Genomic DNA, 102,525 nt, shown 5'->3' with positions numbered 1-102,525 from the left:
GAGCGGGGGGAGAGTGGTTTTGTGGCCGTGCCGAACTCCGCACGCGGAGAACGGGCCTTGGGGGTCGAGGAGCATGCCCATGTGGTGGTCGGCGTGGTCTTTCCACCACACGCTCGCTCCGGTGTTCGGGTCTTTGCGGAGGTGTTCCCACGCTCGCCAGAGGGCATCGAGTCGTCGGTAGGCCTCACCGTGTGCCCACCACTGTGGGCACCACTTCTTCTGATTGCCTTCCGAGACCTCCCGGCGGTAGTGCGGGCGGATCACCTCGTCGACGAAGTCCAACAGTGAGGTGTAGACCGGTGCGGCTTCGGCGTCGTCGGCGGCCGCCTGCGCTTTCTGCACCTCTGTGTCGAGGGTCGCGGCGAGGGCGCGTGCGGTCGCGGCTTGCAGCTGCCCGAACAGTTCCGGGGTGAGGATCTCACCGAACTGCGCATCGGCGATCGCTGCCACTTCCTTGCGGATCCGGGCGGACACCGCGGCGTCGACCTGCTGTTGGAATGGTGCGGACAACTCGTCGTCACCGACTGCTCCGCCGTCGTCCGATATCGGTCGTTCGCCGTCCGCGTCGACGTCGTCGTGATCGATGCCGCCAGGTTCCGAATCGTCCCCAGGGGGTGCGAGTTCGGTAGCTGGGTCGAATTCGTCGTCGCTCACAGTGACTCGCTCTCGGTCCCGGTGAAGCTCGGTGTCTTACCCAACGTCACACCGCCGTTGCGGATGGGATCGTGCAGATCCCCTGAGCCGCGGTCGTTCTGGGCTGCGGAGTCCTCTGCGCGTGCGGTCGCGTCCTGCACGGCGTCGGCGTGGGGTCCGTTGATCCATTGCACGGTTTCGACCAGGACCGGCCGGTTGCCGGAGGAGCGGATAATCGCGCGACCGCGGGGGAGCGCTTCGAGGTCGGATTCGGTGAGGGTGCGGACCTGTGTGCGTTGGCGTGAGCGGGAGTTCCCGCCGCGTCCGGAGGAGATCGAACCGGTGATCTCGTAGTGATCGCCGAGGGCGGTGGACATGTTCCGTAGGAACGGTCCGTCGTCGACTTTGACGCCGCCTCCGTAGACGGCGACGTTGGCGGCCGACCAGAGGGCTTTCATACCGTCCTCGCCCCAGCAGCGCGCGCCCTGCGACCAGGACTGCAGGATGGACATGATGATGATTCCGCGGGAACCGAAGTGACTGTAGAGGCCGGGGAGTTCCTGCCAGCGAACGACATTGGCCACTTCGTCGAGTGCGAACAGGAACGGGGTTTTCAGGCGGCCTCCGGGGATTTCGCTGGCGCGTTCGAGGATCTCGTCGCACACTGCCACGGTCAGTGCGGTCACGATCGGACCGACGGAACCGATCCCTTCCTTGGACAGGCTGTAGAGGGTGTCGGTGTCCGAGCGGGCGAATTGTGCGGGGTCGAACTCCGGTCGGGTGTCGCCCGGGCCGGAGCGTTCGATCCACGCGTGCACCGATCGGAGCTTGAAGCAGTTGATCATTTTCTTTGCGGTGGTGAACACGCCGGAGCGCTGCTTGTCGGTGGCGGTGTAGTGCGCGGACAGACCGTCTGCCATCAATGCGTAGTCGGCCTGGCGGAGCAGGGTGATCGGTTCGAGGTTCTGTACATCGGTGACCCACCGGTAGACCTGTGTGATCGGACGCCTCGCGACCGCGGCCGCGAGGATCAGCGAGGCGAGCAGATCCTCACCTTCGGGATCGAAGAACGCATCCTTTTTCGCTGCTTGCCCGTCTTCGCCGACGGCGAACTGTTTCGCCAACGCTGCTGCTTTGCGTTCTTGCACCGAGACATCGGCACCGAGGGTGTCGAGGTCGCCGAGGTCTGCGGTGGTCGCGGTCTCCGAGCGCACCCACGACAGTGGATCCCACAGGAACGTCGCCGGTTCCTGCGCAACGCGTTGTGGGTCGAAGACCCAGACGGTGCCGATGTCGTCGCGGTAGGCGCGGGTGACGTCGACGACGTCGCGTTTGTTGCTGGTGGTCAGTACCGAGCCCATCGCGGCGAGGATCGCTGGAATGACCCGCGAGGTGGTTTTACCGGTACGTGGACCCCAGATGTCGACGTGGGTGGATTCGATGTCGGCGTACAGGCGTGCTCGGGTGCCGACCATGATTCCCAGCGGCACACCGGGTTCGCAGCCCCGGTCGACGGGCGTTCCGAGGCGTTCGGCGACCGAGCGGCAGGCTTTGTAGGTCAACGACTTCACGTCCTTGATGCGGCCGAGATGTTCGGCGGCGTCGTCGACGCGGCTGCGACGAGCACGCCGGCGGCCGAGAGCAACGCCGAGGGCGCCGAGTAGGGCCAGCATCAGAAGTGTGAAGAACACCGCCACGACGGTGGCACCGGATGTCCACACCAGATCCCCGGTGTAGAGCTGAGAGACGACGTCGGCCGGATTGGCCGGAACATCCTGCTCGCTCCCCAGGCGCAGGGACATCGATGCCCCGCCTCCGATCAGCACAGCAGCACCGGCGAGACCGCCGAGAAGCCACATCGTGGCGGAGTCGTTGCTCGGATCTTTGACGTCGGTGTTCATGGTGAAGTCCTCTCGTGGATACGGGTCATGGCTGTTGGGTGTGTGTCGAGTTCGCTGGCCGGTTCCGTCTGGTCCGTGTCGAGCTCGTCGGAGTGGGGGAGGACGCCCAGGGCCGCGGCTTTGGCGATCAGCACCGACCACTGCGCGATCGCCGTCTCGGGTGATGTCATGTGCGGTACCGGAAATCGGACAGTCGCCACCCGCCGGGAGTGGAGATGATCGTGGTCCGCCAGGTTTCGACCGGACGCAGCGTCGACGCGCCGCCGGCGTGCAGGACGCGCTGGCGGCAGTCGAGGTCGACGATGACGGTCCGCATACCCTCCGGACTGGCCGGGGCGTCGGCGGCAGGGGTGCACGTCGCGGTCAGAGTGTCGCCCGAGCGCGCCCAGGCGTCCCATTCCCGATCCGGACGCAACGCCGCCGAAGTCTGCGGCGCGTCAAGAGAGTCCGTGAGCGGCACCGTCAGCCAGGGCCGCGCCCGGGCGAGGGCGTCGGTCTTGTCGGCATCGAATGCCGGTTGCCAGGACAGGATCGCGTTCATCGCAGCCGCGGCGGCCTCCTGCGGTCCGAGAGCAGCTGGGTCGAGGGGGTCGATCTGCACGTGAGCGTCGGTGCCTTCGGGGACCGGATCGGGGTCCGGCGAGCTGCCGCAACCGGCAGCGAACACGGCGATCGCGACCGCGGCGGCTATCGATGCCAGCGCACGAACACCGGATGTGGTGCGAGAGTACCTGGTGTGAGAAGCGTTGTACGTCATGAGTTCTGGCTCCTGAACGTAGGTTCGGCGGCGATGATCTTGTCGGCATACGGGCGGGTTTGAACGATGTAATCGTTAGAGCCGGTCGGAAATCCCCCGGAGGAGAGCACTGCGCCTTCGCCGGCGTTGTATCCGGCGAGGTACAGCTCGGTAGGTCCGTTCGGTGCGCTCACCCGGCCGTCTGCGATCCCGGCATCGATGACCCCGGCGATGTCGCACATGTACTGGCCCTGCGCCATGACCGCGTCGCCGATGGAGTTGATGTCGATCGACCCGTCGCCGTCGTAGTCCTTGCCGTAGGTCGCCCAGGTGCCGGGCATGAACTGCGCGGGGCCGCCGGCGCCGGTGCTCGAGACGGGGGCGTTTGGGCCGTAGGAGAAGCCGTTCTCGGCGTCGAGCTGCGCTGCCAGGAGGGAGGACTTGATCTGTGGGCAGATGCCCCCGGCTTTGCGGAGCCAGGGTTCGAACTCCGCCGGTACCGATCCGGCGGCGAGATCCTCGCCGAGCCCGGTCCCGGGGGTGGTGCAGCCGGGGGCGGCTGCGGACGCACCCGGCCCTGCGGCCGTCCCGCCGGGCAGTGTGCCCCAGACGGCGCTTGCGTCGTCGAATCCGGAGGCGTCGACGGTGATGTGGACGTGGTTCATATGGTTTTCGTTGTCCGAGCCGCGGTCTTCCATCAGGGAGGGTTCCTGGCCGGGGAAGTGGATGGTTTGCCGCCAGATGGCGTACTCGAGGTGGAAGAAGTCGGCGTTGGCCATGACGTAGTCGAGGATCTCGTTGCCGAGCGCGACTCCGTCTCCGGAGGAGTAGTTCGGGATCATCGCGTCGACCGCGCGGCCTTGTGGATGATCGTCGGCTGCTCCGCCGCTGCTCCGCCAACCACCGAGGGAGTCGAGGCGGTTGCCGAATTTGATTGCCAGAGCGCGCATCACGCGTTTGGTGCCGACCTGCAGGCCCGTCTCGGTTCCCATCGATGCCGGGGTGGGGGTCGACAGATCCCCGCCAGCTCCGGGGACTGTTCCGGCGAGCTGGTCCACCGGCGCCGAGACAGGAGCGGACGGTGCGGCAGGCGGTGCTGCGCCGGGGGCGGGTGCGGCGTCGTATTGGGCGAGCGGATCGATCGCTGTTCCGCCGGCACGGCCGCCGTCCCAGATCTCGAAATGCAGGTGTGGGCCGGTGGATTGGCCGCGGTTGCCGACGGTCGCGATGGCCTGTCCGGCGCGGACCGTTTGGCCGGCGGCGACACTGTAAGTGTCGATGTGTCCGTAGACGGTCGAGACGGTCTTGCCGTCCAGCACGTGATCGAGCACGACCCACTGCCCGAACCCGGAGGCTTCCCCGGCATCGGCGACGGTGCCGTCGGCGGCGGCGTAGATCGGGGTCCCGATCGGACCAGCCAGGTCGATGCCCTGATGTTGGGTACCCCACCGGGTACCGAAACCGCTGGTGAAGGTCACGACAGCGGGGTCCACCGGTTTGATGAACGAACCCGGCGCAGCAAGCAGGTTCCCCGGCGTCGCGCCGAGCTGCGAGGTTCCGGGCAGGCAGTCGGCCGAGGCAGCGGCGCGATCTTGTTCGTCCTGCGCGAGGAACGCAGCGAGCACTGCGGCCCCCAACAGGACCCCGACTGCCGCGATCGCGACTGCCGTCAGCGCCGAGGAGCCACCCCGATCACTCACCGCAGCTCCGTCGTCGGCGTATCTCTCCCGGCAGCGAGACGGTGGTTGAGTTCGGCGGCCGCAGCCAACGCCCGGCGCAGCTCCAGCACTTCGTCGTAGTCGGTACGAGGGCGGCGGCCGGAGTCGTTGACCCACCCGCGGACGGTGGTCGCGGCGACACCAATATGTGCGGCGACGACTGCGCATGCGGCGGTGAACGAGGTTCCTTGCTCGATCGCTGTGCAGACGGTGCCGATCGCAGCATCGCGGGTCTCGTCGTCGACGAGCCGGTATTTGCGACGCTCACCCGCAGCGGACTCTGCCTGGGCAGTGGCCATCGCAGTGGGTTCGGTCGGCGAGAAGCTGGTATGCCGCGCGAGGTGGGCGCTCATCGGGTCACCGCCGCACGGCGCTGCTCTTCGCTGGCGGCGTCCAGACGCTCGTCCGTGTCGTGGATCCCCGACTTCTTCTCCGCCGGTGTCACCCACACCCGGAACGGGACACCCGGGCGGCCACCTTCACCGAGCTTGAGCAGAAAATGCCCCATCCCGGAGGGAGGTTGTTTGACCGACTCCAATGGTTCAGCGATACGGCTGGGGTCGAGGTCCTCGACGCTCTCGTGCGGGTCGACGGCGTCGCAGTGCCGCGCTTCGCTGTCCTGGTGCACCCACATGGGGGTCTGCGTACCGGCGAGGAAGAGCAGCGACCTCGAGCAGTGCTTGCAGCGGATCCGGGCGGCGGTCATAGCGGTGGCCGCCGAGCCGAGGTCGGCCGAGTCGGACCAGTTGGTGAGCATCGTCTTCTCGCGTTCGGAGAACTGCATCACCTCCGACAGTCGGGCGACCTCACTGCGGGGAATGGGTCCGATGATGCGGGCGCGGGAGCGTTCGAAGAACCCGGATGCACCGACTTTTTCGAGGTCGGCGACCGAGTGGGTGACGGCGATGACGCCGACACCTTTGGTGCGCTGCAGGCGCTGCACACCGTCGAGGCGGTCGACCATCGTCGGACCGCACGAGAGGACCTGCCACAACTCGTCCATGAGGATCGAGAACGCCAGGTGCGGGCCGTTGCCGCTGGTGGCGCGCAGGTGCGCGGCATCGACCGCGGCGAAGCATTCCGACCAGCCCGAGACCAGCACAGCGGCCCGCATCAGGGAGTCGCCTTCGGGGACGGCGGACATGTCCAGGCAGGTCGAGGGGTTGTCGATGTCGATCCGGACGGTGGTGGCGGAGTCGAACGTTTCCCCGAACCGGCCCTTGGTGAGCGCGCGCAGAGTGCGCAGCAGCGGCTTGACCTGTCCGCGGTACTCCTCGGGGCTGTCGGCGACGACATCGTTCTGCAGCTCGTCCGGGCAGCTGTCGACGAGCTCGAGCAGGTCCGACAGCCGGGCGGGCCGCTCGACGTCGTGTCCGCGGCCACCATCTGCGGCGGGGGTGTAGAGCAGGCGGATGCCGGAGTCGATGACCGCTTCCTCGTAGTCCTGCAACGGAGAACGGCGCACGATCTCGCACAACGCCAGGACGAGGTTGACCTGACGGAAGTGCAGAGCGAACTCGTAGCGGCGGCGTAGGTCCGGATCGATGGTGATGTAGCGGGCCAGTGCGACCCCGATCGGTCCGGGATCGAGAGGGTTGAGTGCACCTGTGCCGTAACCGACTTCGTTGACACCGGTGGTGCAGACCGCTTCGGTGAGCTTGCGGCCGTCAGGTTTGACATCGCCCGGCCACATCACGCGAATACCGGCGGCGATGTCGCCCAATGCGATGCGACGCAGCAGTGTCGATTTACCGAATCCGTTGAGCGCGATGATGATGCACGCCGGTGCGGTGATCGCGCCGCGCTCTTTCGCGGCGAGCGGGGAGAAGCCGACCGGGGCGCCGGTGGACAGGTGCGGTCCAAGGATCGGTCCGAGGATCGGGGCTGAGGCACCGAAGATCCACGGGTACAGCCCGGCGACCTGTTTGGTGGTGCCGCGGTATTCGACCGGGGGCAGGACGGTGGCCATGCGGCCACTGCCCGCGCCGGTGAAACCGCGTTCGTCGGATTCGGTGAACACTCCGCTCTGCGTGCCGTCGCCGAGGAGTGCGCGGTCGCGGTCTCGGTTGCGGCGGTGATTGTCATCGCGGTTCAGCAGCGCTTGGAGCCAGCGCGCTTTGACACCGGTCGCGGCCGCGGCGCGTGCTTCGAGTGCGCTGCGGCCCTCGTCGGAGAGCACCCGATACTTGTCTGCCTTCACTGGCTGTGCGGGCTTCGAGTCGGCGGGTCGGGGCGTGCGTTGAGTGAGAGTGCCGGGCATGACGGGTGTTCCTCTCGCAGGGGCAGGATCGGCGGGTGGGCTGTGCGGGGCGGCGAGCGGCGCCGGGGTGTTATCCGTCGGCCAGTCGCGGCAAGGAGGTGTGCTCGGGAGCGGACACCCCGATGCCGAGTCCGACAGCGAAGGCTGCGTCCTGCCAGTAGTGGCTACGGCGCACCGACAGCAGCGCTTGGACGGAGACGTCACGCAGGATCGCGTCGATCCGTGGGACGTCGGTGGTCTCGGCGGGCCCGGTGACGGTGACCAGGATCGCGAAGCGGGTCATGCCGTGGCCGAGGGACTGCTCCTGCTGGGCCAGGCTCGCGGCGCGTTCGTCGTTGACATCGCTCATGTTGTCCAGGCCGGTGCGGCCCGAGCGGCGGGCGCGGGCATTGCGGTAGTCGCTGGCGGCGACGTCGGCGGCTTCCCCGGCGGGATGGACGCGATAGAGGATCGTGACCCGCTTGTGCGGCAGCTCGGCATGCGGGCGGATCAGGCGTTCGAGGACTCGCTCTGTCACAGCGCGTTTCGGTGCCACCCGCATTTCCCAGGTCACCGACACTGCGCCGTCGTGGAAATAGCGGTCGCGTTTGCGGAACGTGGTGCGTGGTCCGCAGTCCGGCCACGACAGGCCGGTTCCCTGCCCGGAATACAGGGCCGCTTCGACCGCTTCGAGAGCTGAGGGATCGTAGGAGCGGCGCACAGTCCCGGCGACCTCGTCGGCGGTCATGGGGGTGCAGATCACCCCTGCTGCTGCTGCGGCCGCGGTGATCTCGGGCAGTCGGCGAGCGATCTCGACGGCTTGCTCGATGGGGTCTTTGCGTCGCTCGTCGGTCTGGGCTTGGAAGGTGATCGCCAGACGCGCGGCCATCCGGACGCCGCCTTTGGCGGTGCCGGTCGCGGTCTCGTACATCGACTGCCGCGCGAGCTCGGGTGCGTCGCGGCGGACACGAGCACGGACGGTTTCCATCAACACCGTTCCGGTGTCGGGCACGGTTTCGAGGACTGCAGCAACCAAGGGAATGTCGGCGACGTCGCCGAACCCGCCGAGTTGCTGGCCCCAGTTCGCCACTGCCCGGTCCAAGTGTTCCTGGTCGAAGTTCTCCCCGCCCTGAGGTTCCGCGGCGAGCTGCACGGTGTAGTAGTGGGTGTCGGGCAGATGGATCATCGAGAACGTGCGACCTGCGGAGTCGATGCCCTCGTAGAGATCGGTTCCCGCCAACACACCCGGTAGACGGAGTACACCGCCGGGGACCTTGGAGAACGCGCCAGAGGCGTAGATGTCTTCGCCGCGTCGATTCGACAGCAGCGAGGTCCGCCAGCCCGAGAAACGCCGGTGACCGCTCTGGCCGTCCTTGTTCATCACCATCGGCACGATCAGCACCGCGCCGACCGCGAGCACCAACCCCGATGCCGACAGCGACCGGGTGACCGCATAGGTGCCGATGATGGCCACCGCGAACCCCATCCCGAGGATGGTGACCGCGAAGCTCACCCCGAATGCACCACCGGAGCGTGGCAGTCGCCATGCGCCGTAGGTGGTCGGCGCCCTGTGTTCGCTGCTCATCGGATCGACCGGTGTGTGCGTGGCTCGATGTCGACTGCGGCCGCACTACGGTGTGCTTCGTACGGCCGGTTCGGTGTCTGCGTCGGGTGTGAAAACTGCTGTGTCATATCTGAAATCCCCTGTTGTTGTCGTTGCCTGCACTGCTGTCCGGCACTGGTCCGCTGCTGGGACCGCCCGCACCGGATCCGAACGAATCCGGAGCCGAGCCACCGGAGGCGGCCGGCGGGGCTGCGGCGTCGGAGGAGCGGCCTGCGCTCTGCGCCCCGGTGTCCGCGCCGCCGCTACCGGGCGGCATCGAACCGCCGCTCGGACCACCGTCACTGGCGCCGCTGTCGCTTCCGCCGCCACTACTGCCTCCACCGGCCGGGCCGACGCCGAAGGAAGCAGGAACCGATCCGGACGACGACGAGGGAGCCCATCCGTCGACACCGCCCCCTGATGCCGCCCCGCCAGCACTTGCGCCTTCTGCTGCTGCGCTCCCGCCGCCGGTGGCGACCATCGATCCGACCTGGACAGCGGCGCCGATCATCGCGCCCGCGGCCGCGAGACCACCGACACCGCCGGCGGCTTCGGGCATCAGCAGTTTCATCAGCGACGGCAACACCAGAGCGGTGCAGGCGAGTAGTAGTGCCCCGACGACGGCGGTCATCATGCCGCCGTCTTGATCCTGTGAGGGTGCCGATTGCGCGAACAGCATCGCCGAGATCCCGATGACGAACGCTCCTACGGGCTTGAACAGCAGGAACGCGAGCGTCCACGCGATGAGCCGCTCGTAGGCGCTGGCTCCGATACGAGTGCCGCCCGCAGCGGCGGCGATCGGCAGGAACGCCGAGACCACCACCAACATCCCCATGCGCATCAACAGCAGGAACACCAGGAACAGTCCGCCGATGATGCCGATCAACCCGATCGCGAAGAGCATTGCGATCCCGCCCGGGGTGGCGAAAGCGGTGATCCGCACCATCGCTCCCACGAGCTTGGCCGGGTCGTCGCCGACGGTCGAATCGAGAAACCACGTCGAGATGCCGTCTGAGATCCGGGTACCGACGACGACGAAGAACCCGATCGAGCCTGCGATGACGGTGGCGCGGGCGAGCTGGCGGAAACCTTCCTCCGAGACCTGCCGGATCGCCCCCGATCGGGCGAGGGCGAGTTTGCCGCCGAGCAGGATGATGGAGACCATCAGAAACGCCAGCTGTACGTCGTAGGTGTAAGAGCCGACCTTCGACAAGACCGTCTGATACGCGGCCTCGTCTTGGCCTGGAATCGAAATCCACCAGCCGAGAGCGAATTTCAGCCCGGCAGCGCCTGCTTCACCGAACGACAGTCCCGCCTGCTCCCACGCACCCTCGGCGACGTTCTTGGCAGCCTCGAGTGGTGCGCTGGCGACGTTGGCGGCCGAGTCCAGGCAACTGGGTAGGCCGGTGTCCACACCCGCGGCGCCAGCGATTTCACTGAGCAGTGAGGTGGTGAGTCCGGTCGGGGTGGCGCACGGGGCAGTTCCGAGTGCGTCTTCGACAATCGATGAGTCGTCCTCGGGAGGGGTCGGTTCGGGGTCCTGTGCAGTCGCGACGGCGCTACCACCGAAAAGGATGACCAGAGCGAGACCGCACGCGAGGAACGCCCGCACTGTCGAGCGCCACAGCCGCGGGATGTGAGGTGTTTTCACCACCATGTGAGCCACCCCGGTTCAAATGGGCGTGAGTCGGTGCTACCACCGAAGGTCGATCCCTGTGCTGAATCGAACGGGCGGACCTGCAGAACCCATCCGCGATCCTCGCGCCAGACGAAGTCGGCGTTGATGCGGCGGTATTGGGTGGAGCCGTTTTGGAGGTTCACGCTGTAGCCGAACCAGACTCGGGTCAGTGAATCGTTGTAGCTCAGGCGTAGCGACGGTAAAGCGAGGGCGAGGTATCCGTCTGGTACGGACCCGCGAACGCCGCTGTCGTTGTATCGCTTCGACTGCTCCATGGTCCGCTCCGGATCGTCGATTCGACCGGACGCGACTGCCATGTCGATGCGGTCGTTTCCTGAGGCAAGGTAGGCCATGTAGTGAGCTGCGGCCAGCGCTGCACCTTGGGGAGTGTGGGCGAATCCCGTTGCCACCCCGGAGGCGTCGATGGCACTGGGGCCGTCCGAGGTGGAGAACGGGAGCACCATGTTGCCGTGGATGCGTTGGAGCATCACACCGGACGGGGCAGTGTCGGCGGATCGGCCGGGGGGCGGTGGGGACTGCTCGAGGATGACCCCGTTGGGGTTTTTCGGGACGTAGGTGACTCGGCCGAGGGCATCGAATTCCGGGTCGGGTTCGAACAGTCCCGCCTCCGGGTTCGGTGTGGCCGGGGCCGATGATCCACCGGCGTCGACCGAGACCAGCGGAGTGTCTTGATCCCTCTGCAGTACAACGAGACTGACGACGATTCCGGCGAGGATGATGACCACGACGAGACCGACACCGATCAGGCCGACGGTGCCGATTTTCTTGCCTTCGGATTCGGGGGGGCGATGCCTGGGCCTCGGCGGCTGGTGTGGTGGGTTCGCTCATCGGGGCGCACCGCCGAGTGCGACCATGTCGGTCGGCACTGCGTCGATGGCGGTGACCGGGTTACCGGCGACTTCGGCGGTCACAAAATCCTGCGGGACCGGCTCGCGTGCAGGTTCAGGAAGGGCGAGCTTCCAATCCTCACCCGACCACACCACCTCGGCTTCGACCGCAGCCAGTGAATCGTCCGAGAATTGCTGGACGATCGAGACCGTCGCAGCATCGGGGCTGTAGGCGGGCAGGGTGTAGCCGATGATCGACGGGACGACGGCCGGGTCGGTGCCGCTGACTTGGATCAGTGCCCGGTTCCCGGCGTAGGCGTCGCGCCCTGCACCCGGGGCGGTGACAGCGGGCAGAATCGTCGACCATGTGCTGTCTGTGGCGGTGGCGAGCTGCACGGACTGACCGATCGCAGCCAACGCCGCACCCTGCGGGGTGTGGGTGAAACCGGTCAACGGTGCGCCCGGCGTCGACGTCGGCCCGTCCTGGCTGCCCAGCGGGACCGCGATACCACCGAACGTCGTCCACGATGCGATCTGCGGCGGCTGGGCGAGATCGACCGCGGCGGGAGCATCCGCTGGTGGATCGGGGGCGGGATCGTCGGAGCCGCAGGCTGCGGAGAGAAGCGCTACTGCCGTCGTAGTGGCCGCGGCGATCGCTGTGCGGGTGCGGATGCTGGTGGGTGTCATGATCGTATGTCCTTCGATTCGGGCCGAAACGTTCTGCGGCAACAGTTGTCAGGGTGGGGATTGCTCGCCGGATGGCTGCTCACCGCCGAGAGGCGGGTTGATCTGTTCGATCTGTTCGACGAGGTTGCCGCGTTCGGGTTCAGCGGGTGCGGCTCCGGCGGTGTCGAGCATTACCGCGGCGATACCGCCGGCGGTGGCAGCGGCGAGGATCCAGCCGATGACCGCGGCGAAGAACTCGGCGGCCACCGGAGATTCGACACCAGGGGTGTGCTGGTGATCCCACGCCAGACGGGCCCCGACGAAGACGATCTTGCCGACGCACGCGACCGCGACCAGGGCGAGCATCCACCCGAGCACGGTGTTGATATCGGCGACCACTTGCTGCGGTAGCGCGGCCACCATGTCCCCGTCCGAGCCGGGAAGTGCTGTGTTCATCGGTTCTCGCCCCGGTACGACTAACCGCCGGCGACGGCGTTGAGGATGGCGTTGGCGCTGCCGGAGACGATCGCCCCGACCAGAGCACCGAGGAGGATCTTCGGAGCCTGGATCGAGCCTTGGTTCCATTTTTCCCACGCCATTTTTCCGCCGGAGAAGACGATGGCGGCCATGCACGCGAGTAGGACACCCCACAGCAACCAGTTCAGTAGTTTCAGCAGGCCGTTCGCGCCCGGTGGAAGTTCGGCGGTGACGTTGAATTCGATGGCTTGGACCGAGAAGTCCTGCACGGCTTGTGCGGTAGCGAGGAACATGATGTCGAGGGGCCTTTCGGTGGTGGAGTGGACACGAGGCTCAGCGAGGGCGTTCGCTGAGACGACAACAGGTGCCGAACAGAGGGAAGGGGACAGATCGTGTAGGGACGCACTGTGTTTCGTCCGCGACCGGTGACGATCGCTCCGATGCACTCGACCAGGACCGGTCCGTCGAGGGGACGTCGATGTTCCTCACGACAACTCACCTCGTAGCCAACCGAGGACCTCGATCATGCTGCTGGTCAGGATCAGAAAAGCGATGGCCTTGATCAGTTTTGCGGCTGGTCCTGCGGTGATGCTCTCGTTCCAGATCCCCGCGAATGTGGCCGTGCGAACTGCGAAGACCACAACAGCCACCGCAGCTCCCGCTGCGACCACGAACATCAACACCCGAACCAGACCCAAGACCGACCGGAGGGGGAGTGGCCCGACCGGTGGTATATCCGGTGTGCCATCGGGACTCGACGAGTGGGCGGCGGCGACCGCATCGACGGTCATCGCCAGCGCGTTCACGCGGACACCCCGGGGGTGAACAGTGTGGGGATGCGGGCGTGGATGGTGTTGGTGAGGTCGATCGCGGTGTGCTGGAGATCAACCGGTAGGCCATCGACCGGTGCGAGCGCGCCCGCGTCGAGGGGATGCCAACGAGGAAGTCGGCCGAGGGCGGCAGAGAGCAGGTGCCTGTGCCAGCCGATGTGCCAGACCTCCTCGAACGCGGCGGCCACGACGTCGCGGTGCTGACGGATCGGTTTCTCCAGGTTCGGTGCGGCCGCGACGGTGATCAGACCGAGCAGCTCCGACCCTGCCCCGAGTTCTCCGCGGGAGTGTGCGAGGGCGAGATTCTGGGCGGCGGAAAGCGATTTGAACGACTCGCGCGCCACGAGCACCACGTACGGGGAGACGCGGTCGCGGTCATCGCCCGGTGGCCAGGAGCCTTCGCTGTCGGCGGTGAACGCCCAGAACCGTTCCAGGGTGCTGACTCCGACTTCGCGGGTGGCGCCGAGGAGCCACACTGCCGGCGAGATCCATTCGGCGGCGCGCTGGCCGGTGCCGGTATCGCCTGGGTGTGGCACGGGATCGGATGTGTAGTGGGCGGTCATGCCTGTTCCCTTCTCTGGTCGTCGGACTCGATCCCTGTGTGAGTGCGGCGCAGGGGTGTCGGCTGGTGGCCCGCTGAGATTCGGTGCAGAGCGAGGTCGGAGAGGGACTGCAACGCCCGGGCGGTAGCCGGGGCGATCTGCCGGTGATCGAGCAGCCCCGGTGCGGCCAGGACCGGGTCGAACGGAACCTCGATCAATCCGGCCACCAAAGGCGTGAGGGCGGCACGGATCGGCGCCAGGTCCACGACCGAACCGGGAACGGTGTGGGTGAGCACGACGACGGTCCCGGCCAGGGCTTCGCGGCCGTGGGTCCAGCGCAACCGGTCGAGGACCGTGCGCAGGCGGGTCAACGGTTGCGCCCGCACGGGCGCGGCCAGCACCAACAGTGCGTGTCGGCGTAGAGCCGCGGCGCGGGGTGCGTCGACGGCTGTTCCGAGGTCGAAGACCCGGGCAACCCCACGGGAGGAGAGGATCGAATCGAGCAACATCAGGTCGCTGCTCTGCGCGGGGTCTGCGCGGCGGGCGTGTGGCTCGTGGTCGAACTCGCCAGCACCGAAGTGGTGGTCGCCGAATCTGTTGGTGGACAGCGACGCTGATCCGCACAAGACGATGCCCCCAGTGCTTGCAGCCGACGAGGCCGGAATCGCGGCGGTGATCGAGGTATCGGGCAGCGGCCGGGCGGCAGCACGATCGAACAGATCTCCGCCGTCACTGGTGGCGTCGACCGCCGCGACCGGAAGAGACTCGGCGAGGGTGTGGGCCACCCCGAGGGCAATGGTCGTTGCTCCCGCACCGCCGGATCCGGCGCCGATCACGATGCTGACCCGCTCAGGTGCCACATCCGTCGACGCTGATGTGGTCCGCAACTCCGGGGTCCGAGCCTCTGTGGGGCGTAGTGGTGTCACGGCGCTCACCGGTGGTCGTCGGCGTTGCTTCATCGGACCTCCTCGACGTTCGCGATGGCGTAGCTCTCGCCGGTGCGGGTGGTGGTGATGCGTGAGGCGATAGCCGACTCCGATCCGGACGGGGTACGCAGGGAGAGTGCGACGGCGTGGACATCGGGGATGTCGGTGGCGGCGATGGTCACGCAATGCTCGGTTCCTGCGGGGGTGCGGTCGATGACGGCCTGGATGCGTTCCGCCGGGGCCGGCGAGGTCATCAACGCTGCGACCGCTGTCCCGGAGCGTTGTACGTAGTAGGCATGCTCGAATGCGGCGATGACACCGACGGCGCTCGCGCGGTTGCCGGCGTCGTCGGTGGTCGTCGCGTCGGCTGTCGCGGCGGTGGTGCACCACGGCGCGGCCGCGGGCGTCGTCGGGGCGGCGGTAGTGGCGGATGTGCGCGGAGCTGGCGGCTGCTCCGGTGCGGCGGCCGCCGGGGTAGCTGGTGTTTCGTCGTGTCCGGTCACGACAACGGCGGCACCGATCAATGACGCTGCGGCGAGGACTCCAGCAGCGACCCAGCCGATGGGAACCGATCGTGGCCGGAGGGGGGCTGCGGGCGGCGTCTGCGGTGCTGCGGCGGAGGTGTCGGGGGCAGGTGGAGGAGGTGCGGTGGGGCGGCGTCGACGGAAGCGGCGGTTCGGCTCGTCCATCACGAGCCTGTCGGCCGGCACATGCGCGCTCACCCAGTACGGCACCCGTGCCGGTTCGTCCACCTCGCCTTGTGGGTAGAGGCCGGACACGTCGGAGTCGGCCTCACCGCCGGTCGCGGGGGCATACCCGCCATTGGCGTCCTCGTCGGTGTTGTCGACGAAGGGATCATCAGTAGGCATGTCGTCAGTGGGAGTGTCGTCAGTGGGAGTGTCGTCAGAGGGAGTGTCATCAGTGGGTTCGATGACAGGTGATGCTTCGTGGTCGGCGGTCATCTGCTGCCACTGGGGGTCGAAGTATTCCTGCGGGTCCGGGAACAGCACCGCGGTCTGCCGGTGATTGTCGGTCGCCATTGTTTTCTCCTGTGCCTCTTCGGTGCTGGGCGAAGCTGGGATAGTTCGGCACTGTGTCTCGGTCGTGGGATTGCCGGGTCGGTGGTGCTTCGGGGCGGGCGGCGTTCCGGCCGCGTGCGGGACGGTCGGAACGCAGCCCTCCCCGAAGCGGGTCGGGTGGATCGGTCAGGCAGGGACAGCCGGGTTGAAGGCGGCGGTGATGGCGGCGTCGATAGCCGCGAATGCGGGTGCAGCGGCAGCAGTCGCCTGGTCAACCGCGTCGAGGACCTGCGGGCCACCGATCTGGGTGGTGACGAACCCGCGGGCGGTCTCGACCGGGTTCGTCGGCTCCGTCCACACCGAGTCCGTCTGCACTACTGGCGCGGGGGCGGGGGTCGGTGCGAGCGGGGCCGGAGCTGCGGGTGGTGCAGCCTCCGGAGCGGGGGCAGGTTCTGCTTGAGGGAAGTCGGGCAGGTCGATCTTCTGCGGTTCTCCGAGATCGCCTGCACCGTAGGTGGTTCCCAGCGCCAAGCCAGCTGCTAGCCCGGTCGCTGCTCCCAGTGCGGTCGCCGGGGCTCCGATGACCGCAGCACCCAGGGCGGCTCCGCCTGCTGTTCCGGCGATGCCCGTGGTGATCGGTGCGATACCGGGTGCGATGGGAATGAGACCGCCCGCGAGGGCGCCGGCGATGCCGCCGATGGTTCCGCCGCCGAGTGCACCTGCGATGGTTGCGGGTGCACCGAGTGCGACTGCTCCGGTGACCAAACCGGCCCCGCCTGCGGCGATCTGGGAGGCACCGAGGCGTTGGGCGCGATCGGTGGGGACTCCGATCGAGCGCCAGAAGTCGGTCACCTGCGCTTGGATGACGGCGGTGGAGTTGTTGGTGCGTTCGAGGTCTTCATCGGAGAGCCAGCTCGGCTGATCGTCGTAGAAGTCTCCGATCTTGAGCACCTTCGCCGGGGCTGCGGTCGGGACGGTGGGGTCCTCGACGGCGACGGGGCCGTGCAAGGTGTTCACATCCAGCGGCGCAGCCGGTTCGACGTCTACAGACGGAGCAGCTGGGGCAGTGTCGGTGTAGGCCCCGGTGGTCTCGTCGTCGTCGTAGTAGGCGTCCCAGGTCTGCCATTCGCTCTGGTCGTACGCAGCAGGGGGAGCAACCCAGTACACACGCTCGGCCTGCGGTGCGGGTGCGGGTGCGGTCAACTCGCCCTGAGTCGACGGTGCATCCGAGGTCAGCGGGCCTTGGGTCGAGGGTGCTGCGGTAGTGACGTCGCCCTGTGTCGACGGTGCGTCGCCAGGCGCTGCTGCTGCGGTTCCGTAGCAGAACACGGCCATTGCCGATGCCGCGGTCGCTCCTGCTGCGATGCGGGTCAAGGAGCGGGTGGGGATCTGGTGCTTGCCCATGAAAGAGCCTTTCGAGTCGGTGGAGCTACTGGATGGGGGTGTGGTCCGGCAGCGGAGTCGTACTGGCGGAAGTGGGTGTGGTGGAGGGTGATACAGAGGTGGTGATGGGTGGTGCGCTCGGTGTAGTGGTGCGGGGAGTGGTCACTGCCGACGTTGTCGCTGTCGGGGATGGCGTCGACGAGGGGCCGGCGGCGGTGGTGTCACCGACATCTGCGGCGGCGGCGGCGAGCCAGTCCGCCACGAAGCGTGTCGCGGACTCGCCCTGGGGTGTCGCCACGGAGGAGGCGTAACCGGTGTGGGCGGCAATGGTATTGGCGTAGGACGTCAGGGCGGCGAGGTCGAACAGGTCCTTGTTGGCACTGACCTCGCTCTTGACGACATTGAAGGCCTGCTGTACCACTCTCTTCGATGTCGCCGGTGGTACGAGCTCGATCACTGCCTTGGCCGTCTTGGCTGCGATCACGGCGAATGCTGCTGCCGGATTGGACAATCCCGCAGCGGACACCTCGGCGATGGTCTGTGGAGTGATGACCTTCTTCGCCACCGAGACCACAGCGTTGACTGCGACGAGGCCGATCTTCGTGAGGGCGGCGATGGCTTCTTGTCCGGTCGGCGGCTTTGCTGCCGGATCGGAGGCTTCGGCGAAGCGTTGCGAGAGTGTCTTCTTCGGTGTGATGGACAGGTTCTCCAGCGAGTTCTTCGGTACCGCGATGTCCTCGTTCACGACGTCGACGGCGACACCGAACGATGTCGAGGCCAACGCGAGGCCGATGGACTGCACTGCGCGGAAAGGATCGCCCCCGACCTCGACTTGACCTGCGACGTTGGTCACTGCGCGTGCGATGGGGGCATTTGCCGGTGCGTCGCAGGCCAGGTCTCCTGTTTGGCAGAAGGACGCCACCCGGCCCGAGAGTGACCCGAAACTGGTGGCGACGTCGCTGGTCGGGCCGATTCCGGCCCCGGCCGGTGCCGGTGCAGACACTGGAGGGAGCGCCGAGACGTGGTCCCTGGAGGATCCGGGAGCCGACGTCGGAGTGTCGTTGCTGCTGCCGGGAAAGACCGGAGATCCGGCCGCGCGCGTCGGGGATCCGAACAAGGCCGCCGCTGCGATTCGGTCGGCTGGCACCGCTCCTGTGCCGGCGCCGATCGCTTCGAGAAATTTCGATGCTGCGTGCGCGCCCTGGCTGTAGCCGACGATTGCCAACTTAGTTGCAGGGCAATCGGATATCACCTTCTCGGCGGCGGCTTCGAGGTTTGCTGCAGCCTCCTCGACTGAGACGGTGTAGGGCTGCTTTCCTCCGGGGACCGCACCACCGAATGCGGCCGGGTACGGCATATAGGCCCGATCGAGCGACGAACCCAGAACACGGGCAGCGTCGAGAGCCGGGCCGAGGACGGTTCCGAGCATTCCGGTGTCCGCTTTGATCGGCGCGTCGGGTGACGATTCGCCCGTGCCCTGGACGGCGAGGGTGAACAGTGCAGGGCATTCGGTGACCAAGTCATCGAGCCACGGCTGCTCCGGACTGGCCGATGCAGTGAGTGGCAACGTAAGGGTCTGGGCGACGGTCACCGACAGCGCGCACCCTACGACGGCGGTTACAACGCCGATCGATCTGAAACGATCTCTGGCGGACAATATTTCGACTCCTGTCGAGAAGGCGGGTCGGGTATCAGGTGACGGTGATGCGGTGGTAGTCAAGGAAGGCTGGGTGGCCTGAGTGAAGGGGCGGCCGTGAGAACGAATCAGAACCAGGGTCTCTAGTAGAGCCAGAGCAGTAGAGAAGCGCAGTTGGAGAGGGTTACTGGGTTCTCGTGGTGCTCGGATCGGGACCTTCAGGCCCCGATCCGGTCGTCACATTTGACTCCACTTAGCTAGCGGATGAATTGACTCAGGAAGATGATCCACTGCAAGAAAGAACGGCACTCGTATTCCTTTCTGTTGGAGTAGATTCGGACGTTTATCGGATGTCCCGGCGGGGTCACGCAGTTCGGCACACGATGAAGAAGCGTCGCCGTGTGACCCTCGCGCCGGTCCATCGGTTGAGCTGCGCTGCCTGGTGCGCCTGGGGGAAGGCGCACCGACTCGCGTAGCTCGCAACTACGGCCGGGGGATGGTCCGTAGTTGGGTCTGAGGGGTCAGGCAGCGTGGCTGAAGCCGCCGTCGCTGCGGGGCTCGGCGGTAGGCGTACGGAAAGTCATGTCGGCATCGGTCCACTCACCGAGAAGTTCACCGGTGTCCTCGCATCGCAACTGGTGTGTCACATGCGGGTGGGACGTAGGAAGCGAGCAGGCTGCCATACCAGGCACCCTGTCGTTGAGTGCCGGACAGAGATCAGCGGACGCTGTGGGTCGGCCGAGGTGTAACGCAATCTTGTCGATTGAAGATTGCATGAATGTCCTCCGGATCTAGGACGCACCTTCTGAAGGAGGCGGCTAGGCTGGAAGAGCCCGCATCACAACAGGAGCTACGGCTTGTGCTGATGGTGGGGTTGCAATGAAAAGGCCCTGGGTGCTCTGTGATTGGCGTCGTAGGCATCCGGGGTCTTCTGCTGCTCGGGTCAAGGACCGGCCCGTTGTCTGCGGTCTTGTAGCGGTGATGTGCCCTTTGTGCCGACGTCCCGGGGCAACAGGACGTTCCGGCGGATCTGGGCATGGCTGTGCTCCGCGTGATGACCACCCGTGGGAGCGAGGGCTGCGGGGGGCATGCAAACAAGTCCGCTGTTTGGTGAGGCAACTGCGTGGCCTGTGATCAGGCTGCGCGCGGCGTCTGGGAGCGAGTCATCAGCGCCCAGGAGGCCCGCATGAATGCGGGTGCATTCGGAAGATAGCAGACCCCGTCCCATCTTGTCGCCCCCCTTCCATGCCCTCAGTAAAGCAATCAACTCAACTTCTGATGTAAAGCATTGCACGTAGCCTATGCTCTGTCAACGGTATCTGCGAGCTCATGGAGGGGTGAAAGATGACTGAGGAAGACAGAGATCAGTCGGAAGGATTGCAGATGCCGCAGAGTGGTGTGCGAGGGTTTAGCCCCTCGGCGCTGGATGCGGCAATGTCCAGAAAGCGGGCAAGCAACGACGATTTGGCGGATGCGATCGGCGTCAGCCGCCAGTCTGTCGCGGCGTGGCGGTCTGGGCGCTCTATCCCAACCGCTGTTCTTCTCCGGAAGGCCGCCTCGTGGCTCACGGTCGCGGTGGCCGACCTTGTTCCAATCGACGACGAAAGGCTTCGGATTTCCGATCTCCGAATCCGGGTGGGTTTGACCCAACGTATGGCCGCGACCGACCTGGGGCTGAATCCGACCGCAGTAGCGGAGATCGAGAAGGGTCGGCGGTCCTTCTCTGACGAGGTCGCGAGATCTATGGCGAGTGTCTACAGGACCGATGTCGATGCGGTGCGCATGGCGTGGGAGCGAACGAACGCGGCACGCAAGGCGCGCCTTGACTCGATGTAGACCTGTGCGTAAGTTTCGCTCGGGGCTCGAGTTTTAGATGCAGAAACGGCGTGTCGTCCAACGCTCAGAGTCATCCTCGAGGCAGACTCAGCCCCGTCAGCTCGATCGCATCAATCGGAGAGTAGGAGAGTCAAGTGGGACGGCCAAGTAAAGGCACTAGGGCTCCTGTTACCTCTCGTGTTCCAGTCGAGGTAAAGACCGCGATCCGAATGCAAAGCGCTGCAAGGGGTATCGACGAGAGTCAGTACGTTGCGGACCTGCTTGCTATGGCGGTCGGGCGACCCGATCTTGTTCGTGATTTAAACCAGGAGGTGCTGCAGCAGACTGCATAGAGCGGAAAAGGCGCTTCCACTGCTATCTGAACGAGGTACAGGCCAGGAAGTCCGCAACTGCATATCTGGCGCCGCAGAGAAGAGAATGAGAAAACCCCCGATCCGGGCAAGATCGAGGGTTCTCGAGTTCATCTGAGTCGAATGGGAGTTCGACGAACTGCGTTGCCCCTATGAAGGGACTTTGTCGTGCTTGACAAGTCTCAGGGTACATCGTGCTCTGACAAAGATTCAAGATTGGACGCTCGTGTCGAGGTGCGCACTTCGGCCACGGAGCTCATTTGGCGGCGGCTTTCGCCATTGTTGGCTGCTCGTCGGTCGATGCGTGTCTACGATCCGGTTGCGCGCAGCTTCGATCAGACGCGCCCGCTTACGTCGAAGCGGCCCGGTCAGCCGGCCGCAGTCCCACTCTTCTACCGCGGGCGCGCCCGCGTCATCGCGCTGGATTTTGATCCGAAGCATCTCGACGCGGCGGCCGTCGATCAGGACGTGTGCAGGGTTCTGGAATGGCTGAGCGAATGTGGCGGCCGGGCGGTTGTCGATAGATCCACCCGAGGCGGGCGGCACGTGCTTGTTCCTCTCGCTCCTGGAGTCACTGTGAGTGTCGAAGAGATCAGGCCTCTCCTGGACCAGCTCGCAGCTCGCCTCCCGACTCTGGACATCGTGCCGATGTGCAACGCAGCAAGCGGCTGCATCACGGTTCCAGGGTCGCTGTGCCGGGACGGCGGGTATCGCAGGCTTGAGGGCGAACTCGACGTCGCCATCGACGCACTGGTGGTGGGATCAGATTCCGCGGCTGTACCGCGCCTGCTCGCACTTCTCGGCGGCAGCAGTCGAGTCGCCAACCGGCCGAAAAGAACGGTGCAAGCTCTCGCCGACAACATGCAAGCGGCCACGTATGCGGAACGGATCGTCGGTGGGGGCACCGACGCGCACCTCCACCCGCGCTTCTGCAAGACGAGCACTCCCACAGAGGCTGTGCAGGCGTTTGCTGCCAGAGGCGTCCTTGACAAAACCAGGTGGAAGTCGCGTTCGGAGGCACGTCAGTCAGTCGTAACGCAATTCGTCATGGCCGGCGCAACGGTTGCTGACGTCATTGCCCGCGCACAAACACCAGCGTGGTCGGGCCTGCGAGCCGCTTACGACCACTATCGAGACCCTCGTTTAGCGTTGCAGCGGGATGCAGCGAATGCCTTGAAGTGGGCCGCGTCGACACTCCCCGAGCCAGTCCGGGATACCGGGCACAAGTTCAAGTACACAGGGGGGGCAGGCGATCCTCTCTTTATGCGGTGGCAGCAGCAGGCACTCTCATGGGTGACATCCGAATATCAGGGTAGGCGCGACAGATGGACCACCCTCGCTGTCGTTCAGGCACTGGCTTGGTCGGCCTCCGTGGCCGGTGAGATTGTTGAGGGCGTACCCGTAGTCGCTGTTGGTGGAAGATCACTGTCGATTGCAGCGGGAATGCTGCCTGAGTCGACAGTGTGGTCGGTGCTAGAACGACTAAGAGAGGCGCAGGGGTCACCGTTGCTTCTCATTGAGCGTGGTGTGGGCCAACTAGCCGATAGATACGCGTTGGTTACGGCTGGCGCCGAAAGCGTCCAGGACCGCAAGGGAGGGTCTCCTGGTGAGCTCGCGGAAGTCGAGTCGGTGCATCCGGCCTGGAGCGTACTGGGCTATAGACAAAAGGCACTCTATGAAGCCGTGCAGCGTCGATCAGGGGCGTCCATAGACTCCGTGCTCGCGGAAGTCAGAATCGGTCGATCCAGCGGCTACGAAGCCCTGATGGACCTCCGGGTCGCCGGTCTCGTCGAGACGAATCGGTATCATGAGGTGAGTTTAGGGCGGGTTGGCCTGGACGAGTTGGCGCAGCGGCACGGCCTGAAATCGGCCGTGCGAGAGCGAGTCGTCCGGCACCGAGCGGAACGCATCGTGTGGAAGCAGTGGCTAGTAGGGAGGGAAGAGGCGCACCTGCCTGCTCCCCCGCCGGCGTTTGAAGAAGGCTTGTTCGAGAACGCCTTGTGCCCCCCTGCTGCCGAATACCTTGAACAAGTAGTTGCGTCAGGCCCTACGGAGTGGGTTTGATTCGTAGAGCCTGACGATCGCTTCGGCGGGATGGGCTACCACAGGACAATAGACATGTATCGATCCGTCACAGTGACGGAACGTGGGTGCTGTCGTGGCATCTCGGTCTTGAGCTCGGACAGTACTCGCCTGAGATGCGCCCGAGCAGTGCGAATATCCGCTAGCGCCGCGTCGGGAAAAAACCTGTCCAATTCGCTGGGATCGTTCGCAGCCGCAAAACCGAAGTTGCTGTGCCTGGTAATCAAACGCGAGAGGTGCAGCTCGATCCGGCTGTAAGTCTCGCAATCGACGATCTCGGGCAGGTCGTCGTCGTTCCTGTATGGCAGCCGGTCTATCGACTCTCCCCCGGTATTTGCGCAGATCGATTTATGCCACTTTCCGAGAGCGACCCGCAAATCGGTTGTCACGCGCGCGATTTTGCTCGACTGCGACTCTGTCAACAGGTCGCGAAATCGGTCGAGCGCTTCGATGAATGATCTCAACTGGTGGGGACCGATCGTGACCTCGTCCAGTTCCGCGAGCGTTGCAACAGACATCGTACTCCCCCTTGTGGTCATGATGTGGTCGAAAAACTTTGCGCTAGAACAGTTGTGGCGTCTCGCACGGTCATCAGCCCTTGATTGTCCCCGTGGTGTTCGTATCCGATGATGATGTCGATCCATCGATCACCGGTGCTGTCGAACTTGACCTGGGTCTGAAACTCGACGTACAGCGAGCTGTCCTGCAACACTCGGTTACGCAGGTTCATGGACGCCTGTTGGCCGCGGACGGTGAACTGCGGTATCTCTCGGTTCCAAGGAAGAAGTGAGCCAGTGGGCGGATTGATCCAGTCCAGTGCGATGCCTGTGGTCAGATCAATCAGTGCACGTCCGACTCCCGGGTCGCTCTGCACAGCGAAGCGTTTGGCGACACTGAGCGCGTAGTTGGTGGTGTGAGGCCGAATGTCGGTTATTTCGTGCAGGATGCCCCTGAGTTCTGTCCGGCCATCGTCGTGGTGGTGAACGTTGATCATGCTGGCGTGGATGTTGCGCCCGATCCCCCGGCCGTCAGTCAAGCTGATGTCGGCCTGAAACTCTGTACGGGGTGCGCCTTCTCGGATTGACTCGATGTACAGCCCCAGGTCAGGTTGACGTGGGAAATTGTCGTAGAAGGAGAAGATGTTGTCGTGGCTGGGTCGCGACGAGGCGAGAGAGTCGACCGACAGAATATTCAGGTCGACACCCGGACCGTGATGAGTCAGGTTCGTGGCCATGTCGAAGGAAAACGCTTCTACGTTGCGAGCCGGAAGGATCTCTTCATCGACGGCACCGAGCCACACCTGGCATCCGTAAACTTCGTCGAGCGGACCGAATACCGGTCGCACGGCATAGCGGACCTCCGAGCCATCGGGCAAAGCCGTCCGACCGTCGCAGGGAAGGCCGGACCGCTTGGTGGCTGTCGCCGCTTTGAGAACCGCGTCGGTGACGCCTGCGCTGTTGAAGCTGCTCCGTCGACGGAGCTGACTGAAGGTGCGTGAGTTGCCGGCCTCGAACAGCACGCTCACTGCGCCGTCTTGGAGCAGTTCCAACAGCATCCACCCAGATGACCTACGAGTGTCCCGACTCATGGTGTCTCCTTCTTCCAAATCGGATCCGTGTAGCTCGGATCGACGGCCCAGTATCTAAACGGAGGCGACGAGGTGCGTCTCCTTCTGCAGGGCCTCCAATTGTGCAGCGTCGTGGGAGCAAAACACGCGGACGCCGGACGCTGCAAGGTCGCGGAACTGAGAATGGTTCTTGCGAACTTGGGCGCGGTCGGTCGCCAAAAGCATTTCCACTGCCTGAATTGCGCAGTCAGACAGGCGCTTAGGGGCGTGCGGGTGTATAGACGCCTGATTCAGGAAGGCGTCTCCGGCGTGGACGAGCCAACCGCGGACCGGATCGAGGACTGCGACAGCAGCGTGTCCGATCGTATGGCCGGGCGTGGGGGCCAGGAAAACTCCGGACGTTCCGGACACCTCGGCCGCTTTCAGGCCGAGCACGGTGTCGTTGAAAATTGAGTAGGTAACTGCATTCCGGATCGTCTCGGTGTGTGCCGGCCTGTATCGGATTCGTCCTCCACGTGTAAGGGCGGGTTTCCGGGCCTCGATCAGTTCTGTCGCGGTGGTATGCAGTCGTGCTGACTGGAAGTCTGCAAGACCTCCGACGTGGTCGTAATCGAGGTGTGTCGTAACGATGTCGGTGACGTCAGAGGAGGCAAACCCCAACTTTTTAAGCTGGTGCAGGGCGGACTCACCGGGGGCTAGATGTGCGCCTGCCAAGCGTGGGCTGTGCCCGAGTCGAAAGGTGGGGCTGAATGCGTCGTCGATACCCGTACCGACATCGACGAGGAGCAGCCCGTGCTCCATCTCGCACAGTAGGACGTGTGTCACGAGGGACAGACCTCGCCAAGGCGTGAACGAGCCGCAGTTCAGGTGATGAACTGTCTTCACGGCGCCTACGGGCATGAAGGATCTCGTTTGGGTAGCCCAGAGACAGGGGTCCATTTGGTCCTGCCGCAACACCGAGACCGACGTCAACAAGTCCCGGGAACGCACCTATCTGTGTACGCGCATTACAATTATATCAGGTGCGGCTGGTCCGGTGGTGGCAGCTCGGATCGGGTGCTCAGACAATGATGTCCGACATGAATCCCGCGGGGGAGATTTTCTTGGGTGAAGTGCTTATGGTCCTGGCCGCTGTCGTCTTCTTCTCTGCCTGGTTTGTTGGTGCTTACTGCCTAATGATCCGGCTGACTGTCCATTCCGGCCGCCCAGACGTCAGCTTGGCGCTCATCGAAGCCGACCTCGGCGGTAATGGACAGGAGACCACTGGAGTGAGCGCGGATCGCGCTGCGAACTTCCACCCGTTCTCTCCGTCCATCGCAGACGAGGAACAGGAGCGAGCTGTTGCGGATCCTGCGTCGCCCACGGTTGACTGGATCGACGAGGTGGCATCCACGGAAGTAGCAGACCGTCATCGCTGATGAATGACGACGCTGAACTAGGGCGTATTACTGCCCCTATGGGGTAGTTGTTGGCTCCCCCAAGGGTGCGTGCGTACAAAGGTGCCGCGTGCTCCCACTCCCCCGGCTGGCCGTGTTGGCAGTCTGTGTGCACCAAGTTGCGGAACTCGCGTTCAGTCGCCCCGACGATGGGTGTGGTTTTGCAAGTCGATTGTGCGGTCTGATGCGAGGGTTTGCCGGGAGGAAGTTGGCGTTGTAGAGCTGCAATTTGGAGCTATGGGCCATAGGGGCGGCCTGTGCGCAGAAGGTATGCGGCAAGAGTCGATGGTTGCTGCGTCACTCGTTGCGACTGCGTATGAGCTTGAGTCGACGCGGCGTCACTCCCGGCCTGCCAGGCATAAAATGGTTTGACGTGCACTTTCGTAGGCCAACTTGCAAGTAGTTGCGAGTAGTTGCGAGTGGCGGGATGCCCATATGGGCTCTTATATTATCTAATACAGTGTTAGTAAATCTAGTGTACGCTCCCATAATCTAGGCTAAGTTAGCTAATATGTGATTATATAGGCATATAAGGCCTGTGCTTATCTAGTGTCTGCTTCCCGTAGCGGTGGCATGCAGCCCTACATCCATCCCCCCTCGCATGAAAGGAAGAACGGGTTTCAACATGACTATTACCGCGATCGCGAATCTGAAGGGCGGGGTTGGAAAGACCACCGTCGTCAACGGATTGGCGCATGCCGCCGCCAGTCTCCAGAGAACAACACTGGTGGTGGACGCTGACTCGCAGGGTAACTCGACGCGGCATCTGACTGGCTACACAGTCGAATCGCCACCCGAAGCGAGCTTTGCGGATGTCCTCGACCGTGATGTTGCTTGCCCGATCGAGACCGCGATTACGCATGCCACTCGCGAAGGTATTGATGTGTTGCCCAGCGGGTTCAGCGATCTACAGGCGGTCATGGACACATTGGTCGGGAAGACCGGAGGTGAGATGGCCGTCAACAGGGCGCTGAAGGAGGTCTCCGGCAAGTACCAACACATCCTGATCGACTGCCGTCCGGCGATTGATCTAGTTTCACGAGGGGCCCTGTTCGCCGCAGACAACGTCCTGATTGTTGTCAATCCCGAGCTTGACGCTATTGACGGCTTCGATGCGATTCGGCAGTCGATCGACGACCTCGAGCAGTACATGAGCAAGGTGCTGCCGATAGCCGGGGTGGTCGTGAACAAGATTGACGGGCGTCGGCAAGACCACGCCAAAACACTGGCCTACCTGAAGAATTACGTACGCGAGGCGGACATACCAATAGTCGGGGAGCCGATACCGATGCTGACCGATATCAGCAAGCTCACCAACGTGGGCATGGGGCTTGACCAGCATCCGCGACCTTCGGGAAGGATTCGCAACCTCCACGAGAACTTCGTCAAAATTCTGGACGCGACGAGAAGAGATGAAAAATGAGCAAGATCCCCGAACCGCAGCTCCCAGCTCCGCGAAGGGCTCGCAGTGCGTTCGCTCAAGGCAATCCCACGCCAGAGGAATCTCCCCGCGCCGTCTCGACAGAGGGCAACTCGCAGGCAAGGTCGGCGCCGGTCAGGCGCCAACCCGACGAGCCGCGGGAGCGTAAAGAGCAGCGGTCGAAGAGGATGGAGGGCACACGCGACATTCTCCTGTCGATGCCGATCTCGCAGAAGGAGCGGATGGAAGCAACCATTGCCCACACACAGGCTTTCACCGGCGTGAAGCACCAGCAGGTATTCATCCGCACCGCTGTGGAGCGGTTGTGCGAACAGCTTGAACAGCAATACAACCGAGGCGAACGTTACCCAATGCCTCCTGTCGATCCACACCTATAAACACATACTGCCCATATGGGCGCTAGTGGCCAGTGGCTCAAATCAAGACAACGGGTGTTGCATCCCAAGCTATGACCAGTCCTGTTAGACGATCGTCTATCGAGACACTCAAAACCGGTTTCGATGTCAGTTTCAGAAGTGGGCGTCATGTTTTCCTGGGGTTTCACCTCCGATTGCAGTGGTCTTCTGACATTCTGAGTGCAGAAGTGGACTGCACAATCGGTCACCTGGGTCGGGTGTTCGGAGGCTGCAATGGATGCGGAGAAGTTCGACGTCGTCGAGGCTGGTGTCTTGACCGCGTCGGCCGAGCAGTGGGAGCAGGCACGGGCACGGTTCGCAGTGCTCAACGAGCTGATGAATCGATCCGCGATCGGTACCTCCGCGGTCGAGGATGCAGCGCAACAGTTGAGTGTCTCGCCCCGGCGGGTGTACGCGCTGCTGTCCATACTCCGGAATGGGGAAGGGGCGGTTACCGATCTACTGGTCTCCGCGCCCGCAGGCGGACGTGGACGCTCCCGCGTGCCAGACGAGGTGGAAGACGTGATCACCGAGCACATCAACCGTGAATTCCTGGCTCGTCAGAAACTCAGTGTCGCTGCACTACATCGCCGTATCGCGCAGGCCTGTCACCGCGCCGGACTCCCGATCCCAGCCCGCAACACAGTCAATGCCCGGATCGCAGCAATGCACCCGGGCCGTGTCGCACGCTCACGTGGCGGACCGGACGCCGCCAGGTCGCGGCAATCCGCGGGCGATGTCCCGCCGCCGGTGACGGCCGTTCTCCATCAAGTACAGATCGATCACACCGTGGTCGATCTGATGATCGTCGACGAATACGACCGGGCGCCGATCGGACGTCCTTATCTCACGATTGCCATCGATGTCCTCAGCCGCTGCATACCTGGGTTCGTGGTAACTCTCGATCCGCCGTCCGCAGTGTCGGTCGGGTTGTGTCTGGGCCGGGTGTGCTCGGACAAAAGCGTATGGATCGACTCTCTGGGCCTCGGCGCGGATGTGCGGTGGCCGATGGCCGGAAAGCCGCACCGCCTGTACATCGACAACGCTTCCGAGTTCAAAAGTGAAGCGCTCCAGCGCGGTTGCGAGCAACACGGCATCGACCTCGGCTACCGCCCACCCGGCAGGCCGCATTACGGCGGGATCGTCGAACGCATCATCGGCACCGTCATGACCCAGGTCCACGAACTCCCCGGCACCACATTCTCGAACCCAACTCAGCGGGGCAGCTACGACTCGGATAGTAAGGCGGCGTTGACGTTACGAGAACTGGAACGCTGGCTGGTCCTGGCGGTCGCGGCGTATCACGCAGAGGTGCACACCGGCCTCCGGCAGAGCCCGGCTGCGCGGTGGACCAGCAGCACCGACGCTGACAGTGCTCTGGCGAGCTCGACGGTGGTGGACGAGACCGCATTCCTGGTGGACTTCCTTCCCGTCATCCGCCGTCGCCTCACGCGGACGGGGTTCGTCATCGACCACATCCAGTACTTCGCGAACGCTCTGAAACCGTGGATCGCCCGACGAGAGACCCTGGGCCAGTTTGTGATCCGCCGGGACCCACGAGATCTGAGCAGGGTGTGGGTCCTGGACCCCGACAGCGGCGGCGGATACATCGAGGTGCCGTATCGAACGATGTCACATCCAGCGGTGACCTTGTGGGAACATCGCGCAGCAGTGACACGACTGCGCGAACACGGCCGAGCACATATCGACGAACACGCCTTGTTCTCGATGATCGACAAGATGCGAGAGATCGCAACATCGGCGCAGAAGGACACCAGACGGGCTCGACGTAACCGCAGTCGTCGTGCGCACCTGAGCAGCGTCGTGACATCACCGAACGCGATGGGCCCGCCCGAGCTTGGCCCAGGCACCGACGACGTGTCGGTTCCGATCTTCGACGACATCGAAGAATGGTGAAACGGTGAACAACGACCCCCGAATCACGCCCGCAGGCGACGGCGACGACCGTAGCTGCCAAGACATCGACCCCGGTAGTGCGGACCTCAACCATCTGCGCAGTTCGGTCAGACCGATCGCGGTTCTCCCTGCCGCGCAACGCATCAGGCACATTCGCACGGAACGGTGGATCGGGTATCCGCGTGCACGGTCGGTGATCGAGCACCTCGAGACGTTGCTGGGGTGGCCGGATCGGCAACGAATGCCGAACCTGCTTCTGATCGGACCGACGAACAACGGCAAGTCGATGATCATCGAGAAGTTCCGGCGTGCGCACCCTGCGGTCACCTTGCCCGACCGTGAGCAGATACCGGTGCTGTGTATGCAGATGCCCCCGGACCCAGCACCCGGACGGTTCTACCTGGCGATGCTCGCGGCACTCGGAACGCCGATGCGCCCGCGAAGCCGCGTTCACGAACTCGAACAGCAAGCGGTTACGCTGCTGCGAGCGACCGGGGTGCGGATGCTGATCATCGACGAGCTCCACAATGTTCTTGCCGGCCGCGACAACGTGCGCCGAGAATTTCTGAACCTGTTGCGGTTTCTTGGCAACGAGCTGCGGATCCCTCTCGTCGGAGTCGGTACCCGAGAGGCGTACCTCGCTATCCGCAGCGATGGGCAGTTGGAGAACCGTTTTCACCCCATGACGCTGCCGATCTGGACCAACGACACCGACACCCGCTCCCTGCTGGCGAGTTTCACCGCCAGCTTCCCATTGCGTGCGCCCTCGCATCTGACATCGGCGGAGATGACCGACTACCTCCTCACCCGGTGTGAGGGCACCATCGGCGAACTGGCCACGCTGTTGACCGCGGCCGCAGTGACCGCATTAGAGGCCGGAGAGGAAGCGATCACCTCACAGGTGTTGACGCAGACCGTCTACTCCGGGCCTACCGAACGCCGCCGCCACTTCGAGCGGCACCTGGCATGACAATTCCATCCGATGCCCCTGCAGCGCACACAGCGCTCGCCCACAGTGCGTATCCGCGGTGGCCCCTTCACCCGCAACCACTACCTGGTGAGACTCTGATGTCGTGGCTGGCCCGGACCAGCGCACTGTATTCGTTGATCAATACAGCGGACCTTCTCGACGGGCTCGGCTTCGAGAGTCCGGGCGTGGACCTGGACCGCTACACACCCGAGCCGGTGCTGGACGCCCTCGCCCAGAGGAGCACCTGTGCGGCGGAACGGCTGCGTGAGATGACGCTAGCGGGGTGCACGCCCTGGCTCCTCGACAGCACCGACCCCGCCGAATGTGACTTCGACACCTACGCCCATCAGTTCTCTGTCCTACTACCGGCGGGTCTGGCGATGGCAGATCGACGTCGACGCGCACCGCCCGCCGGCATGTGGCTTCCCTGGGTGAGCAAGCTCGATACGCGGGCATGTCCCTTGTGTATCGACGACCTCGACACAGACGCCGATATCGCGGTCATGATGGCTCATCAGTACCCGATGCTGACCAGCTGCACGAAACATCACTGTCGACTGGAATTCTGCAGTGTCGTACCCGGCAGGCTGGTCTTCTGGGAGAGGACACCAGCAGGCTCGGACGATCACGCATCACCGATACCGGTACCGGCAGTCGTCGCAGAAATCGACCGGCGCACCGCCGCCGCATTGACGAGCGGGTCGGTCGAGCTCGGCGCGGGCCGTGTTCATGCCGCAGTGTGGTTCAGGCTGCTGCGTACCGTCGTCGACGAGGTATCGACGCCGCTGGTCCGCACCGGATGGTGGGCGAAGCCACTGAGCGCGATCTGGAAGTCCACCGGCCATTCTCGCCCGCTCCGGACATCATGGGTTCCGTTCGAGCAACTGCGGTGGGACGAGCAAGCGAAGGTTTTGTTTGCCGCCGCGACCGCGATCATCGCGGTGGAGAACGATGAGATGGCCGCGAGCGGTGCTGATGCCTGCTTGCTGCGGCCGCGACGGTACGAGCCGGTCGATCCGGGGACCGCTCCGACAAGGTCTCGCAGTCCGGTACCCGCCCGCAGCGCTTGGGACGGTGTGATTGCGGCGATCGATGCCGCTGTCGCCGCCGCCCGCGTCGACAGCGACGCCGCCCGATCTCTGTTCGGATTGGCGAGAACGGGTTGCCGCACCGAAGAAGACATCGATGAGCTGGCCTATGCCTTCGTCGAGCTCGGCATCCGACTGGACTGGGACTGAAGCGCGCATGATCACCCCACGTTTTTCTACGCCCGCTTTTACGCGGGAATCAATCGCCTCCTGTAGTCACCCACGGTCTGTGTGCGGTGACCGACGAGAATTTCCGTTCCCGCACCGTCTTCGTCTAAATCCCTGCTCAGCGCGTTTCAACTCGAAAGAGCTGTCGGGGGTGCTCGCTACAGTCCCTGTCATGGCAGATCGGCAGCTAGGTGAGGTCCTGGACACGGATTCAGTCGTCCCGGTGAGGAGTGCGGAGGTGTTTCCGGACCTGTCGGGCGAGGTCGCCGCTCGGATCGAACGGTCGATGGCGTCGGCACGGTCCGGTGCTACCCGCCGCGCCTACGATTCGGCGTGGCGACGCTTCGAGACCTGGTGCACCGTCGCCGGGCACCACGCGTTGCCGGCGCATCCCGCTACGGTGGCGGCCTATCTCGTTGCGGCTGCCGACACGCTCACCGTCGACGGGACGCGGGCGTATGCGCCGTCGACGTTCGGCAAATGGATCGCGGCGGTCGCGGACCGCCACCGCGCTACCGGCTACGACAACCCGTGCGGGCACGAGATGGTGCGCGCCACTCTCTCGGGTATTCGGCGGGATTACGCGTCTGCGGGGGAGCGGCCCCGTAACCCGCGCGCACCGCTGCTGACCTCCGACATCACTACGATCGTCGATTACGCGCGTCGAGGTGGGGCCGGGTGGGCGTCGGAGGTCCTCGAACGCCGCGACACTGCGCTGCTCCTGATGGGCTACACCGGCGCATTCCGCCGCAGCGAACTCGTAGCGCTCGAATGCCGCGATGTCCACCGCGACCGCCTCGACGGCGCGCACGTACGTATCCGCAAATCGAAGACCGACCAGGACGGCACCGGAACCGTGAAAGCACTCCCGTTCACCGACCGCCACGAGTCATGTCCGGTCTGCGCGTGGGTGCGATGGCTGCAGATCGTCGCAGCGTTCGACACCGGCGGCAGAGTTGCTGTCATCCGAATACTTTCCCGCGCAGTGGAATTCGACTCCCATATCTGCCGCGGCACCCTTCCTGTAGTCGAGAAACGGTCCCCTCTGTTTCGGTCCGTCCGCAAGAACGGCAACCTCTCCGACACAGCCCTGTCCGGAGCCGCGGTGCACGCGGCGATCCGCCGCCGCGCTACTCGAGCTGGATACGGCCCCGACACCGTCGCCCAGCTCGGCGGGCATTCCCTCCGTTCCGGCTTCGTCACGCAGGCCTTCCGCAACGGTGCCGACGCGCATGCGATCATGCGCCAAACCGGGCACACCACACCCGCAATGGTCGAAACATACGCTCACGAGAATGCGCCACTGGTCGGCAACGCCGTCACCGAGCTCGGCCTATGACCAGGCACCCGACCGAACCAGTGAGCGGCGACGGGACGACAGGGGTAGATGCTGACCACGACGACCGCCCTTGTCCGATACGTGCATCGGACATCACGAACACGTCGATACCGAGGCGGGATCGGCACACGTGGTCACTGTTCGAGGACTGGTGCACCGCCCATGGCGAACCCCCATTGGCGGCCTCTCCTGAGTCACTTGCTCGGTTCCTGTATGCGCACCCCGCCGCGCCGACGACCCAACGCCGCCGGATCGCGGTGATCGACTCCGCTCATCATCGGCATCTATTACCTCCTCCAGGGCGCGCTGAGACCGTCCGGGCTGCGCTGGATGGGGCCCGCACGTCGCGCCTGCAGGAGGTGGCAGCCGTGATCGGCGGAATCATCGCCCGACTCCCCGAATACGGTTGGCCGTCAGCGTTGTTCGCGCGCAGAGACGCGCTGATCCTCACGCTCGCTACGACAGGTCTGCCGTACACGCAGATCGCGGCCCTGCGGGCATGCGATGTCACCGCCGATGCGGGTCTCGACGCCCTTCGCATCGAGACAGGCCGCGGCGTTCATACCCTCACCTCCCTCGCGCTGGCGGGGACGGGCATTTCTCCGCGCACGGTGTACCAGCGCTGGTGTGAGGTGCTCGGCCATCAGGCCCGGTATCCGAGCACCCGAATGCTCGCCGACGCTTTCGATGCCGTGGACGGCACCGGGCTCGGCGGATACGACCGGTATTTCGACCCGGCCGGTCAACATCCGCTGTCGACTGCGATCGACCGGTGGGGCCACACCCCGTTGGCTGCGACCCCGCTGACCGCCCGTGCGGTAGCGGGCATCGTGCGAATGCACTGGGACGGAAGGGCACCCACCCACCTGCAGCCCACTGCGCGGTCACAACATCCGGAGCAGATCGCGGCACCGGATCCAGTACCGCGGGTTCTACTCGACCCCGGCTACTACGAACGCGGAACGCTTGCGCGTAGACACGCCCACGGTCTTCTCGACGACGTGGACTCTGTCCTGGCCGATGTCGAAACCCGCGCGGACAGCCTGTTGGAAGCTCTCGTCGACTTTCTCGAATCGGAGACCGCACGCGTGCCGGCCGACACCGTCGAGTGACTAGTGGTTGATACTCGGGTTTGCACACACTCTTCTTCTCACGGCAGGGAGGCGGTGACGTCTCAGAAATCTCCGAGATGAAGATCGATCAGGCCGCGAACGAACGAGGCATCGATCTCGACCCCGTTCTGCGGGGTCTACGTCGAATCCGGGTCGTCTGAGAGTCGGGGATTTCGGAAATCTTTCGGAGAGCGTCCGGTCCAGCGTTTGAAGGCGTGAGAGAAGTTGGCGAGGTCGCTGTATCCGAGTTCGGTAGCGATCTCGCTGACCGAAACCGATCGGTCGAGGAGCCGTAGCATCGCGCGCTCGTACAGCAGCGAGTGGCGCACCTTGCTATAGGTGGTTCCTTCTTCGGCAAGCCGCCGTTTCAACGTGCTACTCGACATCGACAATGCTTGTGCAACATCATGGTTGGTTCGCTGTCCGAGGTCCTTTTCCAACTGTTGCCTCACCTTCTCGGCGGATGACATGGACCCACTCCGCTGGGCGAGTGTTCGCTGCAGATCAGCGATAGCGAGACGATATGCGAGGGGGTCCGAGAAGCGACAAGCCTTGTTGAGGGTCTCCTCGGGTACGTGGACGAAGGAAATCGGAGCGTCGAAGAACCGGCGATTCGCCCCCGGACCTTCGTCGTGGCTCACCTCGGCCGGCTCCGGCCAGCTCAGATGGAGTGTCACCGGCGATATGTCACCGGCGAGCATGTCCAGCAGTCGTAGTAACGCCGACCCACCGTAGGTGATGACCAAGCAGTCCAGTGCGGAATCGCCTGTGTGCGCAGTGAGCCCGACGATCAGACCGTAGTCGCCGGTGTGGAACTGCGACTTCAACGCCGTGGAGATCAATGGTAGGTATGTCAGGAGATCGACGATCTCGGCGACCGAACCAGCGCTGATCAAAGGTGAACTCAGAGGCCCGAACGATGTCAACTGGGCCTGCTCGGCAAACGCAAATCCGAGTCGAGTGGCCTGGGCGATATCGAGTTCGGGATAGACCTCCCGAAACCACCGTATCGGTGCCTGAACGTCATGCTGAATGAGCGTCGCTTCACTGGTTCCTTCGCGGTGCATGATCACACGAAGCCGCGCGGCGGCGTCAGGGTCGAGTGCGCGGCGTTCGAGCAACTGAACGAACGCAAGCGGTGGCACGCCCTCGTCGCTCAGCTTCACGGTGACCCCTTTGACCCGAATTCACAAGTTTATGACTCCACCGAACATAGCCGTCACCCGCGTTTGCGACGACACTTTCGTCAATCACGCCGGAAAACGAGGAGTTGACATGGCAGCTGTAATTTTCGTCGCCCACGATGGTGAGAAGCACGAGGCGGCTCTGGTCGAAGGTCGCTCGCTGATGCAGATTGCAACCGACAATGCTGTGCCGGGGATCGATGGAGACTGTGGGGGCGAAACGGCCTGTGGCACCTGCCATGTGATCGTCGACCCGCAGTGGTCAGGAGAGGTGGGTCTGTCCGGCGCCGACGAGGAGGAGATGCTGGCGATGAACCCCGAGCGTGAACCCACGTCTCGGTTGTCGTGCCAGATGGTGGCCTCGGAAGCGTGGGATGGCCTGATCGTTCGAACACCTGAATTCCAATTGTGATGTGCGAAAGGCAGGCACGACAGCATGAAAGTTTCTGAGTCGATCGCCGACAAGGTCCAGTCGACCATCCCGATAGGGCTGCAGATCCAGGGCGCTCATTTGTACGACAAGACCCGACGGTGGGTGACTGGCACGAATGGCAAGAAGATCTTCGTCGAAAGTCCCATCCCACCGGTCGAGGATGTCGAGCTCGCCGACATCGACCTCAGTAACCCCTTTCTTTACAGACAAGGGCGGTGGCAGTCGTACTTCGAGCGCGTGCGGAACGAGGCACCGGTGCACTACCAACCCAATAGTCCGTTCGGCCCGTTCTGGTCGGTCACGCGCCATGCCGATATCGTGGCCGTCGACAAGAATCACGCTGTGTTCTCGGCCGAACCGTTCATCGTCATCGGCGTTCCGCCCCGGTTTCTCGATATCGAGATGTTCATCGCGATGGACCCACCACACCACGACAAGCAGCGCGCTGCCGTCCAGGGGGTTGTCGCACCGAAGAACCTCCGGGAGATGGAGGGACTGATCCGATCGCGCGTACGGGAGGTATTGGACGACCTCCCCTTGAACGAGCCGTTCGACTGGGTGCAGAATGTCTCGATCGAGTTGACAGCTCGGATGCTCGCAACTCTTCTGGATTTCCCCTACGAACAACGCCGCAAACTCGTCTACTGGTCCGATTTGGCAACCTCGATGGAGCAAGCCAACGGTGGGCCCTCGGACAACGACGAGGTGTTCGAAGGCATGCGTGACATGGCCCGTGGCCTCAGCGCTCTCTGGCATGACAAAGCAGCCAGGAGGTCTGCAGGGGAAGAGTCCGGTTTCGATCTGATCACCATGTTGCAGAGCAACGAGGACACCAAGGATCTGATCGATCGTCCGATGGAATTTCTGGGCAACCTCGTCCTGCTGATCGTCGGTGGCAACGACACCACGCGAAACTCGATGAGCGGTGGCGTTCTTGCGTTGAACCAATTCCCCGACCAGTTCGAGAAATTGAAGGCCAATCCCGATTTGATCCCCAACATGAACTCGGAAATCATCCGATGGCAAACACCCTTGGCGTACATGCGCCGAATCGCCAAAGCCGACACCGTTCTGAACGGACAATTCATCCGCAAGGGTGACAAATTGGTGATGTGGTATGCCTCGGGTAACCGCGACGAACGCGTTTTCGAGAATCCTGATGATTTCATCATCGATCGTGCCAATGCGCGCAATCACATCGCGTTCGGATTCGGTGTGCACCGGTGTATGGGCAATCGGCTGGCCGAAATGCAGCTGCGGATTCTGTGGGAGGAGTTGCTTCCCCGCTTCGAGAACATCGAGGTCGTCGGCGACCCCGAGTATGTTCAGTCGAATTTCGTGCGGGGCATCAGCAAGATGATGGTGCGCCTGACGCCTACTTCCAGCGTATGACATCGCAACGGGCGATCATCGTCGGCGCAAGCCATGCTGGGGCACAACTGGCAGCTAGTTTGCGCCAAGAAGGTTGGACAGGCGACATCGTCCTCATCGGTAACGAGTCTGCCGCTCCCTATCAACGCCCCCCGCTGTCGAAGGCATACCTGGCGGGCAAATGCGTACTCGACGATATCGCCATTCGCAGCACGGACTTCTACTCCAAGCAAGGTATTCAGCTCCTGAACGCGCAGGTGGAGACCATCGTTCGGTCGGAAGGCAACGTCGTTCTCGACACCGGGGAGAAGCTGGCCTACGACAAGCTCGCGCTGTGCACGGGAGCCCGCCCTCGTCGGCTCACCGTTCCCGGGGCCGATCTCCACGGGGTCTACTACCTGCGCACCGCAGCGGACGTCGAGAGGATACGTATGGCCACCGGCCCTGGCCAGCGGGTGGTGATCGTCGGAGGCGGCTACATCGGACTCGAGACAGCGGCATCGCTGCGCGCACTGGGCGTACAGGTCACAGTCCTCGAGGCAACTGGGCGTGTGCTCGAGCGGGTCACTGCTCCCGAGGTATCGACGTTCTTCGAGCGGATACATCGCGAACAGGGAGTCGACATCAGAACGAACGCGATGGTTCAGGGCCTGTCCGGTGACCGTGAGGTTCGTGAAATCACCTTGGCCAGCGGAGAATCGATCCCCGCAGATCTGGTCATCGTCGGTGTCGGCGTCGAGCCGAACACCGACCTCGCCGCCGATGCGGGTCTTGTCATCGACAACGGCATCGTGATCGACGATCACACTCGGACCAACGACCCCGACATCATGGCGGCGGGGGACTGCGCGAGCCACGACATGGCCCGTTACGGCCGTCGACTACGGTTGGAGTCCGTCTCGAGCGCAGGAGAGCAGGCCAAAGTCGCTGCGTCGACCGCCTGCGGGAAGTCCAGAAAAATCGAAGCGTTGCCGTGGTTCTGGTCGGATCAGTATCACTTCAAGCTGCAGATCGCCGGCCTCAACACTGGATACGACGAAGTGGTTCTCAGCGGTGACCCCACCCGCGACAGTGATTTCAGTTGCTTCTATCTCCAGGCCGGTGAGCTCATTGCCGCCGACTGCATAGGTCGCCCGCGCGAGTTCATGTACAGCAAACGGGTGATCGCCCAGCGACTCCCCGTCCAACGCGAAGACCTGATGCTCGGCGGACTCGCGCGCAACTGACCGATCCTTCGGTCGTTGTGCACACAACAGCAACCGGTTTGCTCAGAGAAGGGAACATCAGCGATGACCATGACAGACCGCCCGCCCGGAGCACATACTACGCAGCCACCACACGCATACCTGGGAGCAACGGACTTCCTCGACATCGAGCACGAATCCGTGCGGGCGTTCACCGCCGCGGCAATCGGAGATGCGAGCAGCGACCGTGACAAGGCCAGACGCCTCTTCGCCGCCGTCCGCGACCGAATCTGGTACGACCCATACACCGTGTCGGACGATCCGGCCCACTATCGAGCGAGCTTCGTCCTCGAGGCCGGGCGCGCTTACTGCGTCCCGAAGGCGGTGCTGTTGACCGCAGTGTGCCGGGCGGCGGGTATCCCAGCACTGCTCGGCTTCGCCGACGTCCGAAATCACCTGCAGACCGAGACGTTGCGCACGCTGATGGGCGGCACCGACCTGTTCGTCTACCACGGCTACAGTCGCCTCTACATCGAGGGCCGGTGGTTGAAGGCCACGCCGGCATTCAATGTCGAGTTGTGCGCTCGTTTCGGCGTGCCGCCAGTGGAATTCGACGGCGATCGCGATGCTCTCATGCATGCCTTCACCGCAGACGGAGCCCAGCACATGGAGTATGTCCGCGAGCGAGGAGTCTTCGACGACCTACCCTTGAACGCGATCTTGACGGTGCTTCGGCACGCCTACGGCCCCACGATCTTCACGGGCGCTCACCCACTCGATGATGTTTTCACCGGCCGCACCCGGCCGGACGAAACTCCCGGGGATCGAAACCTTCCGCGGGAGTCTCGATGAACACAAGCGGTGAGAACATACGCGCCGAACCCCGTATCGCGGCCGACTGCCGATCGGTCGGAGCTCTCTCCGCGAACAATCGCGATCGTGAACACTCGGACCGCCTCGGACACCTTCGAATCGGGTGAGCCGATACCTGCTGGCAGAGCTGTGCCACATGACTGTCTCGTCGCCGCGGCCGTGGTAAGGCCGACACCGGAAGTTGCACCGAACAGACGAGACTCGCTCTGCCGCTGGAATTGCGGCTGCGGGCGATGAACGACCGATCCGAACGCCTCCCCGGGCACGAGACGACGCGCGATACCCATATCCCTCTCCCGTGTGCGCAGCCGCTACCGCGAGAGCGGGCCGACAGGCGTCTACCGATGTCTCTCATCTATGCAAGGAGCGCAGCAGATGACAAACAACGCACCTCACACCCCCGCCAGGACCGTGGCGATCACAGGTGGAGCTCGCGGCATCGGCTATCAGACAGCGAAGGAGTTGATTCGACGAGGCCACCGGGTCGCCATCGGCGACATCGACGAGGCACGTGCGAAGGAGGCCGCCGCCGAACTCGGGGTGAAGGTCGTCACCCGACTCGACGTCACCGAACCTGACTCGTTCACAACGTTTCTGGACCTGGTCGAACGTGAACTCGGACCCCTCGACATCCTGATCAACAACGCGGGCATCATGCCTACCGGCCACGCCCACGAAGAGGACGATGCAGTAACCCGGCGTCAAGTCGAGATCAACGTCCTGGGTGTCATCTTCGGGACCAAACTGGCTCTTCAGCGCATGCTGCCGCGCCGCACCGGACACATCATCAACACTGCGTCATTGGCCGGCGAGCTCGCGGTACCTGGTTTGGCGACCTACTGCGCTACCAAGTTCGCAGTCATCGGATTCACAGAGGCCGCACGACTGGAGTACCGCAAGTCAGGGGTTCGACTGTCCACAGTCCGCCCGACGTTCACCAACACCGAACTCGTCGCCGGAACCGCCGGCGCAAAGGGATTACGCAACGCCGAGCCGGAGGAAATCGCCCGCGCGACAGCAGATCTGATCGAGAATCCACGCCCCTTCGTCCGCGTCACCCGTCTCGCAGGCGCAATGGTCGCGGCGGTGAAATTCGTCCCCCGGCGGCTGGCGACCGGACTGGGTGCGGCCCTGAACACAGATTCGGTGTTCCTCGCGGACGTCGACATGACTGCTCGCCGAACGTATCTCGACAGAATCCAGAACAGCTGAGCATGCCGACACGCGCGCTCGACCAACCACCCGAAAGGCAGCCACAGTGACCCCCACGACTCTGATCGAGAACTATCCCCACCGGATGGGAGGGCACTGCGGGTCAGGTGCAATGCGAGACCTTCTCCAGTGGCACGGTCTGGGATGGGACGGACCACCCGACGAGGGGTTGGTGTTCGCACTGGGTGGTGATCTCGGTTTGTCCTACCTGCGATCGGACGACCTGGTCCCACCGATGTACCTGGTCGGCCGCGGTGCCGACTTCGAGATCGACTTACCGCGCAGGCTCGGCGGACAAGTCGAGGTTCTCACGACCGACGATCCCGGTGAGGGATGGTCATGGGTTCGCGACGACATCGATGCGGGAAGACCCAGTCTGGTCTGGGCCGATATCGCTGAGCTGCCCTACTTACGGGTGAAACTGCAGATGAGTCGCCACGACATCGTGGTGATCGGCTACGACGAGATCGGGGGGACTGCCTCGGTCGTCGACAACGATCGGGCCGACGTGCAGAAGATCCCGCTCGACGCGCTGGCTCGGGCGCGATCTTCCACCTCGTTCCCGCAACCGACACGTCACTGCACGTACCGAATCACGTGGCCGCAGACACTGCCGCCCGTGTCGACTGCCGCGGCCGCGGCCTTCGCCCGATCCGCCGCCAGCATGCACGCCCCATCGACACCGGGAATAGCCGACCACATACCAGCAGCCGGTGCCGACGGTTTGGCCGCGGTCGACCAGCTGGCAACCGACGTCAAGAGCTGGGTCGACCTTCCGCCCGATGACCTCGAGACGCTGCTGTTCAGTCTCGGTATCTTCATCGAAAAGGCCGGAACCGGAGGCGGGCTCTTTCGTCGGCTTCTCGCCGACGGCTGTACCGAGATTGCACGTCTGACCGGTGATCCCGCTACCGCAGACCTCGCGGTGGCCGCCGATCACTGCGCCCAGGCCTGGACCGAAACTGCCCGCGCCGGAACACAACGCGGTCTCGATGTACGAACACGCGCAGCTGCGGTGGCCGTGTCGGCTGCCAGACTGTCGGAACTCGAGCTGATCCTGGTGGAGTCCCTGGAGTCTGCTTCACGCTCGCTGTCCGCCATCACGAGATGATGCCCACCGTCGTTCGATGGCGCGCGGTACACGGGGCGCATCGCACTGTGCTGCAGCTGTCGTCGCCGACACCGTACGCCCTGGCGACCTCACTGATCGGCTTGGAAGAGTCGATGACCTCTCGGCACAGTTCGTCTTTGAACTCGGTGCTGAAAGATCGACGCGATCTGCTCATGCTTGTAGATCCCTATTCCAAGCGGGTCTAGTGTCCGAATCCCTGGGCCGATCAGATCACGACGCCAGCCACTGGGCTGCGGGGTGGATGACCCTCATCTGCAACCTCGCCGACGTTTTCAACGCGCGGTTCACTTCTGACATAGTGCAGTTTATCTATCGAAACTAACAGCGGTGCAGGCCGAGCGCACGATGACGCGACAGACTCGGCACAATTTTTTTTCACGACAGAGAGGTCCGACCATGAAAAGAGTTCCGGACGAGGTCAGCGGGTCGGCCGGCCCGGCTGTCGAGAACTGGGCGCGCTCGTTCTGGAGCACGAGTTTCGACTCGCCTGATCTACCGCCCCACCACCCCGACTGTCTTGGTTGTGGGCCGCAGAACCCGCACGGCCACGCCCTGTCGGTCCAGCGTGACGAGAACGGCGTGGTGGCTCACCATGTGTTCGATCAACGTCATGTCGGGGCACCCGGGATAGCACACGGAGGCGCGGTGGCGACCGTTCTCGACGATCTGTTCGGCTTCCTGCTCTACACAGTGGGTGAGCTCGCCGTGACGCGGCGTCTCGAGCTCGACTACCTGGCGCCGGTTCTGCTCGGCACTCCATACGTATTGCGTGCTGCCGTTCGGTCTCGTGATGGGCGCAAACTGGATCTCACGGCCACGATGGACGATGCGCAGGGCCGCTCGGTAGCCACCGCTACTGCCCTGTTCGTGGTGGTCGAGGTCGAACACTTCATGCAGTCCCAAGCCCGAGCCCAACTCCGGGCCACGGACACGAATCACACCGAAGAATAGACACCCTGGCCGACCTTCACCGACGTCCATCACCCGCGGTGGCTGTCGTACGGCTGCGTCTACCTGGCGCAAAGACGGCGAGGACGAGTGCCCCAGCGGCGGTCAGCGCCGCCAACGACAGTGTCGCCTGACCACTTCCGTGTACGAATGCGGCTCTGGCGAACTCGGCCAGCGGCTGACCAGCTGGTCCTGCGCGGTCGGCGACCTGTAACGCGGCGGCCAGAGAATCGGCCACCGGACCACGGGCAGGCTCGGGTAGCTGGGGCAGAGCCGGCTGAATGTGCTGAACGTAACCGGCCGCGAGCACGCTACCGGCTACCGCAATCCCAATCGCGGCACCGATTTCGCGAGCTGCGTCGTTGACCGCGGCAGCCACCCCGTGCTTGGCCTCAGGAGTGTCCGAGACGATGGCGAAAGTCGCAGGGGCGGTACACAACCCCAAACCCGCACTCATGATGAGCAAGGGCCACAGCAGGTCAGGGTAAGTCGCCGCGACGGTCAGTCTGCTCACCATCACCAGTCCCGCCGCGATGGTGAGCAGACCTACAGTGGTCATCACCCGCAGCCCAACAATGTTCGACAGCCAGGGTGCAATCACCGAGATCACGATGAGCGGCACGACCATAGGGGTCAACGCCAACGCGGCGGTGAGCGGTCCATAACCGAGAATCAACTGCAGATACTGCACCAACAGCAAGAACACCCCGAAGGTCACCAGAAATTGGATACAGACAGACAGCGCGCCGGCACCGAAACCACGGCGGGCGAACAACCGGACATCGAGTAGGGGTGCCGAGGAACGTAGTTCTACGACGACGAACACCGCAACCGCAAACAAGCCCACCGCAGTGCTGATGGCGACGAGCGAATCCGACCAGCCACGGGCCGGAACCTCGATCACAGCGAAGACGATCGCCCCGACCGCGACAACTACGGTCACCGCGCCCACCCAATCGACCGGTGGATGCTCCTGCTGGCGGGACTCCGCGATACTGCATGCCAACCCGGCCAGAACCGCTCCGGCGACGGTCAACCCGACGAACACCGAGGTCCACGACCACTGCTCGAGCAGCACACCAGCCCCGAGGATGCCCAGGACCGCCCCGGATCCAGCAACCCCGGCCCACACACCTACAGCGCGGCCGCGATGCGCCGGTGGAAATCCCGCGGTCAGTATCGACAGCGTCGAGGGCATGACCAGCGCCGCACCCGCCCCAGCCAACGCGCGAGCAGCGATCAGCCACGCCGGGTCGGCGAGAAACAAGGGCAATGCCGACGCGAAAGCGAACAACGCCAACCCCGCCACGAGCACCCCCCGGCGACCGTACCGGTCACCGATCGCACCGGCAGGCAGAACGAAGCACGCCAAAACCAACGTATAACCGTCGACTATCCAGGTCAGTTGGGCTTGCGTCGCCCCTGTCGCGACCGCGATCTGGGGCAACGCTGAATACAATGCTGCCATTGCGGCCACCACCAACGCGACTGCCATGCACGACACAATCAACATCCACCACTGGGCACCGCTCCATCGAGCGACGCTGGCAGAGTCGGATCTACGTTCGTTCAACGGCCAGCCTCCCAGTTCGAGACTGATCGTCTCGGTTCGAGACTATTAGTATCACAACTCTGCGGGTGTGACAGAATGATCAATCGAGGACATGTCTTGTCAGTCAAATGGAGCGGAGCCCGTTCATGGTCGACCCTCTCGTTGCAACCGAGGGCTCGGCCGACCCCCGGCTGGCGCGCTCACGTAACCGGTTACTCGAAGCGGCCGGTCAGCTGCTGTCCACCGGCGGTGTGGAGGCGGTCACCGTGGAGGCGGTCACCCGCATGTCGAAGGTTGCACGTGCCACTCTGTACCGACATTTCGGAAGTACCACTGACCTGCTCGCTGCAACCTTCGAGCGACTATTACCCCCAGTCGACACCGATATCGATACCGGTCCGCTACGTGAACGTCTGATTTCGTTGCTCACCACCCAAGCCGACCTCATCGACCAAGCTCCGGTGCAGATGACCACGCTGGCCTGGCTGGCAATGGGGCCCGTCAACAGCGGCGACGCCAGCCGGCGCGATCTCGATCCTGGCGCGGTGGTCTCGCTTCGGGCCCGTGTCATAGAGCAATACCGCAGGTCCCTGGATCAGATCCTGACGGCGCCTGACGCTCGCGCTGTGCTCGGCGAGATCGACACCACCTTCGCCCTCATTCAGCTCCTCGGACCGATAGTGTTCGCTCGCCTCACAGGACTGCGCCACATCCACGCCGACGACTGCATCCAAATCGTCGACAACTTTCTCGCCGCCCATGCCGCAAGTGTCCGATCGAGCACTTCGCGCGACAACAGCCGTCCATGGCCGGCCGCGGCGCTAGACCCGCAGCTCACCGACGGCCAGTAAAACTTGATGGGAAATTTCACCATCAATGCGCTATCCAGTCAGGGATCGCAGCGCTCACTGGATAAGGCCGGACGTGTGCTCGAGAACTCGGAGTTGCACTGCAGTGCACTTCTGACATCGTGCAGCCGTCTTCTGAAACTGACATTCGAAGTAGCGCCTGACCTGCTTGTCGGTGTCCTGGTAGATAGTGTTGAAAGTAAATCCTGTTTGATAGTGTGATTCGAGACGGAGGGCGTCAGGTGGACGAAAACCTCATCGGGTACGCCCGATGCTCCACCCGAGGGCAGGACTTGCGAGCGCAGCGCACAGCCCTCCGCAAGCTCGGCGTCGACACCGGCAACATCTACACCGACCGCGGCTACACCGGCCGCAACCGAGAACGCCCCGGCCTCAGCGAAGCGCTCGCCGCAGTGGGGGAGGGGGACACTCTGGTCGTCACCAAACTCGACAGGCTCGGACGTTCCGTCACCGACCTGCACGCCATCGTCGCCGAACTCGACGCCAAGGGCGCCCGCCTGGCCTACGGCGGATCGGTCTACAACCCCGGCGATCCGGCCGGCAAGATGTTCTTCTCCATCCTCGCGGCAATGGCGGAATTCGAAGCCGACCTCACCCGCGCACGCACCCGCGAAGGCGTAGCCATCGCCAAGGAACAGGGCCGCATGACCGGACGCAGACCCAAACTCTCTGCGCTGCAACACGAACGCTTGCTCGAAGACTACGAAGGCGGCAAGTACGGCGCCGCGAAACTCATGGAGCTCTACGGCCTCAGCCGCTCGGCGATGTACGCCGCAATCACCCGCGCACGGCAGCAACGAGACACGAACGCACCCGGCACGCACTGAATCCGCCGCGACCCGACGAGGTGTGAACCCACTTCACCACCCGACAAGAAGACCCCGGCAGTGCTGCGAACACCACCGGGGCCGATCGATCACAGACACAGCAAAGGACCTGCGATCATGACCAACGCTAATACCCGACCCGGGCACGACACCACCGAGGACACCCGCGAGATCCACCCCGCCGTCATCACCTGGGCGCTGGTCATCGGACTGATCGTCGCGTTCGCAGTCACTGCCTCCAGCTTCAAACTGAGCTTCACCACGCTCCTCGACCTGGCAACCATGGCCGGAATGCATGATTCCGCCTGGGTGATCCCCGTCGTGCTCGACGGGCCGATCCTCGCCGCCAGCATCCTGCGGATCGCGCTGTCCCAGCACTCCGACAGGCGCACAGTCCTCGGCCGCCGATTCATCATCGCCGTATTCGCCCTCGCCGGAGTTGCCAGCATGGCAGGAAACGCCTACCACGCAGTTCTCACCGTGACAGATTTGAACGCGGCCGTCGCCGCAGCCCTCGCTGCACTCGCACCACTGATGGTGATGACCATGGGCGAAATGATGTCCGTCGCCATCAGAGCCCCCCGCCGGCGCACCATCGAGACAACCCCGGCCGACACCCTGACCCCGGCCGATGCAGTCGGAACAGACGTCTCGCGGCACGTCGACAAGGCCGACCCAGTCGACTCCGGCTTTACCACCGCGCAGCCTGCCGTCGACGAAGACCTCGACAACGGACTCCTCAAGCCCGCGGTCTGGGCCAGCGTCTACCTCTGGCTCGAACACCCCGACATGTCGAACAGCGACATCGCCCGCGAACTCGGAATCCACACTTCGACAGTCGGTCGACACATCAAAGCCTGGAACGACGTACAGCGAAAGATGGCGCACAGGCGCAGCTTGGAGCACACAACGGGCGTACAGCGCAACGACGATGACAGCACCGGCGCACCCTCGTCCGACGCGGCCGTTCAGAACACTGAGGATCGAAGAGAGTTCGACGGGCGCCGGGTCGCAAGCGAGGACTACTCAGCCGTGGAGGCCGACACCCTCGAATACGTCGGGGCTTCATCTAGATAGCCAGTTTGCGGCCGGTGACCACTCTCTGTCATCGTCAGCCGAGCGGCGATTGGAAGTCATTCTCAGAAGGGGCCGAGTGGCCTGGTAACTCGTATGTGCCTCGTCCTGGTACGAGTCAAACTTTGGGGCCGATCACGTGAGGTTCGGGTTTGGCGAAGCTGTCATTATCCAGAAGACCGCCGAAATCGGACACGGACGAGGTGCCCTTCAGAGCTTCGGATCCGCGGCGGGGCGCCGTGGCGTCGTCGTACCACGTAAACCAAGGTAGTCCGCGGCGTGCGTACTCGGCCGCGGTTGGAGGGAGCGTCGGAGGCCTCTCGCCGGTGAGTTGCTCCCAGGCGTCGCTGTTGGTGATGTTGACCCGAAAGTGGACGCCATGTTCTAAATCCCAGTCATCCTGTGCGCGAACGGGAGTCTTGATCGACTGACGGATCGACCCGCCACCTGCAAGTCCCATTGGAGGGGGTGATGCGCAGACGACCAACGCACAGAAGTCCTCACCCGCGTACTCGTACGATGGGCGCATCTCCTCCCACTTCGACGCCTTGAGCGGGTAGGCCGCGACGTTGATTCCACCTGTCGCGGATGCGCTGGAGAGCTGTTCCTCGACGGCGATGCCGCGACCCAATGGCATTGCAACGAACTGCCGCACCTCGCCTTCGCCGACGTTGAACCCGTCGAGCCAGGGCTGTTCGGGAACCTCGAAGTAGTCTTCTACCGCGAAATCGGGGACAGGTGACCATTGGCCACCAGTCACCGCGTTGATGGCTCCGGATCCGATGGTGACGAGATACGGGTATCGGCCTGAGAAGTCGATCCAGCACGCCTCGGCCTGCCACATCGGCAGACTCGCGTGGGTGTCAGCGTCGATCAGGCGCGATGAGCCGTCACCGCGTAGGGGAAAGGTCCCGAGGCTGGGCGGCAAATCGTAAGTCGAACCGTCGTCGGGTACCCGCAGTGTGCGGTGAAACGACACACTCAGTTGTGCATCTGCGTGCACGTCGGGGCTGGTGATCGTGACACCGTCGACATCGATGGTCGCTGGCATGGTCGTCTCCTAGTGAACTGAGGGAGGAGGCAGCCCCGCGAGCTTCGAGGGTCCACCTGGATTCGACTCGGAGGATGTCACGAGGGTCCGACAGAAAACAGGTGCCGACGATGCGCTCGATGGGCACCGTCATTGGGTGAACATAGCTCCCTGTACAGCATCAATCGTCGAGGCGCATCGCGCAAGCACCGGTGGACGCGAGGTCGAACGTCTTGGGTTACACCCTCGATCGCCCTCGTTTTCGGGGGGAGGGTGAACTATGACCGATACGCACAATTGCTGACTGTCAATCGGTCCGATGAACCGGCGTTACGGTTCCGCTCACGGCAGGCTAATCCAGTTGTGGTCGAACACACGGCGGACCTCGGTGTGCCATTCTGTGGCGCCGTCTGTCCATCCAGACCCGGGCTTACCTGTTTTGCCACTGACGACAAGTGCGGCGAGTGAGGGCTCCTCCTTGGCCTGGTTTTCCTCGGAAAGCTGGTCGAGTATGTGACGCGCTTGATTGCGGAGATCGATTCCGAACATGCCGATGGCAGCGCCGAGTTCGGTGTAGGTCAGTAGCGATTTGCGCAGCGCCGCCACAATCAATGCCGCACGGGCACGCGATACGTCAGGGCCCCAGTCTTTTGCCATGGATCCCACGGTAACTGTCGAGTGCGCTCTAGGTTGCCGGTGTTCATGTGAGACAATTAGTCGGACCCAGGAACGGGTACCACCAGGGCCGGATGACAATTCGTGCAGCAGAAACATCGCATGGCAACCGCTTCGGCGAAGCGACCATCTCCCGCTATGACTGCTGAACCAGGTTCTGCAGTCGGCAACACCGCCCCGGCAGCAGGTCTCTATCAACGCCATAGTTCCCGACCGCTGTATTGGCATTTGCCGAGGCCGCTTGGCCGTGAAACCACACCGCCGTACGGCAAAGTGGGCAGTAAGCAACAGTGCACAAGGCGACGGAAGGGAAACATGGTGGCGTTCTGGTGGGCGAGCCAGGGGAAGAACCATCCGATTGCCATCAAGCAGGGCTCGTTGTGGACCTGTCCGTGGGCAGATGGGTCGCTTCCCACGGATCGTGCGTTGATCAAGAAGATTCAACCCGGCGACGTCGTGTTCCACTACCAGGGGCCATTTCTGCGTGCGGTCAGCGTTGCTGTGGCCTCTTTCGTGCCTTACCTGCGTCCAGATGGTTACCCCAAGGGCATCGACGCGCACCCCGATGATGGGTGGCTCGTGACCGTAGATCCCGTCATCCAGGGCTTGGAAATTCACAGAAGCCGAATCGCGGAGCTCCTACCGCACGGCTCCCCGGGGCCTCTCGACAAGAACGGCAGTCCGCAGCAGAAGTACCTCTCGATGCTCAGTCAGCGCGACGGGGCCCGATTGCTGGAAGAGATTGACCTCGCGCCCCTATCTGTCAGCGCTGACCTGCCTGTCGAATCGGCAGAAATGTATGTTCAAGATCGCGACACGGATGCCGCCGCCCGCGTGTGGTCTCGAATCGAACAACGTGGGCTACGCGCTTATTTACTCGCCGGCCGAACCGAAGCAAGCTGCGGATTGTGCGGTCGGCTGCTGCCCACGGCGCTGCTCGTAGCCGGACACATCAAACCCAGGGCGCACTGCACCAACCAGGAACGATGGAACTATAGGGCAATCGCCATGCTGGCCTGCCTGTTCGGGTGCGACGCGTTGTTCGAACACGGATTCATCGCCGTCGACGACGACGGAACGATAGTCGAGGGACGAGCCACCACGAACAAGGAACTCACGCGAGCATCCGCTGAACTGATCGGATCGACCTGCCCCGCGTTCGACGAGACGCGTGCGGGCGCGTTTCGAGCTCACCGAGAGTTGAGCCGGTTATGAGTCCCATCGAGGTACGTCTGCTCTCCGGAGCCCGCGAATGGGCACTGTCGGAGGTACCGAAGATCGTTCCTGCAGCACAGATGGTGCTAACCATTCGAGGGTTGAACTCCCGGACAGTCACCCTCGACGGCAAGGTCGCACGCCTGAGCGGGGGAGCGCTCGGGGTCCTGGCCCTGGACATGACTCGATCCACGGGATACCACCGACTGGACGTCGACGGCACCACATTCTGGTTTGGCACCGAAGACGCCAAACTGCGCCTCGACGGCATCGAAGCCATGCTCGCTGAGATGGGAAACCTCGGCACAGGATGGGGTGGCCAGGCATTGTTCTCGGACGGCACCGGATTAAGAGACGCGCATGTGGTTTACGGCTGGCTCGACGAATGGGCCGACCGAGCCCTAACTGCCGTCGAGACGATTCTCGCGGCTCCCCGATCCCGGAATGAACGGACCCAGAAACTCAGTCGGAAAGGCGGGAGTGGGGTGTTGACCGCTCCCACCCTTCGTCTCCTGCGTTCGTCTCCTCGTCAATATCTTGCTGCCAACGACAACGGTTTGATGGAGATAGGTACAGAGCGATACGACCCTCTCCGCGTTGTGGTCCGGCAGCGTTCGAGCACCCTACGCACCATCGCGAACGGCCGGGCGGTGAGTTTGCTCAGTTGGATCACGCGATTGGCGACCGAAGTGGTCGACAGTGATCCCTCGACCACGGTATTAACCCGATGTCGGCTCTGGGCGAACAGAGCGTCGACCCTTGCAAGAAGACCCTTGGCGCATTCATTTTCGGCAACGACGCTAACTAGCTATGGAAGCTATCCTCGTCAATCGGAAGAGCTGCTCGAAGCGCCCTACCGTGCGACTTATGCAGCCGCCGCCGACATTGCGCGCCTCTTCGGGTGGTCGGCAAACATCCGGCCGATGTCCAGGTATAGCTACGTGGCCAAGTCCGATTCCATCTATCAGGCATACACCGCAACCCGTCTCGCCAAATCTTTGGGTTTGCAGCAGACCGATCCTGTGTTGGGTTCGCGGCCGCTCGCTTTCACAGGCCCACTGTTCGACCTCTACTACGACACCACCTGCCCTGCAGACGTGCTCAAATCCTGGCGGTCCTCCAGTACACGGCCTGACGATTCGCGCCCGGACTTACTGCTCTACGAACGTTCGAGCGGTAGGGTTGCAGTGATAGATGCTAAGTACCGTCAAGCGAAAGACGGCGGTGCGTCCGAAGATTCCCGCAAAGAAGTCACCTCGTACCTCGGGCTGTACGGGCTGGCATCGGTGTCCATCCTGTTTCCCGGCGATACCGAGCCTGTCGCCGTCTCGGGACATGACCGAACGATCTACGAGATACCTGTCCGGCCCGCTGGCGACAGCCTGGACGTGGCCCTTCCCCTGATACTGGATTCCATGGAGGTTCCTCCGTACTAGAGCAGGGGAAGGAGCTCATCGGAAGGTCCGTCCATCATGCGGTCGAACATCGCCGCAATCGACGCGGCGTTGGGCAGCTTGCCGCACACCTCACGAAGCTCCTCGACATCCGAGTGAGAACCGCGCACTTGATGCAGAAGCTTGTCGGCCACGGATTCGCCGAGTGCCCGCACCTCGGATTCGGCGGTCCGATCGGCGTGCGCGATTGCAAGTACGACATCACGAAGCAGACCCATCGTGAACCACGAACGCCCGATGGAGGTTTGCAGAATAGCGCTGCTGATCTCGCCCAGTAGTGACCGGACTTCCGGCGACAGATCGTCGGGTGTGGTGACCGATGAGAGCGCCTGCTGTCTGATTCCGTCGAACTGAGACGGGCGAGAATTGTTTATTCGTTCCGCCACGTCCGCGTGGGCGGTAGCGATGATTTTGGCGACCTTGCTCGACACCGCATTACTTGGATCGTCCTCGTAATCGTCGCCCAGGACATTAGGCATCGTGATGACAGTCGACCGACGCTTGGTCGGAGAACTGACTCGAGTACGGGTTTCCGGCTCATCCCGGTAAGAGTTGCAGGTGGCCAGGATGAACGTGTCGATCGGCAGTTGGCCCGCGGTGTTACCTGCGATGTTGACTCTGCGCGTCTTTTCTTGCGTGGCGACGAGAATCGAACCCATGTAGGTCTCGATCGATGCCAGATTGAACTCCTCCAAGACGAGGATCTTGGCTTCGAGCGGGCTCTCGGTGATTAGAATTTCGCGCGCAAATGGACGTAGCTCCGGGGTGCCGTCGAGGCGTTCGTATCCGATGAACTCCGCTTCATCGAAATCGGTGCGTATCGCGACAACCACTGGCGGGTCGAGGTCCAGCTCATCTCGTAGCGCCGTTGCGATAAGCGTTGCGAACATGGTTTTTCCGGTTCCAGGTTGTCCGACTAGCACCACGATATCGCCGCGCAGCCAGCCAGTGAGTACACGTCGGACCAACCCCGGGGGCAGTACGTATCCGCCTCCTCGGAGCCGTCCTTCGAGGCTGGTGACAAGCTCGCGAAGGTCCATCCCCACAGTGGGGGCGGGGGGCAGGCTGCCCAAGACCTCGTAAGTGTCGATCCCGATAGGAGTGTCTTCGAAATCATCGACGCGGTACTCACTAGGAACAGCGTTCGAGTACGCAGTGCCGATGAGATCGGCAACATCGAGGTTGAACTCGAGACGGAACCATAACACCAGGCGATCGAGAGGGTCGGTTGGCGCATCTGCCGGTAGATCGAGAGCCGAGACGTCCTTGTCGCGGCCGAACCACAGCGCGAGATCGACCAGTTGCACTGCGCCCTGGCTCATCATCGATGCAAGTTCGGCACCCGCCCCGGGTGTGATGTGCCAGATGTCGCGGCTGCTCCCAGGGGTCTTTTCCTGACGTAGTATCCGGCCTCGGCCAGCCGAATCGGTTCGTAACCGCTGAAGCGTCCCACCAGGATACTTTTCTTTCTGCCAGAGCGGATCGCCCGACCACACCGCTCGATACGGCCGATCGCGTTCAGGGGGACGCGGCAAAGCGAAGTACTTGTTCAGCAGCTCTGATTCTTCCGTCGAAGCGAACGGAACACCCTCCGTGACTGGGTCACGGCCAGCAACACGTGCGGCGCTTAGCAGCGCTGGCAGCGTGACGACGGCGAGAGGGTGGGCACCGACGAGAGAGGCGACGGCACGCAGAACGAGCGAAGCGGGCGGATACGGCACGGTCCGACCGTACCGGTCCGCCCAGTTGCTACTTGGTCGACATCCCGTCCATGTTGTCGGCAACCAGGGTGCAGAAATCTGGATTCAACTCGACCCCGATCGACGAGCGTCCCATTTCATCCGCAACGTACATTGTCGTGCCGCCGCCTACGAACGGGTCCAGTACGACGCCGCCCTCGGGGCAGCCAGCATTGATGCAGCGCTCGACCAGTTTGCGGGGGTATGGAGCGTAGTGAGTGCCCCGTGCGAGAGACCGGCGGTCGGGTTCGATGAACCAGACGTCTTCCTCACCGTCGAGACCTTCACGGTCGAAGAAGTATTTCGTCGACTTCGAGAACAGAAACACGTGCTCGTACTTGCGCCACGGGCGGTCTTTGCTGGTGGGCTCGGGAATTGCGCTCTTGCGAACCCAGATGATGGTGCTGCGTAGCGTCCATCCGTCCTGTTGCAACGCGAGCGCCACCCGCCACGGGATACCGATCAGCGACTTGCGCGGAAGGCCCAGTCCGGGGCCGTCGACTGCGCGCAGGCCCGGCAGACGGCGACTGCGGTGCTTGTCGTCTTTGCCGTGGGGGCGACCCTTGGCGCTGTAGTAAGTGTCGCCGAGGTTGAGGAAAACGGTGCCGCTGTCCTTGAGTGCCGGCTTCAGCGCCGCGAAAGCTTCCCGCAGGTTGGTAACGAAACCATCGATGCTGGGCTCTAAGCCGAACTGTCCTGCGACTTCGTAGTCCCGTTGCCAGTAGTACGGCGGAGATGTCACCACGCAGTCGACAGATGAGGGTTCCAATCCTGCGAGCTCGGTCCTGCAATCGCCTTGCAGTATCTGCCAGGTGGTGCCGTTCTCTCGCTCACCGGCGGCAAATGGGCCGTTAGGAGCATCGTCTTCGTCAGGAATTGTCATCAGATCTGGAATGCTCGCAGGTTGCACCGACATGGGCCAAGTGTAAGACATCTCCGACGGCAGTCTGTGAGGCGGGCGGCGTGTTGCGCAGCCAAAAGCGCAGAAGGACCGGATCGGGCAAATAACCTGGTCTCGTGACAGGCGAGCGCGACACTAGTCTGCGCGGGCTCGCCAAATATCTTGCAGGTCCCGCCGAGATCGCAGCGGCACTGGGAGTCGAAGCAAACACGATCAACGTGTGGAAGGTTCGACACGCGCGCTTCCCGAAGCCGGTTCGGCGATTGAAATCCGGTGATGTGTGGGACATCCGTGACATCGAAGCGTGGGCGCACGCCACTCAGCGAACTTTCACGCCCGCAGCCGGCGACATTCCCAGATCTGCAGGCAGTGAGTAACGCATCGGAAATCGGGTGCACTTCCGCGTCGGCCATTCGTGAGGTCGACATCGCAGCGCTCGGTCCCGTGGCGTTCAACGAAAGCCGCCTCGCGTCGCGCGTGCGATTTCATCAAGCTTGGTACCGGGCAGCGGTGCTGCATATCGACTCGTTCGGATCGACAAGAACCACTACAGGCGATATCCCACGCGGCTCGATCCTGCCCGACTTTGCAGCAGCTACCGGGATGAATTTCACCTCCGAGCAAGCGCGAGCTGTCTACTTGCAACGGCGGTCGAGGGGATGGGGACTCGACCCAGTTCGATGCACCGCCTATCTCACCTCGAGCCAAGCGCTGACGTTGAACCTCTTCGGCCCCCTCTTGACTGATCACCGGTGGTTCGCACGCGTGCTGACCCAAGTCCTGTCCGTTCGGATCATCGAAGTGCTCGAAGCTCACCTCGAGCACGCGCCCGCCCGGCCGTCTCAGGCCCTCGGAGACCGCACAATGCTCGACCTCTGGCTGCTCCTTCGCCGAAGTGACGGAAAAACTCTCTCCGTCGCTTTTGAGGTCAAGTACAGCGATCGCTTCAACAGTCGTCACCTTCCAGTGTGGGCAAACCCTAAGTACCTCGAGCTGGCCACCAGACGGCCACACCCGACCTGGGACTGGGATAACCCCATCACTCGGTCCAGGACCGTCAACCAGCTCTTGCGTTGTCACGCCCTTACGATGTTGTTCGGCGAAGCCGCGGCCGCGACTACGGAACACTTGCTGGTCATCCACCACCCCGCCGATACGGACGCTCCCATAGTCACTCGCGAATATGCGTCGACCGTGCCCCATGACCCGGTGGCCCACCTGGACCTCACAGCGTTCCTGGATGCCATGCGATCAACATCGGACGGATCTGACCAGGAAGATCACGTCGAGCAACTGCGCATGCGCTACGTCGCACACGAACTCAGCGATCCTTTGTGGAACGAAAGACAGTGAACAGTTGGTTTATCCAGATGTCGTTCGCGGAACCATAAGAGATGACCACTCCCGGAAGCGGCCAAGCAGGAAACAGTTCCAACCCAGCCCCCGGCTGGTACCCAGATTCCGAGTCAGGATTGCAGCTCCGATGATTGCAGCTCCGATGGTGGGATGGACAAAGATGGACAGGCCACGTCGTGCCCACCAACGAACCCCGCTCTCAATCTCGAGAACAAACGCCTCCGTCCAAGACCCCTCCTGAGGGACAGACACCGGCACCGACGAACTTCCAACACCTCTGGAACAACCCGGACGAACAACTGGCAGCCGGAGAATCGCAGTCGACACCCTCACGGACGCCGGGTGCCGTTCACTCTCCACAGACAGGCCAAGAACCGACGAAGAAGCAGCACGGGCGGAGATTCACGACCCCGTGGGTTGTAGCAGGCGCCACCCTTGCGGGCGTTCTTGTGCTGGGCGTAGTCGCCTTCGCTGTTGTCCGCTCGGACAATGGGGGAGAGACCGACACCACGGCGCTTCCAAAATCGCTTGCGTGTCGTGTTTTGCCTGCATCAGATCCTATAAACGCCGGTGTGAACGCGCCCCGCCCTCCTGAATCGGTGCGGGCCAGTATTGGTTCCGCTGAGCTGATCGCGGAAAACCGCCTGAATATCGAAGTGAACTTCTCGGAGCGGCTGCCACCTCCGCTCGAGACGGTTGGAACCGCCCGGTCGAACTACCTCCGTGGAATCTCTTACGGCTTTGCGATCTCATTCGACGACGAAGACTCGCGGATCATCGCGCTCGACGGCGATGTCAATGAAGGGTGGACCCTCACCGAATTTCACGACGACGAGACGACCACCGTAGATACATTGCCGAATGTCACGGTCGGACCGAACTCCGTGTGGTTCATTCTGGAGCTCGAGAAGTTCAGCTCGATACCCACGAAGCTCGATCCTACGATCGAAGTGTCGTCTGCGCTCTTTCCCGGACCTACGCAGGATCTTGTGTTCTACCCCTACCAACGCTGCGAATGACGTTGTCTCACCAGATCCCTCAGGCCCCGTCGCAGACCAGCCTCATCGAAAAGGCAGAGACAGGCCGTAGTGATCGCGGCAACGCGTCGTTGCGCACGCGCGTTATATCGACACTTGACCACTTCCTACTCAGGGGGAGGAAGCCCTGACGTCTGAAGTGGCCCACGTCCTCAGCGACGCATCCCGGGCTCAATACGACGCACTGCGAAACAGCCCTATACAAGTACGCAGAGCCCAACCCTGCACGCTCAACGCGCATGCAGCACTGCCACAATCAGGCAGCAAGCGACAGATGACAAAGTGAAGCGAGCCCGCGTATGGACCTCAGAGAGCTGGTAGCGCAGCGTAACCGTGCCTACTCGGCACTGTTCGACTCATTCATCATCGAACGACAGCTCGACTGGGACGACGAAACCTGGACAGATGTCGAGCGCAGGGAATTCAACCGGCAGGCAGCAGACCAAGCCGAGTACTGGAACGCACTCATCGAGGCGCAAATAGCCGACTCAGACGGCAAATAGCACGCTTCCACAACGGTTGGGTGGCGTCAGTGGCACCGCGCAATCACTCGACATCGATGCTGAGACGCCAATCGCCGTTGTCCCTGTGGACCGTGACCACGAGCACCTCCGAGCTGTTTCCATACGTCTTGACAGTGCAGCGCGCAATATCGCCGTCGATGAAGCTCTGCCCGGTCGGACATGCGATCGTGCTTGTGCGCGCGGGCGACCCCTCGGCTGCGCCGAGATTGGCACGCAACATCGACTGCAGCTCGCCGCCGCTGAGCGACGGCTGCTCCTTTGCTCCACTGATCCCTGCGCCGACAGCGAGCACCACCGATCCGACGAACCACACACTCAGCAAGACGTCACGCAACTTTGTGCCAGCGGCTTCGCCGTCCGGATGCCGATCAATATAGAACCGTGTTCGTTTCCACGACCACAATGCAGCACCGAACGCCAGCAACGGCAGGATCGCCACTCGTACGTAATCGGCGTTTGTGGGAGATCCGCCAAGAACTACTCCCAGGTTCGTGAAGCTGGCGACGAGCCACACTGTGAACAGAAGCAGCAAAACGACGTCAAGCAACAGGCGTCTCCAATGTCGCCGCAATGTCGCCGCAGCCTGTGAAGGTTCGGTGGACTCCTCAGCCTGCGGCGAGGGAGGGGGTGAGGTGCGTCCGTTGACAGGTGAGGACATCTGCAATTGAGGTGCAGGTGGCCGAGGCGGAGGTGGCTGAGATGCTGGTATCGGCACGACACTGTCCGTCCAGCCGTCGCCGTCCCACCACCGCAAAGATGGCGACTGAGGATCCGGATACCACCCGGGGGCCGGCTTTGGGCTACTGCTTGCGGGGCCGATTCCAGGGGTGGTCATCCAGAGGGTGTTCCCGCTGTCCACACAGATAACCCGCAGACCTGCTCTCTACCGTGCGTCGCCGTTTGACCGCAGGATGTAACCAACGTGCATATCGGACGTATGGGCTTACTACCGCCGTCCAGACGCCAGCTTCGGCTACATCCATCCAAGAACTCCCGTCGCGCCGCGCGCGGTTTATCACTTGGTCCTACGCGGAACTATGAAGGATGACTACCCCTGACAGCGGCCCATCGGGTACGAGCGACAACCCAGGTTCCGCTGGAGATCCGGACCCACACGCGGCCTCGACCAGGAGAACTAGCACCAGGCCGTGGGTGGTCGCGGCAGTCGTCATCGTGGTCCTCGTAGTGGCGGTGGCCGTCACGGCTCTTTCGGTCAGAGGCACCCGAGAAGACAACTCCGACGCCCTCGACTTCTCTGGTTTCCCGCGGATCCTGACGTGCGTATCGGTATCGGACACGGTGTCCAGCCCGAATGCTGTCGACATCGAAGCGCCCGATCCCGTCCTCGCACGCACGGTACAGATGCAGCACCTCGGTGCTGACCGGCTCGAAATAACCATCGCATTCGCTGGTCCACCGCCCCCCGTGCCCCAGCAGGTACCGATGTCGGGATACTCCAGCAATCAATTGTTCTCTGAACCTGGGAGTCTCGACTTCGGCGTGGTGCTGTTCCCAGGTGGCCTCGGCAGGGAGAGCAGCGACAACTACAACCTGGCGTTCGAGCGCATCGATTCCTACGCTCCCGGCGGAGCTGCTTCAGGACAGTGGTCGGTGCACGGGGATTCGGAGTTCCTGGACGACACTCCGGCCGAGTCAGTCACCACCGAAGTCGACTCGGCGCAGATTCTGGAAGACAGTGTCCGCTTCACTGTCGACCTCGCGGACTTCCCCCCACTCGCCAAGGCCTGGACCTCGACTCCCGACCTCATCGTGTATCCGCAGGAGTACGGATACCCCAGCGCCGCAGGCGGCGGTCTCAGGCAGTACCAACGGCAGCACTGCACCGACACAGCTTCCACGCGTGTAGACGACGACCTCACGGCGCCGCCCAGAACGCCCTCAGCCGAGACGACCACCGGGAGCGCAGACGGAAGTAACTCTGCGGCCGAAAACAGTTCCATGCCGCCGCTACCAGGGGAGAACTCGGCGTCCGAAAACAACTCGAACGACCTCGTAGGAGAACCCGTTCCACCGGGTGCGTGTGCAAACGGCGGCGGTGTATGCCAACTGTCCAGCCCGAGCGGTGACTATTACTGCACCATCACCCAGACCGGCGCCTTCTGTTCGTCACCGGTCGGAGAACCGCTGTCCGCCGGCATCGATGCCCGTCTGATCACAGTCGGTTCGGACGGCGAGACTGGTCTGATCACGGACTCGGGAGGCAACTCTCACCTCCAAGACCGGCAATCGATGCAGGCAACAACACTCCCATACGGCAACACCATGACCGCATACGGAATGACCTGTGGATTCACCGGAGCCACCGGCGGTGCTACCTGCCTCCACGAAGCGTCCGGCCACGGATTCCAGATCAGCACCTCGAACTACCGATTTTTCTGAGCGAGCTTCGGCGCGGTGCGCACGCACACGGTCTTCGGGTCGGCCTGGTCTTGTCCGTGCAGAACATTGCAGGAAGCGATATCCGGCCGGACGTAGTACATGGGTCGGCAATGGGCAAGACTGAAACCCATGGCCAAGCAGGCAACCGACCTCAGCGCTCTTCAGCCTCCGATCCAACTCGAAAGATGGCTCGAAACCGAAGAAAGCAACCGAAAGACGATCATTGTCGATCATTCAATCAAAGTGGATTTGACCTGGTGGAACAACTCCCTGCGGCAGCTGAGCGCCATTGATCACCCGCTTGAAATCAACGGAAGGGACCGAGGCGAAGTAGCACTGGCACGAGGCCATATTTTCGCCGCCGCACAACAACTGACAAACCCCGAAGACGTGTGGCCTATTCTGTGGCTGTCCATGGCTTGGGGCACTGGAAGTCGCCGACGTCTCGTACACAAACGAATGAGAAGCTTCTCCCTCGACCGGCTCAGGTACCAGGACGCCCTCTACGCCGCAGCAGCACTCGCACGCACCCAACCGCGCGCAGCCTACGATGCTTTCCTCCGCGACCAAAAACCGTTGGTCACCTACTTTGGGCCAGCCTTCTTCACGAAGTACTTGTACTTCGCCGGTCGCGGAAACCCGGGACACCCCAGTCTTATACTCGACAGCCGAGTCGCAACCGCGCTGCGCCTGGCCGGTTGGCGCTCTTTGGACAACAGAGGAAGCTGGCCTGCTTCCACATACCAGCGATATTGCGACCTCATCGAAACCTGGACAAACGAGCTCCTTACTCGATCCAGAACCCGGCCGGCTCGGGACGTCCTCGAACGGTGGCTCTTCGACAATGCTGCATTTCACCAGGCGTTGGACCAGTCGGGATCAATCGAACGCTGAGTCCAGGACAGGCCTCTCAGATTGTCGAACAAATTCCGTACGCAAGTGTGACTGCGTACCACTCCCGCACCGACCTCGCCGAAGCAGCCGAGAACTCCTCGTACGCCTCGTCGAGTAGCTCCTCGTCCGTTTCGCCGTAGTTGCTCACACAGAAGACGACATCGCCACGCACGGTCGAACCGCCGTACACCTTCTCGAAGTCGGGCGCATACATCTCGACCGCCTCGTAATAACGGTCGAAGATTGTGTTCTCGGCCTCGGACTTGGTTTGCTCAGACGCCGATGTCGCCGCAATCGTGGCTATCGTGCCCGCCGAGATGACGCCAAGACATGCCGCGACGACTACCTGTACTCGCGTGAGTCGCTTCATGTGTTGCTTCCTCGATCATTGTTGGACGTAGGTGAGCTAGCGTCACCAAAGGGTGCTGTGCTGGCAGTCCACTGCGTGCCATCGAACCAGCGAAGATGCTGATGTAAATGCGGATCGTTGTACCAGCCAGGTGGCGCAGCCGGAGGCGGCTGGCGTCCTGACACGCTTTCTTCGACACTGACCGGCGGCTGAGTGGGTGCTACAAGATTTGTCTCAGAAAGGGTCCCGCGACCGGAACGGTCTGACTCCTCTGAAGGATAAGAAGCGGTCGTCCGAACGGACCTGGACCTCAACCGATCGGTCAGCACGACACGAAGCGACGCGGCCGCGAGCAACACACCAACACCTGTCGCCGGCCACGCAATCCAGCGTCGAAGCACCAAAGCATCTGTACATTTCTTGATAGGCGAGACATCGGTCTTCGCCGGGGTAGGTATCCGCAGTTCGTCTGCCGCCTCAGTGTCCTTAAACCGGCTGGCCAGCGCAGTCGCCTCACTGTTATCTCGCGTAATAGTCGTTCCACACGAAGCAGTCAGACCATAAGAAGACACAGACACCGGGTAGACAAGCAGCAGCACCCCCGCGAGGAAGAGAAACACACCGACAACAGCAACTGGTTTCGGCGGTATACCGAGATTGATCATGCGATCCGACACCGATATGTCCTCCTTACCTAGCCGCCCGTGTTGGACGCGCTGTCTTGACATCGCATGCCAAGCTCCAACCGTTGCAAAATCCCAAGAGGGTTTTCAACCCGGGGAGTGCGTCACGTGGACTGGAGTTCCGCCCGCCGGCCAAGCAGTTCGCGTCACATGCCAACCCGTACGAACAAGGAGAGTCGGAGCGTTGCAGTTCAAATTATTTTCGGGCAATCGCGTCGTACAGCTTTTTGTAGTTGGCATCCGACAGCGTGCCCGAGGTGTTGGCGCTTGCCATGGCGATACCGATGTCGTTCGAGTCGCTGCGCCCGTCAGGGTTGTCGTAGTAATTCTGCACCGAGTCAAATTCCTCGGTGCCCTGTCTAGGTAGGTCCAGGATCGCTTCGACAGCGACATCGACCGACAACTCCCCGCTGATTACCTGCCGAACTATTGCCTCAATGCTATTCAAAAATTCCTGCCTTCTGTTCTAGGATTCGTTGGTTCAAGTCGACCCGGGGCGCAGGACCCAGTTGCAGTGGGCTAAATCTGCTCAGAGTTTCGGCCCTCGTTCGTGGGCCCTTGTGAACTGTCAATGCACGCTTTACAGACGGGCGGCGTCGAGTTGTAGATACGTACGGACCCGTACTGATTCGCCGAAAGGTCGTCGACGTTTGAAAGCGGACACACCCACTAGGGCGGCTGCACCCCTGTCGTCTACCGTCTCGCTCCATGCACGCTTTCGTCGACGAAACCAAGGCCAGGGGGTTGGTTGTTGTGGCCGCGGTCGCAGAACCGCGCGACCTCACCGCCGCACGTAAGGCTCTCAGCGACCTCAGACTGAAAGGCCAGGAACGGATCCATTTCAAGTCCGAACGCGACTCGCGACGCAAAGAGATCTGCTCGGTCTTAGTGGCGCTTCCCGTCTGGCTACACGTCTACGACGCGTCATCTCTTCCTGAACGAGCTGGTCGGTCGATGGCGCTACAGATGCTGGTAGCCGACCTGGCGGCCCTGTCGGCTACCCGACTGGTCATCGAACAAGACGATTCCCTGGTCCGAGCGGATCGTCAGACCCTCTACTCGGCAACCCGCGGCCATCGAATTGGGGAACTGTTGAGCTACGAGCACGTCCGGGCAAAACACGAACCGATGCTCTGGATCCCCGACGCAGTCGCATGGTGCCTGGCCAAGGGTGGACACTGGACAAATCGGGTCGAACCGATTATCCGAGCTCGTAACACGGTCCGGTAGAAACGCGAAACCCGGCTCACCAACCGTCCGGAAGGCTGCCGGGTTCACTTCGACGAGGCTATTGCCCGCGCACCCACATTATTGCACCGACCGGCCTCGACGTCTACTAGCGGGTGAAGTAGTTCAGCAGATACGACCGCCGACCGATGGACTTGCATTCACTGATCGCGCATCGAAGCCGATGCAGGTCGCGCCCGGTGCGTACACCTGTTTGGTCCAGTGAGTGCCTCCTGTGCCGCCCTGCGATTCCACGATAGACGGACCCATTGCGTCGGAACTGAGATAGAAATGGACGCCGCCGTACATCTGTTGGATGCGAAGCCAGTTTGTCGCGCACGATGGTGAGTATCTGACCTCTACAACCATGTTGCGGTAAGGCATCTGTCGGGTGGCGATCGTGTAGGCGTCGCCGGTACATCCTGTTGCTGCGGGATCGGTGTTGTGGTGATTCGGCCCCGCGACTGCATTCGGCGCAGCAGTCAAGGCAAGGGCGAGCCACGAGGCTGCGACCGTCGTAACAATGGTGAGACGTATGAGGGCGGAAATGCGACTATAGGAAAACGACATGCGGTGGTCTCGCTTTCGTTGACGTGGCTGCGACGACGCAGCACTGTGTGGTCAGCAGCCTCTCCCGCTCTCGTGGTCCACGGCAATCATGCAATCGACCGACACCGCACTGTGGTCGCACCTTGCTTCCGGTCGTTGACATTCACTCGATGGCACAACCGCACGTATGGGGATCGGCGACGGAAAAATCCAAGGCTTACGTGCCATGTTCGGCGAGTTGGTGGAGTTGCTCACGCTCAACCCCACTGTCAACCAGTTGCTCGCAGCGGGATACACATGCGCGAACGGCTCGGACCATGTACATCAGAAGCAGCAGGTCGAGATTCTGGTCCGTACACCGTTCTATCCCGTCGACGTCGCAGAGGATTGGCACCCAATCGACGTGTGCACTCTTGTCTACGCGCTGTGAAGAAAGTCCGAACGGGAGCTGCAGCTTGCGATCGATGCCTGGCCACCGGCACAATATTTTCATGACACAGGGCATTCCGCTCGATCGAACTCGTCAGCACGCTGAATTTACGAAAATCGGATACCGCTAAGTCCGCGCAGTTCGGATATGGCGTCAGTTGCGAGCTGACTGGCTTTCCTCTGCGAGACCCCCCTCTGTTTGCGGATCTTCTTTGTCATGAGATCTGCATACATTTTCTCCCAGATAACTTCAAAACCAGTATGTGGTAGACCAAGCAGAAGTTGAACGTTACCGTCACTCGACAGCATGTTGTCACCGGGCACGGCAGATCGAAGGTATACAGCGCGTGCCTGAATCATCCAGTCGATCAAATTTCCTTGAGTGGCCGGATCGAAAAATAAGTCCAGCGTGAGCGTCACCGGGCGAACCATTTTCAGGCGAAGTCCAACCGTCTTACGTCTTCCTTTACCCCAAAAGAACTCCACATCCCCCTCGTCGTACTTCGCGTGAGCCTCCATCGCCTGGATCACGTCGGGGTGATCAATCAGGTCGAGAAGCACCACCGGAACCGACGTGCCCCCCACCTGCCCAGCAGCCATGATCGCCCCATCACCAACGATCCTGACAACTTCGCCTTCGTTCGATAGAAAATCAGGTTCTCGGGTCACTGACTACCTCTCTGATCGGCCACACCGGCACAGTTTCTTTGATCTCGCGCGTGTCTGTGAGTTCCAATGTTGCCATTGTGATGTTGCTGTAGTGTACAACCTCATCATGCAAGGTGAATGTTAGCCAGCCGTTGTCTGCCGAGTACGCCTCCAGGCGACATGGAATAGCGAGAGTGTCAACGAGAGTTCCGTTCTCCATATCGGCCGGAATGCGATGGTTAATCGTTTTTCCGCGGATTTCATAATTGATGATTAGCTCAGCCCGTGACGCGGCACCAGCAAGTTCAGATGGATTGCTGACCAGCACGTACACACCGATCCAGTTTACGCCCGCCGCCTTGTCCGACCAGTGTGCAGTTCTATCGATTTCACAATCCAAACGGGCATTCTTCCGCTTTTCTTGCGCCTCGGACAGCTCCAAGGATCTGGACGATTTTCTGAAAGACCGAGCAGCGTATACGCAACTGACAATAGCTACGATCACAGCCAACGTAGCAGCGCCAGAACTTGCAACCGGTGCCCACTTTTGAAAATCGAAGCTCTGAAATTCAGTCGCAAAGGTCGGGGTCATCCCATCGATACTGCCATCAGATGTCGTACCTCTACTGCAAGGGCTGCCGCGACAAGGAGGCGGTCGGGCTCCGTCGCTCCCGCACAATCACCGCCGAGCGGTCCACGGCGTCGCGGTGCTCACGTCGACGATGGATCACGCGGTGATGCATCCGCCTGGCGGCGACCGGCCACCCTGCGGGCATCCACAGAATCGAACTCCGCTGCGCTCCGTACCGAAGAAAAGAGTTATTTCTTTCGGGCATCTGGCTGCCGGTGATCCTGCATCACCCGTGCCCGCCGCCTCAACCCGCGGCGATCGCTGCGCTCCGGCCGCAGGCTCCGAACACTTTTCACCACCCGCACTCGCTGCGCTCCCGGTGAAAACTGCCCGGCCCGCGGGTTGCCCCGTCGTGCCCGTGCACTGCTGTCTCTCCTCACGCCAGATGACGGCGAAAGAAATGGGCAGAGCAACAAGGCCGGGGGACCGGTCGGGCACGGGAGGCATCATCATGGGAGTACGCACCACCACCAGCGCAGCGGACAAGGCGCAGGCACGCCGCGAGCTCGCCGAGGCGCTGCACGCTACGATCACCGAGAAAGTCGACGCCCTCACCGGTTCGGAAGCGTGGCGCGCCTACCTCGATGCAGCAATGTCGTTCCACGACTACAGTTTCCGCAATATCCTGCTGATTCTGGCGCAGCGTCCGGACGCAACACGAGTGGCCGGTTTCCGTTCGTGGCAGGGGCGCGGCCGTCAGGTCCGCAAAGGCGAGAAAGCAATCCGAATCTACGGCTACAGCTCCCGCACCGTCACCGAGACCGATAACGACACCGGCGACGAGAACAGCCGCAAGGTCCCGACGTTCCCGATCCTGTCGGTGTTCGACATCTCCCAAACCGACCCGATCGCCGGGCACCCGCAGCCCGAAGAACTCGCGCAGCTCCTCACCGGCGCCGATCCCGCCCGGATCTACGACCGCACTGCCGCCGTCATGACCGCACGCGGCTGGAGCGTCACCCGCGAGGCTGTCGCTGGGACGGTCAACGGCTACACCACCACAGACGGAAGCCGCCGAATCGTCGTCGACGAGGATCTCGAACCCGCAGCGGCAGCGAAGACGATGCTGCACGAGGCCGGGCACGCCCACATTCACGCCCCGCAGATCACCGACCCCGACGCGCGCAAGGACCTGCACCGCGGCCGGATGGAGGTCGAAGCCGAATCGGTCGCCTACGTCCTCGCGGGCCTGCTCGGACTGGACACCAGCGCGTATTCCGTCGGCTACATCGCCGGATGGGCCGACGGTGACACCGAGACGATCACCGACACCGCGCAGACCGTCCTCAAGTGCGTTCACGAGCTCGCAGAGGCCCTCGATGCGCACGATGCGGAGCAGGAAGCCGACACGGCCGAAGAGAGCGGCAGCGCCGCGTAGGGGACCGGCCTGGTTCGTCCGGCCCCGCCCGAGCGGTGGGGCGGGGCGGACTGGGCCACCTTCGGTGTCCACCGAATGGAGCTCCGCACTCAAAAGAGCCAAGGGATCTCGTTTTTCGGCGGGTGCTGGCGCCGGCGAGTCTGCATCACCCACGTTCGCCGCCGCAACCACACGACCTCCGCTGCGCTCCGGCCCCTGCGGGGTCCGAGAACTTTTCGATCCCGTGCTCGCTGCGCTCGCTCGAAAACTTCTCGGCTCGGTGGTCTGCACCGTCGCCCGCGTGCGCTGCTGCCTCTTCTCACGCCAGCAACCGGCGAAAAAACGTGGCAGGGCACAAGGGCCAGGTCACCAGTGAAAGAAGGGAAGTCACGACATGCACGAGGTCACCACACACAGAAGGGCAACACCGGGGGAGCAGGCGATCATGGCCGCGATCGCCACCGTCCCCACCCACGTGCGCACTCACGCACTCGGTCAGGTCACCGCCTACGCCGCGCAAGCCGACCGTGCCGCTGTCGACCCGAACGCCAGCACCGAGGCCGTGCACCGGGAGCAGGCCGCGAAATGGGCGTGCATCGCACGCGAGAACGGCGCGAGCGAGGACCAGATCACCGCCGCCTACCAGGAAGGACAACACCCCGCCGCAGCCTGACCACCGCTCGCTGCATCACACGCAGAAACAAGAAACACCGGACAGTCCTTAGCTGCCCGGTGTCTCCGATCCAAGAATCTACCAGGAAAGAGACACCACATCATGACCGCTCGGAACACCGAAACCGCCGCTGCTGCCACCGAAGCCCCCGCCGTCGACGCGGTGGTGTCGACGGCGGGGGCGGGCGAGGAGTTCGCCCGCCTCGACCCGGCCACCCTCGAGGTCGGCCCGAACGTCCGCGATCAGGTCGACACCGAGTCACCCGAGTTCCGTGCCCTGGTCGATTCCATCGCCGTGCACGGTGTCCTGCAAGCGATCTCCGCGATCCGCGACGGCGACAACGTCGTGATAATCGACGGTCAGCAGAGAACTCTCGCGAGCATCGAAGCGCAGGCCGAGACCGTGCCGGTGGTGATCCGGAGCGTCACCGGCAGCGCGAAGGCGCGCGAAATCGCTCGACTGTCGCAGCAGGTCGTCGCCAACGAGCGCCGGATCGACCTCACCGAAGGCCAGCGCGCCAAGGCTGTGACCGGCATGCTCGAGCTCGGTGTGTCGGTCACCAAGATCGCCAAGACGGTGCAGATGGACCGCGACACGGTGAAAGCTGCTGCCGCAGCGGGACGGTCGCAGACCGCCCTCGATGCCCTCGACAACGGGCAGCTCGACCTCGAGCAGGCCGCGATCGTGGCCACGTTCGAAGCAGACGGCGACCACGCCGCCGTGTCCGAATTGCTCGACGGGCACCGTCACCACTTCCGGTACACCGCGAACCGGCTACTGGCGGACCGCGCCGAACGCAAGGAACGCGCTGAGGCAGCAGCGCCCTACGCCGAACGAGGGTTCACCATCCTCGACGCAGAACCCCGCGAGGGCAACGGCTACCTGCGCGCCGACGATCTCGTCACCGCCGCCGACGACGCGGAGGTCACCGAGGCAGTCATTGATGCCAACCCGGCCGTGTGGTCGGTGTGGCTGACCAAGGGCGAGCAGATTACCGTCACCGAGACCGGCGAGGTCATCGAGGACGAACAGGTCGATTGGGCCACCGAGCACGACCCCGAAGCGACAGCGGACGAGGGATATCACCACGTCAACACGCTCACGTTCACCGACGTGTGGACCGGGGAGTACTTCACCGCCGACCCCGTCGCTGCCGGAACCAAGCCCGGTCCGATTCTCGCAGCGTCGCTCGCAGAACCCGCAGGCGACGTTGACCCCGACGACGCCGCCGCCGTGGCCGCAGCACGCGAGCTGGAGCGCTTGAAAGCCGAAGCCGCACGCAAAGAGGCCGAGCGTGCGTCTCGCCGCCGCACCGTCGAGCTGAACAAGGCATCGACAGTGGCGACCGAGGTCCGCACCGAGTGGCTGGCCCGGTTCCTGACCCGCAAGACGTTGCCGAAGGGTGCCGGTAAGTGGATCACCGACACTCTCGTCGACGAGCCCGGTCTGTTGACGCAGAACAAGGCACCGCAGTACCTGGCGCAGCTGCTCGGCGTGGGTGTTCCTACGGTGACCGGCACGACCGCTGGTTACCCCGGCAGTGAGGACCGCGCCGCACGCGAAGCGATCGCCCCACTGATCGACAAAGCATCCGAGGCCCGCGCCCAGGTGCTGCTGCTGGCGCAGGTACTCGCCGCCTACGAGGCCCGCATGAGCGGCACCGGAAAGGACTACTGGCGACGCACCGGTTGGGGCAACCAGGACAACTACCTCGGCTTCCTCGACCAGCACGGTCACGTGCTCACCCCGGTCGAGCAGGCCGCAGCCGGAACAATCACCCCCGAACAAGCCCACGACGCGCTGACGGGCGCAGCAGAGGAGGCCACCAGCACCGAGTAGACCTAGACCACCATCAGGGGCGACGGACAGCGCGTGTCCGTCGCCTCTGATGCGTCCCCGGCGCGGTCGAGGGGGCTGCCGCCGCCCTCGAGGTGGGCGTCTGTGGTGGTCTCTCCTAAGGTGGAGACGTCGGTCCACACGATGTCGGTTCCCAATAGTGCATCGAGGAGAAGGTTGCCGTCCCTTTCGCTCGGCGGCGGGCCCGGGAGGACCAGCACCGAACCGATACCCACACGAGCTGCCGCCGCTGCTGTCAAACGCGCGTGGTTGGATTGGGCTGCGCCGGTGGTGATCACGACATCTGCGCCGTCAGCCAGTGCTGTACCTAGTGTCCATTCGAGTTTGCGGATTTTGTTTCCGCCGGCACCCAGTCCTGTCAGGTCGTCGCGTTTGATCCACAAATCGTCGTGGCGCAGTCCGATCGCTGCGGCCAGTCGAGGTGCCGGTTCCATCGGAGTCGGCCACGTCGCCAACTCGATCCGCGTCATACTCATCTTTCCTCCCGTTTTTCATCCCTACCTCGTGTGCAACGGAAGCGCACACGAGAACTGCGGGCGCCGTTGCATTACGCGTCGAGCGATCCGACCCACAGGTCGGGAACCACCCGGTACCCATCACCGGCGCGCTCGACGAAACCGACACCGGGAAACTCGGTGTGGGCGCCGGCGATACGGAATCCGTTACGGTCGGCCGCCTCGAACAAGGCTCCTCGCGCCGCGACGGCTGCGTCACGGTCCACATCGAACACTACGCAGGCATCGGGCCGCGGACCCTGAACAGCGGGCACGTGCACGATGTCGCCGATGACGAGGATCGAGTCGGCTCCGGCCCCGACTCGGTAGCCACTGTGTCCGGGGGAGTGCCCAATCAGCGGAACAGCGGTAATCCCGGGCGCAACGACCTGCTCATGATCGAACGTCCGCAATGCGTCTCGATACGGTGCAAGCGCGGCACTGGCACCTCGGCGGGTCACGGACGGAGCCCACGGCGGATCGTCGTCGGACGGTGACTCAGCGTCACCGCCGAGCCAGTGGTCGACCTCGGCGGCGTGCACGACCACCTGGGCGTTCGGAAAACGCGGCGTGCCATCAGGATCGATGAGCCCGGCGCAGTGGTCGAGGTGAAGATGCGTCAACAGCACAGTCCCCACCTCCTCCGCACCGACACCGATCGACGACAGAGCCCACGGCAAGTGACCCATCGTCGAACCCCAACCGTCACCCATCCCCGCGTCGATCAGGATCGGGGCGTGGTCAGGACCGCGCACTACGTACATGTTGTGTGAGATCCGGGGCTCGGCGGCTCGGTGAGCGGCGCGTTGCAGGGCGGAGGCTTCGGCGTGGTCGAAGCTGGGGAAGACCGTGAGGTCGGTCTGGTAGTAGCCGTCGCTGACCGAGGTGAACGTCTGACGTCCAATCGGCCAGTGGACCGCGCTCGTGAAAGGAATCGGACTGGTTATGGGCATGACTCAACGGTATCGGCTGGAGACGTGGTGTTAAATAGATACTGTGACATCACCAGGTATCCCAGAGGTGACTGCGGCGCCGTCGTCGATGTCGGCGCTGCACAGGGACTGTCCCGCACGGCTTCTGCTGGATCAGATCGCAGACAAGTGGACCGTGTTGGTGATCTGCGTGCTGGACGAGGGTCCCAGCCGATTCAACGAACTCCGTCGGCGGGTCGACGGTATTTCGCAGAAGGTACTGGCCAGCACACTGCGCGGACTCGAACGCAATGGGATGGTCGAACGCACCGTCGCCACGACCGGCCCCGTCTCGGTCACCTACCGACTGACTAACTTGGGTACGACGCTCTACGAGCCGATGCTCGCGCTGTACGGGTGGACCACCAAGCACATCGACGCCGTCGTCGACGCGCAGGAGCAGTTCGACCGGCCGCTGACGAACAAGGAGGACACGTAACCTGATCCGCCTCGATTCCGTCATTGCGTTCTCGGGCGGGGCAACCCAGTGTCGCTGACAACCACGTAGTTTTGCATGCGGTGATCGGTCGCGGGGCAGCAATGGGGTGGATCGCGGACGACACAACCGTCGACCAGCCAATGCGGGCCGTCGATTTCCTCGCACCTGACGCACGCTGACGAGATCACCGAGGCGCACCTCGAATCCGGGTACGGTAACTGAGTTGCACAGATGGGCCAATGAACGGTCGGCTCTTGACTACTTCGTCCCTGCGGTACGTCGTCGCACCTCGGAGTCGACGAGGTCTCGAAACGCTCGGCACATGAGGCTAGAAGCGCGGCCGGCTTCCGGTGCACGGTCCGCGAGTCCCCAGAACGCATGATTGAGGGTTTCGAACTCTAGAAACATCACTGGGGTGCCGCTGGTCCGAAGACGGTGGGCGTACATACGCGCATCGTCGCGTAGAGGATCGTAGCCGGCAGCCGCGATCACAGAGGGTGGTAACGAAGCAAATTGGTCGTCGCACAGAGGTGCGAAACGAATGTCGGAGCGATCCGACTTTTTCGGGATGTAATGCGCGAGATACCAATTCAGGGTCTTGGTCGACAATCCGTAGCCATCGGCCATCTGAGTTCGCGAGGCGAGATCGTCTCGGCCACCGAGGAGGGGGTACACCAGAAGCTGGGCGATCGGGGCGAAGGGAGATCCGGCCAGTACACGGGCTGCTCCGGCCGCCAAATTCGCACCAGCGCTACTGCCCGCCACCGCGACGGATCGCGGCGGGATGTCGGGGGTGAACTCAGCCAGGTTGTGCCATGTCCAGCGAACGCTGTCCACGCCGTCGTCGTACGCTGCCGGAAACGGATGCTCGGGCGCCAGTCGGTACTGTACTGACAACACCATCTGGCCTGTGTCCACGCAGAGCATCCGTGCCTGTCGATCGTGGGTGTCGAGGTCGCCGGTGACGAATCCCCCTCCGTGGAAAAAGACGATGACGACGTCGTTGGCGTGATTCTGACGGTAGAGCCGTCCGCAGAGATTACGACCAGGAAGATTCATCTCGATCTCGACGATGTTGTCCACCGCTAGTTCCGAATCTCCCTGCGCGACTCGTTCGATGGAGGCCTTTCGCGCCTGATCAGGAGTCAACGCCCACGTCGGCACATTTCCAGCGGCGCTGCGTTCGCACAGGATTCGGGCGATGTCAGAATCCAACCCGGGCTGCGTGCGACGGGGCATGACGAACTCCTCCAGGTGTGCACCCGTCCCCAGCTGGAACGGTTATCGATGTTTCGGTTTTACGTCACGGATCGAAGCGACGCATTGTCGTTTCACTGTGCGAAATGAAGGTGCGCCAAAAGTAACGCGCGATCTATGTTGGCGTGACCGTTGCCACACAAGCGCGAACACAGGACGGAAAGCCATGACCAACGCCGAGACGAACTACGTCATCGAGTCCCTCGCCAGGGGCTTGGTGGTCCTCAAGGCGTTCGGACCAGGAAACCCAGAGATGTCCTTGGCCGACATCGCCGAAACGGCAGAAGTCAGCAAAGCAACCGGCCTGCGCATGGCACGCACGCTGTGCGAGCACGGTTTTCTGATCAAGATCGATGCGAACAAGCGTTACCGCGTAGGTCCAGCAGCAATCTCTGTAGGACTGGCAACGGTCGCGTCTATGACGTTGCCTTCTATTGCCGAACCGTTTCTGGCGCATCTTCGCGACGTCACCGGAGAGACGGTGCAACTCGCCGTGCCGGACGGAGATGACGTGGTGATCGTCGGCAGAACACCGTCGCGACAATTTCCACCGAACACGATCTACATTGGACATCGGGTTCCGATTCACGCCGGATCACTGGGGCGAGCAATGTTGTCTACCCTCGACACAGACCGGTTGTCGGCGCTGCTCGACCGGATCGACATCAACGGTGCAACGTCGCGTTCACGGACGACGAAGCGCGAGATCACAGCCTCGGTCACCGAGGCGGCACGGCGGGGCTGGGCACTCAACGACCAGGAGACCACTCTCGAACATCGTTCCCTCGCCGCACCCCTGCGCGCACCGTCCGGGCGCGCTGTAGGGGCTCTCAACATCACTGTTTCCGCTCAGCGTCTGTCCGCGCGCGAGTTGGCCCGCAAACACGCGATGACCGTGGTCGGCATCGCGCGGGAGGTCACAGCTCTGCTACCCGATACCTTCGCGGGCCGCCAATACGTTGCATGACACGAGTGCGCACTGTTCTGCGTCGCAACAGCTCTCGCCCGGCCCGAGGTCGTGCTCGAACCCTTTCACCAGACTGGAGTGCAGCAATGCTCACCCTCATCACGGTTCTCATGCTGGCGGTATTCCTCGCCGTCATCCTGAGCAAGAGGACATCTGTGCTCGTGGCACTCGTTCTCGTGCCGATAGTTTTCGCGGTCGTTGCCGGCTTCGGTGGTTCCATCGACACAATCGTCACCGAAGGCATTGCCAAAGTCGCACCGACCGCCGCGCTTATCTTTTTCGCCATCCTCTTTTTCGCTGTGTTACTCGATGCAGGCATCTTCGACCCCGTCATCAACCTGCTACGCCGAATAATGAAAGCGGATCCGCTTCGGATCGTCGTCTGCACCGCGGTATTGACGCTACTGGTCGCCGTCGATGGGGACGGATCGTCGACCTACATCATCGTGGTGACCGCTCTGCTCGGTGTCTACCGCAGGTTTGGACTGCGGCTCGAGGTTCTGGCCACGGTCGCGGTGATGTCCGCAGGGACGGCAACGCTGCTGCCATGGGGTGGCCCGGTCATCAAGGCAGCTGTGTCCCTGGATGTCGATGTCAGCGAACTGTACTTCCCGCTCATTGTGCCTCAGCTGGCGGGCGTCTCGGCAGTAATCGGATTCAGCTATCTGCTCGGCCGTTCTGAGCGCAAGCGCCTCGGCGGCAACGTTGCCACCGCAATCGAGGGCATCGATTACGATGGCCTCGACAACGACGACTCGAGCTTGAGGCGACCGAAATTGTTCTGGGTGAACGTCGTCCTCGCCCTCGCAGTCATGATCCCTCTGATCGCAGGCTGGGTGGCGCCCGTGTTCCTGTTCATCTCTGGTGCTGCGGTAGCACTCGTTCTGAACTACCCCAACCTTACGATCCAACGAGACCTCCTCGCACGTCACGCTCCCAACATGATTCCGGTGACCTCACTGATCTTCGCCGCCGGGGTGTTCACGGGCGTGCTCGCAGAGACGGGCATGGCGGAAAGCCTCGCGCTCAGTATGACCTCGCTGGTACCCGAGAGCGCAGGAAACTTCATCCCGCTGGCCACTGCACTGCTGGCATTCCCGCTCACATTCATCATCCAACAAGACACCTTCTACTTCGCAGTGCTTCCTGTATTATCGAGCACTGCAACAGAATTCGGAGTCTCGCCGGAGTCCATCGCGCGAGCATCGGTTGTTGCCCAACCCCTGCACGCGTTCAGCCCGACGGTCGCAGCTTTGTTCGTGCTCCTGGGATTGATGCGCATGGACTACGGCGTCATCTTCAAATTCGGAGCGAAATACGGCTTCGGAGTATCGGTAGTCATCTTGATGACTGCACTGGCAACTGGAGCAGTCCCACTCTGACAACGTGTAGCCGAAACCAGAGCTAGAGCTGATCGCGAACTGGAGCAAAGTACCGCGCTAACAGGGAAGGAGGACGCGCCGACGTCGGGACAGAATTAGCCCCGACCTGGCCTATCAATGGCTACATTACCGCGATCCACCTAGCTTTCTCGGATCCGAAAGGCTACGACACATTTGGTCGCAGAAGGACGCTCAGGCCAGAATGGCGGCGACCGGGGTGGCGGGTGCGGAATTTTTCCAAACAAAAATCCACTACTTTCCCGAAAGGAAATGCCAATATGGTATTCGCGCAGCAGGACGGGTCACCGGCGGAACAAGTTTTCGGATTAGGCTTCGCCGCGCTGATCCTGGTGATCGTTCTAGGCGCTTGTGTATTGTTCGTCGCAGCACTTGTGAGCATTGTTCGATCACGGAGCTACACTTCGTCAGGTAAAGCATTGTGGGTTCTCGCCGTGTTCGCTTTTCCATTTTTGGGTCCGCTGGTGTGGTTTGTATGGGGACGCAACTCGAGTTTCGGAGGTGGGTCGGTGTCCTAGCGGTTGGCGCTCGGTCCGGTGTTCGGATCGACAGTCCGAGGGCGTCTTGCCGATCGTTGGACTCTTGAGGGCGGCTGGTGTCGGCAGTGACGCCAATCGTGTCGGTGCGGTGACGATCAGATTTGACCATGACTCTCCTTCTACAACCGCAAGCGGTACGCCGGGCGTGCGTTGCGGCCGGTAGGCCGACGAGATTCGCCGACGAACTCGTTCCGCTACCACCTGCGTGTGTCGTAATAGGTGAATGCAAGATCTGCATCCGACTTGCGACGAGGCAGACGGCGAACTGGACGATCATCAACCGAATGCGGTTCCGGTCGAACCGGCAAAGGAACAGTTGATGAGTCCTGTCCTCTTTGGCGGTGCGGATGCGGTCTGCGCATCGGGCGCGACGACGGTGCCGCAACGTGAGATCTGCAGATCTGCTTGTGTAGCCGGGCAATTTCGGTCTGTTCGGCAGGAGACAGAGATTGGGTCACCGGAAGTCGTAGTGGCGTCGGTGTATCAGCGCTTTTCGGAAATCCAGCGACCGAGGAGGGCTTCGTTGATGAACAGTTTACGGGCGTCCTCGGTGATGTCGTGGACCCAATTCGATCACCCGCGGGGGTCTCACCTTGCCTTCGGTTGTAAACGGCATTCGCTAATCACCGGGCCAAACCTCAGGTAGTTCGCCCTCAGCCGCGCCGTAGTGCGTTGCGAAGTTGATAGAGGCACTCAGCATGCCCGACCGCTGCGTCTCATCCGAACCTCGAAAGGAACGCGCTCATGTACCCCGACCGGCTCACCGCCATCGCCTCCGAAGCGCTCAACCGCGGCGCAACAATCACCACCCACAACCTCGGCGGCCTCCACGCCGTCATCCACCACGCCGGACTCCCCGGCTCCGGACTCAGCGCCACCGGCCACTACACCGCACCCGCCAACATCCCAGACCGCCTCTGGGAACACTTCCTCACCAAACACCGCACCGCCTGAACACCGCCCGGCCCCGCCCACACGGGCGGGGTCACCACCGGCACGCGCACAAGCTCCATCCACCGGTGCCCGGCTCAACCATTCGAACGAATGAACGGTGTCGGAACCAACCCGTGCCCAGTGGCGTCCAATCAGATATGGACGACGACGAACGGCAAGCGATCCGCGACGAAGGCCTCGACCCCGACGACCCACACATAGCGGCAGCGTTACAGCAGGTCAAAGCCACACTCGCAGCCCACCGACACCTACGCCGCGGCTACCCCTGGTGGCACACCGCCCTCGAACCGGACGTACCAGCCCCGCCGATCCCCACATTCGACATCGAACACTCGTTCGAGTAGATTTCGGGGTGTCCCATCGGCACGGCGAAAGGTCGATTCCATGGCCGCAGCCGACCCGATCCCGGACCTGACCGGGCTCGACAAAACCGCTCAGCTCGACGCCCTCCGCAAGCGAATGGCCGCCATCCCCGGACGCCGCGACCACGCGCCCACCGACCTCCCCGCCGAGCAAGTGCCCCTCGCGGCGGTACCCGCGTCGACGCGAGAGCCGTCGATGATCCCCGCCGTCGACGATGAGCCTCCCGCCGACCGCGACACCCGCTCGCCTGCCGTGCGCGCACGAACACTGCGCACCATTCCGGTACCCCTGCCATTGGCGGAACTGCTCCCACACGGCGCGCTGGCCCGCGGAACAGTCGCGTCGGTGACCGGAGCCGGATCGGTCCTCGTCGGCCTCGTCGCCGCCGCCAGTGCCGCCGGCCACCACGTCGCGATCATCGGCCAACCCAAATTCGGGCTCCTCGCCGTCCACGAACAAGGCGGAGACCTCAGCAAGATTGCACTCGTCAATCCCGGAGACCCATCTACGGCTCTCGACGCCGCCAGCATTTGTCTCGACGGCGTCGATCTGGTCGTCACCACCCTCGGTGGCCGCGACGTCGCACCGACTCGTGCGCGTGCACTCCTGGCACGCTGTCGAAGTCACACCGCAGTGCTGGCAGTGACCGACGGACGGATGCCCGGCACCGACCTGAGCATCCAATCCAGAACAGTCGCCGTCGCCGGCATCGAACAAGGACGAGGACGCCTACGCGCGATCACCATCGCCACCAGCGTCCACGGCCGCGGAACACCGATGCGCACCGGCCGCTACACCCTCACCGCACCCACCTACGGCCCCGGCCAGCAGATGACATGGACACCCGCCGCCGTCGATCACGCCGCAGGTGCCGACACCACCCGCCGGTCACTGGCGGCCGCGCAATGACCACCCACCACGAACCCGACGCCGGCGAGCTGTTCGCACGCTGGCCCGTCACCTTCGACCCACCCACACGCCGCACAGTCGACCCACCACAACCCGTCATCGTCTCTGTCTCGCACGCCCTCCCCGGATCCTCGGACACCTCGCTGCGCGACGGCACACCTCTTCGCGTGAGAGCTGAAGGCCTCAGTGTCGACATCAAGGTCCAAGGCACCCTCTCGGCATGGGCCAGACTCGCCAACGGCGCCTGGCTCGCACGCGTGAGCTTCTCCGTACCGACCGGAAACGGAAAGGGCCACTTGGATTTACAAGGCCAGTGGGTCCCCAGCAGTGCCCTCACACCGATGCAGTGACCCCGCCGGTCATGCGAAACAATGAACACACGCTCGACCAGAAAACACAGGAGACCCATGAACATCGGTGACCGCGTCCACATCGCCCCCGACGCATCCAGTGTCGTCATCCGCGACATCCAGGACGACGGCCTGGTCACGGCCTGAAAACGAGACCCCCGGAACAGGGGTCTACCCGTACCTCACCAAACCCGACCACTTCATCCCCGCCACCACACCGTCGCCAGCACCAACCGAGGGCGACGAACCCCGCCCAGACGACGAGCACCCGGCAGGCGACGACAGCTACCTCGACAAACTCAACAACACCTGACCCGGCACGCGGGCCACCGAACGGCCCCAGCGGTATTCACGACTCCAGCGACGACGCACCCCGACGCACCGAACGCTTCGCAGCAGCAACACCCCGAGCCCGCAAATACGCAGACAACGACACCCCCGCAGCATCCGCAGCCAGGGCCACCTCGTCATGCTCCGACTCCGTCAAACGCACCGACACCACGAAATCACGCGTCGGCCCCTCCGACTTCGGCCTACCACGCTGCGCCATGCACCGATATTACCAACTACGCAAAAGCAGTTGCGCGACCCCATTTAGACGACTACGATAAATGGTGAACGAGCGAGCATAAATCGCTGCATCACAATCCTATTCGGGGGAACGAATGAATCACGAGCCGCCACTACCTGATGGTGAACCGAACCTGCTGTACGTCCTCAAAGCGATTTTATGGGGCGTCGCATTCCTGGGAATCGTCAGCTGCATAGTCGGCGGCTACCTAATGACCAGACCACTCGACCCCGCCGACGACGAGGTCGAACTCGGCAATGCCCTCGCGGCGCTGATCGGCGGATTCATCTTCGCCCTAATGGCATCAGTCATGGCGGTGGGTCTCGAGCTCTTCGAACCCAGCTCCGACGAGGCCGCCGCGGGCACACCACCCATCGACACCCCCACCACCGACATCGCGCCCGCCCCGATTGGCTCGGCGCCCAGTGGATTCATCGACTGGACACCAGCGCTCTGGATCGGCGCCGCAGGAACCGCGCTCGCCGCCCTGGCATTCACCGGATATCTCATCGTCCGCACCCGGCACCGCATCCTCGACCGCCGCGCAGCAGCCGACACACTGGCTGCCGACTTCGAGGCCGCGAAAGCCGTCTACTCCCAGGTCGCAGGCGCCTACGCCGAATACCTCGCCGACCCGTACGCAATCTTCACCCGGCCGCTACTCGACGACCTCGACCAGCCTCGCACGGCCGCGTTCATCGACGCATTCGCAGGTGCCGGTGCGCTCGACACCGACACCTGCCCCGCCGCCCCCGATCGTGTACAAGCGTTCGCCGACGCTTCCCGTGCCGCACTGAGCGCGTGGAACACCGCAGACCGACACGCGCGAGCAGTCGGAATGGGTGTGCTGACCGACGACGACAAGCGCACCGTGCGACGCATACACAGCGCGCTTGAGCTTGCCCTCGACGACACCGCAGCTGCAGGGGAACGGGAGTCCGCCGTCGAGGCCGTGCAGCGGCTCTCGAACGGTCTGATCACCGTCCCCGACCGTGTCTACGCCACAGCCAAGACCGCTATAGAAACCGTCACACGCAAACAACTCACCAGTTGAACACGGGCGTCAGGTGGGCGCGAACAGGTAGAACCTAATGTCGCACCCACCTGGCAGCATCACCATCACTACGACGCCAATCGCAGGGGGAGAACCACCACCGATGAACATCATCACCGCATACACAGCCCAACGACAGGCCCGCGACACACTGTTCGCCGACTACACCAGCGACCACGTCGGCGACTACACCGCCGCCGCACTCGCCCACAGCGACCACCGAGAACGCGCCCTACGGAACGTCGGCTTCTTGCTCTTCACCGCCGCATTCGGCCTCGCGCTGTACAACTTCACCCTCGTGTGGCGAGGCGGCGCCGATCTCACCCTCGTCGCACTGACACTCGGAACCCTGGGTGCAGCCATCGCGGTCCGCAACTGGGCGCGAAGAACCGACGCCGCGACCATCCAGGCCATCAACACCACAGTCCACATGGCCGAGACAGGGAAGAACCACTGATGAACTTCATCGACATCGTCGCAGGCGTCGACAAGGTGTTTGCCGCGATCAACATCATCGCCGCGACCTACTTCCACTACCGCTACGTCGTCGGACCCTCCTCGTCGAAGAACTTTCGTAGCGCACAGCTCCACTGGTCCCTCAGTGGATTCTTCGTCATCCTCGCCGTGCTCGCCGACAGCACCCTGTCCACGACCACGACCGTAATCCTCGTCCTCGGAGCACTCATCGGTCCCGCCGTGCCGATCGCTTACCTCCGCAAGCTCCGCCAGCAACGCACACCGACCTTCCTCGACCAGATCGCCACCGACGACATCAACGACCGCACCCGCGCCCGCAACCGCGAGTGACCACCATGAACCTCCTCGGATACACCCTCACCGCCCTATGGCTCGGTCTCAGCCTCACCGCCGTTGCCCTCCACGGCTACACATGAATGCGCAGCACCACACCGCCGTCGGCACAGACACAAGCCCGGCTCGCAGTCACCCACCGCCACCTCACCTGGCTCATCACGCTCGCAGGGCTCAGCGCAGCAACCGGATGGACCCAAGCAATCGAACACACCCACTGGATCACCACAGTCGTCTTCGGCGCACTCACACTTGCCGTCCTCACCCGCTACATCCAGCTTCTGTCAGCACCCGAGAGGTCAGAAGCGGAACAAGAACGGGCACACGCCATCTCCTGAGGCTCGATTCAGCTCACCTGCCCGGAAGGAACCCAACAATGTTCATCATCGCGGGAGGCATCGTCCTCCTCGCCGTCACCGCAGTAGCGCTGCGCATCGACGACACCACAGGACGCACACACCGAACCGCCATCGACCTCGCGATCCTCACCGCACTGATCCTGCTCACCATCGGCATCTGGACCACCCTCACCGACACCCACAACGCCGTGCACTGGGTGCTCAAAGTCCTCGTCACCATCATCACCGTCTCGATCGGCGTCGCAACCATCATCATGCGCACCAAACAACGACGCGACGACCGACAGACCACCACATAGGAAGACACGACCGACACCAACGACAACAGCCCGGGGGGAACCGCAATGAACACCGAACAAACACTCGCAACAGCATCCGCAACCAGCAAGAAACCGATCACGAAAGCAGTAAGCGACCGAACCAAACTCATCGCCTACACACTCGCAGGCATCGCCACCTTCGCACTCGCACTGGCACTGATGATCTGGATCATCACCCCCACTGAACCGAACGGGAACGCGCCAACGGTGACGACAGCCTTCAACAGCAGCGCCTACTGGATCATCGTCGCCGGATCCGCAACCTTCACAGGCCTCGGCATCCTCGCACTCAAACTCATCGACATCGCACACACCCGACACCGACAACCGATCGAAGCATCGACCACCACGGCCTTGGCGGTGAACGAACCGCCGAGGGTAACGGTGTACGAAGAACCCTGGACCCCCATCAACCCCGGCAACGCCGAAAAACGCATCGCCGAAATCGTCAGAGCCTCACGACAACGACGACCAGCAATCTATCGACAACAAGACACCCACACCGCTGACGAAACCCTGAACCGCTGAACCGACACACACCAGCGCTACCGCGACACCAAGCGTGAACCCGCTCCGTCGCTCCCGCACAATCACCACCCAGCCGTAACCCCACACCTGCGCCGCCGTCGAGCCTCCCGCTCCGGCGGCGCCGGCGTCCCACCACCAGCCAGCAGCCAGCCCACAGCAGGCCCTGACGGGCCACACGCGCCCCTGCGGGCCGCCCCGAATCGAACTCCGCTGCGCTCCGCTCTCAAAAGCATCGAAAAGCATCAAATTTCTTTTGACGTAGGTGGCTTCTGGCGAGCATCCATCACCCGTGACCTCCGCATCAACCGCCGGCGTCCGCTGCGCTCCCGGCCCAAGGGCTCCGAAAACTTTTCAAAACGCCTCCGGCTGAAAACTTTCCGGCCCGCCAGTTGACACTGCGGCCCCGTGCGCTGGTTTCTCTCCCCAGCCACCACGGCAAAAGAAATTGGCAGGGCAAAGGTCCGGCCACCAGTTCTCGAAGGGACGGTCACCATGCGCGCACAACATCCCAGCACCGCCGACGAAATCGACATCCTCGTCCACCGCCAAGGCAAGCCGAAGATCCGCCGCACCGTCAAACGCGCCAGCGCCCGACGCGACCGCCGCACCGCACGCCGCGAACTCCGCAACTAACCCCACACCCAACAGACCAGCAACCCAAACCCGAACACACCGAAAGGCTTTCACCATGACGCAACACCGCATCTCCATCGCTACCGCCGCCGACACCCTTGCCGCCATCCCCGCACTGCTCGGTTTCACCCCCGAAAACTCCGTCGTCGTCATCGCCCTCGCGAAAGACGCCAGCGGCGCGCACGTCATCGCCATGACCATGCGTATCGACGCATTCGGAGCCGAAACCGTCGCCCACAAGCTCGCCGCCGCAGCAGCACGCCAGGACGTCGACGGCGCACCCGTCACCGCAGTGCTACTCGCCGCGATCGCAGACCCGGGCCACGCCGGTGCTGCACTGATCGGACTCGACGCGATCCGCGAAGCAATGGCCGGATCGGCTATCGACACCCTCAGTGCCCTGCACGCCTACAACCTCACCGCCGGGACGATCTACACCGACCTCGACCGCAATGTCGACGGCATCGTCCCCGACACCGCGACCAGCCCAGTATCGACCGCAATGGCAGTCGAGAACGGCATCTCCGGCAGCGGCCGACGCGAGGACATCGCAGCACGATTCGAGCACCGCGACCAGATTCCCGAATCGATCGCACTGGCCGCTGCGACGACGATGGGCGAGGACTTCCTGCCAGTCACGTTCGACGAGCTCGCCGCCGTCATCGGTGCCCGCGAGATCCCCAGCGCCGACCTCACCGCCCGCGTCGGTCTCGCACTCGCCACCGGACACCCCGAAGTCCGAGACGCCTTCCTGGCCATGGCCACCCACGGCGGCCGCGACGCAGGCGAGACATTCACCCGAATCGCCGCCAAGCTCACCGGAACAGCCCGCGCGCACGCGCTCACCCTGGCAGCGATGTTCCACTACGCCGCCGGCGACGGCGCAACCGCCGCCATCGCGATCGAAGCAGCCGAGCGCGAAGCAGACACCGCATCCATTCCGGTGCCCAGCCTGGCCCGACTACTGCGCGCAGCTCTGGACGGCGGCGCGCCGCCGAAACTCATCAGCGACGTGATCGCCGTGATCACCCCGCAGTACGTGGCCGAGCACATCGGACGAGTCCAGAGCTACACCTGACGCGTGACCGGGCGCGGCCCCCAGTTCGAGGTGGCCGCGCCCGGCAGTCCGGCTCACCGGCGCGGGGTCGGTGCATCGGGCATCGAGCCCTCACACCGACAGGCGCCCAATCGACCAGTGTCGACCCCAGAGGCGCGCGGCCGACGCACACTATGGCGAGCTGCGAAAAACACTCAGAGGGAGGTCCGGCCCGGGGGCCACGAAAAATCCACAGAGTCGCCCGTCTCCGGGCGGGTCTCGTCCGCCGGAACACCCGCGACGATCGCCTCCAACGCCAGATCAGACGGCGGCGGCGACGCATTCACCGCAACCTTCGACAATGCATGTTCGACCTTCGAGCGCTCCATACCCGGCACACTACCGACCGCCCTGCGGCAGGCCCCCACACCGAACTCCGCTGCGCTGCGTACCGACGCGACAAGAGAAGAAGCGTTCTTGTCGGCATCTGGCTTCGAGCGAGAATGCGGCCACCCGCCCGCCACCGGTCAACCCGCGGCTCCGCTACCGCTCCGGCCTATATGGCTCCGAACACTTCACACCCACACTCGCACAGCTCGCGGTGAAAAATGCCCGGCCCACGCATTGATCGCCGGCACCCGTGCGCCGCTGACATCTCCCTGCGCCAGATGACGGCGAAAAGGACGTGGCAGGACCAACACAGACAGGGCATCTCCATCCGTTTCGCACAGTGACCAATGGCCGAATGTGGTTCGTGTCTAATGCCGAAACCAACTCGACAACAACTGGATTGAACCATTTACCGTAGTCGAATAAGTCTAGAAATATCGCCGAATATCCGATAGAATGAAGCCCATCGAGCACATCCGAGAAGGGGCCCACCATGCCGATCACCGTCTACACCAAACCAGCGTGCGGCCAGTGCGACGCCACGAAAAGCAGACTCGACAAACGCGGCCTCGAGTACCAGATCGTCGACATCACCGAAGACGACGCCGCGCGCCTCTACGTCACCTGCGAGCTCGGCTACCTGCAAGCGCCCGTCGTGGTCGTCGACGAGAACACCCACTGGAGCGGCTTCCGGATCGAACGGATCGACCAACTCGCAGCCTGACCAACCCCACTATCGAAGGAGAGACCCGTCATGCGACTCGTACCCACCTACACACCCGACCCGGACTACATCGACCGCCAGCTCGACGCCGAAATTGCTGCCCTCACCGCAGGCACGGGACACCGCATCGACCGGCATCCCGCCGACGTACGCAGCCCACGACCCGGCCCAACACCGGCCACCTGACCTTCCCGTCCGCTCACCGACACCGGAAAGCCACCCGCCATGAACGCACTACGCGCAGTCCCGGACGAGGGCAGCGGATCCGCCGACAACGCACGCGCAGACCTCGCACCAGTCGAAGACGACTACGAGATCGCAGCCGCGTCCGAACCAGCGGCCGACCCCGAAGCGCTGCTGCTGTGCGCTCTCATGTGGAGCTTCCACCCCACCAGCGACAACACCGAAACCCGGCGCATCATCGCCACCCTCACCGCAGACGACTTCGACGACGTCGCCTACGGACGACTGTTCACCATCATCGCCGACCACGTCACCACAGCTGCGCCCTACGACGCGGCTACCATCGCTCACGCGCTGCACCGATCCGGAGCCGACGGAGCCAAAGACGCACCACTGCGCCGACGCCTGAACGGTGTCATCACCGCCGGAGCCGAAGCGCTCCTGATCACCCACTACGCCGACATCGTGCTCTCCCAGGCCTACCGCCGCAGTTTCCACGTCGCCGGCGCATCGATCACCCAAGCCGCCGAAGAGCTCCCCGAGGAATACCTGATGGAGCACATGGTCGAACACGGCCGCCGCCAACGCAGCTACTTCCACCGGCTCAATCAGTTCCGACGGGCAGAGACCCCCGCCGGTGAGAACCCGGCATGACAAGCTCGACAACGATGACCGACGAACACACACCCCACACCGACACGGAGACAGCCGACGCGCTCCCCGCAGCCGTCCGCGGAGCGATCACCGCCGCCGCCGACGCCGCGACGGATCTCGAGCACGCCGAACCCGGAACCGGCGCACTGACCGTGCAGGTCTGCTCCGCATCCGAAATCGCCTACGACCCCGCCACATGGACCACCGTCGGGACCTACCTCGCCGCCGACGCCGCACTGCTCGCCGATCGACTCGTCGACGCACTCGGAGACAGCGCCAACCTGCACACCGACACCGGTGTCCTCGTCATCACCCACACCTACACCGATCCGGACGACACCGGCACCGAGACAGCGGAGGAAACATTCATGAGCGCCAGCGACCCCACCGCCGAACCGCCGCTGCTGACATTTCACGCAGACCGCGTCCAGGACCTCGGTGACGATGTCGTGCAAGACCCGACCGGGAACGACTCACTGCTGCGGCTGCAGCAACACTGGCTCCTGCAAGCCGCCCTCGACAGCGGCGTGATCACCTACGACCGGCAGAGGTGGGGCGATCTCACGCTCGGTGCGACGTTCACCGAATCGAACCAGTACGAGATCGTCTTCCAGATCACCTACGACATCGCCGGTGCCCCGAACGTCGTCGACGGCCGCACCACCGACTACCCCGACGACTACAACGAGCTCGACACCGACGCCCAGAACGCTTTTCCTTCAACCCTCGTCCCGAACCCGCCCACCGCCGCCGGGTGGCTGAGCTTCCTCGTCGAGTCACTCAACGAGCTCCACCGCGCCACCACCGTCCTCGTTCGAGGATGGCCGCAGTAACACCAGCACGGCACACATCCGTCACACGTCCAGGGGGGACAACCATGACCATCACTCTCACTCCGGCGCTGCGCTGGGTACTGAGCCTGACGATGATCGCGGTCGCGATCATCACCACCGGGCTGTCCGCGTCGATCGGGGCCGGCGTATTACCCACCGACGGAGCGACCCTCGGCGCTGGTGCCGTGGTCGGCGTGCTGCTCGGAGTCAACCTGACACTGGTGTGGGTCTCGGTCATCGAACGCCGCACACACCGCAGGCAGCACGATCAGCAGTCCTCGCCCGCCTCGATTCACTGAGTTGCCCCCGCATGCGAGCCGCCAGCACCCAGAATGCGAGGGAGACATGACCGCTCAGCCCGTACGGTCACCCACAACGGACGTAGCGCGTCCACTACAGCGCTCGGCAGCCGACCAAGCCCGGGGCGATGCACGAGGAATCAGCGTCGACGAGGCGCAGGCACAGTTGACTGCTCCCGAAGCGCCGATACCGTGCCGAAAGAATCCAAGCGGATGGGACATCGACCGCACCGGACGCGACGGACTACGCGCAGCAGTGCGCGCCTGCAGGCTCGAATGCCCACTGCTCGCCCACTGCCGTGTCCTTGCACAATCCGGCGCGGTGCGCACCCAATCGATGGTGTGGGCCGGAATCGTCCACGACGAACGCGGCCGGCCGATGGACCTCGACGACACCACCCTGCGCGTTGGCACCTGGTCGCACGGCCGCGACACCCGCATCCCCGATGGCGACGGCCGAATCTTCAACGGACACACCGGACGGTGGGAAAGACCGATCACCACCGGATAACACACAAGGGTGGTCCGGTTCGGGGTGCGCGGGCGCGGAGGTCGACCAGACGATGGGATTGGTTTCTCTCGCCCCGCACACCCCGAACACACTGCGCCGCCGGGAAACTGCGAGCGCAGACCCCGTGCGGTGCATCCAGGTCATTTCCCCGACACTGCGTTTCGAAACTGTGCGCAACCACGGCTCGGCGTGGCCGCAGTGGGGAGAGAAGCGGGCGCGGGCAGAAGCTGCCCGCCGACCCCCTCAGCTCGTCGGGCAGCGCACCGCGCCCGCACCCGCCCCTTGATAGCCGCACACACCAGCTCCGCCGCCTCACGGCGACAGCTGCTGCATGCGCGGCGACCGAGAACGCTACACACAACGGCCGGCGGTCGGTACCGAGCGAACGCTCCGGGGACCGGAACGAAGAAGAGGGGGCGCGGGAAACGGGGGTTCGTCTCACTTCCCAGGGGGGTGGGGAAGAAACGAGTTCCCCGCGCCCGTGGTCGCGTCGCCACATGGGGGAGGGCCGAACGCAACCACAGTCGAGCGTAACCACCGCCACCGACAGATTCACACGCAGCCGGTCGGCGGCGGCCTCGTTCAGAGCCCGAACGCTTCCCCCAACGTGGCCCGATTGTCTGCGATGGTGCGGATCAGCTGCGCGAGCGCCAACGCCCCGATCGGGTCGTCGAGACCGACGCTGTGACGCGCCATCAGCTCGACCTCACCGGTGGAGGCCACCACCTCGAGCAGTTCCGCCGACGCCCTCTCGGCGAACCCCGGACCGGACAGCGCGTTGACGGTACGGAGCAGGTCGACGAACCGCGGCGCGGTCTCGACCCGGACAGAGCAGCACATCAGCTCGAACGCCGCCACCGCCTCCGGTGAACACAGTTGAGCCAGGATCTCCAGCTCGGCACGGTCCGACTCGGACAGGTCGTCACGTCTCATGACCGAACCCCGTTGGTCTGTGCGGCGTGGCCGCCGGCGCGGACAGTATGCGCGTGTAGACGCTGATGCTCGGCAACCAGGTCGAGGACCTCGCTCGCGTCGGCGTCAGCATCGAGGGCGGCGAGGTTCGCGCGTAGCCGGGTGATCTTCTCGTACCGCTCCACGGCAGCAGCGTCGGAGTCGGAGAGTTCGACGCTGTGCGAGACCAGCACGACCTTACGCGCGTCGATCTCGGTGACCGCGCCCTCGATACGCCCCGGTGCAGCGGCAATCAGTTGCTCGACGAGTGCGCCGGCGACGTGGCGCGCCGGATCGACCGGATACTCACCGAGCACAGTCGTCGAATCCGGCAGCGGATCCGGACGCACCGAGCGGACCTGGACTTCGAGCACATCGATGCGCTCGTGCTCTGCATCGAGCGGCGACCGCGTAGCCGCTACTGCCGCCACCACCTCCTGTACGTACTGTGGTGCAGTGAGTTCGGCGCCGCGGACACCGGCGGCGTAATTCGGGATCGCCGCCAGCGCGCACACGATCTCGCCGGTCGTGCCGACCAGCAGGACGTCGGTGTCGGTGTAGCCCTCGCCCTGACGGGTGACGGTGACGGCGAGCTCGTCGTCCTCACGAAGCTCGGTGACCGCCTCGGCTTGAGTGATCGCGAACCGGGCCGCGGTGGAGTGGGTGTAGAAGTGGCCGCGGGTGTGCACGAACCCAGGATCGCCGTACTGATCGAGAGTGGCGATCTCGACGGACAACAGTGTGGGAACCGAGCCGGACGGAGTGTGCGAATCAGCCGGCGGCGGTGGAGGAGCGGACTGCTCCGATGTCGATGTCATGAAAGGACCTTTCGGGAGACGGCGCGCCGCGAACCGAACCGAAACGTGCGGTGCGGGCAGCGCAAACCGGGGAGGAAGGAACGAACGCGACCGTCAGGCGACGATCGAGTAGGTGACGCAGAAGCCGAGTGCACCGACCGTGCACACAGCGCCCAACACAACGTCGGTCCGCGACAGGTGCGAGCACGTCGGGGTCAGCGCGAGACGCACACCGAAGGCTCCGAACGCGGCGAGAAAGACGAACGCCAGCACCCATGTCGACGCATTGATGATGGGCACGTTCAGCTCGCGTTCGCGTAGCTGTCGCCGGGCTCACGCTGTGGGGCCGGCTGCCGCTCGACGTCTGAGGTGCCCGACTCGGACTGCTGCGCAGTCACAGGCGGGCGGGGACGCGTAGTGCGTGCGCTGTTTCGTGCGGAGCCCTGGGCGTTGGTGCTCTTCTTGTTGATCGACTGTGGCACCTTCAATCCCGCAGCGCGAAGCTCCGTCGAGGACCAACCTCCGTCGAGTGCAGCTTTGATAGCGGCCAGTTCCTTCGACGCGGCTGCACGCTCGGCGGCTTCGGCTTCGGCGACCTTGGTCGACGCAACGGTGCGCTCGTTCTGGGCGGCGACGATGGTGTCGATGAGACCGAGTCGGTCATCGAGCGCAGCCTGAGCGGCAGCACGGACGGTGGACGGGTCGAGCGGTGAGAGTGACATGTGCGGGCCTTTCGGAGACGGCGTGGAGCGCGCACACAGTCGATGTGTGGCGCTGCTTCTGACGCGGTCTCGGGCGGCCCGCACGGCTGCCCGATATCCAGTGACAACGCTATCGAATTAGGCCTGAAGATGCACGCTCGGGGAGCGACAGTTCTTAGCCGGACGTTTCTGATTTCTCCGGTACGACGACGCCCACGAGTGCAACCGAGATCAATCGATCCGCGTCGGAGGTCGAGCGAAGTACGAAGTCGGACCGTGTGCCGCTCGACGCGGGCAGTTCTTTGTCGAATGTTGCATGGTTACGGAGTTCTTTTCGGGCCTTCTCCATGATTTGCGTTGCATCGCCGCCGCGGACGAAGACGATCAGCGCTGCTTTCGTATCTCGCCATGTCACATACCCGTGCAACTGGTTGATGGCATCTCTGAAGGCCGCGGGGCCGGTCCAAAATTTGCACTCGCCGATGAAGACGTTGGCGTCGTTCCATCGCAAGAGAATGTCCGTCTTTCCCTCTCCGTTGAACACTTCGCCGGCTGCGGCACCCCTGTAGTTGGCGTTGAGGACGAACAAGATGAGGTTACGTATTTCTTCCTCGTGGAGTTTGCCAGCAGTCGGGGTGCGTTCCATGGCGCGTGTCATCTGCTCGATGGTTTGTACTACGTCGGCGTAGATGTGTTCCGCCATGACTTGTTCGTTTGCGGTGGGTTCTTTCGACGGATCCAGACGAACACGTTTGCGTTCTAAAGGGATAGGAACCTGCTCCTCTGCCGGAGCTTTGTACAGCGGGACATCAGATGCTTCTTCGAGTGCGCGACCCTGCGCAATCAACTGCATCCTGTGCTCGGCTGACTCCCGGACGGAGGACCGCAAGCGCTCGTCGAATTCGTCAATCTGGCCGTTTGCCCAGCCCACCTTGGTTTCGAGCCAACCGAGGTTCTGTTCGCGTGCGTTCCGCACCTCGTTCTGTTGCAGGCCAGTCACACGTAGGGATAACACGAGGTGTTCCGAATCGCCGATCCTGAATGCACTGAGGGGATCAGTCGAGCCTGTCATCAAATTGCCTCGCGGCTGCAAGCTCCACACGTCGCGGGGTCCGGTGTAGGGGACGCGGAAAGTCGCGATCAACTCCTGACTCGGAGAAACGCCTCCACGCTCGCCTTGCAGCCCTACCTTCAGCGGCTTAGTGGCGATGAGGCTAATTCCAACTCGGTCGACTACCAACCGCTCCACCCCGTACTGCTCAACGATCTCCTCGATCACGGAGTCAACGTCGTCGAACTGCTTGTCCTCCAAACTTTCCACGTCGTTCCGTGCATCTTGAAGTCGTTCGCGAAGATACGTTTCCAAGGACAGCAGCTTTGACGTAAGCACGGTCATTTTTCCATGGTCTCAAGCCCCGGCACATCGAACCAATGCGCGGTCGTTCCGTTGCCCCCAACTGTGGATCGGACTGTGTCCTCATGTGGATGTCCGAGAGGTCCCAGGCCGCTCCGCTCGGTCTCAGGCACCCACAATCGGGTCCGAAATCCACAACCGGGGACAACCGCCGGCTGCGCGCTGGTGGCGAGCGGTTGCGGAACGCGCTGCGCTCGTCCTGGCGTCTTTGGGGGTGACCCACTCCGCAGGCTCCGTGTGCCACCCCTGTTGCCCCGGACGGAGCAAGCTATTACTTGGGTGCCCTAAATCTGGCGATTTCGACGGGCACCTGCCACACTGTTGGTGTGGGTCCCCAGGTGTGGGGTCGCTGCGCTGGGCCAATGTGAGGTGCGGACGGTGAGGAGCGGGTGATGGGCGAGACCAAGGCAGGGTGGCTGCGCACCCGTCAGTCGAACGTCGTCGGCGGCCGGATGTACCGGCATGTCGTGAAGTTGACCGAGGAGCAGGAGCTCGCCGTGCAAGCGGCTGCGCGGGTACAGGGTGTGACGGTGGCGCGGCTGCTCGCGGACTCCGCGCTCAAGGCTCCGCGCGCGTCGGTGTCCCGTGAGGATCTGACGGAACTGTTCGCGGTCACCAAGCTCATCGCTGCGGTCGGTCGTAACCTGAACCAGCTCGCGAAAGTCGCGAACGCGACGGGCGAGGTACCGCCGGAAACGGCTGCGGCAGTGGACGCAGTGCGGCGGGTGTTCGATCGTCTCCGGGCGTTGCCGAGAGAGCTGACCGGTACGTGATTCCGAACATCACACGCGGCGCGAAGATGACCGGACTCGTGGTGTATCTCGCCGGGCCGGGCAAGTCGAACGAGCACGAGAACCCACATGTGGTCGCCGGGCACGAGACGGTGTTGTTGGCTACGCAGTCGGGGGAGTTGTCCCATGGCGAAGCGATCGAACTCGCACGCGAGTTGGACACTGCACGGGTGGTGTTCGGTACCGAGGTGACCGTCACGAGCAAGCGGAAAATGAACGCTGCAATCGACGACGGTATAGCCCGGTCGGTCGCGTTGGCCGATGCGACATCGGATCAGAACGTATGGCACTGCTCGCTGTCACTGAACCCGGACGAGGGTGAACTCTCGGACGAGAAGTGGGCTGCGATCGCGTCGGACTTCATGAAGGAGATGGGGTTCGACGACCCGGAGTCTCCACGCGCACCGGCACGCTGGATTGCCATTCGACACGGCAAGACCACCGCCGGCGGCGACCACATCCACATCGCTGCATCGGCTGTCCGCGAGGACGGTACGAAGGTCAACACCTTCAACGACTTCAAACGTTCACAGCAGGCCTGCAACGTCCTCGAACACCGCCACCAGTTGGTGGTCCTGTCCTCGCGTGAATCCGAACGCGGAAGCCGCGGTATCAAACCCGCCGAAGCGGCACGCGCCCGCCGCGCCCATGCGCCGGAGACCGCGCGTGAGGCGATGGAGCGGACGGTCCGGGCGTGCGCGACGGCATCGAAGACCGAAGCGGAATTCGTGCGACGACTGCGCGCACAGAAGCTGTTGGTTCGACCGCGCTACGAGAAAGGAACCACCGGCGAGGTCGTCGGATACTCCGTTGCCACGGCACCGACACCGGCCGAGCGAGCCAACGGCGGACGACCGGTCTGGTACGGCGGCGGACGGCTCTCGAAGGACCTCACCTTGCCGCGGCTGCGGGACGAATGGGACCAAAGCGAAGACGCACGTACAGCAGCGGCCGCAGAGTGGAAGGCAACCCGTCGCGGGACAGCGGTGACCGTCACCAACGGACGCGAACGCACGCCGATCGACCCAACGCTGATCGCCCGCGCCGCCACAGACATCGGCAAGTGGAACAGCTACCTGGCATCGATACCGACCACCGATACCGCGCAATGGGCGCGCGCTGCGGGCCGCACATCGGGTGTGTTCGCGGCATGGTCGGCGCGAATGGAACCGACACCGGGACCGCTGGCGACCGCCGCCCGAACGTTGGCCGACTCAGCCCAGATCGCAGCGCACCAGCGTGCACCGGTCCCACCGAAAAGACTGTCCGCAGGCGGGGCCGCACTGATCTTATTGCAAGTGGGCACAACCGATCCGGCCGCGGGATACATGCTGCTACTGCATCAGTTGACCAAGACAGTGCAAGCGATCGCGGACGCACACCGGGCCGCAGGAGATCTGGCCCGTGCGTCGACAGTGGAGACGTTGGCGCGAACCGAACTCGCGGCCGTGCGTGCACGGTTGCAGCCCGTGTCCGCGGCTGCTCTAGCGACGTCACCCGTTTCGGTGGCCGAGCGCACGCGGCTGTTGACGGCCAGCGAGCAACGCAAGGCGTACAACGCGGAAGTCGACGCGCGCACCGACATCTCTGATGAGGTCAAAGCGGTCCTCAAAGCACGTCATGCCGACACTGTCGGGCGTCCTAACCTGTCTCGCACGATGGGTCAATCACAGTCCCCTCAAGCTGCGCCTAATCGACAATCAACGCGCCAGAACGAACCCGGTGTAGAGCGTTGACATCGACATACGTCTGACAACTTGTACGGCAGGTGCGCTGGCACTGCTGTCCTTCGGCGTGGCGGCTGGCAGCGACGGCTCATTCATGATCCGGTAAAGAATTAGCTTCGGGCCGACCGAAGCTCCGAATGCTCCGGGGGCAGTGATGCGTTTCTCAGACGAGTTCTCGGTCTCTCGCAACGCCGATGACGACTGGTTCGATCTTGAGTGCACCGAAGACACGCCGCTGTATGTCGACCCGTTCCTAGTCTTCGACGATGCTGACCCGTATTGGTCCGGCACACATGATCAGTTGACGGACTTCTTCGGACTTGCTCTCGGGTACGTCGCGCAAGCCGGCGGAGACAAGAACTCGCCAGCATGGCGCAAGGCCGAGCGCATGCTTCGCTTCCCCGAACCGAAAGAGTTCGCGCTCGGTCTGTCGATGGGGCACCCAGAAGGATCGGGCACCGGCAGAGACTTCGCCCGGCGTATGGCCGAAGCTCTCGACATCCTGAACTCACACGCAATCGACACAGTCGATTATGTCGAGGCCTTCGCTCTGTTCTGCGATGGAATGGGCGTGGACCGGATCAGCGATGCGTTCTGCAACATCGTCAAAGCCAAGTTCATCGACTACACCAGTCAGATCGTCACCCGGCACACGATTCCGACGACTGACGTCATGGTCAAGCATGCTTCTTGGACCAAAAAAGGGCGATGGAACGACCGGCGGCTTGCGTTACCGAAGAGCCCCGCCGTCAGCGGCGGACTTCTTCTGGTTCCAGAACGTTTCCTGAAGGACATCCCTCGTGTGACAGCTGATGGATTCTGGGGATGGGCCGAGGTCACCGAGGCCGACGTTTTGCGAGATGATCTTAACTACGACCTGGAGGAGTCTCTGACAAAACAGGCGAAGACCGCTCGCGGTCATGCTGTCGCCCGAGCTCGGCCGGACATTGCTTTGCGCTACCTGGAAACCCTCGAAGACGAAGAACTTCTGCCGTACGACGTGCAACAGGATCCCAAACTGTTGGTCGGCTGGGCAGAGGCCGGTCGCCAGGCCGCAGCGGGGGCGATTTCGAGCGTATCGCAGCCGAAGTCTCAGTCCGACTTCATGGACTGGGTCGAGGATCTTGCCGATGAGTTCAGGACGGCAGTCGAAGACACCGACCTGTGGAAGGCCCTGTGGAACGACGACCTGACCAAGCACCGCGACGAGAAAATTGTCCAAGCAATTGCTGGGGCTATGTGGGTGCAGCGGTGCAAAGCCGCCGACGTCGATATCAGCAAGGAACCCAACATGGGCCGAGGACCGGTCGACTTCAAATTTTCGGCAGGCTGGACCCAACGCGCTCTGGTCGAAGTGAAGTTCATCGCAAGCACAAAGTTCTTCCAAGGCGCGGAAAAACAGCTACCGCAGTACCTCAAGACGGAGAAGATTTCCGGCGGTTACTACCTGTGTGTCGGATTCACCGACCAAGATTTCTCAACAGCTCGCATCGACAAGGTCAAGGACACCTGCAGGACTTTGAGCGACCAGAAAGGCGTCACGATGAAACCGCTGTTCGTAGACGCCCGCCATGACAACAAACCATCCGCCTCGAAGATCAAGTAAGGAGACTAGAGATGGCCAGATTCGAGGTGCTGTACAACAGCACCAGACGAGACTTCGACAAGGTGATCGAGGCCGATTCGTACAAGGTAGACGCCAAGTTCTTCACCTTCGTCAAAGACAAAGAAGTGATTCGTTCGCTGAAGGTTGACGTCGTACTTCAGATCCGCCGCATGGACGACGACGAACAAAAAGACGACAGCGGCCAAGGCGATCCACCGAGTTCGTAGCAGCTGTGCGCGTGCAACCGCTAGAGAGGACTAACTGTGGACGCATCGTCAGTGGCCTTGCTCATCTCGGCTCTGTCGCTCGTACTGGCCGGGCTTTCCCTGGGGTGGCAGATAGCGCAGTGGTTGCTCTCTGCCGGAAGGCCGAAGGCTTCCCTGATGCACGGGCTGTCAGATGGAGCTCAAGCTTGGGTGGGCCCTGTGCGGAAAGACGGCACAGGATTCGACACGACAAGCTTGCAACGACAGGGCGTGACCGGGTCACCTGTAGTGGGCGTTCAGATCACGAATCGCGGACGCGCACCGGTTGTCGTGGAGACAGTCGCGATGCTTCCACGCGGTGGGTCTGCGCGATTGGTACCGATTGGAGAACGGATCGGACCTGATCTTCCTCTGACGTTGCAGCCCGGCGCCAACGCCAGCTGGTATCTGTTAGCCGAACACGCCGAGCGCCTAGTCCGTAGCTCTCGCGAAGTGCTGCACGAAAGGGTGTCCGGGGTCTACATGACGGCGCAACTTGCTACGGGAAAAACCGTGGAGACACCACGAACACTCCGAGTTCCATGACGTCTTTTCGACTCTATGTTCCGGTGGGGATCGCAAGGTCATGGACGTGTTGTGCGTTGTGCCACGCAGGAAATATGTCTGAAGGCTTTGAGACAATCGAACGGAGACGAGCCGAGTTCTCGAGATCAGGAGCGTGATGCGTGTCGGAGTTCGCAGGGTACATCGACGAGCTGGAGTCCATCGCCGAAGAACTGACAGCTCGGGCTGCTTACATCGAGGAGCCCGAGCCCAAACGTGATCTGAAGGGACTCGACGAGGCTGTGCACGCGGCGCATGGCGCGTGGTCGAAGTCCAACCTCGGATATCACGCCGTTGTCTACTATCACGATCTGCAAGCTCCCCCGCCAGGAGAGATATTCAGCAAAGAGTGGGGTTTGAGTGAGGGCAGCGGCTGGGAAATCTGGTCCGAGCGCGAAGTCCGCGCCATGATTTTGGCCAGAGGCGGTGGTGTGGACATCGCTGCTCTCAGCGACACGTCGGATGCTGCCCGGAAAGCGATCTTCGGCCAGAAGGAAGCGCTGATGTCGATCCTGACCAGCGTGCTCGCAGTAGGGCCTGATCTGTACTTGGATAAACTGGCGAAAACGATCCAGGACATCAGCGCTCCCAGTGTTGATACTTTCGCCCGGCTGTACCTTCCGCGAGGACAGCAGATGAGCAGGGACATGAAAGCCATGCAGCAGGGCCTGGTTGTTGCTCCTCATCAGCAATTGTCCGCGGAGATGAAGGCGATAGAGGCGCCCTACATATGTGCCGCCGCGCTGTCGGACAACGCGAGTGCAGCAGCTGCGCACTTACGTCGACGCGCCGTTAGTTCGTCACCGATGCTGGTCGCAACTCAACCCGGTACTCGCATTTTCATAGGACATGGCCAGTCACCCCAGTGGCGCGAGCTGAAGGAATTCTTGCAGGACCGGCTCGGCTTGGAAGCAGACGAGTTCAATCGAGTACCGGTCGCCGGCACATCGACAACGTCTCGACTGTCGCAGATGCTCGACGGCGCGGCCTTCGCGTGTCTGATCATGACCGCCGAAGACGAACGAGCCGACGGGTCGAAAGCAGCGCGGGCCAACGTAATTCACGAAGTAGGACTGTTCCAGGGACGTCTGGGATTCGAGAAGGCCATAGTGTTGCTCGAAGAGGGATGCGAAGAGTTCTCCAACATCACCGGTCTGAGCCAACTTCGATACCCAGCCAACAGGATCTCTGCGATTTACGAAGACCTCCGCCAAGTCCTGGAACGCGAAGGTCTGATCTGAAGGAGAACGCCACTAGAATCATCTGGTGGGATTCGACAGGCCAAAGGTGACATCGTCGCGGAAGCGTACAGACGAACATCAGGTCAGGTCGTCTACCTCGGCGAGTCCTACCAGACACCGGATGCGACAGTGACGACATCCCACACCTCTGTAGCGTGACTGACGGAATAGCCCAACCGACTGTGACTTGTTCCGACACCGCATGAATGTCTTTGACCGTTGCTATTCCTGCTCGAAGACGTGAAGACCGATCACAGTCGACCGATCGTCCCCGATCTCGTTGGCATGTTCTCCCTCGTCTACCTTGCGGATGGGTAGGTTCAGTCGTGGAGTCAACTCCAGCCGGTGTCTCTCTAGGGATTCGTCGGGCGAATACTGTCGGTACGCCCTGAATAGAACGGTGGAGGGGTACTGAATGTCTTTCAGGCTTGCGAATTGTGGCCAGACTTGACCATCTGTGGTTTCTACCCGCAGTTCGGCGATCGCCTCGAATGAGCCTTGGGATTCCAAGGTCCATCCGCGGGGCACATAATTGTCGAGTTCACGGAACACGACGTCGATGCTCACTTCGACCGGCCCGTATTCGGTGCTTGGGGTCACGGTCAGGTAGCCCCGAGACGAGGTGGTCATCGATGTCCCGTCGCCTTCGTACAAGCTCACGACTCCATCCGAGACTATGGCGTATTGCTGATGTGAGACCGAGACGGTGGCGGTGTCCATCGATGTGTTCCTCTCGAACTAGAAACTGCTGGCGGGCCGCCGGTTACGGTGGCCAGCCAGCAGCGCTGAACTGCGTGTGTTTCGAACGTTGTCAGGAGCCGGCCCCGGCGCCGATGTAGAAGCCGTCTCCCTCGATAATTCTATTCTTGGTATAGAACCAGGACAGGAACGATCCGGCGCGACTGTTCTCACTTTGGGGTATCAGGCACACGCTGTACCCGCCGGGTCCGGTGTTACCTATCTTGGCTTTGTCGTCCTTGATGTCGCCGCATCCAGCGAAGGTGCGCGCGGGGCCACTGGTGTTCGGTCCCGAGGGGCGGGGGCCTTGGTTGGACGATGCGAATGGGTACTCATCGCAGCTCTGACCGCTGCGGGGCCCTGTGATGCCGCCACAACTGGCCCGCCGATTCGCGTCGATCGCGTTCGGGTCGACTGCACGGTTGATGTTGTAAATGCGGTTGAGCAGCACTTGACCAGGCTTACCCGGAAGACCGGACTCCTGTGCAAGTTTGACATGCCGGGTGAAACTAGCAACGTTGGACTTGGAGGTGTAGTCCAGGACCGGAGGTGCTGCGGGGAAGGCACATCCCACCCGGCCACGCATGAAGGGATCGTTGTCGCATCTGACACGCGGCGCTTGCATCGGCGGAGCAGTTTCCCGCTGAATCCCACCCGGCTTGGTGGTGTCAGCGAAAGCTGCGCTAAGGGTGAAACCGCCGATGGCGCTTGGGCGTTGACCGGATGGCCAGTTGAGAGTTTGCGTCCAGTTGATGAGCTTGTCGACGCTACCGGGCTGAACACCGACCTTTTGGGAGGTCAGAGTGCGTGTGCCGGAAGTGGCACAGACGACCAACGAGATGCACGACGCCGAACCGGTGAGGAACGCCCCTACGCCTGTCCCCGTCGCTCCCGCCGTGTACACGGAGTAGCGCTGTTCCCATTGGTTCGAGTTGTAGTAGGTGAACACATCTTGGCGTTCGCGAATGCCGATGGTTCCGATCGGTATCCGTGTTGGAACTCCGTTGATGGTGGTGTCCTGGTAGTGGATCATCGTCACTTGCCGCTCCTGGCAGGCGTAGTCGCGTTCTCCGCGCCATGCGATGATCCCGTCGTTGGGGTCCTCGTCGATGCACTGAGTGTGCTTGAACGGAACCTGTGCAGCCCTCAGCGGTCGGGGCGCGAAGCCGAACGGCTCGTCCGGCGCACCGGTAGTGGTGGACTCGGTAGATTCCTCGGCCGGGTCCGCAGCGTCTGGTGGACACGCTGGTGTGCCCGATGGCTGCGGTGTCGTGGTGGGGGCTGCAGTGGTGGTCGTTGTTGTTGTTGAGGTCGGTGTCAGGCACGTTGCGGGCACAGGCTCGATCGGTTCGCCGGGAGCTGGCGCAGCAGAAGTGGGGAGTGCGCTGCTCGTCGTCGGAGCTGTGGTCTCATTGGTCGTTTCCGAGCCGGTCGTATTGCTCGGGGCTGGCGTTGACGGTGGTGCCTCGGTTGTTGTGGACGGTTCCGTTGACGGCGCTGTGGTGTCGGTCGGTGGCGGGGTGAGTTCTATGTCCCAGGCGTTTTCGTCGCCGAAGACGTAGCACACTCCGGTGCCGGGTTCTTCCGCATCGAGAGTTGGGACAGCGTCGAGGTCACATTGTTCGGCGACAGTGCCGAGTTCGGACTCCAACTTCTCCGCTGCTTCCGTTGGTGCCGAAGATTCGAGTTGTTGGACCTCTGGGTCGACGTTTTCTGGGCCCGCACGCCGCTGCCCGTTCTGGTTTGTGTCGAAGTTGTACAGACCGATCGTCGCTGCCCGGTCATCGTCTCCGCAGGCTGCGTCGGCGACACATGTTGAATCGGGGATCGCATTTTCGTTCTCGACGTCCTCGGCGAAGGTCGGCTTCCAGGTGATGTATCTACCGAACTCGAAGTCTTGCCGTTTGCCACCGTCGAAGTCGTATTCGTCGCTAGTCGGCACTCCGTAGGGGCCGTTCTCGTATCCGCTCGCTTTCCAGGTCTCACCGATCTCACCGACGACGATGCGGGCGCCGAACGTTTCCGTCCAGTAGATCTCCCCTCCGTTTTCGAAGTGGTTTCCTCTGGCGCCTCGATTTGCCTGGAATTCGCGAGAAACGGGATAGCCCAGGTAGCCGTTCTCCCAGTCTGTCGTTGCCCATTTGTCGAAGATCGCGCCACCGATCTGGCGTCCGCGATTGGGATCTACTCTCTGGTTCCAGTAGATGTGGTTGTTGAACTGAAAGTCCTGAAATTTCCCGCCCTGCCTGTCGTCTCGCTCACCAGCGAGTGCGTTTCCGAACGCAGCGTAGCCACCGGCACTGTCGTATTCCGCTCTGATCGATCCAACGACTGGTGGGCCGGGCTGCGCGAGAGCAGGGGTTCCGCTTGCTACCAAGGTAACTATCGTAAGAGACGAGAGCAGGCCACCTATTTTGAATCTTCGACGCACTCGAACTCCTGCACTGTATGGCACCCAGCAGATGCCGGGTGCTCCGTGGAGCGATCGTTGCTCGAATGAATGCTATGGGCAATGGAATTTGAACTCTATTTGGTAACAGATTGCCTAAGCCATTTATTTACCTTGTCAAATAATTTTTACCGACCCTGAAACCCAGTGAAGATATGACGAAAGTAGCCAGAAAGCTGCAAAAGACCCAAACTGCGGTGCTCGAAACAAGAAACAACAAAGATGATTGGTTGAGTAACCCTAAGTCTGAAAATTGGGCCAGCGCACTGCCTTCTGATGTCAGGACCAAGCCGCGACTCTCCGGGCGGACGGCAACGCCAACCGCTCCCAACGACAGACCCGCCAGTGCGCCGAACCCGGCAAAGATTGAGAGCGAACGCACGAAGCCTTCGAACGGGCTGTCCGCTTGGCGAAACCTCCAGCCCATTGAGTGCAGTACGAGAACAAATCCGCAGACAAGCGCGCACGAACCGATCGGGATGAACAGACTCGCTGGAAACCACGCGGGACCGCTATCGACCAAGGTCAGTAGTCTGCCAACTTCGACGCTGACATGCGTTCCGACCGAACCGTCGTGCACCAACGCACCGAATTCTCTATCTCGAGTAGGCACCCCAAAGTGCCAGAGAAACAAGGACGCCACTCCCGCTACGAGCGTGAACAGTGTCAGCACTACACCCACAGGCATCCTCATGGTCCAACCTTATGGCGCTGCCGCCTTCTCTGTTCGTGGTGCTTCAGCCCCGAGTGATCTGAGTTAGGAGTCGACCTCAGCCGATGACGCTACTGAACGCACTCTGGGTTCCTCGTCTTGGGCTCGAAGAAAGTCGCCGCCGCCTAGGTGGCCCGTCCGCGACATCGGAGCGCCTCTGGGCGTGACATTCCAGCGAGCCACGGTCATCTCGTGAAACCTGATCGCCCGACCGTGCGGGCGCGGCAGGGCGGGGCGAGATACTGCTCCTATGAGCAGTGACTGCAGTTTCGATCCGGATCCAGATCACGGACAAGGCCGGATGGGTGACGTTGCCGAGCGGGCAGCGGGCCTACCGCTGCGGTGCCCGATATCTCGGGAGAAGGCGTTGTTCGAGGCTCGACTTCCAGCTGGGGCCACTTCACCTTTGACCTTCTGGCTGTCGGCGAGGCTTCGTGACCCCCGCTGCACCAAAGCCGGAGCGCATGTGGTCCGGACTCGAAATCAGAAGCCCCCGCGCCCGGAACACGGGGATCCTCGGTAAAAGACGCCGCTAGCGGTCTCCGCGTTCGGTGCTCACCGAGCGGGTCTTGCTGCGGTCGCCTTTGCTTGCTTTGGGTGAGGTCGATGTAGAAACAGCGGGTGGTGTGCCGATGGGGTGTGCGTTGTCTCGGTCGGCGGCGATCCTGGCTGCGACAGCGTCAGGGGCGACGCCGGCCGCAGTCAGTTCCGCAGCCAGGGCGTCGCGTCGTTCCTTCGAGTCGTACCGATGAGGGGAGGCCGAGCTCGCTGATGCGGCGGCAGGCTGTGCCCCCAGTGCGGCGTCGACGCGTGGGCGTCCCGCTGTGGACCATTCTTGGATCAGCTCGGTTCTCGCCGTCAGATAGTCCTGACGGTTCGCCGAGATTTCGGTCTGCGCGAACTGAGCTGCCAGGGCCGGTGCGTTCTCGGTGGCCCAGGCTTTGGACTGGACTACTTCCCATCCGATGGTGATGGTTTCGCGCGCTGCGTCTTTGCGTTCCCCGGAGGCGTAGACGTAGCGTTCGGCGTCGCGCGGGACGGTAGCTTTCGCCCATTCCAACGCGGCGTCGAACTCCGCGGCTCGGGTGTCGAGCTGTGTCCCGGGCGCGGGGGTGGCTTGTGTTTCGCGTGCGGCGTCGACGCGGTCTGCGTGGGCGATCGCGGCGACGGTGTCCGAGCGTTCTCGTGTCGACTTCTCGGCGCTGGCTGTGGCGGCACGCTCGGCGGTCACCGCGGCGAGGCGGCCGGCGAGTTCGTCGGGCAGGCCCCGGAAGGTTTTGGCGTCGATGCCGTAGTGACGCGAGATCTGATCTTCCATGTGGGCTACGCCGTAGGCGGCGCCTGTGTGGATGAACTGCTCGTAGATTTCGGCGATCTGATGCTCGGCGGCCATCTCCCACCACCAGTCCTCGTAGGCGAGGTAGAGCGGCGGGACGGGCCGGTCGAGGCCGGCGGCGGCGACGTCGGTGCAGAAGAACTCCGGGGCCCATTCGTTCTTGTCGTCGCGTGTGAGGAACACCGCCCAATGCTGCGGCGCACTGTCGATGGCGCCGCGGTCGATGTTCTCACCGTTGGCCTGACGCAGGTCCCAGGTCGGGATGAAGCCGCGGCCGGCGGGGCGATCGTCGACGACGGTGAAGCCGCGCTCGACGAAAGAGTTCGATGCTGCTTCCCGTGCGGTGCGGTCGTTCATCACCGCGGCCAGTCGATCCGCTACACCGGTTTGTTCGACTCCGAGGGCAGTTGTGTCGATTTTGTGCCGGGCGGCGAGTTGGTCGTCCAGGCGTGCCAGCGCGTCCGCAGCGACAGGGGACTGGTCTTTCCATGCGTGGGCGGTGCGGTAGGTGTTGGCGAGGATCTCGGGTGTGGCGGCGTCCCACCACCGAGACGAGTGCACCGGGCGCAGTTGCGCTTCGGCAGATCCTCGCTCGGCGCGGAGGCGGGTCTGGAATGCGCGGGCGTGTTCTTCGCTGCGCTGGCGGGCCTCCCGGAGGCGGTTCTCGCGGCGGCGGGCGATCGCTTCGCCGGCGAGGAGGGCGACTTGCAGGCTGGTGCGCAGGGAACGGCCGAGGTCGTCGGTGAGGGTGTCGGGTGCTTGCGTCATCGTTGTGCTCCTTCAATGGCGGTGGTGGTCGAGCGGGCGTCAGCGGGCGGTGGGACGTCGCCGACGGCTGCGGTGTCGGGGTCGGCCGGGATCGCGAACAGGGCGGGGTCGGGT

At 63.1% G+C, this 102,525-nt stretch carries 109 protein-coding genes and 3 pseudogenes; 61 read left to right on the top strand and 51 right to left on the bottom strand.

The window, feature by feature from the left end; genetic code table 11:
- The 19 genes from CH290_RS30560 to CH290_RS21945 all read right to left on the bottom strand — a co-directional run.
- Positions 1–654, bottom strand: a 654-nt coding sequence (locus CH290_RS30560; RefSeq protein ID WP_212555959.1) for a DUF4913 domain-containing protein, incomplete at its 3' end; no start/stop codon positions are given.
- Positions 651–2,534: a type IV secretory system conjugative DNA transfer family protein gene (locus CH290_RS22025; RefSeq protein WP_037162022.1), complete on the bottom strand. Its 1,884-nt coding sequence runs from the start codon at positions 2,532–2,534 to the stop codon at positions 651–653. The genes CH290_RS22025 and CH290_RS30560, both read right to left, overlap by 4 nt.
- Positions 2,531–2,704, bottom strand: coding sequence for a hypothetical protein (locus CH290_RS30340; RefSeq protein ID WP_155291638.1), 174 nt, complete (start codon positions 2,702–2,704; stop codon positions 2,531–2,533). Before CH290_RS30340 ends, CH290_RS22025 begins: the two co-directional genes overlap by 4 nt.
- Positions 2,701–3,291 (bottom strand): hypothetical protein, encoded by a 591-nt coding sequence (locus tag CH290_RS22020; protein ID WP_080738329.1) that lies wholly within the window; start codon positions 3,289–3,291, stop codon positions 2,701–2,703. The genes CH290_RS30340 and CH290_RS22020 overlap by 4 nt, the downstream gene beginning before the upstream one ends.
- Positions 3,288–4,970, bottom strand: coding sequence for a M23 family metallopeptidase (locus tag CH290_RS22015; RefSeq protein ID WP_094620600.1), 1,683 nt, complete (start codon positions 4,968–4,970; stop codon positions 3,288–3,290). Before CH290_RS22015 ends, CH290_RS22020 begins: the two co-directional genes overlap by 4 nt.
- Positions 4,967–5,341, bottom strand: coding sequence for a hypothetical protein (locus tag CH290_RS22010; protein WP_230594210.1), 375 nt, complete (start codon positions 5,339–5,341; stop codon positions 4,967–4,969). Before CH290_RS22010 ends, CH290_RS22015 begins: the two co-directional genes overlap by 4 nt.
- Positions 5,338–7,248: a putative type IV secretion/conjugal transfer ATPase gene (locus CH290_RS22005; RefSeq protein ID WP_037162013.1), complete on the bottom strand. Its 1,911-nt coding sequence runs from the start codon at positions 7,246–7,248 to the stop codon at positions 5,338–5,340. Before CH290_RS22005 ends, CH290_RS22010 begins: the two co-directional genes overlap by 4 nt.
- Before the next feature lie 70 nt (positions 7,249–7,318).
- A complete protein-coding gene (locus tag CH290_RS22000; RefSeq protein WP_037162010.1) occupies positions 7,319–8,812 on the bottom strand; it encodes an SCO6880 family protein in 1,494 nt (497 codons plus the stop codon).
- A 103-nt stretch (positions 8,813–8,915) separates the two neighbouring features.
- Positions 8,916–10,487 (bottom strand): hypothetical protein, encoded by a 1,572-nt coding sequence (locus tag CH290_RS21995; protein ID WP_052061986.1) that lies wholly within the window; start codon positions 10,485–10,487, stop codon positions 8,916–8,918.
- Positions 10,478–11,254, bottom strand: coding sequence for a DUF8175 domain-containg protein (locus tag CH290_RS21990; RefSeq protein WP_094695936.1), 777 nt, complete (start codon positions 11,252–11,254; stop codon positions 10,478–10,480). The genes CH290_RS21995 and CH290_RS21990 overlap by 10 nt, the downstream gene beginning before the upstream one ends.
- A 99-nt stretch (positions 11,255–11,353) precedes the next feature.
- Complete coding sequence (locus CH290_RS21985; RefSeq protein WP_052061984.1) at positions 11,354–12,043, bottom strand: DUF8175 domain-containg protein; 690 nt, start codon at positions 12,041–12,043, stop codon at positions 11,354–11,356.
- 48 nt (positions 12,044–12,091) lie between these two features.
- On the bottom strand, positions 12,092–12,478 hold the full coding sequence (locus CH290_RS21980; RefSeq protein ID WP_037162007.1) for a hypothetical protein: 387 nt from the start codon (positions 12,476–12,478) through the stop codon (positions 12,092–12,094).
- Positions 12,479–12,498: 20 nt separating this feature from the next.
- Positions 12,499–12,792 (bottom strand): hypothetical protein, encoded by a 294-nt coding sequence (locus CH290_RS21975; RefSeq protein ID WP_052061983.1) that lies wholly within the window; start codon positions 12,790–12,792, stop codon positions 12,499–12,501.
- 192 nt (positions 12,793–12,984) lie between these two features.
- Positions 12,985–13,305: a hypothetical protein gene (locus CH290_RS21970; RefSeq protein WP_037162003.1), complete on the bottom strand. Its 321-nt coding sequence runs from the start codon at positions 13,303–13,305 to the stop codon at positions 12,985–12,987.
- Positions 13,302–13,892: a DUF6668 family protein gene (locus CH290_RS21965; RefSeq protein ID WP_094623558.1), complete on the bottom strand. Its 591-nt coding sequence runs from the start codon at positions 13,890–13,892 to the stop codon at positions 13,302–13,304. The genes CH290_RS21970 and CH290_RS21965 overlap by 4 nt, the downstream gene beginning before the upstream one ends.
- The gene (locus tag CH290_RS21960) at positions 13,889–14,830 is read right to left on the bottom strand and encodes a hypothetical protein (protein ID WP_141216131.1); all 942 of its coding nucleotides are present in this window, start codon (positions 14,828–14,830) and stop codon (positions 13,889–13,891) included. The genes CH290_RS21965 and CH290_RS21960 overlap by 4 nt, the downstream gene beginning before the upstream one ends.
- The gene (locus CH290_RS21955) at positions 14,827–15,837 is read right to left on the bottom strand and encodes a DUF8176 domain-containing protein (RefSeq protein WP_052061980.1); all 1,011 of its coding nucleotides are present in this window, start codon (positions 15,835–15,837) and stop codon (positions 14,827–14,829) included. Before CH290_RS21955 ends, CH290_RS21960 begins: the two co-directional genes overlap by 4 nt.
- A gap of 165 nt (positions 15,838–16,002) precedes the next feature.
- Positions 16,003–17,220 (bottom strand): hypothetical protein, encoded by a 1,218-nt coding sequence (locus CH290_RS21950; protein WP_052061979.1) that lies wholly within the window; start codon positions 17,218–17,220, stop codon positions 16,003–16,005.
- 25 nt (positions 17,221–17,245) lie between these two features.
- A complete protein-coding gene (locus tag CH290_RS21945; RefSeq protein ID WP_230594209.1) occupies positions 17,246–18,790 on the bottom strand; it encodes a cutinase family protein in 1,545 nt (514 codons plus the stop codon).
- A gap of 1,389 nt (positions 18,791–20,179) precedes the next feature.
- On the opposite strand from CH290_RS21945, the gene CH290_RS21940 reads away from it, so the two are divergent.
- Positions 20,180–20,671: a helix-turn-helix domain-containing protein gene (locus CH290_RS21940; RefSeq protein WP_052061978.1), complete on the top strand. Its 492-nt coding sequence runs from the start codon at positions 20,180–20,182 to the stop codon at positions 20,669–20,671.
- 566 nt (positions 20,672–21,237) lie between these two features.
- Complete coding sequence (locus CH290_RS21935) at positions 21,238–23,085, top strand: bifunctional DNA primase/polymerase (protein ID WP_141216130.1); 1,848 nt, start codon at positions 21,238–21,240, stop codon at positions 23,083–23,085.
- A gap of 35 nt (positions 23,086–23,120) precedes the next feature.
- On the opposite strand, the gene CH290_RS21930 is transcribed toward CH290_RS21935, so the two are convergent.
- The 3 genes from CH290_RS21930 to CH290_RS21920 form a co-directional block, all read right to left on the bottom strand.
- Entirely contained in the window at positions 23,121–23,621 is a 501-nt protein-coding gene (locus CH290_RS21930) for a hypothetical protein (RefSeq protein ID WP_141216129.1), read from the bottom strand.
- A 17-nt stretch (positions 23,622–23,638) separates the two neighbouring features.
- Positions 23,639–24,658, bottom strand: coding sequence for a GAF domain-containing protein (locus tag CH290_RS21925; RefSeq protein WP_037161991.1), 1,020 nt, complete (start codon positions 24,656–24,658; stop codon positions 23,639–23,641).
- Positions 24,659–24,745: 87 nt separating this feature from the next.
- Positions 24,746–25,570, bottom strand: coding sequence for an MBL fold metallo-hydrolase (locus CH290_RS21920; protein WP_037162134.1), 825 nt, complete (start codon positions 25,568–25,570; stop codon positions 24,746–24,748).
- Positions 25,571–25,749: 179 nt separating this feature from the next.
- Here CH290_RS21920 and CH290_RS21915 point away from each other — a divergent pair, with 179 nt between their 5' ends.
- The 8 genes from CH290_RS21915 to CH290_RS21880 all read left to right on the top strand — a co-directional run bounded on the left by CH290_RS21915 (position 25,750) and on the right by CH290_RS21880 (position 34,536).
- Positions 25,750–26,088 carry a hypothetical protein gene (locus tag CH290_RS21915; RefSeq protein WP_141217847.1) on the top strand — a complete coding sequence of 113 codons (339 nt, stop codon included), beginning with the start codon at positions 25,750–25,752 and terminating at the stop codon, positions 26,086–26,088.
- Between the two features lie 619 nt (positions 26,089–26,707).
- The gene (locus CH290_RS21910) at positions 26,708–27,529 is read left to right on the top strand and encodes a ParA family protein (RefSeq protein WP_080738328.1); all 822 of its coding nucleotides are present in this window, start codon (positions 26,708–26,710) and stop codon (positions 27,527–27,529) included.
- Entirely contained in the window at positions 27,526–27,924 is a 399-nt protein-coding gene (locus tag CH290_RS30790; RefSeq protein ID WP_230594208.1) for a ParB family protein, read from the top strand. Before CH290_RS21910 ends, CH290_RS30790 begins: the two co-directional genes overlap by 4 nt.
- A 252-nt stretch (positions 27,925–28,176) precedes the next feature.
- Positions 28,177–29,859, top strand: a complete 1,683-nt coding sequence (locus CH290_RS21900) for a TnsB C-terminal domain-containing protein (protein WP_037161985.1) — start codon at positions 28,177–28,179, stop codon at positions 29,857–29,859.
- A gap of 4 nt (positions 29,860–29,863) precedes the next feature.
- On the top strand, positions 29,864–30,829 hold the full coding sequence (locus tag CH290_RS21895) for a TniB family NTP-binding protein (RefSeq protein WP_230074848.1): 966 nt from the start codon (positions 29,864–29,866) through the stop codon (positions 30,827–30,829).
- Positions 30,826–32,067: a TniQ family protein gene (locus tag CH290_RS21890; RefSeq protein WP_052047645.1), complete on the top strand. Its 1,242-nt coding sequence runs from the start codon at positions 30,826–30,828 to the stop codon at positions 32,065–32,067. The genes CH290_RS21895 and CH290_RS21890 overlap by 4 nt, the downstream gene beginning before the upstream one ends.
- 190 nt (positions 32,068–32,257) lie before the next feature.
- Positions 32,258–33,424, top strand: coding sequence for a site-specific integrase (locus CH290_RS21885; RefSeq protein WP_032364181.1), 1,167 nt, complete (start codon positions 32,258–32,260; stop codon positions 33,422–33,424).
- Positions 33,425–33,792: 368 nt separating this feature from the next.
- Entirely contained in the window at positions 33,793–34,536 is a 744-nt protein-coding gene (locus CH290_RS21880) for a recombinase (RefSeq protein ID WP_230591063.1), read from the top strand.
- A gap of 137 nt (positions 34,537–34,673) precedes the next feature.
- Here the strand turns inward: CH290_RS21880 and CH290_RS21875 are convergent, their stop codons facing one another.
- Positions 34,674–35,702: a helix-turn-helix domain-containing protein gene (locus CH290_RS21875; protein ID WP_052047647.1), complete on the bottom strand. Its 1,029-nt coding sequence runs from the start codon at positions 35,700–35,702 to the stop codon at positions 34,674–34,676.
- 109 nt (positions 35,703–35,811) lie between these two features.
- On the opposite strand from CH290_RS21875, the gene CH290_RS21870 reads away from it, so the two are divergent.
- The 6 genes from CH290_RS21870 to CH290_RS21845 all read left to right on the top strand — a co-directional run bounded on the left by CH290_RS21870 (position 35,812) and on the right by CH290_RS21845 (position 41,904).
- Positions 35,812–36,132, top strand: coding sequence for a 2Fe-2S iron-sulfur cluster-binding protein (locus CH290_RS21870; RefSeq protein ID WP_024793405.1), 321 nt, complete (start codon positions 35,812–35,814; stop codon positions 36,130–36,132).
- A gap of 24 nt (positions 36,133–36,156) precedes the next feature.
- Positions 36,157–37,545 (top strand): cytochrome P450, encoded by a 1,389-nt coding sequence (locus tag CH290_RS21865; protein ID WP_032364182.1) that lies wholly within the window; start codon positions 36,157–36,159, stop codon positions 37,543–37,545.
- On the top strand, positions 37,542–38,750 hold the full coding sequence (locus CH290_RS21860; RefSeq protein ID WP_032370840.1) for an NAD(P)/FAD-dependent oxidoreductase: 1,209 nt from the start codon (positions 37,542–37,544) through the stop codon (positions 38,748–38,750). The genes CH290_RS21865 and CH290_RS21860 overlap by 4 nt, the downstream gene beginning before the upstream one ends.
- 69 nt (positions 38,751–38,819) lie before the next feature.
- Positions 38,820–39,560 (top strand): transglutaminase-like domain-containing protein, encoded by a 741-nt coding sequence (locus tag CH290_RS21855; RefSeq protein WP_032370982.1) that lies wholly within the window; start codon positions 38,820–38,822, stop codon positions 39,558–39,560.
- A gap of 396 nt (positions 39,561–39,956) precedes the next feature.
- On the top strand, positions 39,957–40,793 hold the full coding sequence (locus tag CH290_RS21850; RefSeq protein ID WP_032364247.1) for an SDR family oxidoreductase: 837 nt from the start codon (positions 39,957–39,959) through the stop codon (positions 40,791–40,793).
- Positions 40,794–40,839: 46 nt separating this feature from the next.
- A complete protein-coding gene (locus tag CH290_RS21845; RefSeq protein WP_032382558.1) occupies positions 40,840–41,904 on the top strand; it encodes a BtrH N-terminal domain-containing protein in 1,065 nt (354 codons plus the stop codon).
- 55 nt (positions 41,905–41,959) lie between these two features.
- Here CH290_RS21845 and CH290_RS30785 read toward each other — a convergent pair.
- A pseudogene (locus tag CH290_RS30785) lies at positions 41,960–42,079 on the bottom strand (transposase); the annotation flags it as partial.
- A gap of 242 nt (positions 42,080–42,321) precedes the next feature.
- Here CH290_RS30785 and CH290_RS21835 point away from each other — a divergent pair.
- The gene (locus tag CH290_RS21835; RefSeq protein WP_032364186.1) at positions 42,322–42,876 is read left to right on the top strand and encodes a PaaI family thioesterase; all 555 of its coding nucleotides are present in this window, start codon (positions 42,322–42,324) and stop codon (positions 42,874–42,876) included.
- Between the two features lie 16 nt (positions 42,877–42,892).
- On the opposite strand, the gene CH290_RS21830 is transcribed toward CH290_RS21835, so the two are convergent.
- Positions 42,893–44,368 (bottom strand): MFS transporter, encoded by a 1,476-nt coding sequence (locus CH290_RS21830; protein ID WP_371128951.1) that lies wholly within the window; start codon positions 44,366–44,368, stop codon positions 42,893–42,895.
- A 203-nt stretch (positions 44,369–44,571) separates the two neighbouring features.
- Between CH290_RS21830 and CH290_RS21825 the strand changes: the two genes are divergently transcribed.
- From CH290_RS21825 to CH290_RS21815, 3 genes are all read left to right on the top strand, one after another.
- Positions 44,572–45,276, top strand: coding sequence for a TetR/AcrR family transcriptional regulator (locus CH290_RS21825; protein ID WP_032364248.1), 705 nt, complete (start codon positions 44,572–44,574; stop codon positions 45,274–45,276).
- A 239-nt stretch (positions 45,277–45,515) separates the two neighbouring features.
- Positions 45,516–46,121: a recombinase family protein gene (locus tag CH290_RS21820; RefSeq protein WP_037162214.1), complete on the top strand. Its 606-nt coding sequence runs from the start codon at positions 45,516–45,518 to the stop codon at positions 46,119–46,121.
- Between the two features lie 117 nt (positions 46,122–46,238).
- Positions 46,239–47,198: a DUF2637 domain-containing protein gene (locus tag CH290_RS21815; RefSeq protein ID WP_094620597.1), complete on the top strand. Its 960-nt coding sequence runs from the start codon at positions 46,239–46,241 to the stop codon at positions 47,196–47,198.
- Between the two features lie 115 nt (positions 47,199–47,313).
- On the opposite strand, the gene CH290_RS21810 is transcribed toward CH290_RS21815, so the two are convergent.
- Together CH290_RS21810 and CH290_RS21805 are read right to left on the bottom strand one after the other, a co-directional pair.
- Positions 47,314–48,246, bottom strand: a complete 933-nt coding sequence (locus CH290_RS21810) for a hypothetical protein (protein WP_094620596.1) — start codon at positions 48,244–48,246, stop codon at positions 47,314–47,316.
- Between the two features lie 321 nt (positions 48,247–48,567).
- On the bottom strand, positions 48,568–48,882 hold the full coding sequence (locus CH290_RS21805; RefSeq protein WP_094624311.1) for a hypothetical protein: 315 nt from the start codon (positions 48,880–48,882) through the stop codon (positions 48,568–48,570).
- A 333-nt stretch (positions 48,883–49,215) separates the two neighbouring features.
- Here CH290_RS21805 and CH290_RS21800 point away from each other — a divergent pair, with 333 nt between their 5' ends.
- Both CH290_RS21800 and CH290_RS21795 read left to right on the top strand, forming a co-directional pair.
- Positions 49,216–50,115: a hypothetical protein gene (locus CH290_RS21800; protein ID WP_052062001.1), complete on the top strand. Its 900-nt coding sequence runs from the start codon at positions 49,216–49,218 to the stop codon at positions 50,113–50,115.
- A 179-nt stretch (positions 50,116–50,294) separates the two neighbouring features.
- Positions 50,295–51,551, top strand: a complete 1,257-nt coding sequence (locus CH290_RS21795) for a hypothetical protein (RefSeq protein WP_141216125.1) — start codon at positions 50,295–50,297, stop codon at positions 51,549–51,551.
- Here the strand turns inward: CH290_RS21795 and CH290_RS21790 are convergent.
- Entirely contained in the window at positions 51,548–52,894 is a 1,347-nt protein-coding gene (locus CH290_RS21790) for an AAA family ATPase (RefSeq protein ID WP_141216124.1), read from the bottom strand. The two genes, CH290_RS21795 and CH290_RS21790, sit on opposite strands and share 4 nt — an antisense overlap.
- A 424-nt stretch (positions 52,895–53,318) precedes the next feature.
- Positions 53,319–54,224 carry a DNA-methyltransferase gene (locus CH290_RS21785; protein ID WP_052062002.1) on the bottom strand — a complete coding sequence of 302 codons (906 nt, stop codon included), beginning with the start codon at positions 54,222–54,224 and terminating at the stop codon, positions 53,319–53,321.
- A 101-nt stretch (positions 54,225–54,325) separates the two neighbouring features.
- On the opposite strand from CH290_RS21785, the gene CH290_RS21780 reads away from it, so the two are divergent.
- The 5 genes and pseudogenes from CH290_RS21780 (at position 54,326) to CH290_RS21765 (ending at position 57,105) form a co-directional block, all read left to right on the top strand.
- Entirely contained in the window at positions 54,326–54,586 is a 261-nt protein-coding gene (locus CH290_RS21780) for a hypothetical protein (RefSeq protein ID WP_037162222.1), read from the top strand.
- Positions 54,587–54,653: 67 nt separating this feature from the next.
- Entirely contained in the window at positions 54,654–55,562 is a 909-nt protein-coding gene (locus CH290_RS21775) for a PGN_0703 family putative restriction endonuclease (protein ID WP_141216123.1), read from the top strand.
- Positions 55,563–55,696: 134 nt separating this feature from the next.
- A pseudogene (locus CH290_RS31180) lies at positions 55,697–55,759 on the top strand (DUF2510 domain-containing protein); the annotation flags it as partial.
- A 378-nt stretch (positions 55,760–56,137) separates the two neighbouring features.
- A complete protein-coding gene (locus CH290_RS30780) occupies positions 56,138–56,584 on the top strand; it encodes a hypothetical protein (protein ID WP_230594216.1) in 447 nt (148 codons plus the stop codon).
- A gap of 317 nt (positions 56,585–56,901) precedes the next feature.
- On the top strand, positions 56,902–57,105 hold the full coding sequence (locus CH290_RS21765; protein ID WP_037162228.1) for a hypothetical protein: 204 nt from the start codon (positions 56,902–56,904) through the stop codon (positions 57,103–57,105).
- A 43-nt stretch (positions 57,106–57,148) separates the two neighbouring features.
- Here CH290_RS21765 and CH290_RS30775 read toward each other — a convergent pair whose 3' ends face one another.
- Entirely contained in the window at positions 57,149–57,565 is a 417-nt protein-coding gene (locus tag CH290_RS30775) for a DUF4333 domain-containing protein (RefSeq protein WP_230594217.1), read from the bottom strand.
- A 264-nt stretch (positions 57,566–57,829) separates the two neighbouring features.
- Positions 57,830–57,961: pseudogene (locus tag CH290_RS31175) on the bottom strand (DUF2510 domain-containing protein); the annotation flags it as partial.
- A 317-nt stretch (positions 57,962–58,278) separates the two neighbouring features.
- On the opposite strand from CH290_RS31175, the gene CH290_RS21755 reads away from it, so the two are divergent.
- Entirely contained in the window at positions 58,279–59,526 is a 1,248-nt protein-coding gene (locus CH290_RS21755) for a hypothetical protein (protein ID WP_094620593.1), read from the top strand.
- A 129-nt stretch (positions 59,527–59,655) separates the two neighbouring features.
- Positions 59,656–60,420, top strand: a complete 765-nt coding sequence (locus tag CH290_RS21750) for an 8-oxoguanine DNA glycosylase OGG fold protein (protein ID WP_052062004.1) — start codon at positions 59,656–59,658, stop codon at positions 60,418–60,420.
- A 16-nt stretch (positions 60,421–60,436) separates the two neighbouring features.
- Here CH290_RS21750 and CH290_RS21745 read toward each other — a convergent pair whose 3' ends face one another.
- The 3 genes from CH290_RS21745 to CH290_RS21735 form a co-directional block, all read right to left on the bottom strand.
- A complete protein-coding gene (locus CH290_RS21745) occupies positions 60,437–60,790 on the bottom strand; it encodes a hypothetical protein (protein WP_037162236.1) in 354 nt (117 codons plus the stop codon).
- Positions 60,787–61,434: a DUF2510 domain-containing protein gene (locus tag CH290_RS31170; RefSeq protein ID WP_141216132.1), complete on the bottom strand. Its 648-nt coding sequence runs from the start codon at positions 61,432–61,434 to the stop codon at positions 60,787–60,789. Before CH290_RS31170 ends, CH290_RS21745 begins: the two co-directional genes overlap by 4 nt.
- Before the next feature lie 214 nt (positions 61,435–61,648).
- Positions 61,649–61,855 (bottom strand): hypothetical protein, encoded by a 207-nt coding sequence (locus CH290_RS21735; RefSeq protein WP_037162238.1) that lies wholly within the window; start codon positions 61,853–61,855, stop codon positions 61,649–61,651.
- 305 nt (positions 61,856–62,160) lie between these two features.
- Here CH290_RS21735 and CH290_RS21730 point away from each other — a divergent pair, with 305 nt between their 5' ends.
- Positions 62,161–62,682, top strand: coding sequence for a hypothetical protein (locus CH290_RS21730; RefSeq protein ID WP_037162240.1), 522 nt, complete (start codon positions 62,161–62,163; stop codon positions 62,680–62,682).
- Between the two features lie 123 nt (positions 62,683–62,805).
- On the opposite strand, the gene CH290_RS31165 is transcribed toward CH290_RS21730, so the two are convergent.
- Positions 62,806–63,249, bottom strand: coding sequence for a DUF2690 domain-containing protein (locus CH290_RS31165; protein WP_080738343.1), 444 nt, complete (start codon positions 63,247–63,249; stop codon positions 62,806–62,808).
- Between the two features lie 166 nt (positions 63,250–63,415).
- Between CH290_RS31165 and CH290_RS21720 the strand changes: the two genes are divergently transcribed.
- A complete protein-coding gene (locus CH290_RS21720) occupies positions 63,416–63,658 on the top strand; it encodes a hypothetical protein (protein WP_037162244.1) in 243 nt (80 codons plus the stop codon).
- A gap of 107 nt (positions 63,659–63,765) precedes the next feature.
- On the opposite strand, the gene CH290_RS21715 is transcribed toward CH290_RS21720, so the two are convergent.
- A complete protein-coding gene (locus CH290_RS21715; RefSeq protein WP_037162246.1) occupies positions 63,766–64,326 on the bottom strand; it encodes a hypothetical protein in 561 nt (186 codons plus the stop codon).
- A complete protein-coding gene (locus CH290_RS21710) occupies positions 64,310–64,897 on the bottom strand; it encodes a hypothetical protein (protein ID WP_037162248.1) in 588 nt (195 codons plus the stop codon). The genes CH290_RS21715 and CH290_RS21710 overlap by 17 nt, the downstream gene beginning before the upstream one ends.
- A gap of 490 nt (positions 64,898–65,387) precedes the next feature.
- On the opposite strand from CH290_RS21710, the gene CH290_RS21705 reads away from it, so the two are divergent.
- The 3 genes from CH290_RS21705 to CH290_RS21695 all read left to right on the top strand — a co-directional run bounded on the left by CH290_RS21705 (position 65,388) and on the right by CH290_RS21695 (position 68,805).
- Entirely contained in the window at positions 65,388–66,314 is a 927-nt protein-coding gene (locus CH290_RS21705) for an ArdC-like ssDNA-binding domain-containing protein (RefSeq protein ID WP_094620591.1), read from the top strand.
- Positions 66,315–66,687: 373 nt separating this feature from the next.
- Positions 66,688–66,966 carry a hypothetical protein gene (locus CH290_RS21700; protein WP_037162094.1) on the top strand — a complete coding sequence of 93 codons (279 nt, stop codon included), beginning with the start codon at positions 66,688–66,690 and terminating at the stop codon, positions 66,964–66,966.
- Between the two features lie 102 nt (positions 66,967–67,068).
- Positions 67,069–68,805: a ParB/RepB/Spo0J family partition protein gene (locus CH290_RS21695; RefSeq protein ID WP_094620590.1), complete on the top strand. Its 1,737-nt coding sequence runs from the start codon at positions 67,069–67,071 to the stop codon at positions 68,803–68,805.
- Positions 68,806–68,807: 2 nt separating this feature from the next.
- On the opposite strand, the gene CH290_RS21690 is transcribed toward CH290_RS21695, so the two are convergent.
- Positions 68,808–69,299, bottom strand: a complete 492-nt coding sequence (locus CH290_RS21690) for a pyridoxal-phosphate dependent enzyme (RefSeq protein ID WP_080738334.1) — start codon at positions 69,297–69,299, stop codon at positions 68,808–68,810.
- A gap of 71 nt (positions 69,300–69,370) precedes the next feature.
- A complete protein-coding gene (locus tag CH290_RS21685; protein ID WP_052061995.1) occupies positions 69,371–70,270 on the bottom strand; it encodes an MBL fold metallo-hydrolase in 900 nt (299 codons plus the stop codon).
- 43 nt (positions 70,271–70,313) lie between these two features.
- Here CH290_RS21685 and CH290_RS21680 point away from each other — a divergent pair, with 43 nt between their 5' ends.
- Positions 70,314–70,727 carry a winged helix-turn-helix transcriptional regulator gene (locus CH290_RS21680; protein WP_230594213.1) on the top strand — a complete coding sequence of 138 codons (414 nt, stop codon included), beginning with the start codon at positions 70,314–70,316 and terminating at the stop codon, positions 70,725–70,727.
- A gap of 258 nt (positions 70,728–70,985) precedes the next feature.
- On the opposite strand, the gene CH290_RS21675 is transcribed toward CH290_RS21680, so the two are convergent.
- Positions 70,986–71,966 carry an alpha/beta hydrolase gene (locus tag CH290_RS21675; protein WP_052061993.1) on the bottom strand — a complete coding sequence of 327 codons (981 nt, stop codon included), beginning with the start codon at positions 71,964–71,966 and terminating at the stop codon, positions 70,986–70,988.
- 184 nt (positions 71,967–72,150) lie between these two features.
- Between CH290_RS21675 and CH290_RS30015 the strand changes: the two genes are divergently transcribed.
- From CH290_RS30015 to CH290_RS21635, 7 genes are all read left to right on the top strand, one after another.
- Complete coding sequence (locus CH290_RS30015) at positions 72,151–72,951, top strand: IclR family transcriptional regulator (protein ID WP_037162091.1); 801 nt, start codon at positions 72,151–72,153, stop codon at positions 72,949–72,951.
- Positions 72,952–73,037: 86 nt separating this feature from the next.
- The gene (locus CH290_RS21660) at positions 73,038–74,333 is read left to right on the top strand and encodes a CitMHS family transporter (protein ID WP_037162089.1); all 1,296 of its coding nucleotides are present in this window, start codon (positions 73,038–73,040) and stop codon (positions 74,331–74,333) included.
- Between the two features lie 278 nt (positions 74,334–74,611).
- The gene (locus CH290_RS21655; protein ID WP_080738331.1) at positions 74,612–74,869 is read left to right on the top strand and encodes a PLD nuclease N-terminal domain-containing protein; all 258 of its coding nucleotides are present in this window, start codon (positions 74,612–74,614) and stop codon (positions 74,867–74,869) included.
- A 765-nt stretch (positions 74,870–75,634) separates the two neighbouring features.
- Positions 75,635–75,844 (top strand): hypothetical protein, encoded by a 210-nt coding sequence (locus CH290_RS21650; protein WP_037162085.1) that lies wholly within the window; start codon positions 75,635–75,637, stop codon positions 75,842–75,844.
- A gap of 137 nt (positions 75,845–75,981) precedes the next feature.
- The gene (locus CH290_RS21645; protein ID WP_037162082.1) at positions 75,982–76,188 is read left to right on the top strand and encodes a hypothetical protein; all 207 of its coding nucleotides are present in this window, start codon (positions 75,982–75,984) and stop codon (positions 76,186–76,188) included.
- A gap of 40 nt (positions 76,189–76,228) precedes the next feature.
- On the top strand, positions 76,229–77,116 hold the full coding sequence (gene imuA', locus CH290_RS21640) for a DnaE2-dependent mutagenesis accessory factor ImuA' (protein WP_052061992.1): 888 nt from the start codon (positions 76,229–76,231) through the stop codon (positions 77,114–77,116).
- A complete protein-coding gene (locus CH290_RS21635; protein WP_094620589.1) occupies positions 77,113–77,466 on the top strand; it encodes a hypothetical protein in 354 nt (117 codons plus the stop codon). Before imuA' ends, CH290_RS21635 begins: the two co-directional genes overlap by 4 nt.
- Positions 77,467–77,815: 349 nt before the next feature.
- Here the strand turns inward: CH290_RS21635 and CH290_RS21630 are convergent, their stop codons facing one another.
- Positions 77,816–78,016 carry a plasmid mobilization protein gene (locus tag CH290_RS21630; protein ID WP_037162078.1) on the bottom strand — a complete coding sequence of 67 codons (201 nt, stop codon included), beginning with the start codon at positions 78,014–78,016 and terminating at the stop codon, positions 77,816–77,818.
- Between the two features lie 115 nt (positions 78,017–78,131).
- Here CH290_RS21630 and CH290_RS21625 point away from each other — a divergent pair, with 115 nt between their 5' ends.
- The 8 genes from CH290_RS21625 to CH290_RS21595 all read left to right on the top strand — a co-directional run bounded on the left by CH290_RS21625 (position 78,132) and on the right by CH290_RS21595 (position 82,819).
- Positions 78,132–79,091, top strand: coding sequence for a hypothetical protein (locus tag CH290_RS21625; RefSeq protein WP_141216121.1), 960 nt, complete (start codon positions 78,132–78,134; stop codon positions 79,089–79,091).
- A 103-nt stretch (positions 79,092–79,194) separates the two neighbouring features.
- The gene (locus CH290_RS21620) at positions 79,195–79,548 is read left to right on the top strand and encodes a hypothetical protein (RefSeq protein WP_037162073.1); all 354 of its coding nucleotides are present in this window, start codon (positions 79,195–79,197) and stop codon (positions 79,546–79,548) included.
- Entirely contained in the window at positions 79,548–79,898 is a 351-nt protein-coding gene (locus CH290_RS21615; RefSeq protein WP_037162070.1) for a hypothetical protein, read from the top strand. Before CH290_RS21620 ends, CH290_RS21615 begins: the two co-directional genes overlap by 1 nt.
- 86 nt (positions 79,899–79,984) lie before the next feature.
- Positions 79,985–80,239, top strand: coding sequence for a hypothetical protein (locus CH290_RS21610; protein WP_037162067.1), 255 nt, complete (start codon positions 79,985–79,987; stop codon positions 80,237–80,239).
- 38 nt (positions 80,240–80,277) lie between these two features.
- Complete coding sequence (locus tag CH290_RS21605; RefSeq protein ID WP_037162064.1) at positions 80,278–80,559, top strand: hypothetical protein; 282 nt, start codon at positions 80,278–80,280, stop codon at positions 80,557–80,559.
- A 45-nt stretch (positions 80,560–80,604) separates the two neighbouring features.
- Complete coding sequence (locus tag CH290_RS21600) at positions 80,605–81,108, top strand: hypothetical protein (RefSeq protein ID WP_037162061.1); 504 nt, start codon at positions 80,605–80,607, stop codon at positions 81,106–81,108.
- Positions 81,109–81,600: 492 nt separating this feature from the next.
- Entirely contained in the window at positions 81,601–81,741 is a 141-nt protein-coding gene (locus tag CH290_RS30335; RefSeq protein WP_170947654.1) for a hypothetical protein, read from the top strand.
- 55 nt (positions 81,742–81,796) lie between these two features.
- Positions 81,797–82,819 carry a DUF4192 domain-containing protein gene (locus tag CH290_RS21595; RefSeq protein WP_052061991.1) on the top strand — a complete coding sequence of 341 codons (1,023 nt, stop codon included), beginning with the start codon at positions 81,797–81,799 and terminating at the stop codon, positions 82,817–82,819.
- A 173-nt stretch (positions 82,820–82,992) separates the two neighbouring features.
- Here CH290_RS21595 and CH290_RS30330 read toward each other — a convergent pair whose 3' ends face one another.
- The gene (locus CH290_RS30330) at positions 82,993–83,166 is read right to left on the bottom strand and encodes a hypothetical protein (RefSeq protein WP_155291641.1); all 174 of its coding nucleotides are present in this window, start codon (positions 83,164–83,166) and stop codon (positions 82,993–82,995) included.
- Between the two features lie 494 nt (positions 83,167–83,660).
- Between CH290_RS30330 and CH290_RS21590 the strand changes: the two genes are divergently transcribed.
- From CH290_RS21590 to CH290_RS21570, 6 genes are read left to right on the top strand one after another with little or no spacing between them, the layout of a single operon-like run.
- Positions 83,661–83,891 (top strand): glutaredoxin family protein, encoded by a 231-nt coding sequence (locus CH290_RS21590; RefSeq protein WP_037162059.1) that lies wholly within the window; start codon positions 83,661–83,663, stop codon positions 83,889–83,891.
- A 30-nt stretch (positions 83,892–83,921) separates the two neighbouring features.
- Positions 83,922–84,077: a hypothetical protein gene (locus CH290_RS30325; protein ID WP_155291640.1), complete on the top strand. Its 156-nt coding sequence runs from the start codon at positions 83,922–83,924 to the stop codon at positions 84,075–84,077.
- Positions 84,078–84,116: 39 nt separating this feature from the next.
- Positions 84,117–84,728, top strand: a complete 612-nt coding sequence (locus CH290_RS21585; RefSeq protein ID WP_052061990.1) for a DnaB-like helicase N-terminal domain-containing protein — start codon at positions 84,117–84,119, stop codon at positions 84,726–84,728.
- Between the two features lie 14 nt (positions 84,729–84,742).
- Positions 84,743–85,561 carry a hypothetical protein gene (locus tag CH290_RS21580; RefSeq protein WP_037162056.1) on the top strand — a complete coding sequence of 273 codons (819 nt, stop codon included), beginning with the start codon at positions 84,743–84,745 and terminating at the stop codon, positions 85,559–85,561.
- 44 nt (positions 85,562–85,605) lie between these two features.
- Positions 85,606–85,860, top strand: coding sequence for a hypothetical protein (locus CH290_RS21575; RefSeq protein WP_037162053.1), 255 nt, complete (start codon positions 85,606–85,608; stop codon positions 85,858–85,860).
- Between the two features lie 46 nt (positions 85,861–85,906).
- Positions 85,907–86,371, top strand: a complete 465-nt coding sequence (locus tag CH290_RS21570) for a hypothetical protein (protein WP_094620588.1) — start codon at positions 85,907–85,909, stop codon at positions 86,369–86,371.
- A gap of 582 nt (positions 86,372–86,953) precedes the next feature.
- Here CH290_RS21570 and CH290_RS21565 read toward each other — a convergent pair.
- The 5 genes from CH290_RS21565 to CH290_RS21545 all read right to left on the bottom strand — a co-directional run bounded on the left by CH290_RS21565 (position 86,954) and on the right by CH290_RS21545 (position 90,216).
- A complete protein-coding gene (locus CH290_RS21565; protein ID WP_037162050.1) occupies positions 86,954–87,304 on the bottom strand; it encodes a hypothetical protein in 351 nt (116 codons plus the stop codon).
- Positions 87,301–88,140, bottom strand: coding sequence for a hypothetical protein (locus CH290_RS21560; protein WP_094620587.1), 840 nt, complete (start codon positions 88,138–88,140; stop codon positions 87,301–87,303). The genes CH290_RS21565 and CH290_RS21560 overlap by 4 nt, the downstream gene beginning before the upstream one ends.
- 93 nt (positions 88,141–88,233) lie before the next feature.
- On the bottom strand, positions 88,234–88,419 hold the full coding sequence (locus CH290_RS21555; protein WP_037162044.1) for a hypothetical protein: 186 nt from the start codon (positions 88,417–88,419) through the stop codon (positions 88,234–88,236).
- Positions 88,420–88,421: 2 nt separating this feature from the next.
- The gene (locus CH290_RS21550; RefSeq protein ID WP_037162041.1) at positions 88,422–88,841 is read right to left on the bottom strand and encodes a hypothetical protein; all 420 of its coding nucleotides are present in this window, start codon (positions 88,839–88,841) and stop codon (positions 88,422–88,424) included.
- A 154-nt stretch (positions 88,842–88,995) separates the two neighbouring features.
- A complete protein-coding gene (locus tag CH290_RS21545) occupies positions 88,996–90,216 on the bottom strand; it encodes a hypothetical protein (protein ID WP_037162038.1) in 1,221 nt (406 codons plus the stop codon).
- A gap of 410 nt (positions 90,217–90,626) precedes the next feature.
- On the opposite strand from CH290_RS21545, the gene CH290_RS21540 reads away from it, so the two are divergent.
- The 5 genes from CH290_RS21540 to CH290_RS21515 all read left to right on the top strand — a co-directional run bounded on the left by CH290_RS21540 (position 90,627) and on the right by CH290_RS21515 (position 96,408).
- Positions 90,627–91,007: a plasmid mobilization protein gene (locus CH290_RS21540; RefSeq protein WP_037162035.1), complete on the top strand. Its 381-nt coding sequence runs from the start codon at positions 90,627–90,629 to the stop codon at positions 91,005–91,007.
- Positions 91,004–92,761 (top strand): relaxase/mobilization nuclease domain-containing protein, encoded by a 1,758-nt coding sequence (locus CH290_RS21535; protein WP_037162031.1) that lies wholly within the window; start codon positions 91,004–91,006, stop codon positions 92,759–92,761. The genes CH290_RS21540 and CH290_RS21535 overlap by 4 nt, the downstream gene beginning before the upstream one ends.
- A gap of 145 nt (positions 92,762–92,906) precedes the next feature.
- Positions 92,907–94,358 (top strand): DUF8370 family protein, encoded by a 1,452-nt coding sequence (locus tag CH290_RS21530; RefSeq protein WP_037162028.1) that lies wholly within the window; start codon positions 92,907–92,909, stop codon positions 94,356–94,358.
- A gap of 11 nt (positions 94,359–94,369) precedes the next feature.
- Positions 94,370–94,585, top strand: coding sequence for a hypothetical protein (locus tag CH290_RS21525; RefSeq protein ID WP_037162026.1), 216 nt, complete (start codon positions 94,370–94,372; stop codon positions 94,583–94,585).
- A 704-nt stretch (positions 94,586–95,289) separates the two neighbouring features.
- Positions 95,290–96,408, top strand: a complete 1,119-nt coding sequence (locus tag CH290_RS21515) for a TIR domain-containing protein (protein ID WP_052061989.1) — start codon at positions 95,290–95,292, stop codon at positions 96,406–96,408.
- A gap of 222 nt (positions 96,409–96,630) precedes the next feature.
- Here CH290_RS21515 and CH290_RS21510 read toward each other — a convergent pair whose 3' ends face one another.
- The 4 genes from CH290_RS21510 to CH290_RS21495 all read right to left on the bottom strand — a co-directional run bounded on the left by CH290_RS21510 (position 96,631) and on the right by CH290_RS21495 (position 102,411).
- Entirely contained in the window at positions 96,631–97,128 is a 498-nt protein-coding gene (locus CH290_RS21510) for a hypothetical protein (protein ID WP_037162024.1), read from the bottom strand.
- Positions 97,129–97,219: 91 nt separating this feature from the next.
- A complete protein-coding gene (locus CH290_RS21505) occupies positions 97,220–99,523 on the bottom strand; it encodes an LGFP repeat-containing protein (protein ID WP_052061988.1) in 2,304 nt (767 codons plus the stop codon).
- A 181-nt stretch (positions 99,524–99,704) separates the two neighbouring features.
- Positions 99,705–100,289, bottom strand: a complete 585-nt coding sequence (locus tag CH290_RS21500) for a hypothetical protein (protein ID WP_094620585.1) — start codon at positions 100,287–100,289, stop codon at positions 99,705–99,707.
- 550 nt (positions 100,290–100,839) lie between these two features.
- Positions 100,840–102,411: a hypothetical protein gene (locus CH290_RS21495; protein WP_052061987.1), complete on the bottom strand. Its 1,572-nt coding sequence runs from the start codon at positions 102,409–102,411 to the stop codon at positions 100,840–100,842.
- Positions 102,412–102,525 lie beyond the last annotated feature (114 nt).

Source organism: Rhodococcus sp. 06-156-4, from assembly GCF_002259345.1.
GTDB classification, from domain to species: domain Bacteria; phylum Actinomycetota; class Actinomycetes; order Mycobacteriales; family Mycobacteriaceae; genus Rhodococcoides; species Rhodococcoides fascians_E.
This window is presented reverse-complemented; position numbering and strand designations above follow the sequence as displayed.

What these genes read in the sequence shown, in the direction of transcription:
- CH290_RS22025 (WP_037162022.1), bottom strand. Translation starts at nt 2,534, where the DNA reads ATGAACACCGACGTCAAAGATCCGAGCAACGACTCCGCCACGATGTGG.
- CH290_RS30340 (WP_155291638.1), bottom strand. Translation starts at nt 2,704, where the DNA reads ATGACATCACCCGAGACGGCGATCGCGCAGTGGTCGGTGCTGATCGCC.
- CH290_RS22020 (WP_080738329.1), bottom strand. Translation starts at nt 3,291, where the DNA reads ATGACGTACAACGCTTCTCACACCAGGTACTCTCGCACCACATCCGGT.
- CH290_RS22010 (WP_230594210.1), bottom strand. Translation starts at nt 5,341, where the DNA reads ATGAGCGCCCACCTCGCGCGGCATACCAGCTTCTCGCCGACCGAACCC.
- CH290_RS22005 (WP_037162013.1), bottom strand. Translation starts at nt 7,248, where the DNA reads ATGCCCGGCACTCTCACTCAACGCACGCCCCGACCCGCCGACTCGAAG.
- CH290_RS22000 (WP_037162010.1), bottom strand. Translation starts at nt 8,812, where the DNA reads ATGAGCAGCGAACACAGGGCGCCGACCACCTACGGCGCATGGCGACTG.
- CH290_RS21995 (WP_052061986.1), bottom strand. Translation starts at nt 10,487, where the DNA reads ATGGTGGTGAAAACACCTCACATCCCGCGGCTGTGGCGCTCGACAGTG.
- CH290_RS21985 (WP_052061984.1), bottom strand. Translation starts at nt 12,043, where the DNA reads ATGACACCCACCAGCATCCGCACCCGCACAGCGATCGCCGCGGCCACT.
- CH290_RS21980 (WP_037162007.1), bottom strand. Translation starts at nt 12,478, where the DNA reads ATGAACACAGCACTTCCCGGCTCGGACGGGGACATGGTGGCCGCGCTA.
- CH290_RS21975 (WP_052061983.1), bottom strand. Translation starts at nt 12,792, where the DNA reads ATGTTCCTCGCTACCGCACAAGCCGTGCAGGACTTCTCGGTCCAAGCC.
- CH290_RS21965 (WP_094623558.1), bottom strand. Translation starts at nt 13,892, where the DNA reads ATGACCGCCCACTACACATCCGATCCCGTGCCACACCCAGGCGATACC.
- CH290_RS21960 (WP_141216131.1), bottom strand. Translation starts at nt 14,830, where the DNA reads ATGAAGCAACGCCGACGACCACCGGTGAGCGCCGTGACACCACTACGC.
- CH290_RS21955 (WP_052061980.1), bottom strand. Translation starts at nt 15,837, where the DNA reads ATGGCGACCGACAATCACCGGCAGACCGCGGTGCTGTTCCCGGACCCG.
- CH290_RS21950 (WP_052061979.1), bottom strand. Translation starts at nt 17,220, where the DNA reads ATGGGCAAGCACCAGATCCCCACCCGCTCCTTGACCCGCATCGCAGCA.
- CH290_RS21940 (WP_052061978.1), top strand. Translation starts at nt 20,180, where the DNA reads ATGACTGAGGAAGACAGAGATCAGTCGGAAGGATTGCAGATGCCGCAG.
- CH290_RS21930 (WP_141216129.1), bottom strand. Translation starts at nt 23,621, where the DNA reads ATGTCTGTTGCAACGCTCGCGGAACTGGACGAGGTCACGATCGGTCCC.
- CH290_RS21925 (WP_037161991.1), bottom strand. Translation starts at nt 24,658, where the DNA reads ATGCTGTTGGAACTGCTCCAAGACGGCGCAGTGAGCGTGCTGTTCGAG.
- CH290_RS21920 (WP_037162134.1), bottom strand. Translation starts at nt 25,570, where the DNA reads ATGCCCGTAGGCGCCGTGAAGACAGTTCATCACCTGAACTGCGGCTCG.
- CH290_RS21915 (WP_141217847.1), top strand. Translation starts at nt 25,750, where the DNA reads ATGAATCCCGCGGGGGAGATTTTCTTGGGTGAAGTGCTTATGGTCCTG.
- CH290_RS21910 (WP_080738328.1), top strand. Translation starts at nt 26,708, where the DNA reads ATGAAAGGAAGAACGGGTTTCAACATGACTATTACCGCGATCGCGAAT.
- CH290_RS30790 (WP_230594208.1), top strand. Translation starts at nt 27,526, where the DNA reads ATGAGCAAGATCCCCGAACCGCAGCTCCCAGCTCCGCGAAGGGCTCGC.
- CH290_RS21900 (WP_037161985.1), top strand. Translation starts at nt 28,177, where the DNA reads ATGGATGCGGAGAAGTTCGACGTCGTCGAGGCTGGTGTCTTGACCGCG.
- CH290_RS21890 (WP_052047645.1), top strand. Translation starts at nt 30,826, where the DNA reads ATGACAATTCCATCCGATGCCCCTGCAGCGCACACAGCGCTCGCCCAC.
- CH290_RS21885 (WP_032364181.1), top strand. Translation starts at nt 32,258, where the DNA reads ATGGCAGATCGGCAGCTAGGTGAGGTCCTGGACACGGATTCAGTCGTC.
- CH290_RS21870 (WP_024793405.1), top strand. Translation starts at nt 35,812, where the DNA reads ATGGCAGCTGTAATTTTCGTCGCCCACGATGGTGAGAAGCACGAGGCG.
- CH290_RS21865 (WP_032364182.1), top strand. Translation starts at nt 36,157, where the DNA reads ATGAAAGTTTCTGAGTCGATCGCCGACAAGGTCCAGTCGACCATCCCG.
- CH290_RS21860 (WP_032370840.1), top strand. Translation starts at nt 37,542, where the DNA reads ATGACATCGCAACGGGCGATCATCGTCGGCGCAAGCCATGCTGGGGCA.
- CH290_RS21855 (WP_032370982.1), top strand. Translation starts at nt 38,820, where the DNA reads ATGACAGACCGCCCGCCCGGAGCACATACTACGCAGCCACCACACGCA.
- CH290_RS21850 (WP_032364247.1), top strand. Translation starts at nt 39,957, where the DNA reads ATGACAAACAACGCACCTCACACCCCCGCCAGGACCGTGGCGATCACA.
- CH290_RS21835 (WP_032364186.1), top strand. Translation starts at nt 42,322, where the DNA reads ATGAAAAGAGTTCCGGACGAGGTCAGCGGGTCGGCCGGCCCGGCTGTC.
- CH290_RS21830 (WP_371128951.1), bottom strand. Translation starts at nt 44,368, where the DNA reads ATGGCAGTCGCGTTGGTGGTGGCCGCAATGGCAGCATTGTATTCAGCG.
- CH290_RS21825 (WP_032364248.1), top strand. Translation starts at nt 44,572, where the DNA reads ATGGTCGACCCTCTCGTTGCAACCGAGGGCTCGGCCGACCCCCGGCTG.
- CH290_RS21815 (WP_094620597.1), top strand. Translation starts at nt 46,239, where the DNA reads ATGACCAACGCTAATACCCGACCCGGGCACGACACCACCGAGGACACC.
- CH290_RS21810 (WP_094620596.1), bottom strand. Translation starts at nt 48,246, where the DNA reads ATGCCAGCGACCATCGATGTCGACGGTGTCACGATCACCAGCCCCGAC.
- CH290_RS21805 (WP_094624311.1), bottom strand. Translation starts at nt 48,882, where the DNA reads ATGGCAAAAGACTGGGGCCCTGACGTATCGCGTGCCCGTGCGGCATTG.
- CH290_RS21800 (WP_052062001.1), top strand. Translation starts at nt 49,216, where the DNA reads ATGGTGGCGTTCTGGTGGGCGAGCCAGGGGAAGAACCATCCGATTGCC.
- CH290_RS21795 (WP_141216125.1), top strand. Translation starts at nt 50,295, where the DNA reads ATGACTCGATCCACGGGATACCACCGACTGGACGTCGACGGCACCACA.
- CH290_RS21790 (WP_141216124.1), bottom strand. Translation starts at nt 52,894, where the DNA reads ATGATGAGCCAGGGCGCAGTGCAACTGGTCGATCTCGCGCTGTGGTTC.
- CH290_RS21785 (WP_052062002.1), bottom strand. Translation starts at nt 54,224, where the DNA reads ATGTCGGTGCAACCTGCGAGCATTCCAGATCTGATGACAATTCCTGAC.
- CH290_RS21765 (WP_037162228.1), top strand. Translation starts at nt 56,902, where the DNA reads ATGGACCTCAGAGAGCTGGTAGCGCAGCGTAACCGTGCCTACTCGGCA.
- CH290_RS21750 (WP_052062004.1), top strand. Translation starts at nt 59,656, where the DNA reads ATGGCCAAGCAGGCAACCGACCTCAGCGCTCTTCAGCCTCCGATCCAA.
- CH290_RS21745 (WP_037162236.1), bottom strand. Translation starts at nt 60,790, where the DNA reads ATGAAGCGACTCACGCGAGTACAGGTAGTCGTCGCGGCATGTCTTGGC.
- CH290_RS31170 (WP_141216132.1), bottom strand. Translation starts at nt 61,434, where the DNA reads ATGATCAATCTCGGTATACCGCCGAAACCAGTTGCTGTTGTCGGTGTG.
- CH290_RS21730 (WP_037162240.1), top strand. Translation starts at nt 62,161, where the DNA reads ATGCACGCTTTCGTCGACGAAACCAAGGCCAGGGGGTTGGTTGTTGTG.
- CH290_RS31165 (WP_080738343.1), bottom strand. Translation starts at nt 63,249, where the DNA reads ATGTCGTTTTCCTATAGTCGCATTTCCGCCCTCATACGTCTCACCATT.
- CH290_RS21720 (WP_037162244.1), top strand. Translation starts at nt 63,416, where the DNA reads ATGGGGATCGGCGACGGAAAAATCCAAGGCTTACGTGCCATGTTCGGC.
- CH290_RS21710 (WP_037162248.1), bottom strand. Translation starts at nt 64,897, where the DNA reads ATGACCCCGACCTTTGCGACTGAATTTCAGAGCTTCGATTTTCAAAAG.
- CH290_RS21705 (WP_094620591.1), top strand. Translation starts at nt 65,388, where the DNA reads ATGGGAGTACGCACCACCACCAGCGCAGCGGACAAGGCGCAGGCACGC.
- CH290_RS21700 (WP_037162094.1), top strand. Translation starts at nt 66,688, where the DNA reads ATGCACGAGGTCACCACACACAGAAGGGCAACACCGGGGGAGCAGGCG.
- CH290_RS21695 (WP_094620590.1), top strand. Translation starts at nt 67,069, where the DNA reads ATGACCGCTCGGAACACCGAAACCGCCGCTGCTGCCACCGAAGCCCCC.
- CH290_RS21690 (WP_080738334.1), bottom strand. Translation starts at nt 69,299, where the DNA reads ATGAGTATGACGCGGATCGAGTTGGCGACGTGGCCGACTCCGATGGAA.
- CH290_RS21685 (WP_052061995.1), bottom strand. Translation starts at nt 70,270, where the DNA reads ATGCCCATAACCAGTCCGATTCCTTTCACGAGCGCGGTCCACTGGCCG.
- CH290_RS21675 (WP_052061993.1), bottom strand. Translation starts at nt 71,966, where the DNA reads ATGCCCCGTCGCACGCAGCCCGGGTTGGATTCTGACATCGCCCGAATC.
- CH290_RS30015 (WP_037162091.1), top strand. Translation starts at nt 72,151, where the DNA reads ATGACCAACGCCGAGACGAACTACGTCATCGAGTCCCTCGCCAGGGGC.
- CH290_RS21660 (WP_037162089.1), top strand. Translation starts at nt 73,038, where the DNA reads ATGCTCACCCTCATCACGGTTCTCATGCTGGCGGTATTCCTCGCCGTC.
- CH290_RS21655 (WP_080738331.1), top strand. Translation starts at nt 74,612, where the DNA reads ATGGTATTCGCGCAGCAGGACGGGTCACCGGCGGAACAAGTTTTCGGA.
- CH290_RS21650 (WP_037162085.1), top strand. Translation starts at nt 75,635, where the DNA reads ATGTACCCCGACCGGCTCACCGCCATCGCCTCCGAAGCGCTCAACCGC.
- CH290_RS21645 (WP_037162082.1), top strand. Translation starts at nt 75,982, where the DNA reads ATGGACGACGACGAACGGCAAGCGATCCGCGACGAAGGCCTCGACCCC.
- imuA' (WP_052061992.1), top strand. Translation starts at nt 76,229, where the DNA reads ATGGCCGCAGCCGACCCGATCCCGGACCTGACCGGGCTCGACAAAACC.
- CH290_RS21635 (WP_094620589.1), top strand. Translation starts at nt 77,113, where the DNA reads ATGACCACCCACCACGAACCCGACGCCGGCGAGCTGTTCGCACGCTGG.
- CH290_RS21630 (WP_037162078.1), bottom strand. Translation starts at nt 78,016, where the DNA reads ATGGCGCAGCGTGGTAGGCCGAAGTCGGAGGGGCCGACGCGTGATTTC.
- CH290_RS21625 (WP_141216121.1), top strand. Translation starts at nt 78,132, where the DNA reads ATGAATCACGAGCCGCCACTACCTGATGGTGAACCGAACCTGCTGTAC.
- CH290_RS21620 (WP_037162073.1), top strand. Translation starts at nt 79,195, where the DNA reads ATGAACATCATCACCGCATACACAGCCCAACGACAGGCCCGCGACACA.
- CH290_RS21615 (WP_037162070.1), top strand. Translation starts at nt 79,548, where the DNA reads ATGAACTTCATCGACATCGTCGCAGGCGTCGACAAGGTGTTTGCCGCG.
- CH290_RS21610 (WP_037162067.1), top strand. Translation starts at nt 79,985, where the DNA reads ATGCGCAGCACCACACCGCCGTCGGCACAGACACAAGCCCGGCTCGCA.
- CH290_RS21605 (WP_037162064.1), top strand. Translation starts at nt 80,278, where the DNA reads ATGTTCATCATCGCGGGAGGCATCGTCCTCCTCGCCGTCACCGCAGTA.
- CH290_RS21600 (WP_037162061.1), top strand. Translation starts at nt 80,605, where the DNA reads ATGAACACCGAACAAACACTCGCAACAGCATCCGCAACCAGCAAGAAA.
- CH290_RS30335 (WP_170947654.1), top strand. Translation starts at nt 81,601, where the DNA reads ATGCGCGCACAACATCCCAGCACCGCCGACGAAATCGACATCCTCGTC.
- CH290_RS21595 (WP_052061991.1), top strand. Translation starts at nt 81,797, where the DNA reads ATGACGCAACACCGCATCTCCATCGCTACCGCCGCCGACACCCTTGCC.
- CH290_RS30330 (WP_155291641.1), bottom strand. Translation starts at nt 83,166, where the DNA reads ATGGAGCGCTCGAAGGTCGAACATGCATTGTCGAAGGTTGCGGTGAAT.
- CH290_RS21590 (WP_037162059.1), top strand. Translation starts at nt 83,661, where the DNA reads ATGCCGATCACCGTCTACACCAAACCAGCGTGCGGCCAGTGCGACGCC.
- CH290_RS30325 (WP_155291640.1), top strand. Translation starts at nt 83,922, where the DNA reads ATGCGACTCGTACCCACCTACACACCCGACCCGGACTACATCGACCGC.
- CH290_RS21585 (WP_052061990.1), top strand. Translation starts at nt 84,117, where the DNA reads ATGAACGCACTACGCGCAGTCCCGGACGAGGGCAGCGGATCCGCCGAC.
- CH290_RS21580 (WP_037162056.1), top strand. Translation starts at nt 84,743, where the DNA reads ATGACCGACGAACACACACCCCACACCGACACGGAGACAGCCGACGCG.
- CH290_RS21575 (WP_037162053.1), top strand. Translation starts at nt 85,606, where the DNA reads ATGACCATCACTCTCACTCCGGCGCTGCGCTGGGTACTGAGCCTGACG.
- CH290_RS21570 (WP_094620588.1), top strand. Translation starts at nt 85,907, where the DNA reads ATGACCGCTCAGCCCGTACGGTCACCCACAACGGACGTAGCGCGTCCA.
- CH290_RS21565 (WP_037162050.1), bottom strand. Translation starts at nt 87,304, where the DNA reads ATGAGACGTGACGACCTGTCCGAGTCGGACCGTGCCGAGCTGGAGATC.
- CH290_RS21560 (WP_094620587.1), bottom strand. Translation starts at nt 88,140, where the DNA reads ATGACATCGACATCGGAGCAGTCCGCTCCTCCACCGCCGCCGGCTGAT.
- CH290_RS21550 (WP_037162041.1), bottom strand. Translation starts at nt 88,841, where the DNA reads ATGTCACTCTCACCGCTCGACCCGTCCACCGTCCGTGCTGCCGCTCAG.
- CH290_RS21545 (WP_037162038.1), bottom strand. Translation starts at nt 90,216, where the DNA reads ATGACCGTGCTTACGTCAAAGCTGCTGTCCTTGGAAACGTATCTTCGC.
- CH290_RS21540 (WP_037162035.1), top strand. Translation starts at nt 90,627, where the DNA reads ATGGGCGAGACCAAGGCAGGGTGGCTGCGCACCCGTCAGTCGAACGTC.
- CH290_RS21530 (WP_037162028.1), top strand. Translation starts at nt 92,907, where the DNA reads ATGCGTTTCTCAGACGAGTTCTCGGTCTCTCGCAACGCCGATGACGAC.
- CH290_RS21525 (WP_037162026.1), top strand. Translation starts at nt 94,370, where the DNA reads ATGGCCAGATTCGAGGTGCTGTACAACAGCACCAGACGAGACTTCGAC.
- CH290_RS21510 (WP_037162024.1), bottom strand. Translation starts at nt 97,128, where the DNA reads ATGGACACCGCCACCGTCTCGGTCTCACATCAGCAATACGCCATAGTC.
- CH290_RS21500 (WP_094620585.1), bottom strand. Translation starts at nt 100,289, where the DNA reads ATGAGGATGCCTGTGGGTGTAGTGCTGACACTGTTCACGCTCGTAGCG.
- CH290_RS21495 (WP_052061987.1), bottom strand. Translation starts at nt 102,411, where the DNA reads ATGACGCAAGCACCCGACACCCTCACCGACGACCTCGGCCGTTCCCTG.